This is a genomic window from Spirosoma arcticum (genome assembly GCF_054779955.1).
The window spans coordinates 401932-517274 of sequence record NZ_BAAGXG010000005.1; the positions used below are offsets into that span (position 1 = coordinate 401932).

Annotated in this window: 95 protein-coding genes and 1 tRNA gene (2 of these 96 only partly in view); 53 read left to right on the forward strand and 43 right to left on the reverse strand. The window is 52.5% G+C overall.

Going from position 1 to position 115343, the window contains the following annotated elements:
- On the forward strand, positions 1–1526 hold the 3' portion of the coding sequence (locus tag ACYVHB_RS13930) for a lantibiotic dehydratase (RefSeq protein WP_461052350.1). 1591 nt of this gene lie to the left of the window's left edge; 1526 of the gene's 3117 nt are visible here — the last part of the coding sequence; its start codon lies off the left edge, out of view; the stop codon is at positions 1524–1526.
- Positions 1527–1651: 125 nt separating this feature from the next.
- Here the strand turns inward: ACYVHB_RS13930 and ACYVHB_RS13935 are convergent, their stop codons facing one another.
- Positions 1652–2173: a D-glycero-alpha-D-manno-heptose-1,7-bisphosphate 7-phosphatase gene (locus tag ACYVHB_RS13935; protein ID WP_461052351.1), complete on the reverse strand. Its 522-nt coding sequence runs from the start codon at positions 2171–2173 to the stop codon at positions 1652–1654.
- Positions 2174–2348: 175 nt separating this feature from the next.
- Complete coding sequence (locus ACYVHB_RS13940; protein WP_461052352.1) at positions 2349–5015, reverse strand: valine--tRNA ligase; 2667 nt, start codon at positions 5013–5015, stop codon at positions 2349–2351.
- 247 nt (positions 5016–5262) lie between these two features.
- Between ACYVHB_RS13940 and ACYVHB_RS13945 the strand changes: the two genes are divergently transcribed.
- On the forward strand, positions 5263–5940 hold the full coding sequence (locus ACYVHB_RS13945) for an alpha/beta fold hydrolase (RefSeq protein ID WP_461052353.1): 678 nt from the start codon (positions 5263–5265) through the stop codon (positions 5938–5940).
- A 76-nt stretch (positions 5941–6016) separates the two neighbouring features.
- Here ACYVHB_RS13945 and gatC read toward each other — a convergent pair whose 3' ends face one another.
- From gatC to purH, 3 genes are read right to left on the reverse strand one after another with little or no spacing between them, the layout of a single operon-like run.
- Positions 6017–6304 (reverse strand): Asp-tRNA(Asn)/Glu-tRNA(Gln) amidotransferase subunit GatC, encoded by a 288-nt coding sequence (gene gatC / locus ACYVHB_RS13950; protein WP_461052354.1) that lies wholly within the window; start codon positions 6302–6304, stop codon positions 6017–6019.
- Between the two features lie 46 nt (positions 6305–6350).
- Positions 6351–7076 carry a lysophospholipid acyltransferase family protein gene (locus ACYVHB_RS13955; RefSeq protein ID WP_461052355.1) on the reverse strand — a complete coding sequence of 242 codons (726 nt, stop codon included), beginning with the start codon at positions 7074–7076 and terminating at the stop codon, positions 6351–6353.
- On the reverse strand, positions 7076–8707 hold the full coding sequence (gene purH / locus ACYVHB_RS13960) for a bifunctional phosphoribosylaminoimidazolecarboxamide formyltransferase/IMP cyclohydrolase (RefSeq protein ID WP_461052356.1): 1632 nt from the start codon (positions 8705–8707) through the stop codon (positions 7076–7078). The genes ACYVHB_RS13955 and purH overlap by 1 nt, the downstream gene beginning before the upstream one ends.
- A 229-nt stretch (positions 8708–8936) precedes the next feature.
- Here purH and ACYVHB_RS13965 point away from each other — a divergent pair, with 229 nt between their 5' ends.
- Both ACYVHB_RS13965 and ACYVHB_RS13970 read left to right on the forward strand, forming a co-directional pair.
- Positions 8937–10475: an oligosaccharide flippase family protein gene (locus tag ACYVHB_RS13965; RefSeq protein WP_461052357.1), complete on the forward strand. Its 1539-nt coding sequence runs from the start codon at positions 8937–8939 to the stop codon at positions 10473–10475.
- Between the two features lie 100 nt (positions 10476–10575).
- A complete protein-coding gene (locus tag ACYVHB_RS13970; protein ID WP_461052358.1) occupies positions 10576–14181 on the forward strand; it encodes a VCBS repeat-containing protein in 3606 nt (1201 codons plus the stop codon).
- Between the two features lie 281 nt (positions 14182–14462).
- Here the strand turns inward: ACYVHB_RS13970 and ACYVHB_RS13975 are convergent, their stop codons facing one another.
- From ACYVHB_RS13975 to ACYVHB_RS13990, 4 genes are all read right to left on the reverse strand, one after another.
- Complete coding sequence (locus ACYVHB_RS13975; protein ID WP_461052359.1) at positions 14463–15353, reverse strand: DUF4249 domain-containing protein; 891 nt, start codon at positions 15351–15353, stop codon at positions 14463–14465.
- A gap of 73 nt (positions 15354–15426) precedes the next feature.
- Positions 15427–17856, reverse strand: a complete 2430-nt coding sequence (locus ACYVHB_RS13980; RefSeq protein WP_461052360.1) for a TonB-dependent receptor — start codon at positions 17854–17856, stop codon at positions 15427–15429.
- Positions 17857–18065: 209 nt separating this feature from the next.
- Positions 18066–18938, reverse strand: a complete 873-nt coding sequence (locus ACYVHB_RS13985) for a PPK2 family polyphosphate kinase (protein ID WP_461052361.1) — start codon at positions 18936–18938, stop codon at positions 18066–18068.
- 4 nt (positions 18939–18942) lie between these two features.
- Positions 18943–19824, reverse strand: a complete 882-nt coding sequence (locus ACYVHB_RS13990; RefSeq protein ID WP_461052362.1) for a PPK2 family polyphosphate kinase — start codon at positions 19822–19824, stop codon at positions 18943–18945.
- Positions 19825–20010: 186 nt separating this feature from the next.
- Between ACYVHB_RS13990 and msrA the strand changes: the two genes are divergently transcribed.
- The 3 genes from msrA to ACYVHB_RS14005 all read left to right on the forward strand — a co-directional run bounded on the left by msrA (position 20011) and on the right by ACYVHB_RS14005 (position 22157).
- The gene (gene msrA / locus ACYVHB_RS13995; RefSeq protein WP_461052363.1) at positions 20011–20574 is read left to right on the forward strand and encodes a peptide-methionine (S)-S-oxide reductase MsrA; all 564 of its coding nucleotides are present in this window, start codon (positions 20011–20013) and stop codon (positions 20572–20574) included.
- Positions 20575–20878: 304 nt separating this feature from the next.
- Entirely contained in the window at positions 20879–21121 is a 243-nt protein-coding gene (locus ACYVHB_RS14000; protein ID WP_461052364.1) for a hypothetical protein, read from the forward strand.
- Between the two features lie 478 nt (positions 21122–21599).
- Entirely contained in the window at positions 21600–22157 is a 558-nt protein-coding gene (locus tag ACYVHB_RS14005) for a hypothetical protein (protein WP_461052365.1), read from the forward strand.
- A gap of 143 nt (positions 22158–22300) precedes the next feature.
- Here the strand turns inward: ACYVHB_RS14005 and ACYVHB_RS14010 are convergent, their stop codons facing one another.
- Genes ACYVHB_RS14010 through ACYVHB_RS14020 form a run of 3 tightly spaced genes read right to left on the reverse strand, consistent with a single transcriptional unit; the run spans position 22301 to position 24886 of the window.
- Complete coding sequence (locus ACYVHB_RS14010) at positions 22301–22552, reverse strand: type II toxin-antitoxin system RelE family toxin (protein ID WP_461052366.1); 252 nt, start codon at positions 22550–22552, stop codon at positions 22301–22303.
- Entirely contained in the window at positions 22545–22739 is a 195-nt protein-coding gene (locus ACYVHB_RS14015) for a hypothetical protein (RefSeq protein ID WP_461052367.1), read from the reverse strand. The genes ACYVHB_RS14010 and ACYVHB_RS14015 overlap by 8 nt, the downstream gene beginning before the upstream one ends.
- Positions 22740–22780: 41 nt before the next feature.
- The gene (locus tag ACYVHB_RS14020) at positions 22781–24886 is read right to left on the reverse strand and encodes a prolyl oligopeptidase family serine peptidase (protein WP_461052368.1); all 2106 of its coding nucleotides are present in this window, start codon (positions 24884–24886) and stop codon (positions 22781–22783) included.
- Between the two features lie 246 nt (positions 24887–25132).
- Between ACYVHB_RS14020 and ACYVHB_RS14025 the strand changes: the two genes are divergently transcribed.
- The gene (locus ACYVHB_RS14025; protein WP_461052369.1) at positions 25133–28375 is read left to right on the forward strand and encodes a sensor histidine kinase; all 3243 of its coding nucleotides are present in this window, start codon (positions 25133–25135) and stop codon (positions 28373–28375) included.
- Here the strand turns inward: ACYVHB_RS14025 and ACYVHB_RS14030 are convergent.
- The 3 genes from ACYVHB_RS14030 to ACYVHB_RS14040 form a co-directional block, all read right to left on the reverse strand.
- The gene (locus tag ACYVHB_RS14030; RefSeq protein WP_461052456.1) at positions 28364–28906 is read right to left on the reverse strand and encodes a 3'-5' exonuclease; all 543 of its coding nucleotides are present in this window, start codon (positions 28904–28906) and stop codon (positions 28364–28366) included. The two genes, ACYVHB_RS14025 and ACYVHB_RS14030, sit on opposite strands and share 12 nt — an antisense overlap.
- 83 nt (positions 28907–28989) lie before the next feature.
- Entirely contained in the window at positions 28990–30510 is a 1521-nt protein-coding gene (locus ACYVHB_RS14035; RefSeq protein WP_461052370.1) for a S41 family peptidase, read from the reverse strand.
- 120 nt (positions 30511–30630) lie between these two features.
- On the reverse strand, positions 30631–31083 hold the full coding sequence (locus ACYVHB_RS14040) for an ABA4-like family protein (RefSeq protein ID WP_461052371.1): 453 nt from the start codon (positions 31081–31083) through the stop codon (positions 30631–30633).
- A 97-nt stretch (positions 31084–31180) separates the two neighbouring features.
- Between ACYVHB_RS14040 and ACYVHB_RS14045 the strand changes: the two genes are divergently transcribed.
- Positions 31181–32842, forward strand: coding sequence for a cryptochrome/deoxyribodipyrimidine photo-lyase family protein (locus ACYVHB_RS14045; protein ID WP_461052372.1), 1662 nt, complete (start codon positions 31181–31183; stop codon positions 32840–32842).
- A 175-nt stretch (positions 32843–33017) separates the two neighbouring features.
- On the opposite strand, the gene ACYVHB_RS14050 is transcribed toward ACYVHB_RS14045, so the two are convergent.
- Positions 33018–35312 carry an ATP-dependent helicase gene (locus ACYVHB_RS14050; protein WP_461052373.1) on the reverse strand — a complete coding sequence of 765 codons (2295 nt, stop codon included), beginning with the start codon at positions 35310–35312 and terminating at the stop codon, positions 33018–33020.
- A 105-nt stretch (positions 35313–35417) separates the two neighbouring features.
- On the opposite strand from ACYVHB_RS14050, the gene ACYVHB_RS14055 reads away from it, so the two are divergent.
- Both ACYVHB_RS14055 and ACYVHB_RS14060 read left to right on the forward strand, forming a co-directional pair.
- Positions 35418–35564, forward strand: coding sequence for a hypothetical protein (locus ACYVHB_RS14055; protein WP_461052374.1), 147 nt, complete (start codon positions 35418–35420; stop codon positions 35562–35564).
- Between the two features lie 24 nt (positions 35565–35588).
- Entirely contained in the window at positions 35589–35984 is a 396-nt protein-coding gene (locus tag ACYVHB_RS14060; protein ID WP_461052457.1) for a Uma2 family endonuclease, read from the forward strand.
- 4 nt (positions 35985–35988) lie between these two features.
- On the opposite strand, the gene ACYVHB_RS14065 is transcribed toward ACYVHB_RS14060, so the two are convergent.
- Positions 35989–36429 (reverse strand): hypothetical protein, encoded by a 441-nt coding sequence (locus tag ACYVHB_RS14065; protein ID WP_461052375.1) that lies wholly within the window; start codon positions 36427–36429, stop codon positions 35989–35991.
- A gap of 113 nt (positions 36430–36542) precedes the next feature.
- Here ACYVHB_RS14065 and ACYVHB_RS14070 point away from each other — a divergent pair, with 113 nt between their 5' ends.
- From ACYVHB_RS14070 to ACYVHB_RS14080, 3 genes are read left to right on the forward strand one after another with little or no spacing between them, the layout of a single operon-like run.
- The gene (locus ACYVHB_RS14070; protein ID WP_461052376.1) at positions 36543–37157 is read left to right on the forward strand and encodes an RNA polymerase sigma factor; all 615 of its coding nucleotides are present in this window, start codon (positions 36543–36545) and stop codon (positions 37155–37157) included.
- A gap of 12 nt (positions 37158–37169) precedes the next feature.
- Positions 37170–37814, forward strand: a complete 645-nt coding sequence (locus ACYVHB_RS14075) for a hypothetical protein (RefSeq protein ID WP_461052377.1) — start codon at positions 37170–37172, stop codon at positions 37812–37814.
- The gene (locus ACYVHB_RS14080) at positions 37798–38859 is read left to right on the forward strand and encodes a hypothetical protein (RefSeq protein ID WP_461052378.1); all 1062 of its coding nucleotides are present in this window, start codon (positions 37798–37800) and stop codon (positions 38857–38859) included. Before ACYVHB_RS14075 ends, ACYVHB_RS14080 begins: the two co-directional genes overlap by 17 nt.
- Here the strand turns inward: ACYVHB_RS14080 and ACYVHB_RS14085 are convergent.
- Positions 38852–39349: a cupin domain-containing protein gene (locus tag ACYVHB_RS14085; RefSeq protein WP_461052379.1), complete on the reverse strand. Its 498-nt coding sequence runs from the start codon at positions 39347–39349 to the stop codon at positions 38852–38854. The two genes, ACYVHB_RS14080 and ACYVHB_RS14085, sit on opposite strands and share 8 nt — an antisense overlap.
- Positions 39349–40110 (reverse strand): triose-phosphate isomerase, encoded by a 762-nt coding sequence (gene tpiA / locus ACYVHB_RS14090; RefSeq protein ID WP_461052380.1) that lies wholly within the window; start codon positions 40108–40110, stop codon positions 39349–39351. The genes ACYVHB_RS14085 and tpiA overlap by 1 nt, the downstream gene beginning before the upstream one ends.
- Before the next feature lie 235 nt (positions 40111–40345).
- Between tpiA and ACYVHB_RS14095 the strand changes: the two genes are divergently transcribed.
- Complete coding sequence (locus tag ACYVHB_RS14095; protein ID WP_461052381.1) at positions 40346–41608, forward strand: retropepsin-like aspartic protease; 1263 nt, start codon at positions 40346–40348, stop codon at positions 41606–41608.
- A 31-nt stretch (positions 41609–41639) separates the two neighbouring features.
- Here the strand turns inward: ACYVHB_RS14095 and ACYVHB_RS14100 are convergent, their stop codons facing one another.
- Both ACYVHB_RS14100 and ACYVHB_RS14105 read right to left on the reverse strand, forming a co-directional pair.
- A complete protein-coding gene (locus ACYVHB_RS14100) occupies positions 41640–42674 on the reverse strand; it encodes a sensor histidine kinase (protein ID WP_461052382.1) in 1035 nt (344 codons plus the stop codon).
- Positions 42675–42775: 101 nt separating this feature from the next.
- Positions 42776–43483, reverse strand: a complete 708-nt coding sequence (locus ACYVHB_RS14105) for a response regulator (RefSeq protein WP_461052383.1) — start codon at positions 43481–43483, stop codon at positions 42776–42778.
- A 236-nt stretch (positions 43484–43719) separates the two neighbouring features.
- Between ACYVHB_RS14105 and ACYVHB_RS14110 the strand changes: the two genes are divergently transcribed.
- Complete coding sequence (locus ACYVHB_RS14110) at positions 43720–44904, forward strand: AI-2E family transporter (protein ID WP_461052384.1); 1185 nt, start codon at positions 43720–43722, stop codon at positions 44902–44904.
- Between the two features lie 3 nt (positions 44905–44907).
- Here the strand turns inward: ACYVHB_RS14110 and ACYVHB_RS14115 are convergent, their stop codons facing one another.
- The 5 genes from ACYVHB_RS14115 to ACYVHB_RS14135 all read right to left on the reverse strand — a co-directional run bounded on the left by ACYVHB_RS14115 (position 44908) and on the right by ACYVHB_RS14135 (position 49066).
- Entirely contained in the window at positions 44908–45537 is a 630-nt protein-coding gene (locus ACYVHB_RS14115) for an LON peptidase substrate-binding domain-containing protein (protein WP_461052385.1), read from the reverse strand.
- A 22-nt stretch (positions 45538–45559) separates the two neighbouring features.
- Complete coding sequence (locus tag ACYVHB_RS14120; RefSeq protein ID WP_461052386.1) at positions 45560–46345, reverse strand: cysteine hydrolase family protein; 786 nt, start codon at positions 46343–46345, stop codon at positions 45560–45562.
- Positions 46346–47461 (reverse strand): phosphotransferase family protein, encoded by a 1116-nt coding sequence (locus ACYVHB_RS14125; RefSeq protein ID WP_461052387.1) that lies wholly within the window; start codon positions 47459–47461, stop codon positions 46346–46348.
- A 50-nt stretch (positions 47462–47511) separates the two neighbouring features.
- Positions 47512–48747, reverse strand: a complete 1236-nt coding sequence (locus ACYVHB_RS14130) for an acyl-CoA dehydrogenase family protein (protein ID WP_461052388.1) — start codon at positions 48745–48747, stop codon at positions 47512–47514.
- An 88-nt stretch (positions 48748–48835) separates the two neighbouring features.
- On the reverse strand, positions 48836–49066 hold the full coding sequence (locus tag ACYVHB_RS14135) for a hypothetical protein (protein WP_461052389.1): 231 nt from the start codon (positions 49064–49066) through the stop codon (positions 48836–48838).
- Between the two features lie 189 nt (positions 49067–49255).
- Between ACYVHB_RS14135 and ACYVHB_RS14140 the strand changes: the two genes are divergently transcribed.
- From ACYVHB_RS14140 to ACYVHB_RS14220, 17 genes are all read left to right on the forward strand, one after another.
- Positions 49256–50122 carry an SDR family oxidoreductase gene (locus ACYVHB_RS14140; protein ID WP_461052390.1) on the forward strand — a complete coding sequence of 289 codons (867 nt, stop codon included), beginning with the start codon at positions 49256–49258 and terminating at the stop codon, positions 50120–50122.
- A gap of 99 nt (positions 50123–50221) precedes the next feature.
- Entirely contained in the window at positions 50222–50806 is a 585-nt protein-coding gene (locus tag ACYVHB_RS14145; RefSeq protein WP_461052391.1) for a gluconate 2-dehydrogenase subunit 3 family protein, read from the forward strand.
- Positions 50803–52347, forward strand: a complete 1545-nt coding sequence (locus ACYVHB_RS14150) for a GMC family oxidoreductase (RefSeq protein ID WP_461052392.1) — start codon at positions 50803–50805, stop codon at positions 52345–52347. Before ACYVHB_RS14145 ends, ACYVHB_RS14150 begins: the two co-directional genes overlap by 4 nt.
- A 50-nt stretch (positions 52348–52397) precedes the next feature.
- Positions 52398–53765 (forward strand): family 1 glycosylhydrolase, encoded by a 1368-nt coding sequence (locus tag ACYVHB_RS14155; protein WP_461052393.1) that lies wholly within the window; start codon positions 52398–52400, stop codon positions 53763–53765.
- Positions 53765–54577: an alpha/beta fold hydrolase gene (locus tag ACYVHB_RS14160; RefSeq protein WP_461052394.1), complete on the forward strand. Its 813-nt coding sequence runs from the start codon at positions 53765–53767 to the stop codon at positions 54575–54577. Before ACYVHB_RS14155 ends, ACYVHB_RS14160 begins: the two co-directional genes overlap by 1 nt.
- A 30-nt stretch (positions 54578–54607) precedes the next feature.
- Positions 54608–54681, forward strand: a tRNA-Pro gene (locus tag ACYVHB_RS14165).
- Between the two features lie 319 nt (positions 54682–55000).
- Complete coding sequence (locus ACYVHB_RS14170) at positions 55001–56437, forward strand: anthranilate synthase component I family protein (RefSeq protein ID WP_461052395.1); 1437 nt, start codon at positions 55001–55003, stop codon at positions 56435–56437.
- A gap of 84 nt (positions 56438–56521) precedes the next feature.
- On the forward strand, positions 56522–57088 hold the full coding sequence (locus ACYVHB_RS14175; protein WP_461052396.1) for an anthranilate synthase component II: 567 nt from the start codon (positions 56522–56524) through the stop codon (positions 57086–57088).
- Between the two features lie 70 nt (positions 57089–57158).
- Complete coding sequence (gene trpD / locus ACYVHB_RS14180) at positions 57159–58145, forward strand: anthranilate phosphoribosyltransferase (protein ID WP_461052397.1); 987 nt, start codon at positions 57159–57161, stop codon at positions 58143–58145.
- 66 nt (positions 58146–58211) lie between these two features.
- Positions 58212–59018, forward strand: coding sequence for an indole-3-glycerol phosphate synthase TrpC (gene trpC, locus ACYVHB_RS14185; protein WP_461052398.1), 807 nt, complete (start codon positions 58212–58214; stop codon positions 59016–59018).
- 11 nt (positions 59019–59029) lie between these two features.
- Positions 59030–59674 (forward strand): phosphoribosylanthranilate isomerase, encoded by a 645-nt coding sequence (locus ACYVHB_RS14190; protein ID WP_461052399.1) that lies wholly within the window; start codon positions 59030–59032, stop codon positions 59672–59674.
- Between the two features lie 12 nt (positions 59675–59686).
- Positions 59687–60886, forward strand: a complete 1200-nt coding sequence (gene trpB, locus ACYVHB_RS14195) for a tryptophan synthase subunit beta (RefSeq protein WP_461052400.1) — start codon at positions 59687–59689, stop codon at positions 60884–60886.
- A complete protein-coding gene (gene trpA / locus ACYVHB_RS14200) occupies positions 60886–61686 on the forward strand; it encodes a tryptophan synthase subunit alpha (RefSeq protein ID WP_461052401.1) in 801 nt (266 codons plus the stop codon). Before trpB ends, trpA begins: the two co-directional genes overlap by 1 nt.
- 72 nt (positions 61687–61758) lie before the next feature.
- Positions 61759–62748 carry a RhuM family protein gene (gene rhuM / locus ACYVHB_RS14205; RefSeq protein ID WP_461052402.1) on the forward strand — a complete coding sequence of 330 codons (990 nt, stop codon included), beginning with the start codon at positions 61759–61761 and terminating at the stop codon, positions 62746–62748.
- A 3-nt stretch (positions 62749–62751) separates the two neighbouring features.
- Entirely contained in the window at positions 62752–63384 is a 633-nt protein-coding gene (hisIE, locus tag ACYVHB_RS14210; protein WP_461052403.1) for a bifunctional phosphoribosyl-AMP cyclohydrolase/phosphoribosyl-ATP diphosphatase HisIE, read from the forward strand.
- Between the two features lie 73 nt (positions 63385–63457).
- Positions 63458–63793, forward strand: a complete 336-nt coding sequence (locus ACYVHB_RS14215; protein WP_461052404.1) for a phage holin family protein — start codon at positions 63458–63460, stop codon at positions 63791–63793.
- A 97-nt stretch (positions 63794–63890) separates the two neighbouring features.
- Complete coding sequence (locus ACYVHB_RS14220) at positions 63891–65267, forward strand: flavin monoamine oxidase family protein (protein ID WP_461052405.1); 1377 nt, start codon at positions 63891–63893, stop codon at positions 65265–65267.
- A 37-nt stretch (positions 65268–65304) separates the two neighbouring features.
- Here the strand turns inward: ACYVHB_RS14220 and ACYVHB_RS14225 are convergent, their stop codons facing one another.
- The 3 genes from ACYVHB_RS14225 to ACYVHB_RS14235 all read right to left on the reverse strand — a co-directional run bounded on the left by ACYVHB_RS14225 (position 65305) and on the right by ACYVHB_RS14235 (position 75742).
- Positions 65305–71541, reverse strand: coding sequence for an alpha-2-macroglobulin family protein (locus ACYVHB_RS14225; protein WP_461052406.1), 6237 nt, complete (start codon positions 71539–71541; stop codon positions 65305–65307).
- Positions 71542–71710: 169 nt separating this feature from the next.
- Positions 71711–74812: a PVC-type heme-binding CxxCH protein gene (locus ACYVHB_RS14230; RefSeq protein ID WP_461052407.1), complete on the reverse strand. Its 3102-nt coding sequence runs from the start codon at positions 74810–74812 to the stop codon at positions 71711–71713.
- A 66-nt stretch (positions 74813–74878) separates the two neighbouring features.
- Positions 74879–75742, reverse strand: a complete 864-nt coding sequence (locus ACYVHB_RS14235) for a sugar phosphate isomerase/epimerase family protein (RefSeq protein WP_461052408.1) — start codon at positions 75740–75742, stop codon at positions 74879–74881.
- Positions 75743–75970: 228 nt separating this feature from the next.
- On the opposite strand from ACYVHB_RS14235, the gene ACYVHB_RS14240 reads away from it, so the two are divergent.
- The 8 genes from ACYVHB_RS14240 (at position 75971) to ACYVHB_RS14275 (ending at position 82883) form a co-directional block, all read left to right on the forward strand.
- Positions 75971–76531 (forward strand): RNA polymerase sigma factor, encoded by a 561-nt coding sequence (locus ACYVHB_RS14240; RefSeq protein WP_461052409.1) that lies wholly within the window; start codon positions 75971–75973, stop codon positions 76529–76531.
- On the forward strand, positions 76524–78254 hold the full coding sequence (locus tag ACYVHB_RS14245) for a hypothetical protein (protein ID WP_461052410.1): 1731 nt from the start codon (positions 76524–76526) through the stop codon (positions 78252–78254). The genes ACYVHB_RS14240 and ACYVHB_RS14245 overlap by 8 nt, the downstream gene beginning before the upstream one ends.
- 14 nt (positions 78255–78268) lie before the next feature.
- On the forward strand, positions 78269–78745 hold the full coding sequence (locus ACYVHB_RS14250) for a hypothetical protein (RefSeq protein WP_461052411.1): 477 nt from the start codon (positions 78269–78271) through the stop codon (positions 78743–78745).
- 72 nt (positions 78746–78817) lie between these two features.
- Positions 78818–80068 carry a serpin family protein gene (locus ACYVHB_RS14255; protein ID WP_461052412.1) on the forward strand — a complete coding sequence of 417 codons (1251 nt, stop codon included), beginning with the start codon at positions 78818–78820 and terminating at the stop codon, positions 80066–80068.
- The gene (locus ACYVHB_RS14260; RefSeq protein WP_461052413.1) at positions 80065–80505 is read left to right on the forward strand and encodes an META domain-containing protein; all 441 of its coding nucleotides are present in this window, start codon (positions 80065–80067) and stop codon (positions 80503–80505) included. The genes ACYVHB_RS14255 and ACYVHB_RS14260 overlap by 4 nt, the downstream gene beginning before the upstream one ends.
- A gap of 211 nt (positions 80506–80716) precedes the next feature.
- On the forward strand, positions 80717–82024 hold the full coding sequence (locus ACYVHB_RS14265; RefSeq protein WP_461052414.1) for an LVIVD repeat-containing protein: 1308 nt from the start codon (positions 80717–80719) through the stop codon (positions 82022–82024).
- Between the two features lie 7 nt (positions 82025–82031).
- A complete protein-coding gene (locus tag ACYVHB_RS14270) occupies positions 82032–82670 on the forward strand; it encodes a hypothetical protein (RefSeq protein WP_461052415.1) in 639 nt (212 codons plus the stop codon).
- A gap of 21 nt (positions 82671–82691) precedes the next feature.
- Positions 82692–82883, forward strand: a complete 192-nt coding sequence (locus tag ACYVHB_RS14275; protein WP_461052416.1) for a hypothetical protein — start codon at positions 82692–82694, stop codon at positions 82881–82883.
- 76 nt (positions 82884–82959) lie between these two features.
- On the opposite strand, the gene typA is transcribed toward ACYVHB_RS14275, so the two are convergent.
- Both typA and ACYVHB_RS14285 read right to left on the reverse strand, forming a co-directional pair.
- Positions 82960–84774, reverse strand: a complete 1815-nt coding sequence (gene typA / locus ACYVHB_RS14280; RefSeq protein WP_461052417.1) for a translational GTPase TypA — start codon at positions 84772–84774, stop codon at positions 82960–82962.
- A gap of 196 nt (positions 84775–84970) precedes the next feature.
- Complete coding sequence (locus tag ACYVHB_RS14285) at positions 84971–85177, reverse strand: hypothetical protein (protein ID WP_461052418.1); 207 nt, start codon at positions 85175–85177, stop codon at positions 84971–84973.
- Between the two features lie 75 nt (positions 85178–85252).
- Here ACYVHB_RS14285 and ACYVHB_RS14290 point away from each other — a divergent pair, with 75 nt between their 5' ends.
- Positions 85253–85684 (forward strand): gamma-glutamylcyclotransferase family protein, encoded by a 432-nt coding sequence (locus tag ACYVHB_RS14290; protein ID WP_461052419.1) that lies wholly within the window; start codon positions 85253–85255, stop codon positions 85682–85684.
- Here the strand turns inward: ACYVHB_RS14290 and ACYVHB_RS14295 are convergent.
- The 10 genes from ACYVHB_RS14295 to ACYVHB_RS14340 form a co-directional block, all read right to left on the reverse strand.
- Positions 85666–86388 carry a nucleoside deaminase gene (locus ACYVHB_RS14295; protein WP_461052420.1) on the reverse strand — a complete coding sequence of 241 codons (723 nt, stop codon included), beginning with the start codon at positions 86386–86388 and terminating at the stop codon, positions 85666–85668. The genes ACYVHB_RS14290 and ACYVHB_RS14295 overlap by 19 nt on opposite strands.
- On the reverse strand, positions 86385–86852 hold the full coding sequence (locus ACYVHB_RS14300; protein ID WP_461052421.1) for a YDG/SRA domain-containing protein: 468 nt from the start codon (positions 86850–86852) through the stop codon (positions 86385–86387). The genes ACYVHB_RS14295 and ACYVHB_RS14300 overlap by 4 nt, the downstream gene beginning before the upstream one ends.
- 69 nt (positions 86853–86921) lie before the next feature.
- Positions 86922–87257, reverse strand: coding sequence for a hypothetical protein (locus tag ACYVHB_RS14305; protein ID WP_461052422.1), 336 nt, complete (start codon positions 87255–87257; stop codon positions 86922–86924).
- Positions 87258–87401: 144 nt separating this feature from the next.
- Positions 87402–88259 carry a dienelactone hydrolase family protein gene (locus ACYVHB_RS14310; RefSeq protein WP_461052423.1) on the reverse strand — a complete coding sequence of 286 codons (858 nt, stop codon included), beginning with the start codon at positions 88257–88259 and terminating at the stop codon, positions 87402–87404.
- Between the two features lie 71 nt (positions 88260–88330).
- On the reverse strand, positions 88331–89611 hold the full coding sequence (locus ACYVHB_RS14315) for a metallophosphoesterase (RefSeq protein ID WP_461052458.1): 1281 nt from the start codon (positions 89609–89611) through the stop codon (positions 88331–88333).
- 185 nt (positions 89612–89796) lie between these two features.
- Complete coding sequence (locus ACYVHB_RS14320) at positions 89797–91017, reverse strand: S8 family peptidase (protein ID WP_461052424.1); 1221 nt, start codon at positions 91015–91017, stop codon at positions 89797–89799.
- A gap of 213 nt (positions 91018–91230) precedes the next feature.
- Positions 91231–94668, reverse strand: a complete 3438-nt coding sequence (locus ACYVHB_RS14325) for an efflux RND transporter permease subunit (protein WP_461052425.1) — start codon at positions 94666–94668, stop codon at positions 91231–91233.
- A 4-nt stretch (positions 94669–94672) separates the two neighbouring features.
- A complete protein-coding gene (locus ACYVHB_RS14330; RefSeq protein WP_461052426.1) occupies positions 94673–95803 on the reverse strand; it encodes an efflux RND transporter periplasmic adaptor subunit in 1131 nt (376 codons plus the stop codon).
- Between the two features lie 93 nt (positions 95804–95896).
- On the reverse strand, positions 95897–97300 hold the full coding sequence (locus ACYVHB_RS14335; protein ID WP_461052427.1) for a TolC family protein: 1404 nt from the start codon (positions 97298–97300) through the stop codon (positions 95897–95899).
- A complete protein-coding gene (locus tag ACYVHB_RS14340; protein ID WP_461052428.1) occupies positions 97242–97901 on the reverse strand; it encodes a TetR/AcrR family transcriptional regulator in 660 nt (219 codons plus the stop codon). Before ACYVHB_RS14340 ends, ACYVHB_RS14335 begins: the two co-directional genes overlap by 59 nt.
- Positions 97902–98166: 265 nt before the next feature.
- On the opposite strand from ACYVHB_RS14340, the gene ACYVHB_RS14345 reads away from it, so the two are divergent.
- Positions 98167–100179, forward strand: coding sequence for a glycoside hydrolase family 88 protein (locus ACYVHB_RS14345; protein ID WP_461052429.1), 2013 nt, complete (start codon positions 98167–98169; stop codon positions 100177–100179).
- Positions 100180–100223: 44 nt separating this feature from the next.
- Positions 100224–101732: a hypothetical protein gene (locus ACYVHB_RS14350; RefSeq protein ID WP_461052430.1), complete on the forward strand. Its 1509-nt coding sequence runs from the start codon at positions 100224–100226 to the stop codon at positions 101730–101732.
- Here the strand turns inward: ACYVHB_RS14350 and recF are convergent.
- The gene (recF, locus tag ACYVHB_RS14355; protein WP_461052431.1) at positions 101729–102910 is read right to left on the reverse strand and encodes a DNA replication/repair protein RecF; all 1182 of its coding nucleotides are present in this window, start codon (positions 102908–102910) and stop codon (positions 101729–101731) included. The genes ACYVHB_RS14350 and recF overlap by 4 nt on opposite strands.
- A gap of 211 nt (positions 102911–103121) precedes the next feature.
- Here recF and pdhA point away from each other — a divergent pair, with 211 nt between their 5' ends.
- The 7 genes from pdhA (at position 103122) to ACYVHB_RS14390 (ending at position 111819) form a co-directional block, all read left to right on the forward strand.
- Positions 103122–104171: a pyruvate dehydrogenase (acetyl-transferring) E1 component subunit alpha gene (gene pdhA / locus ACYVHB_RS14360; protein ID WP_461052432.1), complete on the forward strand. Its 1050-nt coding sequence runs from the start codon at positions 103122–103124 to the stop codon at positions 104169–104171.
- Positions 104172–104336: 165 nt separating this feature from the next.
- Positions 104337–105275, forward strand: a complete 939-nt coding sequence (locus ACYVHB_RS14365) for a ring-cleaving dioxygenase (protein ID WP_461052433.1) — start codon at positions 104337–104339, stop codon at positions 105273–105275.
- 96 nt (positions 105276–105371) lie between these two features.
- Positions 105372–106010 carry an alpha/beta hydrolase gene (locus ACYVHB_RS14370; RefSeq protein WP_461052434.1) on the forward strand — a complete coding sequence of 213 codons (639 nt, stop codon included), beginning with the start codon at positions 105372–105374 and terminating at the stop codon, positions 106008–106010.
- 31 nt (positions 106011–106041) lie between these two features.
- Entirely contained in the window at positions 106042–106338 is a 297-nt protein-coding gene (locus ACYVHB_RS14375) for a muconolactone Delta-isomerase family protein (RefSeq protein WP_461052435.1), read from the forward strand.
- A 196-nt stretch (positions 106339–106534) separates the two neighbouring features.
- Positions 106535–106978: a barstar family protein gene (locus tag ACYVHB_RS14380; RefSeq protein WP_461052436.1), complete on the forward strand. Its 444-nt coding sequence runs from the start codon at positions 106535–106537 to the stop codon at positions 106976–106978.
- Positions 106979–107139: 161 nt separating this feature from the next.
- Positions 107140–110508: a transcription-repair coupling factor gene (gene mfd / locus ACYVHB_RS14385; protein ID WP_461052437.1), complete on the forward strand. Its 3369-nt coding sequence runs from the start codon at positions 107140–107142 to the stop codon at positions 110506–110508.
- Between the two features lie 39 nt (positions 110509–110547).
- Positions 110548–111819 (forward strand): SUMF1/EgtB/PvdO family nonheme iron enzyme, encoded by a 1272-nt coding sequence (locus tag ACYVHB_RS14390; protein WP_461052438.1) that lies wholly within the window; start codon positions 110548–110550, stop codon positions 111817–111819.
- 28 nt (positions 111820–111847) lie between these two features.
- On the opposite strand, the gene ACYVHB_RS14395 is transcribed toward ACYVHB_RS14390, so the two are convergent.
- A complete protein-coding gene (locus ACYVHB_RS14395; RefSeq protein WP_461052439.1) occupies positions 111848–112567 on the reverse strand; it encodes a ComF family protein in 720 nt (239 codons plus the stop codon).
- Between the two features lie 55 nt (positions 112568–112622).
- Between ACYVHB_RS14395 and ACYVHB_RS14400 the strand changes: the two genes are divergently transcribed.
- Positions 112623–112967, forward strand: coding sequence for a hypothetical protein (locus tag ACYVHB_RS14400; protein WP_461052440.1), 345 nt, complete (start codon positions 112623–112625; stop codon positions 112965–112967).
- 27 nt (positions 112968–112994) lie between these two features.
- Positions 112995–115343 carry the 5' portion of a DUF4175 family protein gene (locus tag ACYVHB_RS14405; RefSeq protein WP_461052441.1) on the forward strand. It continues 957 nt past the right edge of the window, so only the first 2349 of its 3306 coding nucleotides appear in the window; its start codon is at positions 112995–112997; its stop codon lies beyond the right edge, outside the window.

The window sequence follows — 115343 nt, forward strand, 5'->3', positions numbered from 1 at the left end:
CTCGCCCAACCATCCACCCCTACGAAATTCCGTACATGGGTCAGGCGTCAGTTAAGCCAGATTTTCAGATTGCGTTGTCCGATCTGATGGTATCGGTTCGTAATAATCAGGTCGTGTTACGTTCGAAGCGATTGAACCAGCGGGTAATTCCGCGTCTGACAAACGCCCACAATTTTGCGCAGGGGCTACCCATCTATCGGTTTCTGTGTGATCTTCAGGCGCAGGACGTTCACCTCAACGTGATTTGGAACTGGGGCGTTCTGCGGACGCAGGCGTATCTGCCCCGCGTTCGCTATCACAAGGTAATCGTTAGCCGCGCTACGTGGCAACTGCAAGCCCGCAGCCTCACGCCCGACAATCCACTGCGGTTAGTGGCGCAACTGACGGCAGCGGGTTTACCCGATCAGTTCATGCTGGCGCAGGGCGATAATGAACTGTTCATTGCCATGCACGTTCCCGAATCGCTGGCGTTACTCTCGTCCGAGATTCGCCGGTTGGCTGGCTTACCTGGGCAGACTGATACTATTCGATTGATCGAGTTTCTGTCCCCGCCCGACCAGTGCCCGCTGGCTAACAAGCGCGACCACTTCACTCACGAACTCATTATTCCGTTCAATAACGCCCAAGCCCACCCTCTGCCGGGTTTGAGCCAGACGAACACGCAGCTCCCCCAGCGCAAATTTTCGGTCGGCAGCGAGTGGTTCTACCTGAAGGTATATACCGGCGAAAAAACGTCCGACGCCCTGCTACTGCAAACTATTTACCCGGTGGTGCAGCAGTTGCTGAAAACGCAGATGATTCAGGCGTTCTTTTTTGTCCGTTACAAAGACACAGATCCACATTTACGGCTCCGCTTTCGGGGCAACCCGCATCTGGAGTTTTATCACCACGTGGTGCGGGCCGTGGAAAAGGCGCTGCACGAATCGGTCGAAGCCGGGGTAGTACATCGGGTGCAGGTGGATACATACCAGCGCGAATTTGAGCGGTACGGGATGGAACACATTGGCCTGTGCGAGACGCTGTTTCACTGCGACAGTCTGTCCACGCTGGCGTTTATGACTCGGACGGGCGACGAATTCGACGAGAACCTGCGTTTTGCCTTCGCCATCCGCAAAATTGACCGGCTACTGATGGGAACGGGACTGTCGACGGCTGCCTGCCGAATGCTCCTGGACTTGATGAAAGAAAACTTTTTTCGGGAGTTTGGCGGTAACTCGGCCCTACGTCATCAACTTAACGAAAAATACCGGACGTATCGACCGTTAATGTGCCAGGCCTTCGCGGATAATTTTCCGGCGGCCGCTGGCCTTGACGAATGGGAGTCTACTCAAGCGAACTTACTCCAAAATTTATCAGCCGCCATTGCTGACTCCGGACAGTTATTCAGTATTATCAGCAGCCTGATTCACATGATTGTTAATCGGCTGTTTCCTTCCAAGCAGCGGGCTTATGAACTGGTATTGTATCACTGCTTAGCCAAACATTACGACTCTGTTCAGGCCCGGGAGCGAAGTGGAGTAGTTTAAAGCAAAACTGTTTCAAAACACGTGAGTCATCCCAAATTGTGAGTCAAAGCTAAATCATCATGAACGCGTTGGCAATGGCCAATCGTAGTCAGTAAATCGGCACTGAAGCCGTTCGGGATGACTGTTTACGCCTGCTCTAATACGAACCGTGACGCTTCCAGCAAATTCGGAGCGCAGCCGTCGCAATCAACAGTAGGGTGAATTTCTTCATGAGCGATGCGCACGGTTCTAACCCCAACACGCTTGCCTGCCTGCATGTCGCGGGGGGCGTCGCCAATCATCCACGATTCATTGGGTAGAATGTTGTACTTCGCCATTGCCTTTTCGAGCAGCAGCGAGCCGGGTTTCCGAGTAAGCGACTCGGTTGTGTAGCTGGGGTGATGCGGGCTGTAGTAGATAGCATCAATGACGTGACCACACTGTTCCTGCAAATAATGGTAGCACGCCATCACATCGTTGCGGGTATAGAGGCCTTTGGCAATACCCGCCTGGTTGGTGATGACAATGAGCAGATAACCCGCTTCTTTCAACGTCCGAAGTGCTTCGGGAACACCATCAGGAATGATGAAATCCTCGACCCGGTAGACATAGTCAGTCCGGTCTTCGTTCAGTACACCATCACGGTCGAGAAATATGCACTTATTCATTGATGAATTGAGCGTAGGTTTATCTGCAAAAGTACTATTATTCTGCTACTTTCTTGTAGTATTACAGGATAACTATTTATTAAATTTAGGAAAGGTAAACCAACCAACAGTCTCTAGAAGCTCGTAACCTTTAGCTGGGACGCGTAGCTGTTACCAAGCTTCTACGACCTGACGCTTACACGGTTAAATTTTGCAAACGCTGTTGCAATGCCTGAATCTTGGCCTCGGCGTCGGCAAGTTTATGGCGTTCACGCTCAACCACGTCAGGATTAGCATTGGTAACGAACCGCTCGTTCGAGAGCTTTTTGAGCGTTGAATCCCGAAAACCAATTTGGTAATCCAACTCTTTGCGGGTGCTTTCCATCTCCTGAGCTACGTCGATCTCCCCGGCAATGTCGACAAAGAATTCATCGCCTTTAATCAGGAATGATAATCCTTTAGCCTTCTCGTTGACATAGCTAATCTCTGATGCATTCGCCATCTTCCGAATCAGCGATTCAAGCGGCCGAAACCGTTCAGGTGCGGTAGTTTTAATGGCCAGTGGCAACTCTGTTTTCGGTGAGATTTGTTTGGCGTTGCGAATGTTGCGCACGTTGGTGATGACTTCAAATAATGTCTCGAAACTGGTCAACATCTGCGCGTCAATCGCGCCGGGCTGCGGGAATGGTGCTACGCAAATGCTGTCGCCGGGTTTACGCTCACGAATGTCCTGCCAAACTTCCTCCGTAATAAACGGCATGAACGGATGCGCCAGACACATCAGTCGCTCGAAAAAAGTTATTGTCGCGTCGTATGTTTCCTGGTCAATGGGCTGCGCCGTTCCGGTGGCCGGGTCGAAAGGTGGTTTAATGAGTTCGAGGTACTGTGAACAAAAATCATCCCAGATCAGCTTATAAACCGCTTGCAGCGCATCGGAGATCCGGAATTTACTGAAGTCATCTTCAACCTGCGTAAGCGTTGCATTCAGCTTTGCCTCGAACCACCGGATGGGTAGAGACGCCGGATGTGGAGCAGACCCAAGGTGTTGCGTCTCTACATTCCACCCCTTCACCAACCGGAACGCATTCCAGATTTTGTTGCTGAAGTTGCGCCCCTGCTCCACTAATTTCTCATCGAACGGCAAATCGTTGCCGGCGGGTGAACTGAACAGCATACCCGTGCGAACACCGTCGGCCCCGTATTGGTCGATGAGGTCGAGCGGATCGGGTGAGTTGCCCAGCGACTTCGACATTTTGCGCCCCTGCTTGTCGCGGACAATCCCCGTCAGGTACACGTTTTTAAACGGTGCTTCGCCTTTGTATTCGTAACCCGCAATAATCATCCGGGCGACCCAGAAGAACAGGATTTCGGGGGCTGTAACCAGGTCGTTAGTTGGATAATAGTAATCAAGATCGTTTGGTCCGGCTTTGGGATCATCGGCATTGCCGGATGGCAGAAATACCGACATTGGCCAGAGCCACGACGAAAACCACGTGTCCAGCACGTCTTCGTCCTGCGTCAGGTCGGCCTCGGTCATGGCGAAGAGCAGTTTCTCGTGCTGCACTTTCTCCAGGGCTTCGTGCTTCGTGCGGGCCACGATGATTGTTCCGTCCTGCATGTAAAACGCCGGAATCCGCTGTCCCCACCACAATTGGCGGCTAATGCACCAGTCGTGGACGTTCTCCATCCAGACCCGGTACATGTTTTTGAACTTGGGCGGATACAACTGAATCCCATCGTTCATGACGTTCTCAAGCGCGGGTTTCGCCAGTTCGTCCATCTTCAGGAACCACTGCAGCGATAGCTTCGGCTCAATCACGGCGTTGGTCCGCTCCGAGAATCCGACGTTCGATTTATACTCTTCAGATTTTTCTAAGCTGCTGGCATCTTCGAGCAGTTTGATAATCGCTTTCCGGGCGGCAAACCGATCCTGACCGACCAGAATCCGGGCCTTTTCGTTCAGCGTACCATCGTCGGCAAGAATGTCCAGCACGGGCAGGTTGTGTTTGATGCCCAGCGCATAGTCGTTCGGGTCGTGGGCGGGCGTCACTTTCAGACAGCCCGTTCCAAAATCCATTGTGACGTACTCATCCGTGATAATCGGAATTTCGCGGTCGATGAGCGGGATAATAGCTTTCCGACCGTGCAAATGGGTATACCGCTCATCGTTCGGGTTGACCGCAATGGCGGCATCGGCCATAATCGTCTCCGGCCGAACGGTGGCAATGGTAATGAATTCGTTGGTTTGGCCAGCAATTGCGTACTTGATATACACTAACTTTTGCTGAACCTCTTTCGTAATAACCTCCTCGTCGGACACGGCCGTTTTGCCCTGCGGGTCCCAATTGACCATACGAACGCCCCGATAGATTTTACCTTTCTCATACAGGTCCACGAACGTGTCGATCACCGCATCGTACAGAACTGGTTCCATCGTGAATCGCGTCCGGTCCCAATCGCAGGAAGCGCCAAGTTTACGGAGTTGCTGGAGAATGATGCCGCCGTACTTCGCCCGCCACTCCCAGGCGTAAGCCAGGAATTCCTCACGAGTCAGGTCTTTCTTGCTGATGCCGCGCTCTTTCAACATCGCTACTACCTTAGCTTCCGTAGCAATGCTGGCGTGGTCGGTTCCGGGTACCCAGCAGGCGTTCTTGCCCTCCATGCGGGCCTTACGGATCAGCACATCCTGAATGGTGTTGTTGAGCATGTGGCCCATGTGCAGCACCCCCGTCACGTTTGGGGGCGGAATGACGATGGTATACGGTTCACGATTATCAGGAACCGATTTGAATAGTTGGTTATCAAGCCAGTACTGATACCACTTTGCTTCTATTTCCTGGGGGGCGTATGTCTTTGAAATCATTCGTAGGGAGCGGGCCGAACCCGTTTAACGTGCAAAAATAAGCCCATCGCGGGAAATACCGGACGGGCTGCTACGTTAGATTGACCTGTGTCTGGCTTATAGTCAGATAGCTGATAAAACCACGGAGATAAAAGCCGTTTCTGACTTGTTAAAAACTAGTGAACGTAGCAGGCCGTGCAGTGGCCATTTCGTCACGACATAAATATAATCACGACAGGACAGCTTTGCTTCTTCCCTTATACTCCTTATGCCCAACCGCATCTTCCTTATCCACGGCTACGTTGAAGACCCGACGATTTTCGATAAACTCGTTCCCTTACTCCCCCCAGCCGAGTACGTCCGCATCAATCTTGCCGATGAGTTTATTCGCTGGCAACCGGTCGACCTGGTTAACGTCCGGCTGCTGGCGCAGTATCTAACTGACCACTATGCCATTACGCTTGACGATGTCGTGATTGGGCACTCAATGGGGGGCTGGACGGCCATCAACATCAAGCAGGTGAGCGGGGCAGCGGCCATTCTGTTGGCGTCGTTCACCAACCAAAAGAAAATCCTGTTTCCCACCGATAATCTCACCATTTTAAGACTTCTGGTCAACTCGGGTATTACCCAAAGCCGGACTTTGAACAACTACCTCAAGAAGAAATACCCGTTTGCCGGGTCGCGCGAGTTGTACAACCGTCTGATCGACGGGTCGGTGCAGATGCCGCGTCGGTACGTCTGGCAACAGTTGCAAACGCTGTTCGCGAAGGTGCCGCCATTGACAGCTCAACCCAATTTGCGCATCCACGCCCGTCCCGATAACATCGTGGGCGTGCCTGATGAATCGTTTGTGGAAGTGCCGGGTGACCATTTCAGCTTGTTCTTCCATCCAGAACGGGTGGCCGCGCCTATCCGGGCGTTGCTGAGTAGCCGGGTACGATAAGGTATCACGGACTTTAGTCCGTAAAGCTCCCCCATTAGCCAATCTATTATAGGTACGGGCTGAAGTCCAGGATACCTTACTCCAGCACCTTCGGAACTTCAAAAAACTGGCCGTCGTGCTGAGGGGCGCTGGCCAATGCCCGCTCACGGGGGAGGTGGTTGCTTGCCACGTCGTCGCGTAACACGTTCGTCTCGTCCGATAAGTGCGTCAGCGGGGCAACGCCGGTCGTATCAACTTCATTGAGTTGCTCCATCCACGTCAGCACGCCATTCAGGCTGTTGAGCAGGTCGGTCTCTTCTTCCGGGCTGATTTCCAGTCGGGCGAGATGCGCTATTTTTTGTAAGGCTTCGTGATCTACTTTCATGGCGAATGAGTGAGTGAATGAGTGAATGAGCTGGCGCACCGAGTCGCTAATTCACTCTTTCGCTCATTAATCTGGTGTCAATAATCTGGTACGTCTCCTGTTTCAGCTGCTCCACGTCATTCTGCGTCATACCCGTGGTTTCGATGGGTTCGTGAACCACCGCCCGCATTGGGTAACGATGCATTCGGATGCGGCCATCATCGGGCAGGATGCGGTGATTCGTCAGCAGCGTTATCGGCACAATCGGCACCTGCTGCTGAATGGCCATCGTAAACGCGCCATCTCTAAACGGGGCCATTATCGGTATGTCTTTGGCAACGATGCCCCCTTCCGGGAAAATCATGATGCTGCGTCCGGCCTGCAACGTTCGGATCGACTTCGCCAATGAGTAAGCCCGGCTGTTAGGTTGCTTCCGGTCGACCTGCACGTGTAATTTGGCGAACATATAACCCAACAGCGGAATCGTTTTCACATCGCTCTTTCCAACAAACGCGTAATAGTTTTTCACCACGATACCCATTACGGCAATGTCGATGTACGAGAAATGGTTGGCGCAGAAAACGTACGTCTGCTTTGGGTTGGGTCGAAACCGGTACTCCACCCGAATGGGTATGCCTGCCAGCGCGACGAATAGACGACCCCAGATCGCATTGATGCGGTGAGCCAGCGGTTTCCAGGTGTCGCGCTGTAGAAACACGAACTGAACCGGAAACAGGATCAGGTATAGGCCAATCAGACAGACCGCGCACCAGATGGTGTAGAGTAACCGCATCAGTGTTTGAAATGGCGAACGCCCGTCGTGACCATTGCTAACCCGTATTTATTGCAGCAGTCGATGGAATCTCCATCGCGAACGGAGCCGCCGGGCTGCACCACCGCCGTAATGCCTGCCTGGGCCGCAATCTCGACACAGTCCGGGAATGGAAAAAACGCATCCGACGCCATCACCGACCCGGTCAGGTCGAACCCGAACGCACGGGCTTTGTCAATTGCCTGCCGCAGCGCATCCACCCGGGAGGTTTGCCCAACTCCACTGGCTAAAAGTTGCTGGTGGGCGGCTCCGTTCTCTTTAGCCAGCACAATGGTGTTGGATTTTGTGTGCTTACACACCTTCAGCGCAAACTCCAGCGCTCGTACTTCCGGTTCAGTTGGGGCCTTCTGCGTAACGGTTTTGAACTGGTGGGACGTTTCGGTCTGGCTGTCCTTATCCTGCTCCAGCACTCCGTTCAGGATAGTTTTGAACATGACCGTCGGCAGCGCAACGGGCCTGCGTTTCAGAAGAATCCGGTTCTTTTTCGAGCGCAGCAGATCGAGAGCCTCCGGCGCGTAGTCGGGTGCAATCAGGATCTCCATGAATAGTTTATTCAGCTCTTCGGCCGTCTCGCGGTCGACCGGTACGTTTGTGATGAGCACTCCACCGAACGCCGATACCGGGTCGCAGGCCAGCGCATTTAGGTACGCTTCTTTGGCGGTTGGAGCGGTAGCAATGCCGCAGGCGTTGGTGTGCTTGATAATGGCGAAAGCAGCCGACGTTCCAGCGGCCGATGCATCAGAATCACTATCGACCGGCGAAAATTCATCGATCAGCCCCACGCAGGCATCCACGTCGACTAAGTTATTGTAGGACAGTTCTTTGCCATGCAGTTTCTCAAACATCGCTTCCAGATCGCCATAGAACGTAGCCTGCTGGTGCGGATTTTCACCGTAACGCAGGTGGCTGGCCGACAGCTTCCTGAAATCGTAGATTCCTTCATTAGTCGATAGTTGTCGCCGACTTGCTTCCCCCTCCGGCGAAACGGCACCGGCAGACTGCTGACCACTGGAATTCGCAAAATACGCCTGAATAGCGGTGTCGTAGCGCGATGTAACGGCGAACGCTTCTTTGGCATACTGTCGGCGGTCGGCCAGATCGGTCGCGCCGTTAGTTTCGGTGAGCAGCGTCAGCACGTCGGCATACTGACTGCGCGATGACACAATCAGGACGTCGTTGTAATTTTTGGCAGCCGCCCGAATCAGCGAAATACCCCCAATGTCAATCTTTTCGATCACGTCCTCATCCGACGCGCCCGCCATAACCGTTTCTTCAAAGGGGTACAAATCGACGATCACTAAGTCAATCGGCGGAATGGCGTGCCGGTCGGCCTGGGCGAGGTCTTCGGGAACGTCGCGCCGGTACAGAATCCCGCCCATCACGGCCGGATGCAGCGTTTTAACCCGCCCGCCGAATATGGACGGGTAACCGGTGAGATTTTCAACGGCCGTTACGGGAACCCCCAGTTGCTCAATAAACGTTTGCGTACCGCCCGTTGAGTAAAGTTTTACGTCTTGCTCGTGCAGAAGCCGGACAATCGGTTCGAGACCGTCTTTATAAAAAACGGAGATCAGGGCTGAGGAGATTTTCATAGGTAATGCAGAATGGATAATGGAGGATGAGTAATGGCGTAGATACAATGAATAATGCTTGCCCCAGCATTATTCATTCGGGGTCCGTTCCGGCGTACCAGCCCGCACGGTACATTTCTCATTGTTCATTTGAAGGTCAAAGATAGCCAAAGGTCTTAACTTTGCCGTTCGGGACGCATCGTCCTGAACCACGCGTCCCGAACATTCCTGCCGCACCGACGGCCTGCTGATGAGTACGTTTAAGAAGTTAGCGAGTGATACCGCCCTGTATGGAATCAGTACAATTTTGGGGCGGATGCTCAATTTTGTGCTGGTTCCGCTGCAAACGTACGTATTCATCCAGCCGAGTGAGTTGGCGTCCAACGTCGAACTCTACAGTTGGGTAGCTATTCTGCTGGCCATCTACACGCTCGGGCTGGAGACGGCTTTTTTCCGGTTTGCCGCCCGAAAACCAGCCGACCGGCCGAAAGTATTCAACGAAACCCTGAGCATTGTCATCGTCGTCAGCCTGCTGTTCACAACGCTAATCATCCTGCTGACGCCCCAGCTTGTGGTATGGATGAACTATCCGGGTCAGGAGAAATTTGTGATCTGGGTGGCGTTGCTGGTTGCTATTGACGCCATCATGGCTATTCCGTTTGCGCGGCTGCGGGTCGAGAACAAAGCGCGACGATTTGTGCAGGCCAAAATCACCAATATTGTCCTCGTCGTCGCGCTGAACGTATTTTTCCTGATTCTCTGCCGCGATATTTATTACGGCAAATACCTGCTTTCGCTGAAGCCGGTTATCGACCTGATCTATTATCCCAGCATTGGCCCCGGCTACATTATTCTGGCCAACCTGCTGGGCAATGCAACGTATTTTGTGCTCCTGCGTGATGCCTTTGCGGGGTTTCGCTTCCAGCTTAAACCGGCCGACGTGCGGGTGATGCTGACTTATGCTTTCCCCATTATGCTAACCAGTTTAGCGGGTTTGGTCAACGCGATGACCGACCGGCTATTTCTGCAATATTGGTTGCCAGACGGATTTTACTCTGGTCTGACAAGTAAAGACGCCCTAGGTATTTACGGCAATTGCCTGAAACTATCGGTGTTTATGGCGCTGGCAATTCAGTCGTTCAAGTTCGCGGCCGACCCGTTCTTTTTCGCACAAGCCGAAGACAAAAACGCGCCTGATTTGCTGGCCCGCGTCACGAAATGGTTTCTGATTGTTTGCGTCTTCATCTGGGTAGGTGTAAGTCTGAATTTAGATATTATCGGTCTGCTGGTGTCAGAAGGGTATCGTAGTGGCTTAAGTGTGGTTCCCCTGCTGCTGCTGGCCAATCTGTTTTTGGGTGTGTATTACAATATTGCCTTTTGGTTTAAACTCAGCGACAAAACCAGTTTCGGGACGCTGATTACGATGGTGGGGGCTGTGGTCACTGTAGCGGGCAACATTATTCTAATTCCCCGGATTGGCTACATGGGCTGCGCCGTGGCGTTCTTGGCGTCGAGTTTCGTGATGATGGGCCTGTGTTACGCATTGGGTGAGAAGTATTATCCTGTACCGTATGACGTGGGGTCGGCGGTGGGCTACGTTGCCGGTGCCGGGCTGCTGATTTGGGCATCCCAACAATTATCCATCCCCAATCTGTGGGTGGCGGTGCCCGTTCATCTGGCTATGTTCGGGCTGTTTACAGCGGTTGTGCTGTTTGTAGAACGCGACACGGTCCAGTTGGCGCTGACCCGATTTCGGAGACGAACGGAGAAGCCCGTTAGTCACCAATAAATTTCTTAAATGCATTCCGGTGTTTCGCCGGGGTATTTTTTATGGGTAAATTGCAAGATAATCTGCTAATGCTACCACAGTGGCCCATTTGCCTCTATTCATGATCATTCGTCGACTTGGCGGCTCGCTTTTACCAGTCGCAATAGTATGTCTGCTTACCGGCTGTAAAGAGAAACCCCTGTTTGAGCGGCTCGACTCGTCCGACACGGGTATTACGTTTGCCAATACCATCACCGACAGCGACACGCTCAACATTCTCAATTACCAGTACATCTACAATGGCGGGGGCGTCGGTGTGGGCGACTTCAATGGCGATATGAAACCCGACGTATTCTTCGCGGGAAATCAGGTTTCCAATAAGCTATACATTAATAACGGCGACATGAAATTTCGCGATGTTACGCAGTCGGCGGGCGTTGGCGGGGGCGGGCGGTGGTGTTCGGGTGTGTCGATTGTGGACATCAACGCCGATGGTAAGTTAGACGTGTATATCTCGAACACGCTCCATAAAACGGCCGCCCGGCGTGCCAATCTGCTTTACGTCAATCAGGGCAACGACACCGACGGAGCACCCCGTTTCCGGGAGATGGCCACCGACTACGGCATCGCCGATACGACCTACACGACGCATTCGGCATTTTTCGATTACGATAACGACGGCGACTTAGACCTGTATGTGCTGGTCGACCAGATCTTTGACGAGAAAACGACAGCTAATTTACGCACGCAGAAATCGGATGGCACGTCGCCCAACGTTGACCGGCTCTACCGCAATGATTTCGACGCCAAACTCGGTCATGCTTATTTTACCGACGTATCGAAACAGGCGGGTATTCTGCACGAAGGCTTCGGACTGGGCCTGAACATATGTGACATCAACCGCGATGGCTGGAAGGACATCTACGTCACCAACGATTTTGCGACGAATGACCTATTTTATATCAACAACAAGAACGGGACATTCACTAACCGCAACCGGGAAGCGTTCAGGCACACCAGTTCTTCAGCAATGGGCAACGACGTGGCCGACATCAACCACGATGGACTGGCCGATATTGTAGCCATGGACATGCTGCCCGAAGACAACCTGCGCAAAAAGAGCCTGATGGGTGGCAGTAATTACTTTGTCTATCAGGAGTGGGATCGGCTGGGCTACGCACACCAGTACGCCCGCAACACGCTGCAAATGAATCAGGGGGTACGGCCATCCGGGGTACGGCCGTCCGGGGTATCGCCCCGGCGCACCGGACCGTCCGGAGCACGGCAGAATGACACGGCGACGGCAAACATGCCGGTGTTTAGTGAAACGAGTATGCTGGCGGGTGTGGCCGAAACCGAGTGGAGCTGGTCGCCGTTGCTGGCCGACTTCGACCACGATGGGCACCGCGACCTACTGGTTACTAATGGGTTTCCGCGCGACGTGACCGACCGCGATTTCACCAACTACTACAGTGGCGTCAACAACCTGCTGACGAACGCCATGCGGATGGAACTGACCACTAAAATGCCGCAGGTGAAGGTCAGTAACTATGCCTTTCGAAATAAGGGAGATGCAAGCTTTGAAAACGTAACCGACCGCTGGGGCATGACCGAACCGAGTTTCTCGAATGGTGCGGCCTACGCTGATTTCGACGGTGACGGCGATTTGGATTACGTCGTTAACAACATCGACGACGAAGCCTTCGTCTACCGAAACAACCTCTCCGAAAAGAAACCGGAGAAGGCGCACTACCTCCGCATTCGGTTCGCGGGCGATGGGGCTAACCCGATGGGTTTGGGTGCAATGGTCGAATATGAGTTGCCCGGTGGCCGGAAAGAATTATACGAACATACACCGTATCGAGGGTTTCTGTCCAGCGTTGAGCCGGTGGCCCATTTGGGTCTGGGCGAGGTGACGACCATTAAAAACCTGAAAGTAACCTGGCCGGGCGGGCGGGTGCAAATCCTTCCCAGCGTCAACGCCAACCAGACAATTACGGTGAACGCTGCCAACGCCCGGCTAACCGCACCGGCATCGGCAGTGACTTCGCAACGGCTGTTGGAAGACGTAACCGACTCGCTTGGATTAACGTACCAACACAAAGAAGTAGACTTCATTGACTTCAACCAGCAGAAAACGCTGCTCCACAAATTCACTGAATACGGTCCGGCACTGGCCGCTGGCGACGTTAACGGCGACGGACTGGTCGATCTCGTTGCGGGGGGCAGCTCAAACTACGCGACGGAGGTACTGCTGCAACAGCCTACGGGCCGATTTATCCTGAAACCGTTACCCACTAAACTGTCGGAAGACGCTGGTTTGCTGCTTTTCGATGCTGATGCTGATGGTGATCTCGACCTGTACGCAGCCAGCGGCAGCACTGAATTCATGCCGAATCAGATGACCGACGCGCTGAAACACCGACTCTATTTGAACGATGGCAGCGGAAATTTTACACTGGTCCCGGATGCCCTGCCCAACATTCAGGTTAGCGGCTCGTGCGTGAAAGCCGCTGACTTCGACCGCGACGGCGACCTCGACCTGTTCGTCGGCGGGCGTGTGGAACCAAACAAATACCCCACGCCGGTAGCGAGTTACCTACTGCGCAACGATGCCGCACGTGGTAAACAGCCGCGCTTCACCGACGTAACGGCCCAACTCGCGCCTGCTCTTGCTAAAGGGGGCTTGACCTGCGACGCGCTCTGGACGGACTTCGACAACGACGGTGATGCCGACCTGATGCTGGCCAGCGAATGGGCACCGCTAACGATGCTTCGTAACGATGAAGGTCGGCTCAGCCCACTCGACAACAGCGGCTTATCCGACAAGAGCGGCTTCTGGAACTCGTTGACACCCGGTGACTTCGACAACGATGGCGATGTGGATTACATAGCGGGCAACCTCGGCCAGAACACGCTTCTGCGGGCCAGCCCCGAACGCCCCGTGCGGATGTACGCGGGCGACTTCGATAACAATGGATTCTACGATGCCTTCACGTCGGTGTATTTCAAGAATCCGAAAGGTCAGTATGATGAGTACCCGTACTTCGGTTGGGATGACATGGTTCGGCAGATGATCGGCATCAAAAAACGGTACGTGAAATACGGGGCGTTCGGGCAGGTTACCATGAGCGAAATACTAACCGAAGAAGAACGAAATCAGGCGCTGAAACTATCGGCAACCTACTGCATGAGCAGCTACGTCGAGAACAAAGGGGACGGCCGGTTCGACGTTCGCCCGCTGCCGGTGGCGGCTCAGGTGGCACCCGTGTTTGGTACGCTGGCGCAGGACCTTGATGGCGACGGAAATATGGACGCGGTGCTGGTTGGCAATGATTACGGCAGCGATTTAGTAGCCGGGCGGATGGATGCCTTTAGTGGATTGGTGCTTAAAGGCGACGGCAAGGGTGGCTTTATCCCAATAACCATGCAGAAAAGTGGCTTCTACGTGCCGGGTAATGCAAAAGCCCTGGTCAATTGGCCCGACGCGCAGGGACGCTGTCGGCTGGCAGCATCGGAAAATCGGGGGCCACTGCGGGTGTTTGCCGTGCGACAACCGCAAACGTTCGTTCCGGTCGACGCCCGCACGATGGCGGTTGATGTCAGGCTGAAAAACGGCCTTAGTCGGCGTCAGGAAGTACCATTTGGCACGTCGTTCTATTCACAGTCAGCTCGGGGCGTTTGGTTGCTGCCGGGTGAGCGCATCACGAAGCGGTATTCATTTTGAGTAAGTCGACCTGCTTTTCAACATTCTGTGAGCTTGGGGGCGACTACGAAATGCGTTTGGCTTGATTCTTGATTAAGTCGTATTAATCAATGGATTAATACGATATGAGGATCATTAAAATTTTCCTGGCTTTGCTGGTAGCCTTTTTGCACCTCGCCTTAACGTTGATTATGGCAGTGGGATTTCTGGTATTTCTCATCCCCGGTGTCGTTGTTCGTTACTCGTTGAGTAGGCAATGGCAGCCAACTGAATCCTAATTACGCGCGGCCAAATGCGCTCAGTTACTCACGCACATTTTCGGTCACGACCCGAACGGCACGGCTCCGTATGGCGGTTGCCAAGAAAAATCCGGTTGCTTTTCGACCGCTGGCGTTTTTGTTAACAATGTTCGTCGGCACGTTAGCGGGGGGCGTGGCAAACAAGCCGCCATTCGTAATTTGTTGACTAAACTGCTGCCAGAAATCAAAAGCCTCCGGTGTCAGCGACTGCACCTCCACCTTCACCGTGTCGTTGAGCGCGTACAGACTGTCCGGATTAATCGACTGGCGGAACGGCCGGATAAACACCAGCCCATCGGTGTTGGCACTACCCGGAAACGACGCGTCTTTCAGCGTGATAATATTTTGTGGCTTGTTCGCTATTTTGCCGTTGCGGTAGTACCGAACGCGATAATAGTCGGTTGCTCCCCGGAAATCGCGGGCGAAGAACTCAGCCTGATACCCTTCCGTTGTGGAGAGCGGATTTATCTTTTCTTTTCGGAAAATAATCGAATCGACCGTGGGCACCCGATTCATGCGCGACGTGGCCGTGTACGTATCACCCTGGTAGGTAATTGAAAGCCGGTAGGTTTGCCCAACGCGTCCAAGTGTGTCTTTCGCACCCGGTTTCCACGAATAATAGCCATCGTTATCGGGATCCGTAAAGGCGAACGTCCGGCCCGTGCTGTCAGTAACCGTCACCGCTGCGCCCGAAGCAACCGGCGGAGTACTATTGTTAAAATAAGGGGCCGTCTCGGTAAGCCGAATGGTCTGTGGACCGGGTTGGTCAGTCAGCGTACCATCAACCGAGAGTTGCACCGGCCCCGTATCGAGGTCGGCGTCAATGACCGTTTCGCAACTGGTCAGCGCGATGCCGGTCAGCAGGATTATGCTATAAAGAGGTGTGTGTTTCATGGTTTTGTTATCTTTTCCCTCACCGACCCCTCACCCCCGGCCCCTCTCTCAAAGGGCGAGGGGGTGAGGGATGTTAAAATTTAAAATTATACGTCACCGATGGAATAGCCGTCGCGAACACCGAGTAGCGGATGGCCTCCGTCACGCGGGGATTATCGTCATTGGCCTGAAAAAACACCGAGAATGGGTTTTTACGAGCATACACATTGTATACCGAAAACACCCAGTTGTCCGATTTGCGTTTGCCGGAGCGTTGGCGTCCCTGCAACGTAGCCGCTACGTCGAGCCGGTGATAGGGTGGGATGCGATAATTATTGCGTCCGCCAATAACCTGCCCCACGTAGTCGCCGTACTCGAAGCGGTTGGTAGGAAAGGTGGCAGGGGTGCCACTCGCCAGTGTGAAGGTTGCCGAGAAATTCCAGCGTTTGGCCTGTAACGGGTCAACCAACAGTACCGTTGTGAGCGTGTGCGGTTTGTCGAAACGCGTTGGAAACCAGCCGCCGTTGTTGATACCTGTTACCTGCCGCTCGGTGCGGGCCAACGTGTAGCTGACCCAGCCGTTGACGACGCCCGTGTTGCGCTTCACATAAAATTCAGCCCCATAAGCCCGGCCTTTACCACTCAGCAGGTCGCCCTCCAGAAATTCGTTCAGGATCAGGTTCGCGCCGTCGATGTAATCAATCTGGTTTTGCAACCATTTATAGTACACCTCTACAGAAGCTTCAAACTCACTGCCTGCCCCGTTCGACTTCCCAAAGTTTTTGAAAAACCCACCTGCAATCTGATCGGCAATCTGCGGTTTGATGTTATTGGTTGAGGGCGTCCAGATGTCTAAAGGCGTCGAAGCGGTTGTATTGGAAATCAAATGGATGTACTGCGCCAGGCGATTGTAGCTCAATTTGAGCGAACTGTTGTTGCCCAAGTCGTATTTGGCCGAGAAACGAGGTTCCCAGTTTCCATACGTTTTAATGGTTTCACCGCGTCGATACTGCACCGACGTGATCGGGAAGCGGCTCGTTCCAATGGGGACACTGGTTGTGAACGCATAAGCATCGCCGGGTCCAACGTAGTTGAACAAGGAGTAGCGAAGGCCGTATTGGAGCTGAATTTTTGGCGATAGCTGTTGCTCGTTGCCTGCGTACAGTGCGTTTTCGAGTGCGTATTTATTCGTTAACCCAAACGTTCGGATGTCGCCCGAACTGGCAGCGGTAGCCGTGCCGGGCTGAAAATCGTGCAGAATACTTTGCCCACCAAATGTGATCGTGCTTTTACCGAGGAACAGCGTGAAATCAGGTTTAATGCTGTAATCGACAATGCGTGAATCGGTTCGGAAGTAGTCACCGGAATTTTCGGGTTTGCGTTTTAGGTCCGAGTCGAGCGAGTAATCATAATTACTGTAATAAGCGGTAGTGTTCAGAAACAGTTTGTCGCTGAAGACGTGATTCCAGCGGGCCGACCCCGTGGTATTGCCCCAGTTGAACCCAAAGTCAGCCCCGAATACATCGCGGCCGAAGTAGCCCGACAAAAACACCGTATTTTTATCGTTGATGCGGTAATTGGCTTTGGCCGTCAGGTCGTAGAAATAAAACTTCGAGCCTTTCAAATCATTCCGTAGAAACGGCTGCGCCAGAACGTCGGCGTAGGACCGGCGGGCCGCTACAATGAACGATCCCTTGCCTTTGAACAAGGGCCGTTCGTACGACAGACGACTGAATATCAAACCGATACCGCCGTTCAGCTCTGGCTTTTTGGCGTTGCCTTCTTTCAGCCGAACGTCCAATATTGACGCGATCCGGCCACCATAATTGGCTGGAATACCCCCTTTAATCAACTTTACATCTTTGACGGCATCGGGATTGAAAACGGAGAAAAATCCGAACAGATGCGACGAATTATACACCGGCGCTTCGTCCAGCAGTACCAAGTTCTGGTCGATGCTACCCCCCCGGACGTTGAAACCCGTGGCTCCCTCACCCACCGTCGATACGCCCGGCAGCAACTGAATACTACGCACCACATCGACCTCGCCAAGCAGCGCCGGAATGCGCTGGAGTGTTTTAACATCGATTCGGTTGACGCTCATTTCAATATTCTTGACGTTGTCGTCCTCGCGCTTCGTCGAGACCACAACTTCCCTGAGTTGTCTACCTTCTTCCTTCATCTCTAAATCGAGCCGAATATTACGGTCGATCAACTCCACAACCTTCGTTTGTTTTTCGTAACCAACATAGGAAATTACGAGATTATAGGTGCCGGGCGGCACCGGGACGGCGTAAAAGCCGTAGCTGTTGGTAACGGCCCCGGTCCCGGTTTCCTTTACGTAGACCGATACCCCAATTAGCCCTTCGCCGTTGGCTGCGTCTTTAATGTAGCCGCTAACGGTGTTATTAGCCTGAGTGGCAGGACGATTAAGTGAATTCTGATTAGTCTGCGCCCGAATATTGGGAGTAATAGTTAGTATCGAAAGCAGGCTAAGCAGCCAGGGTAGTCGGTTATATTTCATAGTGTTGTCAGTGATGGGGTTGGCTGAGGATCGGCCGCCGGAGTTGTATTCGGTTGACAACGCAAAAGTACCTCCCTATAATTTTGGGGCGCTTAGTATTTAGATGAAGTCGTTATTTATCGGGGTGAAACCCTTGATTTAGTGGGGTGAACGGTGTATTGTAGAAAGCCTTAGACCAGTTAGTGTCGCCAGTTGTTGACGATAACCCTTTATTTATTCTGTTTCTCAATCGCCTTAATCAACTTCTGCGCTTCTTTGTTATCCGTCTCAGGAAACGACGTTGGCAGCGACTCCAGTAGTTCGGTCAGGATGGTTGCAATGATAAGCTGTTGATTCGGCCGGTCGTCGCTCGGGATCACATACCACGGATTTTGCCGGGTAGCCGTCGCGTTGATCGTATCTTCGTAAGCCCGCATGTAGTCAGGCCAGAACTGCCGCTCCTCCAGATCATTATCCGAAAATTTCCATTGTTTCTCTGGGTCGTTCAGGCGGGCAATCAGCCGCTTTCCCTGCTCTTCCTTTGCCACGTGCAGGTACAGTTTCACGACCGGGAAGCCATTGCGGAACAGGTAATCCTCGAAATGCACAATGTCGCCGAACCGCTGCTTCCAGAGTGTCTTCTCATCTTTTGGCAGCAGGCTTTCGGGAATATACTGATTCTGCAACCGCTTGGGGTGGACGCGCATTGCCAGCACCTCCTCGTAGTAGGTCCGGTTGAACACGCCGATGTAGCCCCGTTCGGGCAACTCCTGCCAGAACCGCCACAAAAAATCGTGCTTTTGATCTTCTTCGCTCGGTTTTTTAAACGCAGCCATTTTAAACCGTGACGGATTCACACCCTTAAACACGTGCCGGATGCTGCTATCCTTACCGCCCGCGTCCATTGCCTGAAATAACACAAGCAAGCCATAATGGCCATCGGCGTGCATCCGGTTCTGAGCCTGGTCAATGCGGTCGGTGAGCGCATTGAGCTGACGGCCCCGGTCGGCTTCGTCCGCGTAGAGCAGCTCAATCCGGGTGGGCGCATCCGCAATGGAAAAGGGTTTCGTACCGCTATAGCGGAATTGGTTGGTGTTGAGCATGGGGTTACTGACCCTGAATGACAGAGATCAATTTTTGCAGTTTCTTAAACCGCTCCTCATCCGGTTCGGGTTCGCGGATTGGAAGCTTCTTCAGTTCGTCGATTACAACACGGCCCACTAACAGGCGCATGTTCTTTTTATCGTCGGCGGGAATTACGTACCAAGGTGCGTTAACCGTGGCGGTTTCGTTAATAGCTTCCTCGTAAGCGTCCTGATAATCGTCCCAGAATTCGCGTTCGGCTACGTCGCCCTCGTCAAACTTCCAGTTTTTGTCAATTTCTTCAATGCGGGCAATGAGTCGTTCGGCCTGCTCTTCTTTGGATACGTGCAGATAAAACTTGATCGTTGGAAAGCCGTTGCGGTGCAGAAACTTTTCCATGTCGCGGATGGCTTCGTAGCGGTGCTTAAAGAGCTTGTCCAAATCGTCGGTCGTTTTTTCGGGCAGTCGCTGACTCTGCATCAAAATTTCGGGGTGAACTTTGGCCACCAGTACCTCCTCGTAATAGGACCGGTTGAAGATACCGATGGTGCCCCGTTCGGGCAATTCACGCCAGCTCCGCCACAAAAAATCATGTTCCAACTCCTGCTCAGACGGCCGTTTGAAGGAGTACACTCGCACTCCGGTTGGATTAGTACCCGTGAAAACGTGCTGGATGGTGCCGTCTTTACCCGCTGCATCGAGTGCCTGGAACACGAGCAGTAGTCCATAGCGATTGTGGGCAAACAAGCGTTCCTGCCACTTATCAATCTCTTCGGCCTGCTGACGCAACAAGGCTTCATAGTGCGCATCGTCTTCGTAAAGGTCATCTACTTTGGTGGGCGCTTTCTTGATCTTCAGAGGCTTGTCGCCGTCGTAGCAAAAGCGGTCGGTATCGAAGTTTTCCACAGAATGGGCGCGTAAACTTTACGCTGTTCGGTTATGTTCTTAGTATAGCTACCAAAACAACCACAAACGAACCCAATGGTTACGTCTGTCTTTCGTAAACAAGTGTCCATGCTGGCCCATTCTTTAGCATTGGCCCTTGGACTGAGAACGAAGGCGCGGCCGGTTGTTCAACAGCAACCAACAACTATGACTACGAATCAATCCGAAAATTTTGAGAAAGCGACCTTCGGCACTGGCTGTTTCTGGTGTACAGAAGCCCTTTATGAATCGCTCGATGGCGTTATCGATGCGGTGTCAGGGTATGAGGGGGGCGAAAAGCCAAACCCAACCTACAATCAGGTTTGCTCCGGCACAACGGGCCACGCCGAGTGTGTGGAAGTCACGTATAACCCCCAAAAAATAACGTATCAGGAATTGTTGGAAGCGTTCTTCCGTAGTCACGACCCCACTACGTTGAACCGTCAGGGGGCCGACGTTGGCACCCAGTATCGCTCGGTGATTTTCTACCACAACGATGAGCAAAAGCGACTGGCCGAGACGGCGAAAACCGAACTGGACAAAGCCGGTGCTTACAACGACCCCATTGTGACAGAAATCAGCCCGGCCGAAACGTTTTACCCGGCCGAAGCGTACCACCAGAGTTATTTCGCCAACAATCCGAATCAGGGCTACTGCGCTTTCGTAATCGCGCCCAAGCTGGACAAGTTTAAAAAAGTGTTCAAAGAGAAATTGAAAACTGTAAATGCGTAGTTAGCGCTACTGGCAATTTATTAAAGCCCCGATATGGGGCTTTTTTATTATACTTATTTTACCATATCCTTCGACCTGTTTTTAATGTACATACACTAATTTGTTTAAAGTTAATTACAATAAAGGTGTAACTAACTTTGTGCTTGTATACAGCGACTTAATCAATTTTATAAAAATTACATTTCTATTTTGCGTCATTTGTTATATTTGCCCATGTCAGGTTATAGAAAGGTCTTATACTGGTGTGCAGGAATCTATATCTTGATAATTTAAAGTTTAGCAAAACGTTTAACCTACTCATCGTATGACCCGTAACGACTTGTTTTTCAGCAATTTAGTAGCAAAAGGTTACACGCTATCGTCCCGTCAGATGACTATCATTAACGGAAAACGTATTTTTCGGCTGACATCCAGCTTAGATTTCGACGCGGACGACTTGTTAAAAACGTTCCGAAGCAACGGGCTGAGCGTTGACGATTTCGATGTTCAACAGCAGGGAAACGGAATCTATCAAAATTATCAAATCAAGGTTACCGTAACCACTTAACTTTCCGGCGGTCGGTAGTGGGTATTGGCTTTTGCGGCTTCAATTGTCCTGCCATTTGATCAACAACGCCAGTCCCGGCAATCATCAGACCCTTTTGTGATTGCGTATGACAATAAATCACGACCTCAACTGCTATATAACACCGCATGGACCGTATTGGCACGGTACGTATCTGTATGAAACCAGCGTGTCCGGTATTCCTACCGTACGATGTTGATTAAAATGAACATCGTACGGTTTTCCCGGCCCTTCTGTTCCGGTCAATCTGATAGCACGGCTGGTTAGGTTACGACTAAATAGGTGCCAGTACAGTGCTTTTTCGACCAAATCACTAAATTGGCAAGCTGTTTGTGTTTATGTTTGCGCTACTGAATCACACGTGCATTCGACCGCTAAGTAAGAGTACATGGCCGTGATTTGGCAAGCGAAATGAATACGCGTTTATTTGTCCAAGTTTTACATAAATCACGTTTTTCACATGAAAAAATTCAACTTTCTTCTCCTGCTGGTCATTGGCCTACTGGCAGGCACTCAATCATTCGCACAATTAGCCGTCGACAAAGGCACTAAATTTTTAAACGTTGGCGTCGGTGTTGGCGGTGGTTATGGATACGGTGGTCTTGGCGGATATGGTGGCTACAACCGGGGTATTTTGCTTGGTGCTTCGTTCGAGGTTGGTGTGGCTCCAAATATAACCGTCGGTGGCTTCGCTGATTACCGGCGCATTAGCTTCGACGGAATTACTGGATTGAATGATTATGGAGTCAACTACATTTATATTGGCGCACGCGGCTCCTACCATTTCAATCAGCTTCTTAGCCTGCCCACTGACAAAGCAGACCTCTACGCGGGCATCGGCTTAGGTTACCTAAGTGCGAATTATGATGATGCTTATTTTAACGGTTATAATGCAGGTGGTATTTTTGTTCCCATACACATCGGTGGCCGGTACTTTTTCAGTGAGAAAGTTGGTGGTTTCGCTGAACTCGGCTCAGGCGTTTCCCTACTCAAACTTGGCGTGACGTTCAAATTTTAACGAACTGAATCTTCTCAACAAAAAAGCAGCACTTTCAATCGAGAGTGCTGCTTTTTTATTGGGGACGACACTACTTACTGGCTACTTCCCGCAACGTTTTCATGCCCATGCTCCAGAAAATAGATGCTTATCTCATCGATATATTACTTGTAAACATCCTTGCGGTTGCCAACTTTTAATACTTCTATTAGCAGCATGTCGTCCAGTATCGAATAAATAATGCGGTAATCCCCAACCCGAATGCGGTAGTTCTCGGAACCCGACAGTTTGACACATTTAGGGGGCCGTGGCTGATGGGCTAATTTATAAATTGCCTTAATTAAGCGTTCAGCGGTCTGAACGGGTAGTTTGTCAAGAGTTTTCTCCGCCGTTTCGGTAATGAGAATCTCATACATCCGCCCGATTCTTTTTTGACAGAATACGCTGAGCTACTTCGTCAAATTTCTTCTTCGGTTCCTGCTTCAGTTGCTCAGCTTCCAGTCCATCCAGAAAATCCTGCAAGGCATCTTTGTGCAGTTCAGCGTCGATCTGAACTGCCTTTAAACGATCCTGCTCATCGCGCAAATAGGTGATTCCTTTCATGGTGTTACTGGCCAGTTAACAAATTTACGGATAAAACAGCATTACTTACTGGCTACTTCCCGTAGCGTTTTCATGCCCATATTCCAGAAAATGAACGCGTAGATGTCGGCGGTAGTTTCGATATTCTTCTTGGTATTGCTGGCCCCGTGACCCGAGTTCACATCGACCCGAATGAGAACAGGGTTCGTGCCTTGGTAGACCTCCTGCAATGTGGCCGCGTATTTGAACGAGTGAGCCGGTACGACCCGGTCGTCGTGGTCGGCGGTGGTAATCATCGTGGCAGGGTAATTGATGCCCGGCTTCAGGTTGTGCACCGGCGAATAAGCGTAGAGTGCTTTGAACTCGTCCGCATTATCGGCACTGCCATAGTCGGCAATCCAGTTCCAGCCGATGGTGAACTTGTGAAACCGGAGCATGTCCATCACGCCCACCTGCGGAATGGCCACCCGGAACAAGTCGGGCCGCTGATTCATGACTGCGCCCACGAGCAAACCGCCGTTAGACCCGCCCTGGATGGCTAAATTGGCCGGGCTGGTGTACTTCTGGGCAATCAGGTATTCGGCAGCGGCAATAAAATCGTCGAACACATTCTGTTTTTTCAATTTCATGCCCTGCTCGTGCCAGGTTTCGCCGTATTCGCTGCCCCCGCGCAGGTTGGCCTGGGCATAAATGCCGCCCTGCTCTAAGAACGGTATCCGCAACGGGCTGAAGGCGGGTGGCAGGCTGATGTTGAAACCACCGTAGCCGTAGAGCAGCGTGGGATTGGTGCCGTCGAGTTTCAGTCCTTTGCGGTACGTCAGAAACATGGGCACTTTGGTTCCGTCCTTGCTGGCATAAAACACCTGCTTCGTTTCGTAATCGGTCGGGTTGAAATCGACTTCGGGGGCGCGAAAAACTGTGCTTTTGCGCGTCGCAATGTCGTAGCGGTAAATCGTGGGTGGGAACGTGAACGAGGTGAAGCTATAGAACACAAACTTGTCATCTCTCTCGCCCCCGAAGCCCCCCGCCGAGCCGATGGCAGGCAGCGTAATGTCGCTTTCGCGCTTACCAGCGTAGTTAAACACCTCCACCAGCGAAGTTACATCTTTAGAGTACTCCACAAATAACTTACCCCCGGCCGCACTGACGCTATTTTCGGCGATGGGCTGGGGCCGCTCGGCAATGAGGGTCGAAAATGCCCGCTTCTTCGTGTCGAAGGCCACAACTTTACTGTTCGGCGCTTTCTCGTTGGTCAGAATTAGCAGCCGGTCGCCGTCGTTATCCACCACATTGTAGCTGAAGTTGGTAACGTCGGCCACAACCGGCGCGAACGTTTTCTGACCAGACTGATCGTCCATGAAAAACAGTGCGTTACCATCTTTTCCCTGCCCCCGGTCGCTGATGGTGAGCAGCACGAACCGCTCGTCGTCGGTGGTGGCAACGGTGTGGAACCGCTGCGGATTTTTGGCATCTTCATACACCAACCGGTCAGCCGACTGGGGCGTGTTCAACTGGTGATAAAACACCTGATGGTTCTCGTTTTTAGCCGCCAATGCCGAGCCTTCGGGTTTAGGATAGCGGCTATAGTAAAATCCATCGCCCTGCCAGGCCGCGCCCGATACCTTTACCCAGTCGATTGTTTCGGGCAAATACTGTTTCGTGGCGAGGTCCATGATCTGGTACATCTGCCAGTCGGAGCCACCTTTTGAGGTGCCCACAACGGCGTATTTACCCGTTTTGGCCAGTGAAAACACGCCCAGCCGCGTTGTGCCGTCGGTTGAGAGTTTGTTGGGATCGATCACTAACTCAGGTTTACCCTGCAAACCTTTCTGGCGATACAGCACCGATTGGTTTTGCAAGCCATCATTCTTGTAGAAGTAGAAGTAATCTCCTTTACGGCTGGGGGCCGAGTATTTGGGGTAATTATACACCTGCTCGAGCCGGGTTTGCAGTTGCTTCCGGTAGGGTATTTGGGCTAAATAATCGAACGTGACCTTATTCTGCGCTGTCACCCAGTCGGCGGTTTCGGCCGAGCGGTCGTCTTCGAGCCAGCGGTAAGGGTCAGCAACTTTCGTACCGTGGTACTCGTCGGTCTGATCGGTTTTGCGGGTGCCGGGATATGGCAATCGGATGTTTTCTTGGCCTGATACTACGGACGAACTTAGCATGAGCAACAGATAAATCGGGTAAGTACATTTATACAGAGACATAGGCGAGAAATTTACAGGGGTGTGCATTAATTATAAGCCCACGAATAACGCGCTAATGGGTCGCAAAGGCAACTGCCAAACAAGCATGACAACGGCTCACCGTGAATTTATGAGTATGTATGAACTCGTGTTCCTTGATAGACTTGGAAATATGATAAATATGTGGCTCATTTACAGCCTCTTACCATTACCCACTCTTATCAGATGAGTCTACGTATACGTTGCATCTGTCTGTGTACCAGCTGGATTCTACTAATCCAGTTGGGGTGGGCACAAACGAACCCAACAACCAGTACGGCGTTTCGGGTCGATCATATCGGCGTTAACGATGGGCTGACCCAGGGGTCCGTTTATTCGATTCTCAAGGATAGCCGGGGGTTTCTGTGGCTGGGTACGCAGGACGGTCTCAACCGCTACGATGGCCATAACTTCCGCACGTTCCAGCCCGCCAGCCGACCTTTATCGGCTGAACCGGCCAAAACAAGTTCGGGCAACATTCGGGGCGTCAGCATTCTGGGAATCGTTGAAGACCCGGACGGTAACCTATGGATTGGTACGGACGACGGACTAAACCGCTACGACCGCCGACGTGATCGTTTCGATTTTTATCCGGCTACCAGCCCCGACGGAAAGCCGCTGATCGGCCGGACGTTGCCGATTTGTGTGGATAAAACCGAACTGCTCTACCTGAGCGATGCGGAGGGATTGGTTCGGCTGGATTACCGAACCCGGAGCAAAACGACCCTGTCGGCCACTTTACAACTCACCAACGAGTATGACCTGCCCAATTCGACCGTCCGTACCCCCTCGGGCGATATTTGGCTGCACGCGCCGAGCGGGTTACTCCGCTATAACCTGCGCGACTGTACCCTGTCGAGCTACTTCAGCGACCGGCGCGACAATCGGTTTGGACCGGCGCGCACTGTATTCTCGTTCTTCATCGACGCCGACGATATTGCTTGGCTCGGCACCGAAACCGGCCTGATTCGGTTCGACCATCGGCGTAACGTCTACCAGTCCTACGAACGGCTGGGCATTCAGCCACTCAGCGCGGTTTACAGCATTGCACCTGACCAGAATGGTCAGCTCTGGATTGGCACCAAGCGCGACGGTGTACTCCACTTCGATAAACGGTCGCACCTGTTCGGGCAAGTTGATGCGTTCACTAATGCGAGCCAGCGACTGAGCGAGTTTGAAGTCAGCAAGGTATATGTCGATGACTTAGGCATTATCTGGGCTAACCTGGACCCCAATGGCCTGGCCCGCATCATACCCGGTGCGTTTGTGCTGAATGGCCTGACCAAACATCAGTCGTTGGGTACCCTCGCCCCCAACCAGAAATTAACGAATTACACGGTACGGGGATTTCTGGAGGAACGGTTCGACCGGGTCTGGATTGCTACTGAGCAGGGCGTTGATGTGTTCAATCCACGCACCAACCGCATTGTGCAGCGTTACCTCACCGACCGAAAGCGCGGGTCGCAACCAAAGCATAACATTATGAGGTGCCTTTACCGCGACCCGCAACGGCGCATTTGGCTGGGGGCATCGGGCGGGGTGCTGGCGTTTGACAATAAAACCCAGGCATTTACTCCAATTTTGTTCACGACTCCGGCCAGCCAGGTAAGTGATAATTATGTGCGCAACTTGGTGAGCATCAATGACACCACCCTGATTGCCGCTACGGAAGACGGTTTGTATTCGCTCAACACGGTTCGGCGTAGCTGGTCGAAACTGCCCGTGCTGGACAGGGTGAATATTTTCAATCTTTGGTACGATATTCCAGCGCGGCAGTTGTGGGTCGGTACGGAACTGAACGGATACTACTGCTACCAAGTGCCCAGCCAGCCAGCGGCCCCGTGGCGAAAAATTCGGTCGGGCTTAGCCGGTTACATGGTGCTACACCTGCGGCCCGATACGATCCGCCAGTGTATGTGGTTAGCCACCGATCAGGGATTGGTATCGTTGCAACCCAGGACGGGAAAAATCAGTGTGTACACAACCCAGCAGGGGTTGGCCAATGCATTTGTGTACGGCTCCCTTGCCGACACCGACAATATTGTTTGGTTCAGCACGAACCGGGGCATCTCGCGGCTCGACCCGGCCACCCGGACGATTAAGAATTTCGACCTGAACGACGGGTTGCAAGGGTATGAGTTTAATGGTAACGCGTTCCTGCGAACGGCCGCTGGGGAGTTGTATTTCGGCGGTGTTACAGGGTTCAACCGGTTTCGGCCCGATCAGTTTCGCAGCTCGTCTATCAACTCGCCCGTCCATATCTACAATGTTAAAGTCAACGAAGAACCGATCAAAACAGAAGAATATGTCGGTGAACCGGATCAAATTAAGCTGGAACATGGCCAGAACACTATTTCGATGGAGTTTGCCGCACTCGACTACCGAAGCAATGGCCGTAACACCTACCAGTATCAGCTCACTAACTACGATCCGCAGTGGGTAGTGGCTGGCCCGAGAAACTACGTTCGTTATGCGAACCTACCACCGGGCGAGTACGTATTTCAGGTAAAAGCGGCTAACAAAGACGGCCACTGGAGCCTTCAGACCCGCAAACTGAGCATTCATATTCAGCCCCCGTTTTGGCAAACAATTCCGTTTATCCTGCTTTGTATTACGCTGCTTGGGCTGGGCATTTTCGGCTGGGTCCGGCAACGGGAGAACGCCATCCGCCGACAGCAGGCCGACCGGCTCCGATTAGCGTTCAGCATTCAGGAGCAGGTAAAAAAAGACATTGCCCGCGATCTGCACGACGAAATCGGGACACGGCTGGCCACCATCAAACTCTACACCACTCAGCTAACGCAGCAGGTGGGCGAGACCCCGGCCATTCTGACACTCAAAACCACAATTTTTACGCTCATCAATGACACCATCGGCGACGTCAGGAACCTGCTTCGTAAGTTAAATCCACAAACGCTGGAGCAGCACGGCTACGTAGCGGCCGTCGACGAATTGTTAGCCAGGGTCAATGCCAGCGGGGTCATCAGCACCAAATTGCTGGTCGACGAACTGGCCCCGGCTGACGCACCGAATGGACCCCAACCAGCCACAACGGCTGCCCCCCGGCCATCCGCCGACACAGAGGTGATGCTGTACCGGATCACGCAGGAACTGGTGAGTAACTCCCTCAAACACGCCAACGCGCATCACATCGAACTGCGCATTCAGCAGCAGTCCGACCGGATGTTGCTGGACTACAGCGACGATGGACAAGGGTTCGAGTACGACAAAGCCCGGCGCAATGCCTCAGGCTTAGGATTAGGCGGCATCGACTCGCGGATCTCAGTGTTGAATGGAAAGGTAAATTGGCAAACGGGACCGGGCATCGGTACGCGGGTGCTGGTTGAGGTGCCGATTGGACTGGTCAGCAACGGGCGACGGCCCAGATTCCCAAACCAAATGCCTGCTTCTACCAACTCAGCCGGGTAGCTGAGGAGTCGGTTCCAAGCGGGGAATCAGTCCCCGGTCGTCGTGCCGAAGTAACAGTTCAAATAGCCGGACCGTAGCCGCTGCGTCGCCCTGAGCGCGGTGACGGTCGTTGAGTGGAATATTCAGCGAGTGACAGAGCTTGCCCAGGCTATAAGAGGGATAGCCTGGAATGAGTTTACGACTCGTTCGAACGGTGCAGAGTGTTCGCCGGAAGTAATCATGGCCGAGCCAGTTCAACTCTTTTTTAATGAAATTGAAGTCAAAGCCGACGTTATGGGCGACGAAGACAGCATCCTGCGTAATATCAAGCACGGCAGGAGCGATGTCGGCAAAAGCTGGGGCATTAGCGACCATAGCGTCCGAAATGCCGGTCAGGTGCCGAATAAACGGGGGAATAGGACACCCTGGATTGAGCAGGGAGTGGAACGAGTCGACAACCTGCTGTCCATCATGGCGAAAGATAGCGATTTCGGTCAGTCGGGAGGGGCCTTTCACGCCCCCGGTGGTTTCTACGTCAACGATGCAATACACGGTATAAAGATACGAATCATTGGCGAAAGAGTGAATGAGTGATAGAACGACGGTCATTCTATCACTCATTCACTCTTTCACCTTTATCGCAACGCCTGCAAGCGCCGAACCGATTGCCCATCCAGCGGTGCCCCGCCGGGACCGGGACGAATCACGATACCCTCCCGAATCAGTTGGAGCGTGTAGGCGAGCACATAGTCGCGGTTAGTCAGCAAATCGTCGTAGCTGCGTGCGACGGCAAAGTCCGGCTCCACCGTGAACCCATTGGCGCAGTCGGCCTCGACGGCGTGCGTCAATTTTTTTAGTGGAATTCTAACCTGCATCCGCGAGTTGGGTAGGGTGACAGTTTTGAAATGACCAGCAAAATCACCCCAATAGGCGCTGCCACTGGCTTCCCCGATAAACGTACCCAGGCCCGCATCGAGCGTTTTAGCCAGCACCGAGGTAGCCGCCGAAAACGACGCTCCGTTCATCATAAAGTACAGATTTCCGGTGAACGCGGTGCGGTGGCGGGGCCGGTAGCGGAAACGGGCCGACCGGCTCACAAAGCTGCCCGCTCGGGTAGGCCGGTATTTCATGCTGAAATTCAGGGCCGACAGCGGATTCCAGCGCGTGACAAATTCCGCACGGGCTGCCCGCTTCATCTCTTCGTGTTCCATGATGGTGAACGAATGCGGCATCCAGTAACGCAGCAGCCGGGCCGAATTCAGTACAATGCCGCCCCCGTTCCCCTGCATATCGACCACTAAATTCTGAATATTTTGGCGTTTCACTTCGCGAAAGGCTTGCCTAAGCCGCCGGTTGAATACGGACTGAAAGGGGTCCATCTTTTTGAGGCCCATAAACGACGAGACCCGCAGCACGGCCGTTCGGGTGAGGGTATCAACGACGCGCACGGACAGATTAGGCCGGTGGTCGATCTCAAACTGATACCGCCGGTGCAAAATTGACCGGAAGCCGTTGAGTGTTGGACACCGCAGGCTGGTTTGCCGGATGAGCGTGTCGCCAGAAAGCCGGTAGCTGATGGTAATGGAATCGGCCGAACCGAACCAGGCCGCGTAGTAGTCGGCAAACTGTATCAAACTCCACTGACGTCGGCCGGTGAGGTTGTCGCCGTCGGAACCTGAATGGTCATACTCCATCAGCTCGCGGTGAAGATCGGCGACGGTGCGGTTGTTGATGGTGAGGAGTTGGGTACCCCGCCGGAGACTCGTATCGGCCGACACATTATGGCTGATGTAATACTCATCTTTAACCGGTCGAATAAAAAACGGAATGAACCGCGTCGTTCGGCCGATATAGTCTTTGCGGTGGTTAAGATTGGTATGCCCGTCTTTAATGGCCGTTACGAGCGGACTCACGTGATGGAAAAGCGTTCGGTAGTCCATCGGGGCCGTCAGCCGGTTATAGAGCGAATCGTAAAGCTGCTCCATCCGGGGCTGGGGCGTGTAATACCCCATGCCGGGGTGCAGCAAATCGAGTTTTCGCTTCAGGTAACTGAGGTCCTGGCGGGCCTGGTCCGGGGTGAATAGCTGGGCAATAGCTGGGGACTGACACAGCCCGGCACAGGCAACGATTAAGAGGAAAAATCGAACACGAGTCATCACCAGAAGTCACGGTTACAAGCCAAGAAGTTGGCTTAGCAGTTGATCCGTGAATATAGAGTTTAGCGCAACTATTATCAAGCAATATTGTTTAAAACAATATTTTAATTTCGTTTAAGGTTATTTTCTCAGAAATAAACGAACCAGACCATAAAGCAGTAGTCCGCTCGGCCCCAGCATAAAGCACAGCAGCATACAGGGGATAAGCCAGCCGTGATGGATACCCTGCGCCTGTCCATCGCGCAATACATAACTCCCGGCCACCAGATCGAACGCTAAGTAGTGAATCCATCCGGCCAGGGCAGTTTCTTTCTGGCCGCTGCCCATGAGTGACATGACACCGGGCAAGGTGCTGAACGCCCGGAAATCCAATCCCGGACTGGATGGTCCCGTACCCGTATTTGATGCAGGCGCGATGAACAGATAATAAATGTACATACTGCCCAGAATCATGGGGATGGGGAGCATCTGAGCCAGCATCTGCGTGACGCGCCAGCGCGGGGCAACAATCATCATAATCCACTGCGGCAACACCAGCAGATTAGCATACTGAAAAGCGGTTTCTGGAGTCATTTTACAGAGCGAAGTTGTGCGTGGTGAAACTAAACAAATTTCGGCGACAACTGCTTTTATCAAACCTGCAAGGTCTCAGAGACCGTACAGTTTTTGAATGACCAATCGACCGGCAATCAACATTCTCTGGTTTAAGCGCGACCTGCGCCTGCGTGACCATGCTCCTCTGCAAGCGGCAATAGCAGCAAACCGACCGTTGTTATTGTTGTACTGCTTCGAGCCTTTGGTCATTGCCGATCCAAACTACGACCTGCGTCATTGGCGGTTCGTGACGGAGTGTCTGGCCGATCTGAACCAGCAGTTGCCCAACTTTCTGAACAAGAATCAGTCGGCATTGGCCACCCAACTAACGCACGAATGGTTGCCGTTCGAGTTCGACGATGAACCTGTCGAAGCGAAGTCAGCAGGTCAGTCAAGGGTATGGGTGTTTCATCGGGAGGTGCTCGACGTGCTCAATGCCTTGCAGGAACAGTTTACCATCGACACCCTTTTTTCGCACGAGGAGACCGGGTTGAAAGTGACTTACGACCGGGACAAAGCTGTTGCTCAGTTTTGTCGTGAGAACGGCATCGCCTGGCAGGAGTTTCAGAGCAACGGCGTTATCCGTCGCCTGAAAAACCGCGAAACCTGGCCCGATGACTGGCAGCGTACCATGCGGGCACCGCAGCAACACCCCGACCTGACCCGGTGGCAACCAGCTAACTTGCCCGACATATGGTATCAGACGGAACGTGGGGCTGACCTGCCTGCCGACTGGCGGGAGCCCAACCCGCTGTTTCAGCCGGGTGGGGAGCACAATGCGCACCGCTACATGGACAGTTTCATGACCGAACGCGTGGCGCTTTACGCGAAGTCCATCTCGAAACCGCTCGAAAGTCGGCGGGGGTGCAGCCGGTTATCACCCTACATTGCCTGGGGATGTCTGAGTATCCGGCAGGTGTTTCAGGCCCAGCTACAAGCGGCTAAAAATCCAGTTATGCCGGGGCTGGGACGGCAATTTGGGGCGCTTGCGTCGCGGCTTCGGTGGCACTGTCACTTCATTCAAAAGTTCGAGACCGAGGACCGGATGGAATTCGATAACGTGAACCGAGCGTTCGATGACTTGCAAAAAAACGAAAATTCAGCGCACTACGCGGCCTGGCACGACGGGCAAACGGGCTACCCGATGGTGGATGCCTGTATGCGCTGCCTGACCGCAACGGGCTACATCAATTTCCGAATGCGGGCCATGCTCATGTCGTTTCTAAGTCATCACCTGCTCCAGCACTGGAAAGAGGGCGCGTTATTCATGGCCCGCATCTATACCGATTTTGAGCCAGGCATTCACTACGCCCAAATTCAGATGCAGTCGGGCATGACGGGCACCAATACGGTTCGCATTTATAACCCCGTCAAGCAGTCGCAGGACCACGATCCACAGGGCGTTTTCATTAAGCAGTGGATACCCGAATTGGCGCATTGTCCCGTTGCCTACATCCACGAGCCGTGGACCATGCCGCCGTTGGAGCAGGACATGTACAATTTCCACGTCGGCATCGACTACCCCGCCCCTATTGTGGACATTACCGCAACGGCCCGCGAAGCCCGCGTTAAACTTCACCAGCCCCGCAAAACCGAAACGGGCAAAGTGGAAAAGGAGCGCATTTTGAAAAAACACGCCATTCCCCGCACCTTCGCCGACAAGAAAAAACCCAAAGCCATTGCCGCCAGCGAAGAACCGATTCAGGAAGAGAGTCAGGCGGGAGTTGAGAGGACTTGACTACAAGCCTAAACCTACGTTTGCATTGATTTGCAAAGCAATTTTATAACGTCGTCTCGTAACGATGACATCCGCTGAATTAAATTGCAAATAGTTGTTAAACCCTACCAAAATAGAAAATGCCGGGGTTAGCTTACGTTCAACAGAAATGTCAGCACATTATCTTGACTTTAGCCTATACTACCCGCAACTTGGCGAAACTTAGCAGCAGCGTCCTCTCGCCTGCTACCTCGAACAGAATCGTGGCTTTGCGCTCAATGCCGTTTACATCCACCGCTTTAACCGTGCCAAAACCAAACTTGGCGTGTTCAACGCGCTGCCCGGCCGCAAGTTCGGCGGTGCTGGTGGGTGCGAAGTCAGCCGAGGGCGTGTGCGAAACAATTGGCTGCGGGGCTTGGGAACGGGCCGTTTTCTGCGCCAGACTCCGCACGAACGCCATTGAGCCGCCCGTCGATGTTGTTTCACTGCGGTCGCGCTCCGGCCGGTCGAAATCCATTCGGCTTGGAGCCGCCCGGTGTTTCGACATTTTCATGTATTTCTGGTCAATCTCCAGCAGGAACCTGCTGGGTTCGCACATTTTCAGCCGTCCGTAGTGGTAGCGCGTTTCAGCGTAGGAGACCGTCAGGCGTTTTTCGGCACGGGTAATGGCCACGTAGAATAGCCGCCGTTCCTCTTCCAAATCGTTGCGACTTTCGAGCATCATCTGGCTCGGAAACAAATCTTCCTCCAGCCCGACGATATTTACATGCTTGAACTCTAAGCCTTTAGCCGCGTGAATGGTCATCAGCGTCACGCGGTCATTATCGCCGTCGTCCTCTTTTTCGTCGGCCGTCGTTAGCAGCGACACCGATTGCAGGAAGGCGCTCAGGCTCTTATCATCGTTATCCTGGTTGTCGACAAACTCTTTAATGGCGTTCAGTAACTCCTGTACGTTTTCGTACCGGGCCAGCCCTTCTACGGTCTTGTCATCGTACAACTCCTTGAGCAAACCCGATGCTTTGGCAATGTGTGAGGCCACCTCGAAGGCGTCTTTCTGATCGAGCAGTAGCTTGAAGCTTTTAATCAGATCGGCGAAGCCTTCGATAGCGATTGCCGAGCGGCCCGTGACGTGCTTACCAATCTCGGCTACAATTTCCCAGACGGAATCTTCTTTCTCAGCTGCAATCACGCTAATTTTAGCCACCGTCGTGTCGCCAATGCCGCGTTTGGGCAGGTTAATGATCCGCTTGAAGGCCTCCTCATCCTGCTGATTCACGGTGAACCTCATGTAGGCAATCAAGTCCTTGATCTCCTTACGCTGGTAGAATGACAGGCCGCCAATGATGCGGTACTTGATACTCACCTTTCGGAGCGCTTCCTCAAACGCCCGCGACTGTGCGTTGGTGCGGTAGAGAATCGCGAAGTCGTTGTTTACGAGCGACTCGTTCATCTTGGCCTCAAAAATAGACGAGGCCACCAACCGCCCCTCCTCATTGTCCGACGACGCTTTAATGATGTCGATCAGCGGACCATCCTCGTTAGCCGTGAAGACGTGCTTCTCCAGTTGGTTTTTGTTGCGGGCAATAATCGAGTTGGCCGCCTGCACAATGGTGTTGGTCGAGCGATAATTCTGCTCCAGTTTCACGATTTTGACGTTCTCTTTGCCGTAATCGCGCTGGAAGTTCAGGATGTTTTCAATGTTAGCCCCCCGGAAGGCGTAAATGCTCTGGGCGTCGTCGCCCACGATGCAGATATTCTGGTGAACGGCCGCCAGCTTGCGCGTAATCAGGTACTGCGACACGTTGGTATCCTGAAACTCATCGACCATCACGTGCTTAAATTTGTGTTGATACTTATTCAGGATGTCTAAATGATCGCGGAATAGCACGTTCGTGTTGAACAGCAAATCGTCGAAGTCCATCGCGTTGGCCGCAAAGCACCGCAGCGCATACTGCTTGTAAATCCGGCCGGTATGCGGCATCCGGGCCGATTCGTCGTCGGCCTGAATTACGGCGTTATTGATGTAATCGTCCGGGCCAATGAGCCGATTCTTAGCCCCCGATATTCGCCCGAACACGGCATTAGCCCGGTAGACTTTATCATCCAGCCCCATCTCCTTAATAATACTCCGCAACAGGGACTTGGAGTCGTCGGTATCGTAGATCGAGAAGTTGGACGTATAACCGATGGCTTTGGCTTCAATGCGCAGAATCTTGGCAAACACGGAGTGGAACGTGCCCATCCAGATGTTGCGGGCTTCCATACCCACCACGTTCTCAATGCGTTTGCGCATCTCCCCGGCGGCTTTGTTGGTGAAGGTCAGCGACAGAATCCGGAACGGGTCGACGCCGTTTTCGATGAGATACGCAATGCGGTAGGTCAGAACGCGGGTCTTGCCCGAACCGGCACCGGCTATAATCATCAGCGGGCCGTCGCCGTGCATGACGGCTTCGCGCTGGGGGTCATTCAAGCTTGATAAGTAATCGATCATCAACGTCGCATCTATCTTATTGTAACAAGTAAAAGTAGGAAAAAATTTGGTCGGGAGCGGGCTGAAAAGGGGTATCTTTGACCAGTAACCAGCCAGCGTAACGCTATGATCGCAACACCAGCACCGGCCATGTTGCTACCCACCAACTTTCAAACCGTAGAGGAGTTTGAGCAGTGGGAGCGTCAACACGCCCATGACAGCAGTTACGAGTTTGTCCGGGGGCGCATCGTCGAGAAAAAAGACATGAAGTAAGCTGAGTACCTAATCTTAAAATTCCTGACCCGCTTATTCGCCCGGACAGCCGCTTATGAACGGGGAGATGAATTAACGCCTGAGATGGATTCCTACGTGGACGACACCCGTAAGCGTCGGCCCGATTTGGCTTATTTTACCCTGGAACAGATTGAAGAGACAGGCAACAGGATTCGCCAAAGAACCCGATTTGCCATTGAGATTCTGTCCGATGCTGAATCGTATCAGGATGTGGTCGACAAAATTCAGGATTACTTCGACGCGGGAGCAGAGTTGGTCTGGTACATAATTCCAGAGAGCAAGAAAACCTACGTTTATACGTCACCCGACGAATCCAAAGTTTATAAAGGCATTGACGTTATCTCAGCCGCGCCGATCGTGCCAGACTTCCAATTTACGGTGGCAGACTTGTTTGCGTAATTCATCACACCATCTCCCCCATTTCTACGCCCATTACCTCCGAAAACGACGAGGCCGTAGCCGCTCCTCCGTCGCCCTTGCGGTAGCGGAGCCACTCGCGGGTCTTGTAGTTGTAGACGAAGCCTTCTAAAATGCCGCAGTCGTCCTCCTCAATCAATCGAATAACCTTCCTCAGATCATTCCGCTGGCCGTTTGTCTGACAAACCTCGATGATGACTTTGGTATCTTCCGCTACTTTGTCATAAAGTATGATATCAGGGATAGCATGACCCGGACCTTCGTCCAGGGGCGTTTTGGGCAACGGCACCAGTGCTATCGTCCGTTTGTGGTATGATAGAATACCTAATTCGACCGTGAGTTTGCTAATAACGAATTGGTGTTCCAACGGCGAATTTGTTCCATCATCATTAACCAGAAATGGCGAATTGTATTTTGTCTCATACATGGCCGTATTTTTTAACCCGAGTTACCAAAATTCTTCACGCGTTGGTGCAACGTTCGGCCGTACTTCCCATCTTTCTACCAATTACCACCTAAACCGCCCGGCACCTGAACCTGTTGAACTCTAACCGAAATCGCACTCGTCCGGGACAGGACGGCGAGGGTCCCGGAACGCCGTACCCAGACCGCCACACCGATCTGGTTAAACGCTGCCAACTGGGAGAGCGACGGGCGCAGTATGACCTCTATCAACAGTACGTGAAGGCGATGTATAACGTTTGCCTGCGCATTGTGAACCACGAGGCCGAAGCCGAAGATGTGTTGCAGGAAGCCTTTGTCGACGCATTCAGCCACATTAATACGTTTCGGGGGCAGAGTACGTTTGGTGCCTGGCTGAAGCAGATTGTCGTTAACCGGGCAATCAATCACCTGCGCGGTCGTCGGCTGGAACTTGTCAGCTTAGAATCGAACCAGTTTGGCGAAGATGAGTCGGCCGACCGGGCCGATTGGGCTGACACGGAACCATACGATGAAGACGACATTCAGTTGGAGGTCGAGCGGGTCCGGCGGGGAATACAGCAACTACCCGAAGGCTACCGCGTGGTGCTGTCGCTGTATCTGTTCGAGGGATACGACCATGAAGAGATTAGCAACGTACTGACCATCAGCGAGACAACTTCCCGAACGCAGTATCTGCGGGGTAAAAAACGGTTGCTGGAGTTATTGAAGTAAACAACAAAACAGATGAAGAAAGATAATTTGGAACGCTTCGTCCGCGACAACCGCGAAGCCTTTGACGACCGGGAGCCGCCAGCCAACGATCTCTGGCGAAAAATAGAGACCGGACTCGATAAGCAACCGTCCAACCAAACGGGTCCAAACCAGGTATCACCGTTTCAACAGATTCATAAGAATCCATTGTGGTTTGGTAAGGGGTTGCACATTGACTGGCCACGTCTGAATTGGCTCGGTTTAGGCGAGGAACTCCTGGATTGGCGCGTGGCGGCTTCCATAACCGTGCTGCTACTGGCGGGTAGTTTTTTATACGTAAATCATAAATATGGCGTATCACACCAGCCCGAAGTGGTAGCGGCCAGTCCGACTTACGCTAAAGAAGTGGTGGCCTACACGCGGCTGATCGACGATAAACGCGCCGAACTAAGACAAATTACCGAAGACAACCCGGCTCTGTACCAAGAATTTGCTACGGATCTGGACCGGCTCGAAAATTCGTATCAATCGCTTAAAGCCGACCTGCCTAAGAATCCGAATCAGGATGTGCTGATCAGGGCTATGATTCAGAATCTGCATTATCAAATTAACCTGCTCAATGAACAGTTGCGCGTCATTCAGCGTATCAATCGACAAACCAATGAGAATCCTGTATAGCCTGTTGCTGTGTGCCTTACCGTTGCTGACAAAGGCCGAAGGCCCCGACCCAGCCTGCACGGGTACCGTTGAGAAGAAAAAAACCATTATTAAACTGTTCGATGTCGATGCTAACGATGCCCTTACGGTCGATAATCAGTTTGGACAGGTGACAATCGCCATTTGGGATAAGCCCGAAATCCGGGTTCAGATCACGATCTCGGCTAACTCAGACTCCGACGAGCGAGCGCAGCAGTTCATGAACGCGGTCGACATTGACGAGAAACGGACGGGCAATCAGATTGTCATCCGCACTAATTTCAGTCAAAGCACCACATCGAACTGGAACGTCAGCAACTGGAAAAGCAGCAAAGAGCGCAACAACGTCCGCATTGACTACGCGGTATCAATGCCGCGCCAGAACGCGCTGACCGTTCGTAACCGGTTTGGTAACACCAGCATTCCCGCTTTCTACGCTCCCCTAACGGTGCACAACCGCTACGGTAATTTTAGCGCCGACGATCTGACGAATCGCCTGAACGACATTGACGTTGCCTACGGTCAGACGAACATCCGAACGCTCGATCAGGGTAAGTTAGACATCGCTTATGGAAGCCTTGACCTCGACCGGGTTAATGTGCTGACGCTGGTGAACAAGTTCGGTAAGCTACGCATTGGCGAAGTTGGGCGGCTCAATGCCGATATTGACTACTCTGGTGCTACCATCGGCACCCTGCGCGAGTCGGGCAAGATTAAGCTGAGCTTTTCGGGTGGCTTCCGAATTGAGCAGATGCCCAAAACCGCCGATAATCTTGACATCCAGGCTTCGTACTCGTCCGTTACCTTGCCGATGGACAGCAACGCCGATTCTGATTTCGATGTGACAGTTACGTACGGAAATTTCAATTATTCGTCGGGTCCGGCCTTCCACCTCACCACCAATCCCGACGACAAAAGTGATAATCGGGGCGTGCGCATGACGAAACAGTACATTGGCAAAATTGGCCGTGGCACAGGCACCAAAGTGCGGATTGTCTCCAAGTTTGGGAACGTAAGCTTCAGGTAGTCAGCATCTCGATCACCATTTGGTGTTGCGGAAACTCACGGAGCAGCGCAGTACGGTCACCCATCTCGAAATCGGCAAAATCGAAACCCGGCGCGACCGTGCACCCAACGAGCGAGAAGTCGGTGCCGGGAGCCGCTTTGGAGCCGAACCAGCACCCCGCCGGAACCACCGCCTGGAACACCTCCCCTTTTGTTGGATCGTTACCCAGTTGGATTACCATCAGTATTGCATCGGGGTTGATAACGAACACTTCCAGCGGTCCACCCGCGTAAAAATGCCAGATCTCGTCAGCCTGAATGCGGTGCAGCGCCGAGAAATGGTGACTTTCCAGCAGAAAATAGATTGCCGTACCGAACACCCGCGCCCCGTCGAACCGATCCGGCAGTGCGCTCTGCGGAATCGATTCGGCCGAACGGTAGGTTTCGGCAAAGAAGCCGCCTTCGGGATGCGGCTGGAGATTGAGGGATTGGATGTAGTCTTGGGCGTTCATTAAACAGCCTTCACCACGTTCGTAAACTCGCGCGATTTGAGCGATGCTCCGCCAATTAGGCCACCATCAACGTCGGGTTGGGCAAAGAGTTCAGCCGCGTTTTTCTCATTGGCGCTGCCCCCATACAAAATACTCGTTTCCTGCGCTACTGCATCCCCGTACTGACCGGCGATGTGCCGACGCAATTCGAAGTGCATGTCCTGCGCCTGCCCCGAGGTGGCCGTCAGTCCGGTGCCGATAGCCCAGATGGGTTCGTAAGCGATAACAACCTTGCCAAAGGTCTCGGCCGATAAATGGAATAAGCTTTCAGTAATCTGATTTTTCACGAAGGCGTCATAATCGCCGTTTTCGCGTAGGTCGCGCGATTCGCCACAGCAAAAGATGGGCGTCAGGCCATTTTCGAGAGCGATGGCCACTTTTTCGGCTAACTGCGCGGCCGTTTCGCCGAAATATTGCCGCCGTTCGCTGTGCCCCAGAATCACATATTCGACGCCGATGGACTGAAGCATGGAAGCCGAAATTTCACCGGTGTAAGCACCCGACGCTTTCTCGTGGCAGTTTTGCGCACCCAGCGAAATTTTGCCGCCCGCCGTTACGTATTGCCGAAACGTGGTTAGGTAAAGCGCGGGGGGGCACAGCACAACTTCCACATCCGAGGTGACTTCGTCCTTAATCATATTGACCACTTCCGACAGCAACGCCTTCGCGTCCTCGGCCGTCTTATTCATTTTCCAGTTACCGGCAACGATTTTCTTACGCATGATAAATTAATAATGTGGTCAGAATCAGTCCATGGAATTCTACGACCGTAGCTGCTGTTCTGAATTGCGGGCGAAATTAGGCCTTTTAACCTAAATGGTACGGTTACTGCTACGCTAATTTACCTTAACCGGGCATGGCAACCTGAGACCGTTTATGAGCTTAGTAAACCTGCCCTGTATGTTTTGTGTTATTCTGATAAAAAGTACGTAATTTCAATGTTATAAAACGATATACATGAAAACGCTGGTTCTAATCGTCGGACTGATATGTGCCAGTCTGGCCGCACGGGGAGATGACCATCACCGTACGCCCGATAAGGACCGCTATGGCTTTTTTATTGCTGGCAATCGTACCTGGACCCGCATTCCGTTTCAACTGCACTCGAACCTGATTATTGTTCCTGTTCGCATCAACGAGTCCGATACATTGCAGTTCATTCTGGACACGGGTGTCAGCAACACCATCATTACCGATCCCTCTGCTTTTCGCAAACAACCGCTCCGGCTCACCCGCAAAATTAAACTGATGGGAGCGGGAGAAGGTGGTAATCTGACCGCTTCCGTTGCCATCGACAACCGGCTGAGCATGGGCGGATTGAAGGCATCGCACCACAATCTTGTCATTCTGGACGAAGACATTCTCAAGCTGTCGGAATACGTGGGTACACCCGTACATGGCATTTTCGGCTACGATATCTTTGCGAACTTCGTGGTGAACGTCGATTTCCAACGCCGGGAAATCACAATAATGGACCCCAAAAAATACCACTACAAAAAACGCAAAGGCGACCGGTATCCAATCACTATTCAGGACACGAAAGCCTACACCGACGCGCTGGCCGTATTTGATGGCGAAAAACAGCTACCGTTGCGTGTGGTGCTCGACACGGGCGCGGGCCACGCCCTGTTGCTCGACCGGTCGCGAAGCACGGCCGCTATGCCCCTACCCGTAAAAAGCATCCGGGCGCAGTTGGGCCGGGGCCTGAATGGGGTCATCAACGGCAGCATGGGTCGTATTCAGAAAATTCGCTTCGGACGCTACGAGCTTGACAACATCCTGGCGTCGTTTCCCGATAGTGTGTCCTTTGGCATGAAGTTAGTGGACATGCCCGAGCGGCAGGGTAATGTAGGCTGCGAACTGTTGCGCCGGTTTGACGTCACCTTTAATTACCCGGACCGGTACATTGTGATGAAGCCCATCAAACGATTGATGCGCGAGGAGTTTGAGCACGATATGAGCGGCCTCGAACTCCGGGCGAAGGGCGAGCGCTTTCGTACCTATTACGTCGATAAAATCATTGATGGGTCCCCCGCCGATCTGGCGGGTTTACAGGAAGGGGACGAACTGCTGTTCATCAACAATAACTCGACTAACGACCTGTCGATCAGCGACATCTACAAAGTATTGCAAAAGGGAGAAGGCAAGGAGGTGTCCGTATTGGTCCGGCGAAGTGGCCGAATTATTATTGCCAATTTTGCGCTCAAGCGATTGATCTGAGTAGCTTGGTGCACTGTATCCTGGTGATGCCTCACTCCAGCCGTTCCAGCTTAAAGCGAAACGTAGTGCCTTTGTCAATCTTGCTCATTACGGTGATTTTAGCTTTATGAGCGTTCAGAATGTGCTTCACAATAGCAAGGCCTAAACCCGTGCCGCCCCGATCTTTGGAGCGGCTTTTTTCGACCCGGTAGAAGCGTTCGAAGATTCGGCTCAGGTGTTCGGGTGGGATGCCGGGGCCATCGTCCCGAACCGAAACGATCACCTGTTTCTTGTCATCCTCAAGCGTTATCAGCACCCGCCCATCCTCATTGCCGTATTTTACCGCGTTTTCGATTAAGTTGGTCATCACCTGCGCAATACGCTGCGGATCGGCTTTCACCCATACCGGGCCGGGGTGCACGGCCCTGAGTCGCAGCGAGATTCGCTTCGTGTGCGTCATCTTCTCTAATTGCTCAAAAATTTCCTGTGTCACGTGCCGCAGGTCGACCCGCTCAAAATTCATTTTGACTTCCCCGGTTTCCAGTTGCGACAGCGCCACCAAATCCTTTACCAGTGCATCGAGGCCGTCGAGGCTTTTAGCCGCTTTCGAGAGAAATTTGTCCCGAACATTCTCATCGTCCACGGCTCCGTCGATGAGGGTATGAATAAATCCTTGTGCGGCAAATATGGGCGTCTTCAGTTCATGCGAAACGTCGGCCAGAAACTCGCGCCGGAATTGCTCCAGTCGCTTTAATTCGTCAATTTCCTTTTGCTTTTTAGCGACGTACACAAAAATCTCGTCGTTCAGCCGCTTGAACGGATTGATATTCTTAATGATCGTTTTTCGGGAGATCGTGAAGTCGCGGATTTTCAGTTTATGAATGGTTTTGTACATTTTGTTGACCTCCCGAAACACAAGCAGTTCGATGGCGTACAAAACCAGAAAAAACGAGACGACGAACGACGAAATGCCAACAACAAACAGCATGTTGTTGGTAACACCCTCCACAAACGTCAGAAATGCGACAGTGAGGGCCGAAATCAGACATGCCAGCAAAAGCGCAATGATGCGGGGACTCAGGGACATTTAGTGAATTGGCGAATGAATGAATTGGCGAATGAGTGTTCACTCACCTCTTCCCATAAACTGTAAAATTAATTCACTAATTCGCTCATCCGCCAATTCACTCATTCGCTTTGGTCGGTGAACATGTAGCCCACACCTTTGAGCGTCCGGATGTGGGTATCACCAATCTTCTCCCGGAGTTTGCGAATGTGAACGTCAACCGTGCGCTCAAGGACATAGATGTCGGCTCCCCATATTTTCTGGAGTAGCTCTTCGCGGCTGAACACTTTATTAGGATGCTGTGCCAGAAAAAACAATAATTCAAATTCTTTTTTAGGCAGAATAATCGACTTCTCGTCCTGAGTGACCGAATAATTTTTTCGATTGATATTCAGATCGGCAATGGCAATTTGTTCACCCGGATCGGCTTTCTGCGCTTCGCGCCGGAACAGCGCATTGATGCGGCTCATTAAGGCACGGGGTTTGATGGGCTTGGTGATGTAATCGTCGGCGGCAACATCAAAAGCGGCTACTTCGGAATACTCTTCTGAACGGGCCGTTAAGTATAGGATATAGGTCTGGCGCATCTCGGGAATGTCGCGCAGTTGCCGACCAGCCTCAATACCATCTAAATGGGGCATCATGATGTCGAGCACGACCAGTTCGGGCAGGTAGGTCCGGGCTACTTCGAGCGCTTTTCGACCGTCGGTAGCGGTGCGAACATCGTATCCTTCTTTGGTAAGGTTATATTCGAGCATCTCGACAATGTCGGCGTCGTCATCGACGACTAAAACACGATGCAGGGGTTGAGCAGCTTTAGCAGCACTCATAAGAACGGGGTTTGTGAGAATGGTCGGACAGAATTGACTAATTGCCGGATGCCGACCGCCCGAAGTTACGCGGCTTATCCACAACGTTATGATGCAGATGCCCATCCTTAACAAAAATTTAACAGCTCCTGTGCTTATTTCTCACTGACAGCGAGCAAGTTGCCAGTCTGAATAAACAGAATTCACCATCAGTTGATTCGTAACGAAACGGCGCTCCTGCGCGTTTATGGTTCACTATGAGCAGACTCTCACGCGCGGTGCATTTGCCTTCTTACGTTAAATTTGCCTGTGTGTTGGTAACGTTGGTTATCATCATCTACGGCCTCTACACGCTTCAGGACACGCTCGTGTCGCTGGTTTTCGCTATTTTATTTTCGGTCATCCTGTTTCCCCTCTGCAATCTGCTGGAGCGATGGAGGTTTCCCAGGGTAGCCGCTATTTTAGTCTGTATTGTACTAACCATTGCATTTCTATACGGCTTTTTCTACCTCATTTCGTTACAGATCGGCAATTTCACCAGCGAAGCGCCTAAGTTGATTCAGCGCAGCAACGAGATTTTCAATAAAATACAAAAGCTGGCCGACGAAAATTTTAATATTGATCGCCAACGCCTGATTACCGAAGCCCGCAACTACCTCAACCGGGCTTTACAAGACAGCGGCACCATTCTGACATCGACGCTATTAGCCACCACCAATACGCTGTCGACCATTGCGCTGTTGCCACTTTACATTTTCTTCTTCCTGCTGTACCGGGATTTTTTTCGGTCTTTTTTCTACAAAGTGTTTAGTGATACCCGTCACTCGGCGATTGATGGAGTCTTCGACCGGATTTACGCCGTCATTAAAGATTACGTCGTTGGGTTGGTGCTGGTGATTGGGGTAGTAGGAGTTCTCAATACAGTGGGTTTGTTAATTCTGGGCGTTGAATTTGCCGTGTTCTTTGGTTTTTTAGGTGCTTTTTTAATCCTGATCCCCTACATCGGCATTGCTATTGGGTCGGTGTTACCCGCGCTCTATACACTCGTTACGCACGACAACCCGCTGACGGCAGCCGGGGTGGTTGGGGTGTTTTTGTTCGTTCAGTTGCTGGAGGGCAATTTCATTACCCCTTACATTGTCGGGTCCAAAGTGAGCATTAACCCCTTGGCATCCATTATTGCGCTGTTGCTGTGGGGACAGTTGTGGGGTTTACCGGGGCTGATTTTGGCTTTGCCCATGACGGCTATCCTGAAGGTTGTGTTCGACTCGGTCGATGCCCTTAAGCCGTACGGTTTCCTGATTGGCGAAGCGGAGAAACCCCGCCCACCCATCAAAAATTTACAGCAGTTAGCGAATCAGTTACCCCACCGGAAACGCCGGGCCGTAATCGTCGATAATTCGTTACCAGTTGGCAAAGAAGAGGCAAGCCCGACTATCTGACCATCAAAAATTTAGTGGATCGAGGTTTTTGAAGTGCCCGTTCATGCTGATGCGCTTCTTGGTACGCTCCATGTCCGACACCACGGGAAGCACATTGTTGAGGTGCTGAATCAGGAATAGCTGACGCTCGGCCTCGCTCTCCAAGGTTAGCAGTTCATACTCCTGCTCCACCGACAAGCCAACTTTGTGGGCCACCCGGTACGAGAAATTCTCAACCACCGGGTCATAATCGGTTTCGATCTGCAGGAGGGTGTAGAGCTGCGCGACCCGGTCGGCCAATGCATCGACGTGAGCGCTAAACCCATCGCCCGATTCAACCAGTTCAACATCGCCCCCGGCATAGAGCTTACCGGCTACTGGATTCTCAAAATTGACTAACCGGAAAACGCCCAGCCCTTTCGACTTCACGTCCATGCGACCATCGTCGTAGCGTTTGTGCAGCGTCGTCACGTGCATTTCGGTGCCGTAGCCGGGCAGTTTATTGTCGATAAACGCCGGAATGCCGAACGTGCGCTCCTCTTCAATGCATTCGCTGATGAGCTGGCGGTAGCGAGGCTCGAAAACATGTAGGTTCAGATCCTCACCGGGATACACAATGAGGTTGAGCGGAAATAGGGGCAGCGTCTTCTCCATAACGCCGAAAAGGTACGGGTTTTCAGCTAAAAATCGCGCCGGATTCCATGAAACGAACCTTCCGGGTCCGTGCTTCCTCATAAATAGGATCGGCAAGATGGCCCAGCCCCGCCACATCGGATGTGCAGTCGGAGACGACGACGACTTTCGGCACCAGCGATGGAGCAAAATCCAGCAGTTGCTTCAGGCTGTTGGCGACGCAGTGCGACCTGGCTTCACCCATCAGGTAAACGGTGTCGAACCGATCAAGGTCGGCGATGAGCGCTGTGTTCAACTGGGTTTCAGGCACGGCCGGGTCAGGCACCTGCGCCCGGAAAATGCCGAAGTGCTCGGTCAGCGGATACAGCCCCTTTGGCACGGCTACGTAATCTCGTTCGCGCTTCCGCGACCAGTGTTTGAGCGCATCCAGTAACGTATCGTGCAGGGCCGCCCCGCGCGACCCAATCAGGCAGTGTTCAGCCCAGATGAAGTGCTCAAACTGCCCGTCGGCTTCAAGGTCACGGACGTACTGCCTGGTTTTGTCAGGCGAAAATTGCGGCACCCACCGGCCAGTGTCAACATCATCGGCAGCAACGCGTGTGAAAGGCGCGGGATGATCGCCCTGCGCATTCTTCCAGAAAAGCGGGTGGGCAATGTCGAGCAGGTGGTGCGTATCAAGCGTGACGACAATATGGTCAATGCGGTTGGTGTACTGGCGAATCAACCCCGCCATCCGATCAACGTCCTGCTCGGCCCCCGGCACGAACAGGGCACCGTCGGGATGGCAGAAATCGAACTGGGAGTCGATGATGAGAAAGGCGTTAGTCATTTAAATTTTATTCTGTTCGATTGCCTTTACCCCTTCCCGCGCCAGTACCTCAACGCCCATCAGCAAATTGGCGAACCGGGCGTCCTTCGTCAACCCTTTCTTATAGCGACCATAAATCTGCTGGAGCACAACGGCGTTTTTGAACAGACCAAATACGTAATAATACAACAGGTTAGTGATGTCGCGTCCGCTACGTTCAGCGTAACGCTGAGCAAACTCCTGCCGGGTCAGATTGCCAGGCAGGTGGGTTAGGTTAAACGTCCGCCGAAACGGATCGTCGCCCGCTTCGGCCCAGTACGACAGTGATGTACCCACGTCCATCAGCGGATCGCCAACGGTACACATCTCCCAATCGAGCACCGCCCAAATGTCGCGGTTCCCTGTTTCAGACAGGGCATCGGGGTCGAATACGACGTTATCATATTTAAAATCGTTGTGGAGCAACGTTGGCGCATTGTGGCCGAGCCGCGACAGGCTCGGCGCGTTCTCATCGGGCATGGAATCGGTCAGGTAGCGGGCAAGGTCGGTCATGGCCGCAATGTCGTCGGTTTGAGCCGCGCCGTAGCGTTTGTGCCAGCCCATCACCTGCCGCCCAATGTAGCCTTCGGGTTTGCCGAGTTGAATTAACCCGGTTTTCTCAATATCAAGCGCGTGAAGCTGAACCAGATTATCGACCAGCGACTCGGACAGCCGACGCATCGCATCAGCCGGAATGTTCAGCTTTTGGGCCGTATTAGCCCGTAGAATCACGCCCGGCACCCGCGCCATGACGTAGAACGGGCAGCCCATTACGGATTCATCCTCGCAAAAAACAACCGGCTCCGGAATCTTCCTATAATCGGCATCACGCAGCATCGTCAACACCCGGAACTCGCGCCCCATGTCGTGACCACCTTTGATGTCTTTGGCACCCACCGGCGGCCGACGCAGGACGTATTCCCAACTATCCGTCTTTACTAAGTACGTCAGGTTGGAATAGCCACCGGGGAACTGCGCTACATCAGTGATAGTGCCGAAGTCCGGCAAATGGCCATTGAGATACGCCTGTAGTTTGGCGATGTCGAGTTCTTCGCCGGAGCGGGTGGTCGTAGGGCTGTCCTGCTTGACTGTATTCATAAATTTATGTTTAAACCGCACTGGCGGACCGGCAGCGCAGTTTAATAATCCTATACGCGTTCGACTTGCGGCTTGTTTTTCTTCGTGTCCAAGCCGTATTCCTTCAAAATACTCCGCGCTAAGGCTGTTTTATGCACTTCGTCGGCTCCGTCGTAAATTCGGGCACCGCGCTCGTGGCGGTAGTACCACGGCAATAGCACATCATCCGTAATACCCATTGCTCCGTACGTTTGAATGGCCCGGTCAACGACGCTGAGCATAATATCTGCTACGAAGAACTTGATTTCCGAAATCTGATTCCGTACCGCTGCGGCCCCAAGCTGGTCGATATTCTGAGCCGTGCGCAACACCATCAGGCGGGCAGCGTCAATCTGAGCGCGGCTTTCGGCAATCCAGCCCTGCACAAACTGTTTCTCGCCGAGCATCACACCGTCTTCCATTTCGCGGGTGGCAGCCCGGCGGCACATCAGATCGAAACACCGCTCGCTGATGCCGACCCAGCGCATACAGTGGTGAATTCGGCCCGGACCCAGCCGCTCCTGCGCCAGCGTGAAGCCCATTCCCTCGCCCCCGATCAGGTTCTCGACCGGCACCCGAACGTCGGTGTAGCGCACTTCGGCGTGGCTACCCCAATGGTCAGAACCGTCGCCCATGATGCTGATGTTGCGTACCAGTTCAAAGCCCGGCGTATCGGTTGGCACTAAAATCATGCTGGCCCGGCGGTGAGGTGATGCATCGGGGTTGGTCACGGCCATAACCACTGCAAACGCCGATCCATCGGCCGAGGAGGTAAACCATTTATGGCCGTTGATAACGAAATCATCCCCATCACGGACGGCCATCGTTCCCATGCGGGTGGGGTTAGAACCGGCAAATTCCGGCTCGGTCATGGAGAAGCATGAGCGGATTTCGCCTTCTTTAAGTGGCTCCAGGTATTTATGCTTGAGGTGTTCGGGCGCGTATTTATTCATCAGCTCCATGTTGCCAATGTCAGGAGCCTGGCAGTTGAATGTATAATGGCCAAAGGGCGTCCAGGCCAGCACCTCACTGATCTGCCCGAATTCGCAGAGCGTTAGTCCCAGCCCGCCCTCGTCGATGCTGTGCTGCAATCCCCACAGACCCGCCCGCTTCACCAGTTCGCGCTTCTGGTCGAGGATTCTGGCCACTTTCGAGAAGTTACCGGTGAGGTGCCCGGACGTTTCGAGCGGCACGAGTTCGTTCAGGACAAACTCGCGGATGCGGGGCACGAGGGCCTCGGTTTGGGAAGTAGCAAACAGGGGTTCCATAGATAAGGGGAGAAAGGAAAACAGAAGAAGTAAGGGGTAAAGGACTGACGCAAGCCTTACGCCTACAACACCTTACTCCTTCTGCACTTTATCCTATGTCGTACATTTGATTCTCGTGGCTCTTGCGGTGCGGAATAATGGTCCAGTGTTCCGTTCCGGGCAGCTCATCTTTAATAATCTCAGCGGCAACATCCTCCAGGTTTTCTTCATTGGTAGTGAAGAATAGGCTTCGGGGTTTGTCAGTCTGGGTGGTCCGCACCTCAAAATACTCACTATGTTTTTCGATGTCGTGCTTCTCAACGAGTTGATACTGTGCCATATTACATGATTTGATTAGTTAAAGTTAGCATTATTTCGGGTTAATTCAGTGGTTCCGAAAGTCTACGGTAAACGACTCATGCCCGTCGACTGTTCAACAAAGGTCAGTTAGGGGGCTGTTTTAGTAACCGGCCAACAAAATTCTTAAACGACGGTTTACTCTGTTTACAATTCACCACTCAACACTACTATGGAAGCAACTGAATTTCGGCCCAAAGCCAACGAAATTCCCGGTCAGCAACTTCCCTATCCCGCCCGACAGTCGGACATGGACCCCGCCCCCGATAGTGATCTGTCGAACTACAAACCAGCGGGTAAACTTACCGGTAAAGTCGCCATTATTACTGGGGCCGACTCTGGTATTGGCCGGGCCGTAGCGATTGCCTTTGCCATGGAAGGTGCCGACGTAGCTATTGTCTACAACGAAAACACGGACGACGCCAAGTACACGAAGCGCTTAGTTGAATCGAAGGGCCGGTCGTGCTTAGTAATTCAGGCCGACGTTCGGCAGAAAGCCAATTGTGAAGACGCCATTCGGCAAACGGTTGAAAAATACGGTAAGCTGAATATTCTGGTCAACAACGCAGCTTACCAGATGGCGCAGGAGAAGTTGGAAGACATCAGTGAAGAGCAACTCCGGCGCACGTTTGACACCAATATTCTGGCATACTTTTTCATGGCGCAGGCCGCCCTCCCCCATCTCCACGAAGGCGACGCCATTGTGAACTCAGGCAGTATTGTCGGCATCGTTGGCCACCCGATTTTAGTGGATTATACAGCGACCAAGGCCGCTATACATACGTTCACAAAGTCGCTGGCGCTGCAGTTGGGTGAGCGCAACATCCGCGTCAACTGCGTGGCTCCCGGCCCCGTCTGGACGCCCAACATTCCGGCGACGATGCCCAAAGATGAGGTCAAAAACTTCGGGCACGAAGTAGCGCTGGCCCGCCCCGGTCAACCCGAAGAACTGGCTCCGGCCTACGTCCTGCTGGCTTCCAGCGACGGCAGCTTCATGACCGGCAGCATTGTGGAGGTAACGGGGGGAAAGCTGGGATGAGGTAAATACATAATGTTTAATGGGTAATGGATAATGTCGGTTTGCAAGCCTTAGCCATCTGCCCCAATCCATTCCATTGTATATTTTTTATTAGCCATTATGCATCATTCACCCAACACGGCCCGTGTGTTGCTGGCCACTGACCATGTTACCGATGCCACCCGGCAGGTACTAACTGAACGACTGAACGCTCCGCTTCGATTGTCAACCTTTTTTTCGATGGATGAATCTGCGTTGTTACAAGCCGTCTGCAACCGGCTGATTCCGCAAGATAACCGCCCGGAACCCATCGACATAGCAGGCGGCATTGACGAACGGCTTACCCAAAACAAGACGAACGGCTGGCGGTACGAGGTGATGCCTACCGACAGTGACGCTTACAAACAGGGGTTAGCAGGAGTAGAAGAAAGTGCGCAAATATTGTTTGAACAGTCTTTCCGCCAACTTTCCGACGATCAGCAGGACAAAGTCATCAGTTTAATTCAAACGGGCGATGCACCCGGTGCCACCTGGCAAACGCTTCCCGCTGTCCGCTTCTTTGAGGAGTTGCTGGCCGAAGCAGTGGAGAACTACTACAGCCACCCCTTGGCGCAGGAAGAAATCGGATACGTCGGCATGGCCGATTTACCAGCTTGGCAACGCATTGGACTGGATCAGTTGGAAGATCGGGAGAAGAACTCATGAGAGATGAAACTGTCGACGCCGTGATCATCGGCACCGGAGCGGGCGGAGCACCGTTGCTGGCGCGATTAGCGGCTGCCGGTATGCGCGTTGTAGCGCTCGAAGCGGGCAAGCACTGGAACCCCGCCAAAGACTTTGCCACCGACGAGCGGGCGCAGGACAAACTGTTCTGGAATGACGAGCGCCTGAGCGCAGGAAACGACCCGCTACCCTTTGGTAATAACAACTCCGGCATCGGTGTCGGCGGCTCGACACTGCACTACACCGCCTACACGCCCCGCGCCCAACCCGACGATCTGCAACTCCGTACCGATTTCGGCGTGGGTGAAAACTGGCCGTTCGGTTTCGACCAGATTGAACCGTATTACGACGAAGTTGAGCAGTTTCTGGGCGTGTCGGGTCCGTCGCCGTACCCGTGGGGACCGGCCCGCAAGAAAGCCTACGCGCTGAAGCCGTTGCCTATCAACGGGGCGGGGCAATTGATGGAGCGGGGTTGCCGGGAATTGGGCATCAGTACGTCACCAGCGGCCAACGCGGCATTGTCGGCGGGGTATTACCAGGAAGGCGTTGGCTACCGGCACGCCTGCACAAATCGGGGCTTTTGCCAGGCCGGTTGTAACAACGGGGCAAAAGCCAGCATGGATGTAACCTACATTCCACTGGCTATCCACCACGGAGCCGAAATACGCCCGGAATGCTTCGTTACTCAGTTTGTACGCAATGCAGCAGGCAATATCAGCGAGGTCATTTACATCCGTAATGGGCAGGAAGAAAGGCAAAAATGCCGGTACGTATTTCTGTGCGCCGGGGCCATTGAAACCCCACGTCTGCTGCTCCTGAACGGCATTGCCAATAGCAGCGGGCAGGTTGGCCGGAACGTGATGGCGCATACGGCCCTGCAAATCTGGGGCGAATTCGAGGAGGATGTGCGGCCCTACAAAGGCATTCCTGGTGCGCTGATTTCGGAGGATACGCACCGGCCGCATAAGCGGTCCGGCGTACCGGCTGATTTTGCGGGTGGCTACCTGCTCCAGTCCATTGGTGTTATGCCCGTTACGTATGTCAGCCAAATGGCACGGGGCCGGGGTTTGTGGGGGCCGGAGCTTAAGCGGGCGGCTGCGGCTTACAACCACGTCGCAGGAATAAACATTCTCGGCGACTGTTTGCCCTACGACGGCAATTTTCTGGAGTTGTCCGACGAAAAAGACATCCGGGGCCTACCCAAACCCCGGATCTACTTTTCCAACGGCGAAAATGAAACGCGCATGACAGCCCATGCCGACAAAATTATGCGTGGTATCTGGGAAGCTGCCGGGGCTAAAAATGTCTGGACGTTTCCGCGAAATGCGCACATCATTGGCACCTGCCGTATGGGTAACAACCCCGACACGGCCGTGGTAAACGCGAATGGGCAGTCTTACGATATTCCGAACCTGTACATCAGTGACAATTCGACATTTCCGAGTGCCCTGAGCGTGAATCCAGCCCTGACAATCATGGCCCTGGCATTGCGAACAGCCGACCAGTTTCTAAACAAGTCGTAAGGTCATAAGTAGGTCAGCGCAAGCGTCAGCTACTTACGATTTTACAACTTATGACCGCACGGGCGTTCCCGTCCTACGACTTCCTTATGAATTTCCTTCAGAATATTAAAAAACAGTTTGGCGACGGTGATTATGCCGGTGACCAGTTTGGCGGAGCGGGTGGCCACGACGGTAGCGGCCTGCCCGACGCGAATCCGGGCAATTTCATGTTCGCCACGGGCATCGAATGCTCCTACCCAACCATTCAGAACGGCAAAGTCCGGCGCGACCAACTGCGCGAATGCGGCCACTACGACCGCTGGAAAGAGGACTTAGGCCTGGTAAAAGAAATGGGGCTGCGGGTACTGCGATACGGCCTGCCGTATTACAGCATTCATAAAGCACCGGGCAAGTTCGACTGGAGTTTTGCCGACGCAGTGATGAACGAGATGAAGCGGCTCGACATTATCCCCATTCTGGACCTGATGCACTTTGGTGTGCCGGACTGGATCGAGAATTTTCAGAACCCCGAACTGCCTGTTCATTTCGCCGAATACGCCGGGGCTGTTGCCAAACGCTATCCGTGGGTTCGGTACTACACGCCCGTTAATGAGATTTACGTAACAGCCCGCATCAGCGGCAAAGACGGCGTTTGGAATGAGCAGCTCAAGACCGAAAAAGGCTTCGTGACGGCCATGAAACACGCCGTAGCGGCCAGCATCATGGGGACGCAGCAGATTGCCAAACAGCGGAACGACTGCGTGATTGTGCAAAGTGAAAGTGCGGAATACACGCATGAACTCTGCGCCACGCCCTGCGCCCAAACCATATTGGACAACGAACTTCGGTTCCTCTCGCTCGATTTACTGTACGCTAACGCGCCCTCAGCAACGGTGTTTATGTACCTGATGGACAACGGCATGACGCGGCAGGAATACGACTGGTTTATGGTTGGCAAGCCGCCCGGTTACCAGATTATGGGTAACGATTACTACGGCCGAAATGAGCGCATTAAACTGTCGGATGGCAGTATCCAAACGTCGATGGATGTCTTAGGCTGGTACGAGATTACGAAAGATTACTACGAACGGTACAAGCTGCCGGTGATGCACACCGAAACGAATGTGTTTGAGGCTGACCAGGCACCGATGTGGCTTTATAAGCAGTGGATCAGCGTGATGCGGATGCGCCGGGACGGGATTCCCGTGCTGGGCTTCACTTGGTACAGCCTGATTGACCAGATTGACTGGGACATTCAGCTCGCCGACGTAAAAAACCATGTCAATGAATGCGGCCTGTATGACCTCGACCGCAAGCCCCGACCCGTGTGTGAAGCGTACAAGAACCTGCTCAAAGAATTTGGCCAGATTACCATTGTCCCTCACGCCGAACTGCTTGAAATAACCGACCGCCCGGCCCGGCTTAAAGTGGCGATGTGATGCGATACAACGTGAACAACATCCTGCTCAACGTTCTCGAACAGGGCGACGGGTTACTAACGCTGGTATTCCTGCACTACTTTGGCGGGTCGGCGCGGGAATGGCAGGGCGTGATGAATCAGCTATCAGGTGAGTATCGGTGCATTGCCATTGACCTGCGCGGCCACGGCGATTCTGATGCTCCCAGCCGATCCGCCGGTGTGGTGGATTCGCCATCAACCCAGTACGCCGTGGACGATATGGCCGACGACGTAGCTGACTTGTTGATCACATTGGGCGTTGACGACTTTGTGCTGGTGGGCCATTCGATGAGCGGCAAAGTGGCGTTGGCGCTGGCCAGTCGGCAACCCGTTGGCTTGCAGTCGCTGCTGTTGGTGTCACCTTCTCCACCCGTTCCCGAACCAATACCGGCCGACGAGCGGCAGAAATTACTGGCGGGTTACGGCAAGCGATTAGCCGCCGAAAAGATGGTTAAGAACACAACGGCGGTCCCCGTTTCCGAAGCTGTGCAGGAACAAATCATCGCGGATAATCTGCGCACAGCTAAACCTGCCTGGGATGCCTGGCTGTTGCAGGGCAGCAACGAAGACATTTCGGCCCGGATGACCAGCATCAATGTTCCCGTGCGGATTATCGTCGGCTCCGAGGATCGTGCGTTGCCGCCAGATGTTCAGCGAACGATGACACTGCCTTACCTGACCGACGTTACGCGGGAAATAATTGATGGAGCCGGACATCTGTTACCGTGGGAAGTACCGGATGATCTGGCGAAATTTATCTGGAAAAATTTACCCGTTTACACGCTCATCTGAAAAACAATAATTTTACCTTTGTAACCCATTCGGGGTGTAGCGCAGCCTGGTAGCGTGCTACGTTCGGGACGTAGAGGTCGTGGGTTCGAATCCCGCCACCCCGACAAAGCGAGAAAAGGATTTTTAAGTGTGTATGTGTGTGAGTATCGGAACACGAAACACCTGAACACTTATACACTATTTAAGTATTATGAAGAACTCGGTAAACTTGATTTGGTGGTGGCATTCTTCTCATTTGGGATGAAGGTTGCCGCTTTGTGTTTTATATCAGCACTATCAAAGGCTCACCGTCAATCCCGGTGAGCCTTATTTTTTTGTTTGTCATGCTGACGGAGGAAGCATCTTCGGTAGCGACAAATAGTTTTCGCTTCAACTAACGGCCACCCAACGAAGATGCTTCCTTCGTCAGCATGACAAACAACCATGACCACCCTTGCTCCTCCAACCACCTACCGCGTCGTTAGTCGGCACAAGCGAATGCTGGCCGACATCATTACGCCGGTTAGTATTTACCTGCGCATCCGCGACCGGTACCGCAACAGCATCCTGCTCGAAAGCTCAGATTACCACGGCAACGACAACACGTTTTCCTACATCGCGTTCGATCCCGTTGCCCGGTTCTCGTACGAAAATCAGCAGTTGACGACGCAGATGCCGGGCGAGGACGAGCAGACAAGCGACGTACCTGCGAGTGGAATGCTGGACTCGTTAAAACGATTCAAAGACAGTTTTGCCCACGAGAAAGCGCCGTTTCCCTTCATCAACAATGGCCTGTTTGGGTATTTTAGCTACCAGGCCGTGCAGAGCTTTGAAGACATTACGCTCCACGCGCCCGTGCCGACCGAGAATCAGATACCAGCGGCCGTCTTTGCCGTTTATCGCTACGTAATCGCCATCAACCACTTTAAAGATGAGTTGTACCTGTTTGAGCATAGCTATCTCCGCGACGGCGACACTGAACCCAGCAGCACATTAGATGACATCAGCGATCTGATTACGGGCCGCAACTACCCAACCTACACGTTCAGCGTAGCTGGACCGGAACAATCCAATTTCACCGACGACGAGTTTCGGGCTGTGATTCAGAAAGGGAAAGATCATTGCCAGCGGGGCGACGTGTTCCAGATTGTGCTGTCCCGGCGGTTTGAGACGCCGTTCCAAGGTGACGAATTCAATGTTTACCGGGCGTTACGGTCGCTGAACCCGTCGCCGTACCTGTTCTATTTCGACTACGGCAACTACAAGATTTTCGGCTCCTCACCCGAATCGCAGATTGTCGTTAAGGATCGAAAGGCCACTATCTATCCCATTGCCGGAACGTTCCGGCGCACCGGCGACGACACCCGCGATGCCGAACTAGCCCAGAAACTGTATGACGACCCGAAAGAATCGGCCGAGCACGTGATGCTGGTCGACCTTGCCCGCAATGACCTCAGCCGCAACTGCGACGTAGTAAAAGTCGAGACGTTTAAAGAGGTCCAGTATTATTCGCACGTCATCCACCTCGTCTCGAAGGTTGTCGGCGACCTCACCGCCGACGCTGACCCACTCCAGATCGTGGCCGAAACGTTTCCCGCCGGTACGCTGTCGGGCGCACCCAAGCACAACGCCATGCAGCTCATCGACCGCTACGAAAGCCTGAGCCGCTCGTTTTATTCCGGCAGCATCGGCTACATGGGTTTCGACGGCGAGTTTAACCACGCGATTATGATTCGCACGTTCATGAGTAAAGACAATAGGCTCTATTATCAGGCGGGGGCCGGTGTGGTGGCCAAATCCGTCGTGGAAAGCGAACTACAAGAAGTTCACAATAAGTTAGCCGCCCTGCGGATGGCCATTGAACAGGCAAAAAGTATTTAAATGCACAATGTAAAATGGATAATGAACAATGTCGCCTTGTCGAATAAGCGCGCATTATCCATTTTACATTAATCATTATTCATTATGCGTCTTCTCGTTTTAGATAATTACGATTCGTTTACCTACAATCTGGTCTACATTCTGCGGGAATTGGGCTACCGACCCGACGTGATTCGGAACGACAAACTGACCGTTGACGAAGCGGATCAGTACGACAAAATTATGCTCTCGCCGGGGCCGGGTATTCCTTCTGAAGCGGGTATTATGCAGGATTTAGTCAGGGAGTACGGCGCTACGAAGAGTATTCTGGGAATTTGCTTAGGGCATCAGGGCATTGGCGAAGTGTACGGTGCAACGCTCGAAAACCTCGGCGACGTGCTGCACGGCGTAGCGCACCGGACCACCATCACCGACCACTCCGACCGGCTCTTCGCTGATATCCCCAATGAACTGACGGTGGGCCGTTACCATTCGTGGACGGTCGTACCCGGCTCCATGCCTGCCGACCTGCGTACGACGGCGGTAGACGAGTACGGCCGCGTAATGGCCCTGTCGCACGTCCGGCATGACGTGAAGGGATTACAATTCCACCCCGAATCCGTGCTGACGGAGAACGGTGTGCAAATGATAAAAAACTGGATAAGAAATTAATTAGTGAATTGCGAATGAGTGAATGTTTGGTACATCGCTGTTCGCTAACTCGCTCATTCACTTACTGAAAATGAAAGCAATCTTAAACCACCTGTTTGAGTACAAGACACTGTCCAAAGATCAGGCGAAACAAACGCTGATTGGCATTGGGCGGGGCGAATACAACCCGGCCCAGATTGCGTCGTTCCTGACTGTGTACATGATGCGGAGCCTGCGCGTCGAAGAACTCGAAGGCTTCCGCGACGCCATGCTCGAACTCTGTCTGCCCGTCGATCTCGCGGCCTACGATCCAATGGACGTCTGCGGCACCGGGGGCGACGGTAAAGACACGTTCAATATCTCAACATTGTCGTCGTTTGTAGTAGCCGGGGCGGGTCAGCGCGTGGCCAAGCACGGCAATCATGGCGTCTCGTCATTGGTCGGCTCCTCAACGGTGATGGAACACCTCGGCTACCGGTTCACGAGCGACGTAGGCGAGTTGCAGCGTAAGATGGAAACGGCGGGCATCTGTTTTCTGCACGCGCCCCTGTTTCACCCCGCCATGAAGAACGTCGGACCGATTCGGAAAGAGCTGGGCGTGAAAACGTTCTTCAACGTATTAGGCCCGATGGTAAACCCCGCACGCCCTCAAAAACAGCTTGTTGGCGTCTTCAGCCTTGAATTGGCTCGATTATATGCGTACCTTTATCAGCAGACAGACAAGCGGTTTATGATCTTGCACGCGCTCGATGGCTACGACGAAATTTCACTGACGGGGGCGTTTAAGGTGATAAGTAACCACACAGAGCAAGTTTTGGAGCCAAAGCATTTGGGAATGAGCGCATTAAACGCCAAATCATTAGCGGGTGGCCGAACGTTGGATGAGTCAGCACAAATTTTTATGAACGTACTGAACGACGCAGCAACACCGGCCCAGAAACAGGCGGTTCTGGCCAATTCGGCAATGGCTTTGCTGGCTGCCGACAAGACCGAAAACCGTGAAGAAGCCGTGTCGATGGCTCGCGAATCGTTGGAAAGCGGCCGGGCGTTGGGATGCTTTAAGAAATTAATGAATTGACCTCACCGCCCCGGCGGCCCCTCTCCCCGAGAGGCCGCCGGGGCGGTGAGGTCAACGAGACAGAACATGACGATTTTAGACCAGATAGTTGCTCAGAAACGCATCGAAATCGCCGAGCGAATGGCGGCTACGCCAATATCGGCGCTGGAAGCGATGCCCGACTTTAAGCGAATGCCGCTGTCAGCACGGGACGCGGTTCAGGACTTCCGCTCCACGGGTATTATCGCCGAATTCAAACGTAAGTCTCCTTCCAGAGGTATCATCAACGACCGGGCCGACGTAACAGCCACCACCCAGGGCTACGTGCGGGCGGGTGCGGCTGTGCTCTCGGTGCTGACTGATGAGCCGTTCTTTGGCGGCCTCCCCGCCGATTTACAGGTTGCCCGGCTCGCCAACCCCGAAACGCCCATCCTGCGCAAAGACTTCATCATTGACGACTATCAGATTCTCGAAGCTAAAGCGTGGGGAGCCGACGTCGTGCTGCTTATTGCGGCCTGCCTGACGCCCCAGCAGGTTATCGACCTCAGCGAACTGGCCCATAACGTTGGCATGCAGGTGTTGCTGGAAGTGCACGATGAGGACGAACTTAATCGTACGTTAACGCACACCGTCGATTTGGTAGGCGTCAACAACCGAAACCTAAAGACTTTCGTTACATCCATTGACACGTCGATGCGATTAGTTGAGCGCATTCCCGATACGTTTGCCAAGATCACCGAAAGCGGTTTGCACGATGCCGTTACGATGCAGGCCCTGTTCCGCGCTGGTTTCGACGGATTCCTGATCGGCGAAGCATTCATGAAAACCCCCGACCCAGCCGCAGCGTTAGCGGGGTTGGTCGCTCAATTTAATTCGACAACCATACCTATCTAACTCGTACAACTATGAAAATCAAAGTGTGCGGTCTGCGTGATGCCGACAACCTGAAGGCCATTGCCGCCCTTGGTCCCGACTTCGTGGGGTTTATCTTTTATGACCAGTCGCCCCGCTTTGTGGGTGAAGAGTTAGACGAAGAAGTGGTCCGGGCACTCCCCCGTTCGATTCGGAAAGTGGGGGTTTTTGTTAATGCCAGCCCGGAGTTTATTCTGCGTACCGTTAAGAAATACGATTTTCAATATGTGCAGCTCCACGGTACCGAAACCCCTGATTTCTGCCGGAGCCTGCGCAACCGGGGCATCAACCTCATCAAGGCGTTTCGGGTCGATGAATCGTTCAACTTTTCGATGCTGAACAACTACAAAGCTCAGTGCGACTTTTTCCTGTTCGATGCCAAAGGCGACCAACCCGGCGGTAACGGCCACACGTTTGACTGGAGCATTTTGAGCCGTTACGATAACGAGAAGCCATTTTTTATTAGTGGCGGCATCGGCCTCGATAACCTCGATCAATTGGCAGCTTTAAAGGGCATGAAACTCTACGGGGTAGACGTCAACAGTCAGGTTGAAACCGCACCGGGCGTTAAAGACGTAGCGAAAGTGAAAGAACTGATCGCGCGGTTACGACCGGTGGAAGCAGAAGAGACGGTGTAAGAACAAATAGCTATGCAAACTACCCTCGAACCACAAACCTCCTTCACTGTTTCCGATAAAGGCTTTTATGGCCATTTCGGCGGGGCATTCATTCCTGAAATGCTGTACCCGAACGTGGAGGAACTGCGGCAGAACTACCGCCAGATCATCGCTGATCCTGCATTCCAAGCCGAGTTCTGGCAACTGCTTGAAGACTATGTTGGGCGGCCAACGCCCCTATTCTTAGCCAAACGACTTTCGGCGGAGGTTGGCGCAACGGTGTATCTGAAGCGCGAAGATTTGTGCCATACCGGAGCGCATAAGATTAATAATACGATCGGGCAGATTCTGGTAGCGCAGCGGCTTGGCAAAAAACGCATCGTGGCCGAAACCGGGGCCGGTCAGCACGGCGTAGCGACGGCGACAGTTTGTGCGCTGATGGGCCTCGAATGCATTGTTTATATGGGCAGCGTCGATATGAAACGGCAGCAACCCAACGTCGACCGGATGCGGATGCTCGGCGCAACGGTCGTTCCGGCGACCTCAGGCAGTCAAACGCTCAAGGACGCGACCAATGAGGCCATGCGCCACTGGATTAATAACCCCGTCGATACGCACTACATCATCGGCTCGGTGGTGGGGCCGCACCCCTATCCTGATATGGTCGCGCGGTTTCAGTCGGTTATTTCGGAGGAGATCAAGAAACAACTGTTCGCTAAAACCGGCAGCGATAACCCCGATTATGTAGTAGCCTGTGTGGGGGGCGGCAGCAACGCAGCCGGAGCATTTTTTCATTATCTGGAGGAGCCGTCAGTGCGGTTGGTGGCAGTTGAAGCGGCCGGTCTGGGCGTTACATCGGGGCATTCAGCCGCGACGACGGCGCTTGGAAAGCCAGGTGTGTTACATGGTAGCCGCACGATTCTAATGCAGACCGACGACGGGCAAGTTACCGAACCGTATTCCATTTCGGCGGGGTTGGACTACCCTGGTATCGGTCCGCTCCACGCGCACCTATTCGAGTCGGGCCGGGGCGATTTCTACGCCATTACGGACGATGACGCCATTGCGGCCGGGTTCCAGCTCAGCAAGCTCGAAGGCATCATTCCCGCCATCGAAACCGCCCACGCCTTAGCCGCCCTGCCCCTGATGAACCTCAAAGCCGATGATGTTGTCGTGGTTTGTTTGTCGGGGCGCGGGGATAAAGATTTGAGTACATATTCCAAGTATCTCTAATGACTCTCACCCAGAACCGTATCACCGATCTCCTTGCGCACAAAAGCGAACGGTTGCTCAACGTCTACTTCACAGCCGGATTCCCGCATCTGGACGACACCATGACCATTCTGCGCGGTTTGCAACAGGCGGGCGTGGATCTGGTCGAGATTGGCATGCCTTACTCCGACCCCATTGCGGACGGCGAGACAATCCAGAAGAGCAACGGCCGGGCGTTGGAAAACGGTATGTCGCTCAAAAAGCTGTTCGCCCAGTTGGACGGTTGTCGGGACGAATCGGCTGGGGAGCCGATCACAATACCGATTTTGCTGATGGGCTACATTAATCCGGTGCTTCAGTACGGCGTCGAGAATTTCTGCCGGAGGTGCCAAGAGGTAGGCGTCGATGGGGTTATCCTACCCGACCTGCCGCTGGATTTGTACTTAGCCGAATACGCGCCGACGTTCCGTGAATACGGCATTTTGAACGTTAGTCTCATCACCCCCCAAACGTCCGATGAGCGCATCCGGCTCATCGACGAAGAGTCAGAGGGATTTATTTACATGGTGTCATCGGCGAGCATCACTGGGGCCGTTACAGGGATCAGCGATCCAATGCGGGCTTATTTCGAGCGAATCCAACGTATGAATCTGCGCAATCCCTACTTTATTGGCTTTGGTATCAACAACCACGAGACGTTCGACGCGGCCTGTGCAAACGCGAACGGGGCCTTCGTCGGCAGCGCATTCATCCGGCATCTGGACGATCATGGAACCTCGCCGGAGAGTATGCGGTCGTTCGTTCAAACGATTCGGAACTAACGATAGTACGTTTACGATTGTGTAAGGCAATGTGCGAAAACGCGTGTTGCCTTTTTTAGTAGCTGACAATCAATGGAAAACCCCATCGTACTCTACCAATCCGAAGATGGACAAGCTAATTTGGAAGTTCGTTTGCAAGAGAACACCGTCTGGCTGACACTTAATCAAATTACGGACCTGTTTCAACGGGACAAATCCGTCATCTCCCGCCATTTACGAAATGTATTTGTCGAAGGTGAATTGGGTTACGATTCAGTTGTTGCAAAAAATGCAACAACTGCCGCTGATGGGAAAACGTATCAAGTTGAGTACTTTAATCTCGATGTTATCATCTCCGTCGGCTATCGCGTCAAATCGAAGCGCGGAACTCAATTCCGCATTTGGGCGAATAAAGTTCTTAAAGATCATATTGTCGAAGGTTATACCCTCAATGAGCAGCGACTTCGTCAGCAGCAGGATCAGTTGACGCAAATTCAACGGACGTTGTTGCTGTTTCAGCAAACGGCAAATGATGAGGAGTTGAAATTAGGGGAAGCAAAAGGATTGTTGGCGCTGATTACTGATTACGCTAAGTCGTTTTCGTTGCTTAATCAGTTCGATATTGATGAAGTGCCGTCAGACGGCCTGAATGGGCTGATTACCTACGAGATTGATTACACCGAAGCTGTGCTGGCTATTCGGAAGTTAAAACAGCAGTTGATCGACAAAAAAGAAGCGTCCGAACTGTTCGGAAAAGAACGGTCTGACGGTTTTCAGGGCATCCTCGGAACAATCGTACAAACGTTTGACGGGCAGTATCTGTACTCGACCATTGAAGAACAAGCCGCCAACCTGCTTTATCTGATTATCAAAAACCATCCGTTCAGCGATGGCAACAAACGCATTGGATCGTTTATGTTTGTGTGGTTTTTAGAGAAGAATAAACACCGCCTGAACCGTGACGGGGCGTTGAAAATAAACGATAATGCGCTGGTGGCGCTGGCCCTGCTGGTTGCTCAAAGCGATCCGTCGACAAAAGAGCTGATGATTCAGCTCATTATGAATTTGATCAAAACTGATTAACGAGTGTCTGAAATTAATTTTGAAAAATCACCCGACGGGCTGATTCCAGCCGTTATTCAGGATGCCCAGACGGGTAAAGTCCTGATGCTGGGCTACATGAACCGCGAGGCTTACGACAAAACCGTTGCCGAAAAAATCGTAACGTTTTTCAGCCGAAGCAAACAACGATTATGGACCAAGGGCGAAACGTCCGGCAATTTTCTGCATGTAAGCAACATACTGATCGACTGCGACGGTGACACGCTGCTCATCAAAGCATCGCCCGACGGACCAACCTGTCATACCGGAGCCGACACGTGCTTCGACGAGGTAAACCAAGGCCGCACCAATCCAGGCCGGGCCAATCCAGGTCGGGGCCAATTCCTCAATTATTTGCAGGGCATCATTCACGACCGGAAAGTCAATCCATCCGATTCGTCCTACACAACATCGTTATTCGAAAAGGGCGTTAACAAGATTGCGCAGAAGGTGGGCGAGGAAGCCGTTGAGTTGGTGATTGAAGCTAAAGACGACAATGACGACCTATTCCGGGGTGAAGCGGCCGATTTACTGTTTCACTTTCTGGTCCTGCTGGAGCAGAAAAACATGGACCTCGACGACATCATAGCTGTGTTAGAAAGCCGCCACGCCAAATGAGGTAATTAAACAATGCCAGTCATTCGTTGTTGGTGTTTCTGATGTTTACCAATTCACTAAACCAACGATTGACATGGGTATAATCATTCGCATTCTCATTAGCGCGGTAGCCGTTTACGTTGCCAGTTTATTCATCCCAGGCATTTCCGTCACGGGTGGAGCCACAACATACCTCATTGTCGCGGTTGTGCTGGGTTTGCTCAACGCCTTCATCAAGCCAATCCTAACGGTACTGACCATCCCGATTACAATCATCACGCTTGGGTTATTCTTGCTGGTTATCAATGTGCTGATGGTTTACTTAGCCGATTACCTGATACCTAATTTTGCCGTTAGTGGCATCATTGCCGCGCTGCTGTTTAGTCTTGTTGTCTCCCTGGTAACGGCGCTGATCGACGCAATCGTTTAAGGTGTTACGGACTTCTGTCCGTGGTATCGAAAGCCTGACACGAATTTTCGCTGTCAGGCTTTTTTTGTAGGTTACAGTTTCTATTACTAAACCTACCATGACCGAACCCGGTGTTCCTTTCGACGTCATCATTGTCGGTGCGGGCTACGCAGGTCTGACTGCCACCCGTGAATTACTCAAAGCCGAAAAAAAGGTACTGCTCCTCGAAGCCCGCGACCGCGTTGGGGGGCGAGTACATACACAGCGGTTCGACGACGGTTCATACGTCGATCTTGGTGGGGCCTGGGTAGGGCCATCGCAGGACCGGATTTATGCACTGGCCCGCGAATTTGGCGTCGAAACGTTCAGGACGTTCGATCAGGGCAAGAGCACCCAATTATTTCGTGGGCAGGTCAAACGTTACAAAGGGCTGATTCCTCCCCTACCTGTTGGCGCACTGCTGAGCTTGGACATGGCCATTAAAGCAATGAACAAATTAGCCCAAACCGTTGATCTGGCCGAGCCGTGGAAAACGCCTGACGCCCGCCAACTCGATTCGATGACGCTGGCCACGTGGATGCAACAGCAAATGCGATTTGACGTGGCCCGGCAGTTTTTTAAGATTGCTGTTGAGGCTATCTGGGCGGCTGATCCGGCCGAGATTTCATTACTTCACGCGCTGTTCTACGTTAAATCAGGGCGAAATCTGGACACGCTGATGAACGTGAAAGATGGGGCACAGGAAGAGCGATTCGTGGGCGGTGCTCAAACAATAGCGGATCGTATGGCCACCCAGTTCGCCGGGCGAATCATCTATAACTCGCCCGTTCGGGCTGTTGTACAAGAGGGTGAACGCGTTCAGATTTTCACTGAACGCGAAACCTACGTGGCCCGGCGCGTAATTATGACGGTGCCGCCCGCGCTGCAAAGCCGGATTGACTTTCAACCGCTGCTGCCTGCCCAACGCGCCCAACTCATTCAGCGGATGCCGATGGGAGCCGTCTGTAAGTGTTACGCGATCTATGACAAACCGTTCTGGCGCAAGCAGGGGCTGAACGGTCTGGCCGCTACGCCCGATGGACACGTTACCGTTACGTTTGACAATTCTCCTGAAGATGGTAGTCAGGGCGTGATGATGGGGTTCGTACTGGGTAATCAGGCCAAAGAGTTCTCAGGATTGTCGGACGAGGACCGAAAACTATCGGCCCTACACGCGTTCGCAACGTTTTTCGGGCCGGAAGCGCTCACCCCCGTTCGCTACCTCGACCATTCGTTTATGAACGAAGAATGGTCACGTGGGTGCTACGCGGGTGTGCCCGGTCCTGGCTTCTGGACAACCCTCGGCCCAGTCCTGCGCCAACCCGTTGGTCGGATTCACTGGGCCGGAACCGAAACGTCCGACGTCTGGAACGGCTACATTGACGGGGCCGTGCGTTCGGGGGAGCGGGTGGCGCAAGAGGTGATGAAGCAAACCTCCGAATCTGTGCTACAGTAGAAACAAGCAGCTAATTTGGCTAACCATCAACTGCGATTCAACGGACCCGGAGGTCCGTTGGTACGTGAACCCGGTTGCCGGTTGATCGGGCCGAGAATTCGGGGGCGTAGAAGCATTGCACGGTGGCAACGCCCGTGGCGAAATCTCCAGTGTGGACAACGCGAAGCGCATATTCAAAAACGTGCGTACCGGGGGGCAGGTTGCTCAGGTAAAAGTCGGTGCTGGCGTCGCGGAGCGCTTCGTAGTAGCTTAAGCCGTTCTGATACTTGTAGCCCGACAGCGTTTCGGCTGGCTCGAATCCCGACGCCCGGCTGTCTTTCAGATGCACGTATTGCATGTCGCGGTCGTTGCGGAGTTCAAGGCGAACGCGCAGGCGGTCGCCGGGTTTGAGGGGCGTTTTGTCGGTAACGAGCGTACTGACTGGTCCGGCCGGGCTATCGTGCTGCACGAATAGCTGCTTCGTAAGCGTCAGGCTTCCCATCGCGTCCTTTGTTTCTGATGAGGGCGTCACGCGGTCGAGCGGTTCAAAATGCTGGTAGTAGATACCGCCCCAGACTGGTCCAGCGCCCGATTTACTGACCGCTACAACGCCCAGTTCGGTTTTGATGTCGGCGGATTGGTACGTCACTTTCTGATAACCCGTTAGCTCATTGGCGTTCGCTTCGATAAGCTTCCCTCCTACCCGTAATTCCGCGGTGGCTTTTGTATCGAGCCAGTTGCTACTCTTTTCCGAAATGGGGGAAAGAAGCAAGGCGTAAATGGCCTCGGTGGTGGCTTTGGTACTGGGCCAGGCTTGCGTACGCTTCTGACTCAGCAACCATTGTTTCATGGCATCGACCGCTTTTGTGTCGTTCGTGATTTCAGAAAACGCTTCGATAAGCAGAGCCTGCGTTTCGATGGGAGCCTGCTGCCAATAATAGCCTGACCGGTTGTCGGGCCAGTACATACCCAGTTCATAAGATGAGGCTGCGCGTTCTCCAAGCGACTTCAGGATGGCGATGGGCGTTTGGCGATCACCCAGCCGGTGCAGGGCCAGCGCGGTGAGGGCCTGCTCATAAATACCCTGCTTCAACCAGTTTCTGGTAATATTGGCCTGTAGATAATCCCGCACGGACTTGTCGGCGATGGGCTGCGCCGGATAAAACGAACGGGCGTAGAGGTATTGTACCGGCCAATAGTCACCGTAGTTAACATCCTTGCGCTGCTTTTGCCGCTCTACCCATTGCTGGGCGGCTTCGTCGGCGAATTGTAAGGCGCGGCCTTCTAGCGCAGTAGCAATAGTCTGCTGTCTCGGTGGCAATACCACGCCGAGCTTGGCTAAATGTCCGAAGCCGGTCAGGACGTGCAGCGAAATGGTGCGATCAACGGGCATTCCCGAAAACCACATGAAGCCACCCTCCCGCGTTTGCAGTTGCTGAAGCTTTTCGAGCGCCACCTGCTGACCAGCCAAAAGATTTTCATCCTGCAAAAACCGCCCAATCTGCGCCTGTTGTCTGGTTTGGTCACGAGCAGCGCGTCGCCAGGGCGTTTCGTTGAGGGTTACGCTCTTGAGTTCGGGGTTTGCTTCGAGTGGATTAACGGGGGCTTGTTTTGCCCAGATTTCGGCTACCGCCCGAATGTCGGGGCGGGCGTTGATAATGCGGCTGGCCAGTGCATTAGCGTAAAACTGACTGAACACCTGCTCGGCGCACTGGTGCGGAAACTCCGCCAGATAGGGCAGCGATTGCAACGCCGTCCAGACCGGGTTACTCGTTAGTTCGACCGTCAATCGCTCAGCCTGACTTGGCAATTCTGAATTCTGGTTAGTTAGTGCTTTCAGACGAATCTCTTTCTTTTCCGATCCGTTTACGTAAAATGGCTGCGAGTCAAGCACCAGCATCCGGTTGGGTAGCACGGGTACTGTTCGCTCTTCGGCATCAGTGAAATCGCCCGCCTGCGCCGAAACGCGGAACGTCACATTTTCTACATTCGTCGGCACGACGAGCGTCCAGGCAAGAGCGGCACTTTGGCTGCTGGCTACGGTGAATGGCTGACTCGTTGACGCATTGAACAACCGCGTCGTGATTGCCTGACCAGTTGCGGGATCGAGCGCTTCGAGATGAGCGATACCCGTCAGCGGTTTGTTCTGGTCGGTAGCTGCCATCAAATTGTTGATGCGGGCAGTGAGCCGGAGTGTGTCACCTTCGCGCAGAAAGCGGGGCACATTGGCCGAAATCATTAACTCCTTCTGCGTCACCACCGTCCGATTGAGCGAGCCGGTTTTTAGGTCGGGCGTATGGGAAAAGGCCATTAGCCGCCAGCGCGTGAGGGCTTCGGGCATAGTGAAATTCAGCAGCACACGGCCCTGCGCATCAGTTTGCAGTTTGGGAAAGAAGAACGCCGTTTCGTTGAAGTTCCGTCGGGGATTAGCAGCAATTGGCCTGTTCGGATTAACGTTTTCAGCCGCAATCGCTGGTTCCAGTTCTACTACTGCCTCCACAGACGATTCTACCTTAGCCATTCCTGCTTCGGCAAAGGCTCCTCCGCCCCTCATGGCAACCGCCCCGGCCATATCGCGTTTCTGTCGCGTTGCATACCCCGTCACCACGACTTCACTCAATGCATTGTTGTCGTCCAGTAGTAGCTGCACGCCTGGTCGATTGTACTTCCCCCAGGTTAACATATCATAGTTTCGGCCCAATGGCTCCACCGTCCGGTACGTGTACATGAGTAAGATACTTGCGACGGTATTGAATCCCTGCGCCCACCACCGTGGCATCGGCTGATACGGCGTCTGGTAGGGAGAAGTCGGCCAGGTGAGCGGCACGAAAGCATCCAGCGAAGCGTCGTAAAGCGTTGCAACGGTTTCCGCCAGTAGTTTTTCTTTACTTGGCGAATCCACCGCACCGGCGGACCGGCCGGGTCCGCTGATGCGCAGTGTCCATTGCTCAGCTTGGCCAGGTTTGAGATGGTCGCGAAATGTGAGCGTTTCAATACGCAAATTTCTGTCCGGCATTGGCACGGCAACTGACTTCGACACGTCGTATACCCGCCCATTCTGCACCTTCGTGAACGATACGACAAACCCACCGACCTGCGCTTTCGTAATCGAAACTTCAACCCGAACGGGTTCGGCGGTTAGTGCAACCCAGCGTTCCTGGCGCACCCGGCCGTTCTGCACCACGCGCATCAACGCCCGGCCAGTCTCGCCTAAATCGCCATTCGTCAGCAGAAACGCGGCCGACTGACCCGGTTTGACTTCGGGATTCAACGCCTTCACCCAACCGTCTGGCTGGGCAGTCGATAGTGGTTTTTCGTCGGTTACGACCGTGAAATACTGCGTCAGGGTAGTGTTTTCGCCAGTTGCATCAGTGACGCGCAGTTCGGCGGCATACGTTCCGGCGGGATAGCGACTCAGGGCCAGTTTGATCGTATCGGCACCGTCGGCCGTAACCGTTTCGACAACCTTGCCCTTAGGCCAGTTAAGTAGCTGATCTTCATTGGTGTAAACATCAGTCGGAAACAGCTTTTTGAACGTATCGCGGTCAAGTGCGAAGCGGTCGGGGTGTTCCCAGAGTCGTTTGCGTAACGGCTGGCCAGGCGGCTGTAGGGTCGAGACGATAAGCTGCCCCGTCGTCGTTACGCGTTCGCCCCCGGCGTTGGTCACGCGCAGGGGAATGGACCGGTCGCGGTTGTCGAGTTGGGCGGGCAGGTCGAGCGTGGCCGTCAGGGCTGAATAGCCGATGGTCAGCGTTTGTTCGGCCGACCGGGTCTCGCCCGTTCGGTCAGTTACGTCGACCGTAATAGCGAAATTGAAAGACGGGCTGGTAACGCGGTCAACGGCCGGGTCCGGTTGGGCCACAAACGTCAGCGACACCGCGCCAGTGGCATCGGTTGTGAGCACGCCATTGGCAACTTCCGATTCGCGCCCGCCATTCGGTACGCGCCCCCCCGGTCCGTACCAGTCCCACCAAATCCAGCGGGGTCGTAGCCGACGCACCACGCGGTAGCGCACCGACGCCCCATCGACCACCGCCCCCGCGAATGTTTTCGCCGTAGCCGACACCGAAACCGGCTCTCCCAGTTTGTAGCTGCCCCGCACGGGTTCAGCCTTCACCTCGAAGGTTGGGCGTTTATATTCCTCCACCCGAACAACGGTCTGGCTGTTGTTAATTCGAATCACCATTACGCCCGTCAATCGTCCGGTTGGTGCCGTAAACTGCCCATCGACCGTACCGAAGGCATTGCTCGTCAGGGTCAGCGAACTGATGGCCTCACCGTTGACGTCGGTCAGCGTGGCTTCAGTTTTCGCATTCGCCACAACCCGAAACTCGTTTTTGGCTCCATTGTAAAGGACGCCTTTGAAAAAGATCGGTTGCCCCGGCCGGTAGATGGCCCGGTCGGTGAATAGCAGCACTCGAATCTCATTCGGGTCGCTGAGTGTGCGGCCCTGGTAGCCGGGCCAATACACCGGCTCCGTTTCGAGCGAATCGTGTCGGGTTATGATTCTGAACCGGTAGCTTCGGCCAGACGACACTGTCATGTCCGGCACAATCAGCCCACCGTTCACATCGGTGCGTACCGTACCCACAACGCGCGGCACTTCACTATTTTTAGTGTAATCGGCATTGATAACATCTACCCGAACGCCGGCCATCGGCTGGCCCGTTTGTCGGTTCAACACATACAGTTTCGGGTCTTGAGCGACGAACTCTTCCTCATCGGCTGTCGGGTTACGCTTCTTACCAGAACCCGCTTCGTTCCGAATCGTAGCAGGTTGTTGACCAACTAAATAACCAATAGCCGTAACGGTTAACCAGGTGTAAGACAGCAATTCCGTCGTGTCGGTCGGGCGGGCGGTGGGCGACGTTAGCACGAGGTAATGGCCCAGCGGCAAGGGTGGCAGGGCAATCTCCGTGCGGTGTTCCTGCAAATCGCCGTCGTCGGGCAGGCTGACTGTTCCTTCCCGCACAACCGGACGTTTAAGATACAGCCGAATCAGTTGTTTGTTGTCGGCATCGTAGCGTCGGCGGTCAAGGCGGGTTTGCTCCCCGACACTAACCCGAACAATGCGGTAATGCAGCGTCCGCACGTTGCGGTACCCCACCGACGCCCGGATGGGCTTATCGGGATCGTTGCCTTCTTCAACGGTGAGGGCAAGCGATTGGTGGCTAAGCCGGTCGAGCAAGCGCCGGGCGTTGGCGGTTTCGATGCCCGAGTTTGGGAAGCGCTTGATTAGATCGGTCGCTACGTCAACCGCTTTGCGTCGCCAGCCACCGGTTTTAGTTTTATCGCCCAAATCAGCCCATAATTCTACCAGCGCGAGACCATAGAACACCTCGGCGGGCTTGTTTTTATACAGCCGGATTTGACGTTCCAGCGTTTGCTCATACCGTGCGTCCTTATCCACCTCGGTACTATGTTGATGCACGAACGCCAGCCGTTGCGCATCAACATCAGCCAGCGCCAATGAGCTTTGTAGCCCATCGGCACGGTCCGTTTGGCGGAAGGCGATCAGGTTCTGGTACAACCGCAATGCCCGAAAATTTAGTGAAAGGCTGTCAGAACTGGTCAGTTTCGCCCTAACGAATGAATTAGCATCGGCCAGATACGCCGGTTGGTCCAGTTCAAATCGGTTGGCGGGGCGGGTAATTTCGGGTTCCGTGTTCTTGTAGAATGCCAGCGTCCGGTGCGCCAGAAAGTCGTAAAGCGTCGGGCGGAGCGGGCGGGCATCGTCGTCGCCTTTTTTCACGATCACCTCAAACGCGTCGATGGGTGTTTTTTTGAGCAGATCAGCCGGAGTCAGCGAGGCTTCGTAGGCGGCAACGGTTTCGGCCACCAACCGACGCAGATTCCAGGTACGCGGGTCGCCAGACGGACTATCATCGGTGTTGCGTTCGTTGAATTTCCAGCGATTTCGCTCGTAGTACTGCCAATACGTTTCTGCCAGAATCGATTGCAGAATCGTACGGGCGGGCGCGGGCAAATCGGCAATGTCGCGCCGGAGCGATTCGATTACCCCGGCATAGGTTTCTTCGGTCGTGTAGGGTTGATAGATCAGCCGGTACATGGCCGCTTTAACCACCTGCGGGTCGTTGCGGTCGGCTTTGGCCCGTGTATAGATCTGATTCACAACCTCCAGCGCCGACTTGACCAACCCACTTTTAGCTAAGGAGTCGGCCCGTTTCCAGTTGCGGGTGTAATTCGGATCGCGACTATCGGCGGGTCGGTTTTTTTGGGCGTTGGACGGCAAGATGGTCAGAAACAGAAGCAGGATAGTCAGAAAGCGGTTCATAACTTGACAGCGAATGGGCGTTCGTACCCACATGATGAAGGTACACCAACTTTTCCACACCCGCTGCGGCTATGATGCTGATTTGACCAGAAAGGTTTAAACGGCCGGGCTACAGCTTTGGCTAACCTGCATACTTGCTGAAAGAGCCAGCCGGAGGCTGGCTCAGCCGTTATTGTTTCAGCAGAAACGCCGTCAAATCAGCGAGTTGCTGCGGCTTCAGGCCCATTGCTTCGGGGTTGGGCATCAGGCTGGTTTTGTACTGCCGTCGCGACGAAATTTTCTCCGTTGGAACCGTATGTTTTTGTCCTGTCACGCCCTTAATCACTACAGACTGCTCACCATCGCTAACCAAAAAACCGTAGTAAGTCTGACCCGTTTTGGTCGTAATCAGCCAAGGCTCATAACCAAAGGCAATACCGGCGCTGGGATAGAGAATGGCGTCTAACAGCGCGTTCTTGTCAAATTTCTGATGAATTTGAGTCAGTTCAGGGCCAACGTCATTACCCTGCTGACCATGCCGGTGACAGGTTGAGCACATGGCTTTGAACACGCCCAGGCCTGCACGTTTGTCGCCGGTTAAGGCCGCGATTTCTGCTATGTCCGCCTTCGCTCCCGAACTGACAGCGGCTGCTGTAGCCGGAGTGCGTTCGGGTAGCACACGGTCGGCGGGTGGGTTGGCTGCGGTCGAAGCGACCGATTGAGCCGGAGTATCGGGGTTGGCAGTCGTTTCCGGGCGCTTCCAAGGGAAATACTCCTTCGCCATCGTCCGAACGGTCTGATCGGTGTTTCGGCGAATGTTCGGTCCGGCTGCTTTGATGAGGTCTTCCGACAGCTTGTTATCGGCGGCTAAGCCAATCAGGAGTTTCGCCCCTTCTACGTCCTTCGCCATTTCAATGGCTACCTTCCGTTTTTCGGCGTCGGTTTTATATTCATCTAACAGCACCTGCCGCTTAGCCAGCATTTTCTGTTCTTCAGCCGACACCTTATTGGGCATCAATTCGTCCCAGTTCAACAGTTTAGCCCAATCGTTGCCACGCCGGAAACCCGTCCAGTAATTTGCCTGATCGGCCACGTCTTTATCGGTCGATTTGGTCAGGTCAATCATGGCTTTAGCCGCAACTGTACTTTTAATGAACCCCAGCGCCACTACCGACTGCTTGCGGGCATCGGCGGTAAGTTGGGGGGATTCGGCCCGCTTTTTCAATAATTCAGCCGCCGACGCCGGGTGCAGTTCCCACACCAGATTAGCCGTTTTCTGATCCCACTCAGCCGGATCTTCGGGGAGCGTCGGGCGCAGGTCAGCGAATAAGGCTTCTTCTTTGCCGTCGGCGGCCTGCCCAAGTGCGGTTAAATAATAACGGTCCTGTCCATCGTAGCGGTTTACTAAATTAAGCAACATATTGCGACAGTCGGCGTAGGGCACGTCGCGCAGGGCAATGGCTACTTCCCGCCGGACGGCCGCGCTTGGATCGATGGAGAGGTTTCCTAACAGCGGCAATAACGCCTGCTGAGATGCGGTCAGGGCCGGAATGGATTTAGAATTTTCGGGCGTAATGCTCCGCAAAGCGCGCAGAGCCGCAATTCGGATAGGCGCGTCGGCCGCTTTCAGTAGCCGCTCGACCTCAAACTGCCCTTCGGCTCCCAGGTGCGCCAGCAGGAAAATAGCACGCGCCCGGTGGTACGGATTCGGCGACGACAGCAGACCCATCACCGGTTCAATGACCTTTTCGCCCTGCGCTTTCAGGGCCTCAAAACCCAGCATCCTGACGTTCACGGCGGGGTTGAGCAACGCGGCAATTTGACCTTCGGTGCTGCGAAGGTCAATTTTGGGTAGTCGCAGCTTTTTGCCCTTAGGCGTGATGCGATAGATGCGGCCGTAGCCTTTTTGGTCCTGCATCTGGTGCCCACCTACGACGGGATCGTACCAGTCGGCGATGTACAGCGCCCCATCGGTTCCGACCGCCACGTCGCTTGGCCGAAACCATTTGCGCGTATCGTTCTCCTTAGCGTCCCACTTATAGTTTTCGTCCACCTTCGGGAAGGTACTGATGAAGTCGGTCCGCGGCATCCGGTAGCCCGCGCCCCACGGTTCGGGCTTGTAGGCGAAAACGACGTTCCGGCCCGCTTCGGCACTGAGCAACATGCCCCGGTACTGCGGTCCTAGTTGGTCACCCTCGTAAACAACCACGCCGGTGGGAGAACCGGCCCCGCTAATGTCGCCAACGGGCATTACACCGGGGTCTTCCTGATGCCAGTGCGCCACCGGAATCGGCTGGCCGGGGCGTTGGTCGCCCTGCCAGTAGCGGGTGCCGTCGTTACTGAAATAGCCCGCGTTGCCGCCTTCCATGAGCCAGCTTGTGCGGCAGGCCACAACCTGATCGTCGTTGTCGTTCTGCCACATAGTCCCGTACGAATCCAGCGCGGTTTCGTAATTATTCCGGAAATTATGCCCCATCACCTTCAGGTTCGACCCGTCGGGATTGATGCGCAGAGCCATCCCGCCCGTCCACACGCGACCGTCGTCGCTGACCTGCCCGCCGTGGTTGATTTTGTTATAAGGCGTTCCGCCGACGTACAGACTTCCCGACCGGAGCGTCCAGCCGTCGCGGTCGGTCACAACATGTGGTCCGGCATTGCCCGTGTTGAAGTAGTACTTACCATCGGGTCCGGCCACAACGGCGTGCAGCGAATGGTCGTGATCCAGCCCGCCAAAACCCGTCAGCATAATCTCTTTTTTGTCGGGCTTATCATCGCCGTTTTCGTCGGTATAGACCACGACGTTGGGCGCACACGACACGATGACCTTGTTGCCGATCACAGCGATGCCGAGGGGCGACACCAGATCGGGGTCCGTCACGAATACTTTGCTGGCGTCGGCTTTTCCATCACCGTTGGTATCTTCGAGAATCATCACTCGCTCGCCCTCCGGGTGGTCGAGCCGCTCTTCCGCTTTGTTGTTAAATTTGCGATAATTAACCGCTTCCGTGATCCAGACCCGGCCTTTGGCGTCTATGTCCATGTTGGTCGGGTTATAGAACATGGGTCCCTCAGCCCAGAGCGTAGCTTCCAGATCATCGGGTAGGTAAAGCCGCTGCGTAGAATCCCCATCACTAACGACCACACTGCGCTGACGACGATCACCGGCTCCGGCGGGGCCGTAACTGCTCGATGAGGTGGTTTTCGGTTTAATCGTTTGTCCGGCGAGGTATATAAGTCCAGCCGTAAGCAAAGTCAGCGGCAGCGCGTTGAAAGCAGTTATCGTTGTCTTCATAAAGTATGCGATGATCCCAACTTAATTTGTATCCTTATTGATGAGGGAATAAAACCCATTCACGTTTTATACGAACAGCGCCCGGACAGTCCGGTTATTTTCAATGTAGCTTTCGACAATGGGTTTGCCGGGGGGTACGGCTCCCTCAATTTGAAGCCATCCCGAATAGCCAATATCGTCCAGCGCCTGCCGGACTTTCCCTAAATCGACCTTGCCTTTACCCAGCAGATACCCGTTTTCTTTCAGATGAACTTCGCAGATCCGGTCCTTGCCCAGCTCACGAATTTCGTTAAAAATATTGTACCCCATCACCGACGAATTACAAACATCGTAGTAAACTTTTATGGCCGGTGAGCCAACGGCATCCATAATCGCCAGATGCTCCGGGGCCGACAGCCACGACTCGATGCCCAGCACCACGCCCGCCCGTTCGGCTTTAGGCGCAACGGCTTTCAGTTTGTCGATAACGGCCTGTGTACCGGTTTTGTCGTTGCGCAGGTCATTATTCGAGAAAAAAGCCAGTAGCACGTTACGCACACCTAAGGCACTGGCCACGTCGACGCTGTCCTGCACCCACTGATCGGTGCGGGGATCGGACTTGTAGGGGATCTCGTTGAGTAAACCAACGGCCAAACCACCGAAACCAACCCCCGCTTGCCGGGCCGCTTCCTTAAAAGCTTGTTGCTTATCGGGTCGGCGCAGGTGTTCGTGGTCTGCTTTCGTGTTCAGGCTTACCTGCACCCCATCTAACCCAATTTGTTTTGCTACCGCAAACGTGTTAATGGCCCCCGCCGGACCAATGGACCAGTCGCAGGCACCGATTTTAAACCGGGCTTTAGGTATCGAGGTCATCAGTTGCGACAAAGCCGGGGAAACCAGTGCCGTTAACCCAGTACCCAGCGAGTAACGTAGTGCATCGCGACGATTCATAAACAGATTCGGGAGAAGGGTTTATCAAATATACATGAATCGACAGCAACGCGTTTAACTTTGGACAATAGTCGTCGATTCGTGAACGCCTGTTGCTGATCGCCGTGCCCCTGTACTTTTTTGCCGGTGGGCACCTGATCGTGCCTGTTTATAAGGAGCCAATAAATTATTTTTACCCGGTTCCAACTACTCAAACCAGAAGAGGGTCTTTAGTGTATCAACGTTGGTATGCAGGATGAATACGCGTTAGTTGAAGGATGCCGTCGGCAGGACCGGATTGTGCAGCGACAGCTCTATGAGCGGTTTGCCGGAAAGCTCTTTGTCGTTTGCAAACGCTACGTGAAAGACCCTGATGAAGCGGAGGATGTGCTGCAGGATGCGTTTGTGAAGGTGTACCGGCATATTGGTACGTTTCGGTTCGAGTGCCCATTAGAGGCCTGGCTCAAGCGGATTGTGATTAACACGGCCCTGAAGCATATCAGGAAAGAGAAGCCCTGGGAGCATTCTGCCGATGTGCAGGAGTTAGCGCCCGTGCTCCCGCAGGCCGATCTGAGTCTGCCCGCGTTAAACTATCAGTACCTGCTTCAACTGATTCAGGAACTGCCACCGGGTTGCCGAGCCGTCTTTAATTTATATGCCATTGAGGGGTACAACCACCCGGAGATCGCCGAATTGCTCGACATTGCCGAAGGAACCTCTAAATCGCAATACGCCCGAGCTCGGGGCCTGTTACAACAGAAATTACAACGTGAACAACGATACGGTTTACCACCAGTGAAAAATGAGTGAATTTGAACAGAACATACCGGACGATTTCTGGCGGAAGGCTTTTGAGGAAGCTGCCGAAACGCCCCCACCCCGCGTGTGGGACGCTGTGGAGCGCCGGTTAGATGAAGGGGAAGGGCCAAAGATCCTGCCACTTTGGGGAGCGGGGCTGGTTTCATCGCCCTTGGTGGGCTGGTCCGTTGGCGTGGCCGCAGCGGTAGCTCTGCTGCTGGTCGGCTGGTGGGCTTTGCGGACAACCACGCCCGGCAATCCGGTTACTATTGCCAGTCAACAGCCGTCGAAGCAACCGGTGAGAGCGTTATCACTGATTGACAGAAATGCCAAAGTTGCCAGCCAACAGCCAGCGAAACAAACCGGGCGCGTATCTGTGATTCAAACGCCGAAGCCAACGGACTGCTGGCCGTCGTTCAAAAGCATACCGAAACGACCATCGTCACCCGCCGAACAGGCGCAGGAAACGGTTGCTTTAACCCAGAAGCCAGTGTCAGCAACCGGTAATCATTCGCTTTTAACATCTGACCAACCCATGAATCGACCAGCCGCCAAAGCGTTTACGCAGCCGTCGGAGGCACTGGCAGCCAAAACGCCTGAGCCGGTTGATGAACAACAAATCAGCAACGCGCAACCAACGGGAATAGCTCAGCGGGCCAACGTGTCTAACACCCGCGAAACTGTTGTGTCAGTAGATCGGGTGGCGTTTACCGGGGTTACAGCCGCCCCCACAGCACCCGCAAACGGATTCGTACCGGAATCTGACCGGGCAACGGCATCAGCGCAACCAACAGCGAATAGACAAAGCCTGTCGTTCGATCAGATTCCTACCTCGCCCCTGCGGTTGCGCGAAGTCGGTTCTATTCAGCGCATTGTCTGGCTGCGTCCTGCCGAGCCAGCAACCGAACCAACTGCGACTCAACCGAAACGGCAACTGCGCGAAGTTTGGGCGTCGGTCAGCCTGATGCCAGGTGCGTTCGACCCGGCGGTGGATCTGCGGTCGGCACAACCGTCGTTTGCTCAGTCCAATGCGCTGACCAATACCAGCACCAGCCAGCCGTCGATTAACAGCCGGGCAAATTTCTCGGTGGCGTATCAGGCGGGGGCGGGTATTCAACTGACCGAACGCTGGTCTATAGAATCGGGGGTTGGGTATCTGGCGGGTCGCTCAGTCGTCGACAGCCCGGTGCAGAACTCCGTAGCGGGAATCAAGTCGGGCAGTGTTAACCGTACGGGGCAGGCGAGTAATTTGTACGTCGACGCCCTGCGCAACAGTTCATCCAGTGTACCATCGGCGAATAACAACCAGACAGCGAGTTTCGATTATGCATTCGCCAGCAATCAGTTCAATGCGCTGAACACCTACAATCCGCAAACCCGGCAATCGCTGAATAACGACTATCAGTATGTGCAGGTGCCCGTTCAGGTGGGCTATCAGTTACGGCCGCGTAAGCGACTCAGCTTAGCGCTGTTAGGTGGGTTTTTGTCCAATATTTTCGTTAGGAACACGGTGGGCGACAACTTGGTTATAACAGGGAGAGATGGCGTTTATCGGCCTCTTTCGTGGGCCGCTAACTTAGGCGCACGGTTCCGGTATCGGCCGTCGCGGCAATGGTCAGCGTCGCTGGCGGGTGTGTATCAACCCTCGTTAGGACCGGGCACCCGGCCGGAGTCGACCGTGCAAACCCGCCCCACATCAGCCGGTATGAGTTTTGGTATCGACTATCACTTTTAATTGATTCCTCAACCATGAAACTACTCCTCTTATTCGGTATGGCCGTGCTGACGCTAAGCCGTTGCACACAATCTACCGCACTGACACCCGAGGCAGCTTCGACCGACGGCGTTATTATCCGCACCGGCACGTCGTTTGGCATGTGTGTGGGTTATTGTCAGAACGATTACGTTTTCGACGGCACCCGGGTTACGCTCACCCAGAATGGCACTCGCACCCAAGCGCAGTCACCAACAAAAACCTGCCAAACGACACTCAGCGCGGCCGATGGAGAAGCGTTGAGAGCATTGACTAACTTCGATGCGTTTAGCAGTAAACCTGCCACTTTGGGCTGCCCCGACTGCGCCGATGGGGGCGCTGAGTACATTGAATTGCAAACGGGCGACCGGACACACCGCGTCACGTTCGAGTTTGGTAAAACCATTCCAGGATTCGAACCCTTAGTCAATGCGCTCCGCAGACAACGGGAGGCATTCAACGAATGTAAGTAGACAGCCGATTTGTAGTGGCCACAATTGAATGGGCGGTCCTGTTCACTTGTGGAGAAACTTAACTGACACATCATGAAAACAAACCCATTTTCACTCCTGACCGTAGCGGTTGCCGGTTTTCTGGTATTGGCCGTTAGCTGTAGAAATACCAATGTGACGCCCACCCCTGGCACGGGCACGCCAACGGGCGACTTACGCGTGTCGGCTCCCTTTGCCCAGCAGACGACTCAGTTCGCTTTTGATTTGGCGAAGCGGGTGATGGCGAAGGAAGGCCCTGACAAAAACGTGTTCGTTTCACCGCTGAGTCTGCACATGGCGCTCGGCATGATTTTAAACGGTGCCAATGCGCAAACGGCCCAGGAGATTCAGAAGACGCTGAACCTCGACGCACAAACGCTGGCCGAAGCCAATCAGACGTACCAAAACCTGATGGCTAACCTGCCCGTCACCGACCCGAACGTAACGCTCCAGTTGGCGAACTCGCTTTGGTATCGCAACACGTTTGCCGTGGCAACCACGTTTCAGGACGTGCTAAAGCAGACGTTCAATGCTAAGGTGTCGGCGGAAAATTTTAACGATCCGGCTACGGCAGGCAAAATAAACACCTGGGCCAGCGAGAATACAAAGGGTAAGATTCCCAAAGTAATCGACGCCATCCAGCCCGATAACGTCATGTTCCTGATGAACGCCCTGTACTTTAAAGGCGACTGGAAAACGCCGTTTTTACCGGCGAGTACAATGGATGCGCCGTTTAAACTTGCCTCGGGTGGCGAAACAACCGTGCGGATGATGCGACAGAAGACAGACCTGCGCCGGGCGTTTCGATCCACTTACGCAGCGTTTGAACTGCCTTACGGCTCCGGCCAGTTTGCCATGACAGTATTACTGCCTTCGGAGAACACCACCGCCGATGCGCTCCTGACCAGTTTGACCGGTGCCGACTGGACTCAGCTACAAAAAGATATGATGCTGGGTAAAATGGACATCGGGCTGCCCAAGTTCACGCTCAATTATGAGGTCAAGCTGAATGACATGTTGAGCGATATGGGTATGCCGACAGCGTTTACGGATCGGGCCGATTTCACCAAAATGAATGCAGCCGGTGGTCTGACGCTAAGCCTCGTAAAACAGAACACGTTTGTGGCCGTCGATGAGAAAGGCACCGAAGCGGCTGCCGTCACAACGGGGGAAATATCGGTTACTACGGCGGTGGATTTCCCGACGCTTTGCGACCGGCCGTTCGTGTTTGTGATTCACGAGAAGACGTCAGGTACGGTGCTGTTTGTCGGTAAGATTGCGGATCCAACCAAAACGAACTCATGAAAACGACCCTGTTAGCCGCTTTCGTCATCCTGTTGATGACACAGTGCAGCCGGGAGGAGCGCGAAGTAGCGCCGAGCGTTGCTAAATTAGTGGGCACGTGGCAACTCGTCGAGCCGGATTCTGCTTACGCTGTTACGTTACTGCTGGCGCTCGATACGGCTAATCCACCAAACGACATCATTCATTTTAAGGCAAATGGGAAGTCGGCCATCAACACCTACAACGCTTCTCTATCGGCCGCCGTGGATGGGCTGATGGTCGTGACGAGTGTGGGTAGTACGAAAATAGGTGGTTCGCCCGAAGCAACAACCGTTGAACAAGCGTACTTCGCCAGCCTGCGCGACGTCGTTCGCTATGAACTGCCTACAGACAATCGGTTGCGGTTGTATTATGGCGGGAATAAATCGGGTGTGCTGGTGTACAAGAAAATAGGCTGACAAGAGAAGACCCGAACGCGGGCCATGCGGAGCAACCATTGCCGACAGCCCGACGTATGAATACCAACGACAGTAATTTCTGACTTTTTGTGTAAGACCAATATTGCCCGGCCGTAATCAGGACAGCCGGGCAATTTATTTTTCGTTGATTCCAACCGTATCGTCTCGAATAGAATCATTTCATCAGTCAACCGCTATTAAACAACTGCGCATGAAACGATCTATTCTACCCTTCTTTCTACTGCCGCTTTTGTACCTGACGGCCTGCACCGACAACTGCGAACAGGTTAGAACGTACCGTAAATACGTCCCAATTCAAATTGCCCTTACCGACCTGCGGCAGGCCGTTACGTCTGGTGTACCCCGCCCGCTGGAAGAGCCAGGAAAACTGTACGTGAAAGACCAATACCTGTTCATTATCGAAGTAAAAAAAGGGATTCACGTTTTTGATAACAGCAACCCAGCTTCGCCGAAAGCCATCTCGTTTCTAAGTATTCCGGGCAACGTGGATTTGGCCGTGCGCGACAATATTCTCTACGCCGACAGTTACGTTGATCTGGTCGCGTTGGATATCAGCAACCCAACCGCCATTCGCGAAGTGGGACGCACCGAAACCGGCTTTGTCAACGGATCAGTTGGCCGAACGAGTTGGTATTATGACAAAACGAATGCAAAAATCAGTGACACAAGGGAGGAGATTGCAACCGAAACCATTAAAACCGACTGCGAAGGCAGTTTCAATGTACTTCCTTACCTGATTCCGTTTGCCTGGTTTGGCCGATCTTACTACGCGTCAGATTTTGCGTTTTCCAGCCAATCCAGCGCCGTAAAAACTACGGGCAGTACCCCCTCCGTTGGCGTTGGCGGCTCCATGGCCCGATTTGCTATTGTTGACGACAAACTGTACGTCGTTAATGGCTACTCGATGCAATTATTTACCATTGGCGATCCGACGAAACCAGTGAAGGGAAAAACCATCAATCTGAGTTGGAATGTTGAAACCATATTTCCGTATCGAAGCAGTTTGTTCATCGGTACCACCACGGGCATGTACATCTACGACGTGAGCAATCCTGGGGAGCCAAAACAGCTTTCGGCCTTTAGCCACGTCCGTTCCTGCGACCCGGTAGTCGTCCACGAAAACTACGCGTACGTAACGTTACGGGGTACGAGCACCTGCGGCTCCGGCAGTCAGGACGTGCTGGACGTAATCGACATCAGCAACCTGTCGGCACCGAAGCGGCTGAAGACGTACCCGGTCGAAACGCCTTACGGCCTTGGTATCGACTACCCAACGTTGTTCGTTTGTCAGGGCAGCAAAGGCCTGCGCGTGTTCGACGCATCAAATCCGCTGGACATTCAGGCGCGGCAAACATTCGCCAACGTCAACGCGTTCGACGTAATTCCGCTCTCGAAGACATTGCTGACCATTGGTAAGGACGGCCTGTACCAATATGATTATTCCAACCCAGGCGACCTGCGGTTACTGAGCAGGATTGCGGCTACCCCAGCAAACTAATCTACTTATGAAAAAGCAACTACTGCTTTCGCTCGTCGGTGCGCTGGTGCAGACAGCCGTTTATGCGCAAACGGGACCAACAAAGTCCATTCGGTGGCGTACAACCGTTCAAATGGGCGTTCAGGTCGGGCGGGTACGACCCGACGCTCCGTCGCAGAACTACGGGTATTACGGCTCTCAACTCTATTATCCGACAACGTATTACCAGCCCCGACGAACAGCGGGCAACCGAACAGGTTTAACAATTTACGCAACGCATAGTTACATAATTAGTCCTCGTGCCAGCATCGGAGTAGCGTCGGGCGTTGATTATTACAATAATTCGGCGTTTTTTCCCGTAGCAGCCACATTTCAGGGCGATTTTTTCAGAATTGAGCGTCGCCTATCGCCGTTTTACAGTCTCGAAAGTGGATACGCCTTCCGGGGGCCAAACCCGCATAACAAGGAATTGACCGGTGGATGGTTGTGGAGTCCGGGAATAGGCATTCGTATCAACAAAGGAAATGCAACTGGCTTTCTGATCAGCGCAGGATACAAGCATCAGGAGGCCCGGCAAACAGCTTCGGTAGATGGTGTTCAGACGCTGTCGCAGATAGAATATCGGCGGTACAACCGATTGTTTTTTAGAATGGGATTTAGCTTTTAAGCATATTCATTCACTCACGTCATGAAAAAAGTAGGTATGTTAATCATTGGTATCGCGCTGTTCGTAGCCGGATACCAGCACATTCGTCGGCAGAAAGAGTACATCACCGCCCAATCGGCTCGTGGTAGTACCACCACGTACGCGGAAACACCCCCGCCGACATCAGCCAGTCCAAAGAGGTCATTAGCCTTTCGGTTAATCAAACCTTCTTAACATGACAACGCCCCCATCCTGATGTCAGGATGGGGGCGTTGTTTAAATGATCTTTCGCGGGTGGTCAACAAGTAGCTTATGCCATTGCAAACTTGCTCTGATTCCGTTTGCGCTCATTCTCGTCTAAGAATACCTTCCGGATCCGCATCGACTTCGGTGTCACCTCCAGATACTCGTCTTTCTGGATGTACTCCATCGACTCTTCGAGCGAGAAGGCGATCTTCGGAGCAATTCTAACGTTGGTGTCCGACCCGGAAGCCCGCATGTTGGTCAACTGCTTAGCCGTTTGCACGTTCACCACAATATCGTTCTGGCGATTGTGTTCGCCAATTACCTGACCCGTGTAGATTTCGTCGCCCGGCTCCACGAAGAACGAACCCCGATCCTGAAGTTTGTCAATCGAATAGGCCGTTGCCATACCGCTGGTCATCGAGATCAGCGATCCGTTGATACGCTCCGGAATTTGTCCTTTGTACTCCTGATACTCTTTGAACCGGTGAGACATAACGGCTTCACCAAACGTAGCGGTCAGGACGTTTGAACGCAGACCAATCAGGCCACGCGATGGAATTTCAAACTCCAGATGCTGCAAGTCGCCCTTAGGTTCCATAATCAGCAACTCGCCTTTACGCTGCGTGGCCAGTTCGATTACCTTACCCGCCGTTTCCTCCGGTACATCGACCACGAGAGTTTCGATTGGTTCGAGTTTGTGGCCGTTTTCATCTTCCTTAAACAACACCTGTGGCTGACCAACCTGCAATTCGTAGCCTTCGCGACGCATAGTTTCGATCAGAACAGACAAGTGCAGAATGCCGCGACCGTAGACCAAGAAGCGGTCTTCGCTGTCCGTATTCTCAACGCGCAGAGCGAGGTTTTTCTCAATCTCTTTATAGAGCCGGTCGCGCAGGTGACGCGACGTCACGAACTTACCTTCTTTACCGAAGAACGGCGAGTTATTGATCGTGAACAGCATGTTCATCGTCGGCTCGTCAACCGAAATCCGTTCGAGAGCCTCCGGGTTTTCAAGGTCGCTGAGTGTATCGCCAATCTCGAACTCTTCCAGACCGGTCACCGCGCAAATGTCTCCGCAGGGGACTTCGGCAGCTTTCAGTTTACCAAGGCCTTCAAACGTTTGCAATTCTTTGATTTTTACCCGCTTAACCGAGCCGTCCGATTTTACCAGCGCCATGTTGGCACCTTCCTTCAGCGTGCCCCGGTGCACCCGGCCAATGGCTATCCGACCCACAAAGGACGAATAGTCGAGCGAGGTGATCTGCATTTGCGGCAACCCTTCGTTCATCGGCGCAGGCTTTATCGTTTCAACGATGGTATCCAGCAAATAGGTAATGTTATCAGTTGGCGTTTTCCAGTCTGGTCCCATCCAGCCTTGTTTTGAGGAGCCGTAGACGGTGGGGAAGTCGAGTTGGTCTTCGGTCGCGTCGAGGTTGAACATCAGGTCGAACACCTGCTCATGTACTTCGTCGGGGCGGCAGTTTTCTTTATCGACTTTGTTGACAATCACAATGGGCTTCAGACCAAGTTGCAGCGCCTTGCCCAGCACAAAACGGGTCTGGGGCATTGGCCCTTCAAACGCATCGACCAACAGGCAAACGCCATCGGCCATCTTTAGCACACGCTCCACTTCACCGCCAAAGTCACTGTGGCCCGGCGTATCGATGATGTTGATTTTAATGTCTTTGTACCGTACCGATACGTTTTTGGAAGTGATGGTAATGCCCCGTTCGCGTTCCAGATCGTTATTATCCAAAATCAGGTCGCCGAATTCCTGATTGTCCCGAAAGAGTTTGGATGCGTGAATAATTTTGTCAACCAGTGTCGTTTTGCCGTGGTCAACGTGGGCAATAATGGCTATATTTCTGATGGATTGCATACAAAGGAGGTGATAACAAACTCTACTTGTCGAACGATTAATTGAGGTTGTAACAGGTAGAGTCTGTTACGGCTGTGTTTCAGCCCGCAAAGGTACGAAATTTCACGTTAAAACGCAGAATTTTACAACTAATATATACGAGAATGGCCTGTATAAAGATCTGATTCTGATATAAATACAATTTCTTAACAATAGCTTAATGCTTGGGGCATCCGCAGGGGTTTTTCTTACGAAAAAGTCCGGTATTCAACAAGCCACCTCGCTTTGCTTTATAGCCCTTTCGTTTGCGCCCGATGGTGGTTGTTTCGGTGGTACCTTCACGGGCAAAAGCCATTGTTTCCAGCGGCACCTCAACCAGCAAAAGTGATGTAACAATCAGCAGAAATACCCTGGTCTTTTTCATAATCTCAACCTGTTTTACTTCTAACGATAAACGGATACGGTTAGTCGCAGAGACGAGCAGGATTTTTATAGCCGCATGACTGAAAACCCGGACTACCTCCTTGTATATGGCACGCTTAGGCCAGACTTTGACAATCCATTCGCGGAATTCGTGCGTCAGCACAGCCAGTATGTTGGCGAGGCAACGTTTCCAGGTTTATTGTTCAGTTTGGCGTGGTCCGACGCATCCGGCTATCCGGGGGCAGTTTATCAACCTGACAGCCTCATGCTTGTGGTCGGCACGGTGTATGACGTCAGCCGCCAAAAACAGCTTATTCTTACTCATCTGGACGACTACGAGGGGGTTGGCGACGCCTTCGACCAGCCAAATGAGTACGAGAGGGCAGTGATTCCGGTACGTTGCAGCGGAATCACCATCGACTGCTGGATTTACCTTTACAATTGGCCTACCAACGGAAAACCAGTTATTACCTCAGGCGATTACGTGCGCTATAGCAGGAACGAATAAAACAGGCAGTGGGCAATTTGCCGGAGCACTGGGGCCGTTTGGGCTGCTTCGACTTTATGTTTCTGGCTCAACTGATACCAGAACGGGGGCAAACACTGGGCGCGGGCGTTCATACCATCATCGGGACCAGTCGTGACATACCGTGTATCGACACCCGCAATGGCCACCCGAACGAAGCACATGGGGCAAGGCTCGGCGGAGGTGTATAGTTTGAGTTGCTCGGTGTAAATGGTACTGCCTCCACCGGTGAAGTTGCCCCTCGACTGGTATTTTTTGAACTGAGGTAGACTTTCAAACTCCGTTAGCAGGGCCATTTCGCCGTGCAAGTCGGAGCGGCCGGTTTGCAATTGCTGATTGTGGGCACGGTGCAGAATCTGACCTTTACTATCTACCAACACGGCTCCAATCCCATACCCACCCGTCATGACGCTGATTAGTGCCTGCTCAACGGCGGCTTTTGAGAACAGATCTTCGGCATACGCGGTATTAGGCTGGTAGCGGTCGAGGTACGTTTTAAGCTTTTTGAGGATGTCAGCTTTCAAATCAACCGACTTAATGCCACAAGGTAACGCTTCCAATTGCTGCATGAGCGACGCTCGATTCGCGGGCGTCACATTGGCCAGATTGAGCGAGTCGACCGGTGACTGGGCGTAAATGGTTAATCCAGAGTAAGCAAGCAAAAACAAGATACTGAAAACTCTCATGGCCTGTCTTGTATAAGTTTAAAGCGCCAAATCCAGAAGCCCGATTTGCCCCGCACCCGTTCCACCAACTCAATCCGATATAGCCCTTCATAGCGGTAGCCTGTTTGGGGAGAAAATTCGTTTTGAAGCGTCGCGCCCCGAATTAACCGAACCGACTTACTCAGTTCGTAGCTGCGCATCAGCACAGCGTTATACCGGTCAAGCGTTTGGTCGGCAATCTGTCGGCCGGTTTTTGGGTCGCGGCTTCCGTGACCGACGTACCAGACAACATCCCCCAAATCTACATCATCTTCGTAAACCCCCGACGATACAATTGACTCGGCACCAGTAGATAACGTACCGCTGATGCCCGCCCGCCGTGCCCGGTGCAATCCGCTCAGCGACAGGTCGATCCGGTTCGCGAATGTATCGCCGGGTCTGAAATCGCTCAGCGTGGCTGATTGTTGGGAAGCCTTCGTTGCCATTTAATTAAAAACAAAAATACCGACTCAAAAGAGCCGGTATTTTTTGTTTTCTCTGTCCATATCTGTGCATTATCTCGGACCGCGCGAATGGCTGTTCGATCCGTTACTCCGATACCCGCCGTTATCATACCGACCCGAACGAGCGTTGGGCGAATAGGAAGGACGAGTATTGTAGCGCGACTGCGGAACAACGTAGGTTCTGCGCTGTACAACCACCGGTGGACGACGGTATCCGTACCCGTATGGCCGATACCCGTAATTGTAATAAGGACGTGGGGCGTAATAGCCGGGGCCGTAGCCGTAATTTGGTGCAGTACGGACACCAACGTACGAGGGACCACAACTCGCCAGCAGTACGACCAGCAAACCGGCCGTCAGTAAAGGCATTAGTTTTATCGTTTTCATCGTCAAGTGCGTTTAATTGTCAACCGTTTTGTATTAGACAAACGAACGGCAGAACGGTTTAAGCCTGTCTAAAATAACGTTGTCCACGGGGGATTAGTGCCGTGGAGAGCGTCTGTCAGATAGATCTCCGCAAGACGGTAATGCCTACGCTTTCAATTTATTTTTCAAATATGTAAGTGCCAGTTTATAGGCATCGGCGGAGGCTTCTTTGTTATAAACCGGGTTGCTCGGATTGGCAAAGCCATGCCCGGCATCGTACATTTTCACGGTCACCTTCTCCCCCGCTTTCTGCATGTTGTCTTCAAACGTCTTCACGGATTCGGTCGTAATGCCTTTATCCTGCGAACCGAATATGCCCAGCACGTCAGTTTCTAACGTCTTCAATTTCTCAACGTCCTGTTCTGGCCGACCGTAGTACATAACGCAGCCTTTAGCCTGTTTGCCTTCAAGCATGGCGGATCTCAGGGATAACATGCCACCAAAGCACCAGCCCACACTGGCGAATTCAGCTTTCGGACCGGCGTAGGCAATCGCACCCTTCATGATGCTGGTCAGGCGGTCTTGGCTGGCTGAACTCATTAGCTTTCCGGCTTCAGCAGGTTCGGTGGCGACCTTACCGTCATACATATCCACAGCCAGTACGTTCACGTCCTTTAGGTCATTATAGAATGTTTCGGCCTGTTGCTTAATGTTGTCGTTCAGGCCCCACCATTCCTGATAAACCAGCAGCCATTTATTGGACGGCTTTTTCGACTTAAGCAGGAAGCCATTAGCCGACTGACCATCAGCCGCTGGAAACTTGACCATGTCGCCTGCACCCTGATAAACGAACGGCAAGGGAGCTTCATGCAGCCGCTGAAAAGCCGGGTCGGCCGCCATCGCCGACATGTCGTTGCCAACGCTGCTGTGGCATACGGGAATCTTGGTCTCTGCGGGTTTAGGGTTCAGCCAGGAAAACAGCGACATAAAAAAGGACAGACCGGTGATGAAGATAATTCTCATGAGTGGTTGGTAGTTTATCTGATTTATGAATTCAACACTGAAAGCACTTCGGTAGTTATTCAAACCCGAAATTATGCCTTTACTAATTCAAAGATTGTAATCTCCGGCAGGATGCCCACACGGCCAGGATAGCCGATGTAGCCGTAGCCCCGATTGACGTACAGCCGTTGATCACCATCCTGATACAAACCGGCCCACTGCTTATAAAAGTACTGCGCCGGACTCCACCTCGCCCCACCAATTTCGACTCCGAACTGCGCTCCGTGGGTGTGCCCACTAAACTGAACGTCGATGTCGGGGTACTTCGGCCGAACTTCAGCGTCCCAGTGCGTCGGGTCGTGAGAAAGAAGCAATTTAACGGGGTACTCCTCGGTACCCTGGTAGGCTTTGGCGAGGTTACCCGCCCGCAGTGCCGCCGGGCCAAAACCCAGATTTTGCACACCGATGAGGGCGATTCTGTCGCCGTTTTGGGTCAGAATTTTGTGCTCGTCCATCATGATGTTCCAACCCATCTGCTTATGAGCCGCCACCACGTTGAGCACGTTCTGCCGCTCGGCCTGGGCATTGGGCCACTGCACGTACTTACCGTAGTCATGGTTACCGAGGGTTGAATACACGCCCAGCGGAGCTTTTACTTTGTTGAATACATCAATATAAGCATTCACCTCTTCGGCATGGCTGTTGACCAGGTCGCCAGTAAAAAAGACGAGGTCCGGCTTTTGCTTCAGCAGCAGGTCGACGCCCCCCCGAACGGCCGTTTTGTTAAAAAAACTACCCGAGTGAATATCGGAAATCTGGGCAATGGTCATTCCGTTGAAGCCCGACGGTAAATTTTTCAGCGGTAGTTTTATCCGTCGGATGCGATAATCGTGCGCCCCCGACAGGATTCCCCACGAAAAACCAACTAACGGCACCGCGCCCACAATTAAAGCGGTCTTCATCAAAAACTCAGACCGGGGAATAGTATCGGTAGCTGGTAAAATTGGTTGCGTATTATCCACGACGGCCTCCCGGATCTCAGGTTTGTAAAACATCGACACGATCCAGCGAAAGAACCGGCCGATGTCGTCGATCAGGATAATCAGCACCGCAAAAAATTTGGAGAAATACGGAATAACGATGCCCGCCAGCATGAAGGTGCGGGTTTGGCGGCTAATGGAGTCGGGCGGCAGTAATTGCATCACTACGTATAGTACCAGTGCCAGCACAGTAAAGCTCCAGTAGATAATAGCGATAGTTCGTTGGGTACTTTCACTGGCCGACCGGCTGAGTGCTTTGATAGCCTGAAAAACGTAGGCGTCGATCAGCAACAGGATTGCCGGGAGAATAAACAAAAAAGCAGTGCGGTTCATGAACGAACGAGTGGAGATTCGTTTGGCTAACGGAATCGGCGATGGTAAAGTTTGAGCGAGTGGCATCCCCGCTCATGGGTTCCATGAAAGCCGTTTTTCACTTTTTCATAAACCACAAAAGCCACACCCAGCAATCGGATGTGGCTCAATACGAAGATTGTAACAAATCAACCAAACTCCGTTAATCAGATGGCCATCAGTTGAGTTGGCTGTTCAACCAGCTCACTGGTGCTGGGGTCAGCGGTTTGCTGTGCATCGTGCGGCAACAGCAGGAATCGTCGGAAGTAGCGGTTCATGCTCCGGAGTGCCAGCAGCGCATCTAACCGGACGAACGACAAGCCGGTGTTGGTTACGTTGTCGTCTTCATCGTCACCGTCTTTAATCACAACGCCCCCTTCGCGCAGGCATTGCACCAGCAATGTCACTGACGGGAGGAACGGTGCATTAAACGTGGCCGGATACTCGGGAGCTAAGGATTTAGCCACGCGCTGGTAGTATTCCTGCATCAGCAGAATCACGCCCGAAGTCACGGGCGATGCCTGGCTGGTACCGTGTTGAATGGAGAATGCGGTGTCGGAATTACTACCGGACGACGTAATGGGTGCTCCCGGAGCGAAAATGTCTGTGCGACAAGCTCTATTCACCGTCTCGTGCAAGCGTTGCGAAAACGGGGTAATCCGTCCGGGACCCGACGAGAGCGCCTTAGCGCCACTATTGTAAGTAAATCCGCCTTCGTTCGCGTCGTACACGGCTCCCACACTGACCGCTTCGCGAATGATTCCCGGGTAGCCCATCCCCTGCATGCTGGCGTGGGTGAAGAAATCATTACCGGCTGCGATCACCACGGCCACACGTTTGGCGGACAATTTCTGAACCAGTTTACGCACGTCGTCAGTCGCAAAGCTATCGTCGCTGACGTAATTGCCCGCATCGCCCAGCGACAGGTTCACCACCGATATGTTGTGGGCCACATGGTTGTCGAGCACCCACTGCAACGCGTCTTTTACCGCCGTAAACGAACCACCCCCGCCGTTTGTAAGCACCTTTAACGGCACGATCTTGGCGCCGGGTGCAATACCAACGTTGATCTGGTTGGCAACGATGATACCGCCCACATTTGTGCCGTGTCCGTTGCCATCGCTGGCGTTATTCACGTCTCCGCCGTTATCGGCGGTGAAGTTGCGCTGAGCTACCACCTTGCCCGCAAAATCGACGTGCGTTGTGCGGAGGCCGGTGTCCAGAACGGCGGCTGTCAGGTTTTTGCCGTTGACTTTAAAGATGTCACGGGCGACAGGAGCCTGAATGAATGAACTGGTTTGGATTAGTTCAAGCACTGCATCAACCTGCTGAGGCCGCTCAACCGGGGCAATTGGTCGGGGCTGGTTCTGTCCATTTGTAGAAGCCATTAGTTTGTTAGGATTTGGGTAAAAAATAGAAAGGCCAGCAATATAGCCAACAGCGTAGCCGCCGAACAGTATGGGTTATTTAGCGGCTTAGTCAGGTAAATTGGCGTGCAGGAAACAGCCACGGTTAAACAATGATTAATGAACTAGGTAAAATAGATAATGCCGACGGATGCGATCCGCCGGCATTATCTATTTTACCTAGTTCATTAAATCCTAAACCAACTCCGGTTCACGCTCCCGTTTCATTTCCAGCGCCGGGTCTTTCTTGCCGAACCACTTCATCCGAATGCGCTCGTTGATCCAGTACATACACGGCACAATGACGAGCGTTAGAATGGTCGAAAACGACAGACCATATATAATCGTCCAGGCCAGAATGTTCCAGAAGACGGCACTGTCGCCCCCGACGATGATGTTCGGGTTGAGGTCGCGGAAAAGACCCACAAAGTCGACGGTGAGGCCGGTGGCCAGCGGAATCAGGCCCAGCACGGCCGCCGACGCAGTTAGCAACACCGGCGTTAGGCGGGTAGCACCGCCTTCAATAATGGCTTCACGCAGGGGAACGCCCCGCCCACGCAACTCGTCAATGAATTCAATGAGCAGGATACCGTTCTTCACCACAATACCCGCCAGTGAGATAATGCCCACACCCGACATGATGACCGAGAACGTTTTTCCAGTCAGCATAAAACCCAGAAACACCCCGATCAGCGACAGCATGATCGTGACGAAGATGATAATCGGCTTCACCACGGAGTTGAACTGAGTTGCCAGAATCAGATAGATCAAGAGAATCGCAATACCGAAGGCCATCACTAAGAAGTCGGCCGATTCCTGCTGATCTTCCTGTTCACCACCTAATTTCACCGAGTAGCCATTAGGAATTTCCATCTGGTCTAGCACCTGCTGAATCTGGCCGTTGATAATATTAGCGTTAGCCCCCGGCACAATATCAGAACCAAGCGTCACCAACCGCTCCTGATTCTTGCGGTTGATCTGGTTGAACGTCGTGGAATAGTTGATGTCGGCCAGAGCCGAGATGGGTACCTGCCTCAACTGTCCGCCCGAATTCATATCCCGATAAACGACGTTCAAACTAAGCAATTGCTCGATCTGGCTCCGGTTATCCTCTTTCAATCGCACCATAATTGGATACTCGTCCTTGGCGTCGCGGAACTTCGAGATTTCGGAGCCAAACAAAGCCGTACGAATGGCGAGGGCCACTTGCTGGGCCGAAATACCCTCGCGCTGTGCTTTGTCCTTGTCAATATTGATAGTAATCTCGGGCTTGTTGGTAATCAAGTCCGACTTCAACTGGTCGATGCCCTGGATGCCCGCCCGCTGAATATTCTGCCGAATTTCCTTTTCCAATTTGGCCAATTGCGCAAAATCGTCGCCCGCAATTTCAATCGAGACCGGCTTCCCCGTTGGTGGACCGACGGATTCGCGCTCCACCGAAATTTCTGAACCAGGCAGGCCCTGCACCGCCAGTCGAATCTTCTCCAGAATCTCCGTTGACGAACGGCCCCCGCGATCCTGACCCTTCACGAACGCAACCGTCACCTTCGACTTCTGGGGCGTAGCGTTCCGGTCGGGGTTGAACGGATCACCGGCGTTTTTGCCGACGTTGGCGATCACCGAGTTTACCATATTCTCGGCTTTTTCATCTTTCAGTACCTTGAACACCCGCTGCTCAATCACTCGCGTCACAGAGTCGGTTACGGTGGCATCCGTGCCTACCGGCATCACGTTGTACACATAAACGTAATCGGGATCACCGCTGGGGAAAAAGAGCACTTTGGGCTGCACAATGCCCAACAGCACGAACGTGCCAATCAGCAACACGAACATACTCACAACGGCCCCCACGGGTCGCCAGCCAGTCAGAATCCACGAGATCAGCTTCCGGTAGCCGCGCATGAGTTTGGGCAACCACTTGTCCTGGAACGGCACAATGATTCGGGGCGTCAGAATGTAATGGTTGAAGACGTAGAGCGCAATGAACAGGACAAACAGGTTGCCAATGCCCCGGTCAATTACGTAGCCCACGCCCGCTAATGCCGCCATGATAATGAGGGGGCGTTTGATGGTGTTGAAACTCGTGTCGGCCGCATCACCGTGCTCGTCGTCGTGCCGTTTCATGAACGTCACCGCAAAGACGGGGTTCATCACGTAGGCGACAAACAGCGACGCAAACAAGGTCAGGATAAGCGTCAGAGGCAGAAACTTCATGAATTCACCCACAATTCCCGGCCAGAACAGCAGCGGGAAAAACGGCGCAATAGTCGTAAGCGTACCCGACAGAACCGGCGCGAACACTTCACCCGCTGCCGCTTTCACGGACTGCTTGATGTCCCAGTCTTTGTGCTGATTAAAGAGTCGGTGCGTGTTCTCGATTACCACGATGGCATCGTCTACTACCAGCCCTAAGCCGAGTAGAAAGGCAAACAGCACCATCGTGTTCAGGGTGAAAGCCGCCCCAACGGCCGGGCCGACGATGGGCATCAGCACGAAAGCCAGCAGCGCCGACAGCGGCACCGACAGACCCACGAAAATGGCATCACGCACACCCATGAAAAACATCAGCACCAGCACCACGAAAATAAATCCGAGTACCACCGTGTTGATCAGGTCATTGAGTTCGGCCCGCGTCCGCTCCGACGTATCGGCGGTTACGGTTACGTCCAAACCCTGCGGAAAACGATCTTCCTTAAACTTTTCAATTGTCTCTTCGATCCGGTCCGAAGCCGCAATCAGGTTGGCCCCGGCCCGCTTAATCACGTTCAGCGTCACCACCGATTTGCCGCTCAGGCGGGCGAAATCCTGCTGCTCCTCGAACGAATCGCGTACGTCGGCCACGTCGCCTAAGCGAATGGTAGCGCCCGTTGCGGTACGAATTTGCAGGTTTTGCAACGCCTGCATGTCGGAGAACTCGCCCTTCACCCGCAACGTCCGGCGAATGCCATCTACGTTCAGGTCACCACCCGCTACGTTCACGTTTTCGCCCTGAACGGCCTGCTGAATATCGAAGAACGCCAGCCCCGCCGACTGCATCCGGGCCAAATCGACATTGATCTGGATTTCACGCTTCAGCGCCCCCAGAATGTCCACCCGGCTAATTTCGGGCATGGCCTCAATGGCATCCTGCATATCCTCGGCATACGTCTTCAACTGATTGAGCGAAAAATTACCCGCTAAGTTGATGTTCATGATCGGAAACTCTGAAAAGTTCACGTCCTGCGCCGTAGGGCCATCATCCAATTTCTGGGGCAAGTCGCGCCGGGCCTTGTCAATAGCGTCGCGCACCCGTTGCAGTGCTTCTGCTGTTTCCACATCGGGATTGAACTCGACCGTAATCAGCGAGAAATCCTGCAATGAATTCGATTTCAAGCGTTTAACCCCCGAAATTGACTTGATCTGCTTTTCGATGGGTTTGTTGATCGTGTTCTCAATGTCGGCCGGAGCCGTTCCTAAGTAAGCCGTCGTCACGATGATCGTCGGTACTTTAATGTCGGGAAACTGTTCTTTGGGCAGGTTGTTGTACACCAGCAAGCCGCCCAACGTGATGATGAACGTGAAGATGTAAATCGCTGTCCGGTTCTCCACGCACCAGTTCGTGAAGCCGAGGGTTTTGATGTGTTCTGCTTTCATACCGCTAATAATTTATTACCGTTCCATCCGTCAATTCCTGGTATCCGCGCGTCACTAACTGATCGCCGGGTTTCAGACCCGCCACAATTTCGATCTGCCCACCGTAGCTCTGTCCGGTCGTAATCTTCCGCGATTTTGCCACCTTCTTGCCGCCTTCATTCACGGCCACATACACCAACTGCCCAAGTTCGGTGCTTTGAACTAAATTTTGATTAATAACCAGCGCATTAGCCTTGTTCAGATCGTTGATTTTGACCTGAGCCAGCATATTCGGTTTCAACGACCTATCCGACGGCAACGGGGCCTCAATGGTGAAGGTTCGGCTCAGCGGATCAACCGTTGACGACACGAAACTGATGCGGGTTCTGAGTTCACGGTTCACGTCGGGGAAGCGCACGATCACCTCGTCGCCTTTACGAACGCTGCCCGCGTAGGTGTCCGCTACGTTTGCCTTTATTTTTAACCGGGAAAGGTTTACGACCTGAAACATGGGCATGCCCGGTGCTGCCGTTGATCCAACTTTGGCAAACACCTGATCCACCACACCCGAAATAGGAGCCGTTACATTCGACTGACTCAACTGCGAGTTAAGCGTAGCCAACCGGCGCTCCAACCCTTCTTTGTTGTTTTTGGCCTGGAGGTACTGAATTTCGGTGCCGATCTGCTGCTTCCACAGACTGGCCTGCTTTTCAAATACCGTGTTAGCCAGCGACAACTGCGTTTTGATTTCCTCCGCCGACGTCCGCAGAATCTGATCGTCGATCCGGGCCAGCACTTGCCCCGCCCGCACCGATGAGCCTTCGACTACGTACACCGCCGTGACGACCCCACCCGACCTGGGAGCGACTTGCACGTTGTTTTTTGCGTCAATAGTACCCTGCACCTCCACGTAGCGCCGGAACGTTGAAGCCGCCAACGGCGACACGGCAACATCTTTCACGCGGGCTTCTTCTTTCTTTTTCGGATCGAGTTTGGTCACTTCGCCCTCCAGCGTCCTGATTTTGGTGTTCAGTTCGGCTTGTTCGCTTTTCAGCTTGGCCAACTCTTCGTTTTTGGTCGCCAGATCGGATTTTTTCTCTCCTGAACAGGCGACCAACAAGCTCGTTGTTAGGGCAATGGCGTAGTATGCTTTCATAGCTTGTAGAGATAATGAGCAATGAATAATGCGGATCAACAGCACCTTATATCTTCATTGTTCATTACTCATTTTACATTTTTTATTAAAGATTTACTGTCCGATGTAGAGTTTACCCGTTGCTTTATCGAGATCAACTTTGGCGAGCATGAAATCGAGCAGAGACGCGAAATAATTGGTTTGTGCTTCCCGAGAAGACGATTCAGCGTTCAGCACTTCGATGTTCGACCCGACGCCCTCTTTGTACTTGATGCGCGTTACCCGCACAATTTCCTGCGCCAGATCAAGATTACGCTTCTGGGTACGCAACGTCTGGAGACTATTTTGAATCGTGATTTGCGATTGCCGAACCTGCAGATCAATTGAGTTCTTCAGCAGATTACCCCCCAGTTTCGCTTTTTCCAGGGCAATCTTTTTCTGCTGAGCTGCGTAGCGCTTCTGAAAGCCGTCGAAGACGGGAACCTGCACCTGCAGATTGATTGCCGCCGAGTTGAACCACTGTGTCGAAAACAGGTCAATCAAGTTGTTACGCCCGTTGTTATGGCCGTAAGTCGCCGACGCCAGCACCCGCGGCAGATACTGCTTACCGATGCTCTGGTAATCAAGGTCAGCCAGTCTGATCTGGCTCTGTAGGGCCGAGAATTCAATGCGCTGGTTATAATCGACTTCCGGCGATACCGTCACGGACCGTTCCAGTTCATCCACACTCAACTGCTGAATTTTGTCGGTCAGCACGATGGGATCGTTGATGCCCAGTCCCATCTGAAATTTAAGCAGATAGTAGCTCAACCCGACTAAGTTCTGAACGTTCTGACGCTCGGCCTTTAAATTATTGGCCTGAACTTCCAACCGGTCTACGTCGATTTTCTCCACAAATCCCTGCTTATTCAGCGCCTGCGTTTCTTTGTAGAGCGAGTCGATACGACTGATGCTGTAGTCGAGCAGTTTTATCCGCTCTTCGCTGACCAGTACGTTATAATAAGCCTTAGCCACCTGTTCAGCCACGTTTGTTTTGGAGGCTGTGACATTTTTCTGACTCAGTTCCCGTAATGTAGCAGCGGCCTTCAACCCAACCTTGTAAGACGCATCATACAACAACTGGTTGACGGTTGCCTGCACATTTCCCTGAAAATTTACACCAAATGGAATAGCCGTCACACCCGCTTCTTCCGGCTGAGTACCACTGCCAGCCGTTGTCGATGACGGCCCCCCAAAACCACCCGCTGGCAGAATGAATCGCTGAATGATCGCATTGTAAGTTAACAGACTGCCAATGCTTACCTGCGGCAGTGTATTTGCCTTCACCTCCCGAATCCGGGCTTCAGCACTCGCTGCGTCCAACCGGGACGTTTGCACGTTGATATTCGTTGCAGTGGCAAATTGAATAGCCTCCTGCAACGTGAAATTTTGCTGGCTTTGAGCCAGCAACGCGCCCGAACTACTCAGCAGGGTGAGCAGCCAGAGCGTCACTGTTTGTCTGGTAAATGGTACTCTCATGATTGTGTTGGTTAACATATAGGTTGTAGATGGTGAAGCCTTTCTCGCTCAACATCCCGCGCACGAAATGGTGAATCAGTTCGCGCTGAACATCGAGCATGGGATATTGGTCCGTCGGGAAAAAATCGTTGTTGAACGCTAACTCAATCTGCTCAACTCGCACACGGGCTAAAATAGCCGGATTGATGTCGCTCCGGTACAACCCCTGCGACATTCCTTTTTGTATATTTTCAAGGATGGATTTCATAATGTGCTGATCTATGTGCTGTCGGAACAGGCCAAACGCCTGCGGATAGTATCGCTTGATGTCGATGATCAGACTTGGGTTCACCTCATGCTGATTTTTGCGCATCATTTCCAGCACCATCATCAATTCTTCAATTGGATTGGCCGTTTCAACAGCCATACAGTTCATTTCGGTCATATCAGCGTTAACTTTCTGCTGAATAACCTGATACAGAATATCCTCCTTATCGGTGAAATGCTGATAGATCGTCTTCTTGGATATGCCTAATCCTTTGGCAATGTCTTCCATTGTTACTGATCGAATACCGTACTTCCAGAACAATTGTTCAGACGCCGTTAGAATCCGTTCCTTCATAATAAATTTGCACTTTAGAAGGTTAAACTTCGGAAACTCTACAAAGGTTCTTAGTTTCCACGGTTAATTTTTCTGTTTTATGACGAACGGCCAGATACGAGGAGTGAACCGACAAAAGAAACCGACGAACAAGGTGGCCCGTTAGGGCGACTCATGTAGAGAAGCAATCGTTTAGCGGTTCCGCACCACGCTTCCTGTTCCTGAAAGGAAGTAGAATTAAGCTAAAACGTGCTATTCTTCGTAGTAAGCAAGAAACAGATTCACCATGCGTCTTCTCTTCATTAGTTACCTGCTTTTGATCAGCCACGGGTTAGTTGCTCAGCAAAACCTTACTCAGCCGAATCGCCGGTCGTCAGAACCTGGCACTCCGTGGTCGCAGCGGATGGTTGCTACCGTTATGGCGACGCATCCTGATTCGATTGCTTATACTAAGGAAGGCAAAGATGCGCGCTGGGAATACGAGATGGGCGTTGTGTTACGGGGTATTGAGCAGGTCTGGTACCGCACCGGCGACGCCCGTTACTTCGATTACATCAAGAAAAACATGGATCGGTACGTCATGGCCGACGGCAGCATCCGAACCTACAAACTGGATGAGTTCAACATTGACTACGTGACACCAGGCCGCGCCTTGCTCCTGCTTGCCCAGCAGACACTGCCCGGTAAGGAGAAGTACCGAAAAGCCGCCGATCTGCTCCGAAAGCAACTGAAGCAACAGCCGCGCACAAAGGAAGGCGGCTTTTGGCATAAGAAACGTTACCCGTACCAGATGTGGCTCGATGGCCTGTACATGGCCGAGCCGTTCTACGCCGAGTACAGTCTCCTGTACAATAAGCCCGAAAATTTCAACGACATCATTAACCAGTTCGTGTGGATGGAGCAGCACGCCCGCGATGAACGCACGGGTTTGCTCTATCACGGCTGGGACGAAAGTCGACAGCAGAAGTGGGCCAATCCGCAAACGGGCAAATCGCCCAACTTCTGGAGCCGCGCTATGGGCTGGTATGCGATGGCAGTGGTCGATGTACTGGACTACATTCCGCCAACGCACCCGCGCCGGGGCGAAGTGATTGCCATTCTGCAACGCCTGATGCCCGCCGTCGTGAAGTACCAGGACCCCACAGCCGGTGGCTGGTATCAGGTAACGGACAAAATTGGCGCAAAGGGCAACTACATGGAAGCGTCGGGTACGGGCATGCTTGTATACGCGCTGGCCAAAGGCGTTCGGATGGGCTACTTGCCCGCCCAGATGATGACTTACGCTCGTAAGGGATACGACGGAATGCTGAAAAACTTTATTTCGACGGACGAGCGCGGGATGATTCATTTGGAGAAGACGGTGAGCGTAAGTGGATTAGGCGGTGACCCATACCGCGATGGCAGTTACGAGTATTACCTCGGCGAACCGCTGCGTCAGAATGACCTGAAAGGTGTTGGTCCGTTTATTATGGCCAGCGTTGAGATGGAGATTGCCGAGTCCGGCGTTTCGGCGGAGAGTGCGCTGGGCAAGGGCAAAACGGTGGCAGTCGATAATTACTTCAACCACGAGTTTCGGAAGAAGGCCAACGGAACCGATGGGTCGAATGAGCTGGAGCCGTTTCACTACACTTGGGACGATAAGCTGCATTCGGGTTTCTGGTGGTGGGGTAACACGTTTCGTGACCTGGGCGCTAAAACGGTTTTGATCCCTGCTGCCCCAACTACAGCCTCGTTGAACGGAGTGGACATTTACATCATCGTGGACCCTGACACCCCGAAAGAAACCGCCAAACCGAATTACATCGGCGATGCCGACATCAGTGCGATTTCAACTTGGGTCAGAGCAGGCGGTACGCTGGTGCTGATGGCTAACGATACGATCAACTGCGAACACAAAAACCTCAATCGGCTGGCGGCCCAGTTCGGAATGCAGTTTTTGCCCAAAAATCGCAATATGGTTCCCAAAGACCAGTTTGAGCTGGGTACGATCCGTATTCCAGCGAGCCAGCCACTATTTCCCAAAACCAGAACGGTTTATATCAAAGAGCTGGCTCCCCTCGATGTTAAAGCGCCTGCCAAAGCGGTCGTTATGGACGATGGCGATGTTATTATGGCGGTTGCTAAGGTTGGCAAAGGAACAGTGTTTGCTGTGGGCGACCCCTGGCTCTATAATGAGTACGTGGACAATCGTCGCATTCCGGCGAAATACGAAAATTTCCAGGCGGGTAAAGAATTGGCTACATGGCTGTTGCAGCAGGTGCCGTCAACCGCGTCGACGCTGCGCAGCAGTAACCGATAAATACAAATTAACGATCCTAAGCACATTACAAACGTATTCATCTATTGACACTCAACGCCGGACCGATTCGACTCACATACGAAAAGGGTTTTCTGCGCACGTTTCTGGCTAACGGCGAAGAAGTGTTGCGAATGATTTATCTCGCCTTCCGCAACCGTGACTGGGATACTGCCCGTATCAGTATCACCGATGAATCGGTACGTTCGGAAGCGGATTCGTTTACCATTGATTACGCCTGGGAAGTCAACGATCTGGGGATGCACCTGATCGGTAACGCCCATATTGAAGGTCATCCAGACGGCAGCATTGCGTTCGATTTTTATGGAGAAGCAGTTAATACATTCCTGCGCAACCGCGTTGGATTTTGTGTTCTGCACCCGGTCGAGGGGCTTCACGGCCAGCCCTGTGTTATTGAAAGCCCGGATGGACAGACGACCGAAGCTGTTTTCCCTGATCTTATCAGCCCTCATCAGCCCTTCCTGAACATTCAGGCCATGACTTGGACAATGGCTTCGGGACAGCGCTTTCGGTGCGTGTTCAGCGGTGCTATCTTTGAAACCGAAGACCAGCGGAACTGGACCGACGCGTCGTACAAAACGTACTGCACCCCGCTCGAACGGCCATTTCCGGTCGAAGTTCAGGCCGGGACGGCAATCCGGCAACGGGTGATGTTTCAGCCCATTTTCCCTCCCCCAGGGTCTGTGAAGACACAGACCCTGGGGGAGGGAAAGCGAAAGCAGGAAAGCCTGTCGATGCGTATTGGCTTAGGGCACCGCGCCGACGGACCACCGTTGACAACCAGTGAGGTCAATCTATTGAAACCACTCAGTCTGTCGCACCTGAGAGCTGACGTTTTTTTGTCCAACCACGACTGGCAAAATGAATTGTTGGCGGCTTGGCATGACGCAAATAAGCTAAGCATTCCGCTGGAACTGGCTCTCTTTTTTGGTACAGGTGCCTCAACTGAGGCACCTGTACTTGTTGATTTTGCTCAGAGCCGAAACATACTAATTCATTCTATTCTGCTGTTTCAGGCTGATCCACGGCGAACTACCGACGTGTTGCTGAATCAGGTAGTTCCAATTTTCCGGGCGCAGATGCCCAATGTGTTGCTTGGTGGAGGCACCGACGGGAATTTTGTCGAACTGAACCGCTACCGATTTGACTTTGGGCAAGTTGATTTTGTGACGTATTCGATTAACCCGCAGGTTCACGCCTTCGATGACCAGACGCTGATGGAAAACGTAGCGGCTCAGGCCGACACCATTCGCTCGGCGCGGGCACTATCGGGCGGTAAGCCAATCCACGTTTCACCCGTGACATTGCTACCCCGCTACAATCCTGATGCCGGGTCGGGTGGTGTACGTTCCATTCCGCCTGCCGACCCGCGTCTATTAACCGAGTTTGGAGTGGAATGGACCCGGCGGAGCATACAAACATTGACTCAGGCCGGGGCTGCGTTTGTTACGTATTATGAGACGCATGGTCCACGGGGGTTATTGAACGGTGAGAAGGCCTATCCGGTATTCGACGCGTTCAAACAGTTCCGCTAACTACTAATCTCGAAGAACTGCACGTCAGCCTCCACGTGTTTAAGCAGTTCGCGGGTGCGCTCCGGGCGAGCATCCGTGATAAATAATTGACCAAAGTCTCCCGCATCCATCCGTTGAATGAGTTTACCGATGCGCTGATCGTCCAATTTGTCGAATATATCGTCCAGCAATAAAATTGGTTTGATACCCTTTCGCGCTTCGAGCTGGTCGAACTGGGCCAGTTTCAACGCAATGACGAACGTCTTTTGCTGGCCCTGCGAACCAAATTTCTTTAACGGTACTGGCTCAACCGATTGCTCTTCGTTAGAACCGGGCTGGAGGGGCGGTGGTGCAGCAATCAGGAAGCTGTAATCGTCTTTATGAACGCCCATCGTAGTCCGTTGCAGGACGGTGTCGCGCCGACGGAAGTGCCTGAATTCACCGGCGAAATCAGGATTACTCACTTCCGATTCGTAGGTAATACTGACCGTTTCACGCGCTCCACTCAAGTAGGCATAATGCGCCCGGAAGCCGGGCAAATACTCGTCGACGAACTGACGGCGTCGGTCATGAATCTTCTGGCCCAGTTCCAGCAGCGGTTCATCATACGTATCCAGTAGGTCATTATCAACCTGATTTCGATCAGCAAAAAGTTTGAGCAGGCTGTTTCGCTGCTTAAGTACCTGCTGATACATGAGGTAGTTACGCAGGTATTCGGCGTCGAGCTGGGAGAGTACTCCATCGAAAAAATGCCGCCGATCTTCGCTGTGTCCGCGCACGAGGTCGGTATCGTTCGGCGCAACCAACACAACCGGAAACCGGCCAATGTGCTCGCTAACGCGCTCGTAGGGTTTCTTATCGGCCATCAGCACCTTCCGTTGACCACGCTGCAAACTAATGGTTATCTGCACCCGGTTTGGATGGGCCCGGTCTGGATGGACCCGGCCCGAATGGGCATTTGGGTCGTCGTGTTCCTCAAACGTACCGTCAATGATAAAATAATCGGCATCATGCAAAATGCTGAGTCCATCCTGACTTTGAAACGCACTTTTGCTGAGTGCCAGAAAATAGACCGCGTCTAACAAGTTGGTTTTACCACTTCCGTTTGGCCCTACAATTACGTTCACCTGCCGCCCGAACGTGTACCGCCCATCCTCATAATTCTTAAAATTGGTCAGGCTCAGTTTTTCGAGGTGCATAACGATGGCGTATAACGCGGGATTGCGTAATTTCGCGGCAGACAACCACGGCTTACGGTGTTTGATTACTGCGACTTATCGTTGCAAACCAGACAGGATAAACCGACTTAGTTGGCAACAAAGATACGGTCGGTTTGTTAGGTTGGCAGTGGTGTTGCACCGGCCGCAATCCGACCAAATTACCTTCTACAGACTTTATTGACTACAGCACATGGCGAGCGTTAAAGAAAAAACGAAACAGAACGGTAAAGCTCCGTCGGCCGTTGCGGCCAAAGCGCAGCACCCAAATGAGCGCTATATGTACTGGTACGAATCCATGCAGTTACAGCGGAAATTTGAGGAAAAAGCTGGACAGCTTTATGGACAGCAAAAGATCCGGGGGTTCTGTCATTTGTACATTGGGCAGGAAGCTGGCTCGTCGGGGTCGTGTTCGGCGCTTACTAAAGACGACAAGTGGATTACGGCCTACCGCGACCATGGCATCCCGCTCGCCCTTGGCTCCGATCCAAAGGCCGTTATGGCCGAGTTGTTTGCCAAGCAGACAGGCTCCTCCAAAGGCAAAGGCGGCTCCATGCATATTTTCGATAAATCGGTGAACTTCGTGGGTGGTCATGGCATTGTAGGTGCTCAAATTCCAATGGGCGCGGGTATCGCTTTCGCGGAGAAATACAACAAAACGGGCAATCTCTGCATCTGTTTTATGGGCGATGGTGCTGTCCGGCAGGGTGCTCTGCACGAAGCCTTCAACATGGCGATGCTCTGGAAACTACCCGTCATTTTTGTGGTGGAGAACAACGGCTACGCGATGGGTACTTCGGTGGAGCGCACCTCGAATGTAACGGAATTGTACACCCTCGGCGAATCGTATGATATGCCCTCCGAGCCGGTTGATGCCATGGATGTTGAGGCCGTTCACGAGGCTGTTGGCCGCGCAGCCGAGCGTGCCCGCGCCGGTAATGGTCCCACGTTTCTGGAGTTTCGAACCTATCGTTACCGGGGCCACTCCATGTCTGACCCGCAGAAGTACCGCTCTAAAGAAGAGGTTGAGAAATACAAACAGCGTGATCCCATCGAAATGATTAAATCGCGCATTCTGGAAAAGGGTATCGCTAAAGAAGAGGATTTGACGGCCATCGACCAAAAGATTAAAGGAATCGTAGACGAGGCCGTGAAATTTGCCGAGGAGTCTCCTTATCCACCCGTCGAAGAAGCGTATAAGGATGTTTATATGCAGGCCGATTACCCATTCCTGATGGAGTAAGAGTTCTGTTGAAATCCTTTTGTTTATTGGAGCGCAAACTGAAGAAGCCCGACTCAATTTAGAGTTGGGCTTCTTCAGTTGAACAACTTTACAAAATTAAATGTATATACATCAAATGCACCGTTTTCTAAAAATCATTTTTTCTGACGATTCTTCAATTGACTTATGAAAACGCTTATCAACGGTCTTCACCATGTCACAACACTGGCAGGCGACACCCAACGCAATGTTGATTACTATACTGACATTATGGGCCTTCGACTGGTTAAGAAGACGATTAATTTTGATGCCCCAGACGTGTATCACCTTTACTACGGCGATGAAACCGGTTCTCCCGGCACGATCCTGACGTTCTTCCCGTATGGTAGTTTACCCCGTGGACAAAAAGGCGCAGGGCAGTTGACCTACACGGCTTTTTCGGTGCCGACGGCCGCACTTCGTTTTTGGATGGACCGGCTGCACGAGCGAAACATTTCTTACAGTGGACCGCACAAACGCTTCTCCGAAACGTACCTCCGCTTTGAGGACTACGATGGTGCAGGTGTTGAACTTGTTTTCAATGATGAAGATCAGCGTTTAGGCTGGGACAACGGCCGGATCCCAACTGACTACGCAGTCCGTGGGTTTCACACGGTTACGCTGGACGAATTGAATCCTGACCGGACCATTAATTTGCTTACCAACATCATGCAGCATACGCTGGTGGGGGAGGAGCAAGGCCGGTTTCGATTCAAGGCTGGCACTGGCGGACCGGGCAATTATGTGGACGTGCTCCATTCCCCAAACGCCGTGCGGGCTTTGCAGGGTGCCGGATCGGTACATCACGTTGCCTTCTCGACCGATTCGGATGAGACGCAGTTACTCTTTCGGGAGCAACTGACTAAAGCCGGTTTTTACCCGACGGAGGTTCTTGATCGTCAGTATTTCCATAGCATCTATTTCCGGGAACCGGGTGGAGTGTTGTTTGAGGTTGCTACCAACCCGCCAGGATTCGCCGTCGATGAGTTAGTTGCCGAGTTAGGAACAGCCCTGAAACTGCCTCCTCAATATGAGTCACGCCGGGCTAAAGTCGAAGCCGAATTGCCGCAGATTGTGGTCAGCTGATTTATTTAAATGCAATGATGCGGAGGTTTCGCGGAGTTCATAAAGTCTCCGTTACTTTCGTATCTCCTCAATGACTCCGCGCTAAAATCATTTCCTATGATTCATAACCCCAACAACTTTCTCACCGCTGGCAAACCCCTCAACGAAGCCACCAAGGTGGTGGTTATGGTTCATGGCCGGGGTGGGTCAGCCGCTGATATTTTGTCGCTATCAGAGCATTTTAAGGGCGACGATTTTGCTTTCATCGCGCCTGAAGCCTCCGGTAACACATGGTATCCATACTCCTTTTTGAAACCGTTGACTGATAATGAGCCGCACCTGTCATCGGCCTTGCAGGTACTCCTAAGTTTGCGTGCCCGGCTGCAATCCGACTACAACCTGAAGCCCGGCCAAATTTACTGGTTTGGCTTCTCGCAGGGAGCTTGCCTGACACTTGAATTTGTCGTTCGCAATGCGATGGAATACGGCGGTGTTTTCGGGCTGAGCGGTGGCCTGATTGGACCAGACGGAACCGACCGAAATTACGAAGGCAACTTTGGCAATACCCCTGTTTTCTTAGGTTGCAGCGATGCAGATTCGCACGTACCTAAAGAACGTGTGCTGGAATCGGAGCGGGTCTTCAACGAGATGGGAGCGTCGGTCACCACAAGATTATACCCGAATTTTCCGCACAGTATTAACGAAGATGAGCTAAACATCGTTAATTTGCTTATAGCTGACAAACGGTTGCCCTGACTGATTTGGCACTCACTTAACAACGATGCGTATGAGCCAGTACATGGTTGAGTTTGACCTTCCGGCCGTCATGGATGAGGGATTCGCAAACCGGATTCCCGCTCAGCGGCTTAAAGTGGAGGAACTTATGGAGAAAGGTTTTTTGCTTTCGTACTCGCTTTCGGTTGACCGTCAGAAACTATGGTGCATTTTTAAGGCTGATTCTGAAACGGAGGTAATGGAGTCGGTGGCGGAGTTCCCACTTATTAAGTACATGACACCTATGATAACCGAGCTGATGTTTCACAATATGGTTGCTGCCCGCATACCACTTTTCTCATTAAATTAATTTCAATTCAATTTTAGCCCTCTACACAGAGGGCTTTTTTGTGTGACCAAGACGATCAAACTGGTTTAGCATTTTGCTAAAAACAATTAAGTAACCAGGCTGAAACAGGTTACATACGCTTACAACTGTTTGATTATCAGTTCCACGTGGAAACTTTATTATCTCCACATCTGTACCATTAATTTAAAGGAACCTTATGGCACCTAACATCCTGATCTGCCAGTCTGAGCGTGAACTCGAAATCCGTTACGCCGACTATTTCATTGCTCACATCGATGGGCAGAAGGCGACTACGCTCCGGCAATTCTACGAGGAGATAGCCGACGTGTTGGAAATTCCTGATTTCGGCTTTAGTATAGATACACTGAACGATTCACTCAACGACCTTCAATGGCTGGAAGATGAACGTATCGTTCTCTACTTCACCAATACCACTGACCTGATAAGTAAGGAACGCGACCCGGCTAAATTTGGCAGTATTTTAAACATGCTCGATGCAACGGCAGAAGACTGGAAATGGGTCGATGATGAGCCGACTGAAAAGAAAGACATTGTCATAGTGTGTGAAGACAGCCCACGAATTCGCAAAGTACTGGAAAGCGAAAATATTGACTTTGCCACATTGAGCGAATTAGATTAAACGATGTGGTTACTACGCCGGGCAGCATTTACTCATTCAAATTTCGGCTTATCCATTCTCTGTTCGGGCAACAAATTTCCAAGACTCACTGTTACCTTTCTGTGCCGCCGGGATACCCTTCCAGCGGCTTTTCGTGTTCGCTCATACAACCTTTATCACGCTTGAAACCAAACGAATTACTCGGGATTTATACCGACGATACTTTCATAAAGTTATTAGCCGAGCCCTTCGGTCGTGCCCCATCAAGTGAGCCGCAACGTTTGCAAATCAAAGGGCTGGCGGGGAGTTTAGACGCTGTAATGGCGTCAGCCATTTCCAAATTGGTTGGAGGAAACCATCTGTTTGTGCTTACCGACCGTGATGAAGCCGCTTACTTCTTTAATGATCTACAAAACTTACTTGGTCGCGACGTACTACTCTTCCCGATGTCCTACAAGAAGCCGTATCAGTACGAGGAAATAGAGAACGCGAATGTACTAATGCGGGCCGAAGTGCTCAATAAACTCAACCCAGCTCCTGAAGACGGCTTGTTAGTCGTGTCCTATCCTGAAGCACTCTTTGAGAAAGTAATTAACAAACGATCCTTGCAGGCCAATACGCTCACGATTCGGGTAGGGGAGAAGTTAGACACTAATTTCGTGTCAGAACTCCTGCAAAACTACGAGTTTGAGAAGACAGATTTCGTCTACGAAGCGGGGCAGTTTTCGGTAAGGGGTGGCATCATCGACGTATTTTCATTCGCCAGTGAATTTCCATTCCGGATTGATCTGTTTGGTGATGAGGTTGAAAGTATTCGGAAGTTTAATCCTGAATCGCAGCTTTCTACTGATTCGGTCGACTTCATTAATATCATCCCAAACATTCAAACTAAACTTGTTGAGGAAGCCCGCGAACCATTTCTCAACTTCCTGCCTACCGCCACTACTATCTGGGCAAAAGACGTTGAGTTTACGCTTGAAATAATTGAGAAATGCTTTGAAAAAGCGGAACAGAGTTTCGAGTCGGTGTTAGCCAATAGCGGAGGCATTCAGATTGTGCTCGATCCGAATGACCTGTTTGAAACCCGCCGAACCTTTCTGAATCAGCTTAAGGGATTCCGAACAGTGGAGTTCGGCCGCAAATTTTACTTCAAAACAGATAGTCGGCAACAGTGCCAGTCTAAGCCGCAACCCTCATTCAACAAAGATTTTAAGCGCTTGGTGGATACGCTTGGTGAGAACCAAGCCAAAGGGTACACCAATATCATTGCCGCCGAGTCATTCAAGCAATTAGACCGGCTACGAACGATTTTTGAGGAGCTTGATCCATTTGTTAAGTTCCAGCCACTGAACATCGGTTTGCGTGAAGGGTTCATGGATGATGCCTTGAAAATCGCCTGTTTCACGGATCATCAGATCTTCGACCGTTATTATAAGTACCGCGTTCAGGACAAATTTTCCAAGTCTAAAGCGTTAACCCTGCGCGAACTGAAAACGCTTCAACCCGGTGACTACGTAACGCACGTTGACCACGGCATTGGGCGGTTTGCCGGTTTAGAGCGCGTTGACCACGCGGGCAATGAGCAGGAAGCGATCCGGCTCATCTACCGCGATAACGACATTCTTCTGGTCAGTATTCACAGCCTGCACAAGATCGCTAAGTACAGCGGCAAGGAGGGTGGCCCACCTACCATGAGTAAGCTGGGTTCGCAGGAGTGGGAGCAGAAAAAATCGCGAATCCGGAAACAGGTCAAGGACATTGCCCGCGAGCTAATTGCGCTGTACGCCAAACGCCGGACCGCACCTGGTTTCGCTTATAGCCGTGATAGCTTTCTCCAGGCCGAGCTCGAATCATCATTCCTCTACGAAGACACACCGGACCAAGCCAAAGCGACCAATGACGTTAAGGATGACATGGAACAGCCACATCCAATGGATCGGCTCGTTTGTGGCGACGTGGGTTTTGGTAAAACGGAGATTGCAATTCGGGCGGCCTTCAAAGCCGTTACCGATAATAAGCAGGTAGCGGTGCTGGTGCCAACAACGATTTTGGCCATGCAGCATTTCAAGACGTTCACAGAACGCATGGCTGATTTCCCGGTTAAGATCGAATACATCAACCGGTTCAGGTCGCCCACGCAGGTGAAGGAGATTTTAAAAGGCGTAGCATCGGGCGATATAGGCATTCTGATTGGGACCCATCGGATTGTTAACAAGGATATTAAATTCAAAGATCTTGGTCTGTTAGTTATTGACGAAGAGCAGAAGTTTGGCGTGAAAACTAAAGATCGGCTGAAGGAAATGCGCGTGGAAGTTGATGTGTTAACTCTTACTGCTACACCCATTCCCCGTACGCTGCACTTCTCGCTGATGGGAGCTCGTGATCTGTCCGTTATTGCAACGCCCCCGCCCAATCGCCAGCCTGTCACAACGGAGGTGCATCCATTCAACGAAGTTACTATTCGGGATTCGGTTAGCGCCGAAATTCGGCGGGGTGGTCAGGTATTTTTCGTGCATAACCGCATCAGCGACATCGAATCTATTGGCAACCTTGTTATGCGGCTTGTACCCGAGGCCCGCATTGGCGTAGCTCATGGACAGATGGAAGGTGATAAGCTCGAACGGATGATGACTCGCTTCATTGAGGGAGATTACGACGTTCTGGTGTCCACTAATATTATTGAATCGGGTCTGGATATATCCAACGCAAACACAATTTTGATCAACAACGCTCATCACTTTGGTCTGTCGGATTTGCACCAGATGCGGGGCCGGGTAGGGCGGTCAAACCGGAAGGCGTTCTGTTATTTGCTGACGCCCCCACCATCGGTGATGACGTCTGATGCCCGCAAACGACTTCAGACGCTGGAGGACTTTTCGGACCTCGGTGAAGGTTTTAAAATTGCCATGCGCGACCTCGATATTCGGGGAGCAGGCAACTTACTTGGGGCCGAACAAAGTGGTTTCGTGAACGACCTTGGTTTTGAGATGTACCACAAAGTGTTGGACGAAGCAGTGCAGGAATTGAGAGAAAGCGAATTCAAAGACCTGTTTGAGACTAAGCCCGGCGACTTTAAACTGGCTCTTCCTGACACGGTCATTGAGACGGATCTACAAGTCGTAATTCCTGAACGGTACGTCTCAAATATCTCTGAACGATTGGCATTATATACTCGCTTAGACAGCTTGGCAAACGCCGACGAGTTGACAGCATTCAGGCAGGAGGTGCTTGACCGGTTTGGTCCCCCGCCGGAAGAAGTCGAAAATCTAATCAAAATGGTCAACGTCCGCTGGAAAGCTGAGCAGTTATACCTTGAAAAACTGACGCTTAAGAATAATATCCTCAAAGGCTACTTCGTTTCTAACGGGAACGATAGCCGGGCTGTAGATAATTTTTTTACCTCCGACCAATTTGGCAGGGTGATTGACTATATCAAACGGAATCCGACGACGTGTTCGTTACGAGAATCAAAGAACCGGGCTGTTTTCACGCAGACAGATGTTTTCTCGGTTGAACGACTGGATGAGGTTATGTCAACCCTGACGAGTTAATGAAGACTTTGCCATTTTAAGTTTTACACAAACACAACAATGAATCAGAAGTATCTCCTGCAACGAGTAGCCTACGTGCTCCTGGCGACGATTGCCCTGACTGCTTGTAGTAAATCCAAGCACCCAACCAGCGTAAAGCCGGGTAAGGAAAGTACGGCAACTGGTATAGCCTATAACCAGAAAGACGGCTTTCAGGTAAAAAAGTTTGCCGGACAAAAGGCAGGTCCGAACCTCGTTTTTATTGAAGGCGGGCGCTTCACGATGGGGGCGTTGGAGGAAGACGTGATGAACACCCGCGACAACCGCGAACGGACCGTTTCTATCCAGTCCTTTTATATGGATGAGACCGAAATGGCTAACGTCCACTACCTTGAGTATTTGAATGCCATCACCCGCGATTCGTCGGAGGAGGTGGTGAAAGCCGCTTTACCCGACACAACCGTTTGGGCTAAGGATATGTCTTTTAATGATTCGTATGTAACGCAATACCTGCGTTACCCGGCTTTTCGATATTATCCGGTGGTAGGTGTGTCGTGGGTGCAAGCCAGTGACTATGCCGTTTGGCGCTCAAACGCCGTGAACAATGAACTTGCAAAAGGGGGTGGCGATAAGAAGAAAAAAGGGGGCGGTTTTTCGTTAAAACGTAAATCAAAGAAGGCTGAAGACCCCGCCTTGGCCGAAGCAGAAACAGCATCTGCTACCCCCGCCAAGCCAAGTCTCGAAAGCGGTATGATTTTGCCTGACTACCGGCTGCCAACCGAAGCGGAGTGGGAGTATGCAGCGAAGGCACTTATTGGCACTCAGTACATGGACGAGAACCAGATAAACCAGCGTATCTATCCGTGGGATGGTTCGTCAGTTCGGAACCCGAAGAAGGGCCGCAAACAGGGTCAAATGCTGGCTAACTTTAAGCGGGGACGCGGAGACTACGCCGGTATTGCTGGGCGGTCGAACGACGGAGCTATTATTACCAATGAAATTTATGCCTATCCAGCTAATGATTTCGGTTTATACAACATGGCTGGTAACGTCAACGAGTGGGTTTATGATGTCTATCGTCCGCTGTCTTATCAAGACGTGAATGACCTGAACCCAATTCGCCGAAATGGGTATGGCGACGATTCTAAGAATTACGACTCTAAGAATAAAAACTCGCTCATTAATGACCAGCTGCGCGTTTACAAAGGCGGTTCCTGGAATGACATGGCTTACTGGCTATCGCCTGGTACACGCCGGTACTTGGACCAAGATTCGGCAACGGCAATGGTCGGTTTCCGTTGCGCAATGATTGGTGTGGGTCGGAATAAGTAAGTACCTATTTGTTAAGTACGGCGGCCACTCAGCGATGGGTGGCCGCTATTGTTAGTACCCCAACTGACCGACAACCAGCTTTCAGTAGCTCGGCAGCACAAGCTTCTATTGTTGCTCCTGTCGTCAGTACATCATCAACAATAATAACATTCTTACCAGCCACCTCACGATGGTCAGACACATCAAACACTGTTTCTACGTTCTCCCATCGTTCCATTCTGTTCTTACGCGTCTGCGATGATTTGAAGCGTTTGCGAATCAATATATCTGTTCGTAACGGTATAGTGAGTGCTTCTGAGAGACCTTCAGCAATCCAGTCAGCCTGGTTGTATCCGCGTTGGTTAAGGCGACTTCTGTGAAGAGGTACTCCAACTAACATATCCGCGTCATTAACCAATGTGCTTTGGGTCTTAAGTTGATAGCCGTACCAATTAGCCAGTTCTTTAGCTGCTTCCTTTTGTCCTTTATACTTAATCTGATGAATTAGCTTTTGGACTATGCCGCCCTTGGTAAAGTAAACAAACGACGCTAAAAACTCAATGGGCACTCTTCCGGCAAATTTATTGAGGAGGTTCCGGTCGTACGGTTCACGATGTTGTCCGGTCTCCGGTAGATTGAACCGGCAATGCATACATAAAATTTTTTCGTTGGCTGTCAGCGAGCAACTGCATCCTAAGCAAAGAGTAGGGAAAAGGAGATCGGCGAAATCCGTTGCCAGTTCAGAAACAAACCTAAAGACAGGGTGCATTCGTTATTAGGATAATTCGTTGTAATTTAGACAGACTAATGACCTACTAATGATAATGGAAGAGAATACTGTTCATGTTTTGTGGGAAGAACTTCTCGACCAACTACATACGTTGGTGGGTAAACGACCCGCAGATCTCAATGCTGTTCTTTTCCTAATTGGTATTCAGGAGCTTGGTAAAGGTCCAATTCGTTTTTCAAAAGAGGCTAAACAAGATTTGATGCACATTGCTGTCTGCCGGGTTCTTAGTCAGAGTAATTACTACAAATTGGACGGGTATGACAAGGACGGCTGGCCTATATGGACTTTGGTTAAACCACTTCCTCATGGAGACTTAATTGCTCAGGAAGTCTTCCTCAAAACCCATGTAATCCTCTATTTTCGAACGGTACTGGTGTAAAATTTATACAGACTCAACTTTCATTTTATGCAGTCTTCCAACGCCTACGCGACGCTTTTGCAACGGATTGATGAGTACAAAAAGCGGTATTTTCTCAATCAGTTAGTTAAAGGCAGTCTTTTCTTCATTGCCTTGCTTGGTGCGGGTTATCTGTTCGTGAATACGGCTGAATTCATTGGCCGATTTGACTCAGTAGGTCGGGGAGCACTTTTCTTTGGCTTTTTGTCGATGGCTGTCTTCGCACTCTATCGATTTATTATTCGACCCTTGATGGGGTTATATGGGTTGGACAGGCCGCTTACCAATGACGATGCCGCTCGACAGATTGGTACATACTTTCCTGATGTTGGCGACAAATTGTTGAACACGCTTCAACTTCAGCGTATCTCAACCGATCAATCTGATTTGCTCGTGGCCAGTTTGAATCAACGGTCAAATCAGTTGCTTATTAACCGGTTTGCAAGTGCTATCCAAATTAGCCGCAACCGCCAATTTCTAAAATATGCAATTCCTCCACTGGTCTTAATTTTTATCATTTTGCTCATCAATCCTTCATTTTTTACGAAGTCGTCAACTCGGCTGGTAAACTATGACAAGGAGTTTGTTGAAGAGGCTCCTTTCAAATTTATCATTCAGAACAAGTCGCTCAAGTCCTTTCGAAACGAAGATTTTTTGCTTTCGGTTAAGCTCGCTGGCGATGCGATACCGCAGGCGGTTTACGTTGTCACAGGCGGAACTCGTTTCAAACTGGAGCGTTCAGGCGAACAGTTTTCTTACAGCTTTGACAATTTACAACGGAATTTAGATTTCCACCTTGAAGCAGCCGGGTTCGATTCTCCGACTTATACAGTGGCAATGATCGACCGGCCGGCAGTGCTTTCTTTTAATGTTAAACTTGACTATCCAGCCTACTTAAATAAGCCTTCTGAGCAGTTGGCAAATGTTGGCAACTTACTGGTTCCTCAAGGCACCATGGTTCATTGGGAGTTTGCCGCTGATCATACTGATTCACTTTTGCTTCGGTTCAATTCGGACGTTAAGGCCGTGGCGGCTCGATTGGTCGATGACAACACATTCGCTATAAATCGTCGGCTTACGCAAAGTACGGCTTATACTGTGTCATTAAAAAACGCTCAGATACCGGCTCCTTCCTCTATCCAGTACAACGTGCAGGTGGTTCCTGATCGTTTTCCCCAAATTTCGGTCGACCGCATTCAGGACACAGTCACGTATAATTACATTGCTCTTTCAGGGCTTATGTCTGACGATTATGGTTTCTCCAAATTGCGGTTGAATTACACAATCAAACGCAATGGTAAAGTTTCACCTATTAGTTCTATAATCATTCCTGTAAATCGAGCGACCACTTCACAGAACTTCGTTTACAACTGGTCGCTTGACAGCTTAAAACTTGGTCAGGAAGATCGTTTAGATTATTATGTTCAGGTGTGGGATAACGACGGTGTCAATGGTCCTAAATCAAGTCGCACTAATCAATTGAATTTCTCAATCCCCTCTAACACGGAAGTGCAAGAGCAGGTTGACAAAGCAGCTAACAAAGCAGAAGAACAGATTAGTAAAGCTCTGGCTAAAACACAGGACATAAAAAAGGAACTGAAGTCGATGGAGGACCGCATGCGTACTCGTAAGTCGTCCGACTTTCAAGACAAGAAACAACTTCAGGAAGTACTTCAAAAACGAGATGAGTTGATGAAGGATGTTCAAAAACTACAGGAGCAGTTTCAGAAGACGAATGATACGCAGCAACGCTTCGCAGACAAAAACAAGTCGACACAGGAGAAATTAGAGCAACTCCAAAAGCTGTTTAATGAGTTGCTTGATCCTGAATCGAAGCAACTTTACGAACAGCTCAAACAGCTTTTAGAGAAGAAGCAGGATGATAAAGCATCCGATCTACTGGATCGTTTGAGTCGTAAAGAACGCAACTTAGAGCGTGATTTAGACCGAGCGCTTAAGCTATTCAAACAGATGCAGTTGGAGCAGAAGGTTAATAACGTAGCAGAAAATTTAGAGAAACAAGCGGATCAGTTAGACAAGCAGGCGGAGGAGAGTGCTAAGAGGAACGAGTCTTCTGAAGATCAGCAAAAACAACAGGAAAAGTCGCAGGAAGACTTTAAGAACACTCAGGATCAGCTCAAAGAGATTGACAAGGAGGCTGAGAAGGAGGATTTGAATAAACCAGAGTCTTCTGAAGATGAGCAGAAGGAGATCGAAAAAGAGATGCAGCAGGCTATGGATCAACTGAAGAAGAACCAAGGCAAAAAAGCTTCACCTTCTCAAAGCAAAGCATCTAAGTCAATGAGGGCTATGAGCAAGGCTATGCAGGAATCCATGCAGTCTTCGGAGATGGAAGAG

Coding starts and splice junctions, on each gene's coding strand:
- ACYVHB_RS13935 (WP_461052351.1), bottom strand. CDS start 2,173: ATGAATAAGTGCATATTTCTCGACCGTGATGGTGTACTGAACGAAGAC.
- ACYVHB_RS13940 (WP_461052352.1), bottom strand. CDS start 5,015: ATGATTTCAAAGACATACGCCCCCCAGGAAATAGAAGCAAAGTGGTAT.
- ACYVHB_RS13945 (WP_461052353.1), top strand. CDS start 5,263: ATGCCCAACCGCATCTTCCTTATCCACGGCTACGTTGAAGACCCGACG.
- gatC (WP_461052354.1), bottom strand. CDS start 6,304: ATGAAAGTAGATCACGAAGCCTTACAAAAAATAGCGCATCTCGCCCGA.
- ACYVHB_RS13955 (WP_461052355.1), bottom strand. CDS start 7,076: ATGCGGTTACTCTACACCATCTGGTGCGCGGTCTGTCTGATTGGCCTA.
- purH (WP_461052356.1), bottom strand. CDS start 8,707: ATGAAAATCTCCTCAGCCCTGATCTCCGTTTTTTATAAAGACGGTCTC.
- ACYVHB_RS13965 (WP_461052357.1), top strand. CDS start 8,937: ATGAGTACGTTTAAGAAGTTAGCGAGTGATACCGCCCTGTATGGAATC.
- ACYVHB_RS13970 (WP_461052358.1), top strand. CDS start 10,576: ATGATCATTCGTCGACTTGGCGGCTCGCTTTTACCAGTCGCAATAGTA.
- ACYVHB_RS13975 (WP_461052359.1), bottom strand. CDS start 15,353: ATGAAACACACACCTCTTTATAGCATAATCCTGCTGACCGGCATCGCG.
- ACYVHB_RS13980 (WP_461052360.1), bottom strand. CDS start 17,856: ATGAAATATAACCGACTACCCTGGCTGCTTAGCCTGCTTTCGATACTA.
- ACYVHB_RS13985 (WP_461052361.1), bottom strand. CDS start 18,938: ATGCTCAACACCAACCAATTCCGCTATAGCGGTACGAAACCCTTTTCC.
- msrA (WP_461052363.1), top strand. CDS start 20,011: ATGACTACGAATCAATCCGAAAATTTTGAGAAAGCGACCTTCGGCACT.
- ACYVHB_RS14000 (WP_461052364.1), top strand. CDS start 20,879: ATGACCCGTAACGACTTGTTTTTCAGCAATTTAGTAGCAAAAGGTTAC.
- ACYVHB_RS14005 (WP_461052365.1), top strand. CDS start 21,600: ATGAAAAAATTCAACTTTCTTCTCCTGCTGGTCATTGGCCTACTGGCA.
- ACYVHB_RS14010 (WP_461052366.1), bottom strand. CDS start 22,552: ATGTATGAGATTCTCATTACCGAAACGGCGGAGAAAACTCTTGACAAA.
- ACYVHB_RS14015 (WP_461052367.1), bottom strand. CDS start 22,739: ATGAAAGGAATCACCTATTTGCGCGATGAGCAGGATCGTTTAAAGGCA.
- ACYVHB_RS14020 (WP_461052368.1), bottom strand. CDS start 24,886: ATGCTAAGTTCGTCCGTAGTATCAGGCCAAGAAAACATCCGATTGCCA.
- ACYVHB_RS14025 (WP_461052369.1), top strand. CDS start 25,133: ATGAGTCTACGTATACGTTGCATCTGTCTGTGTACCAGCTGGATTCTA.
- ACYVHB_RS14035 (WP_461052370.1), bottom strand. CDS start 30,510: ATGACTCGTGTTCGATTTTTCCTCTTAATCGTTGCCTGTGCCGGGCTG.
- ACYVHB_RS14040 (WP_461052371.1), bottom strand. CDS start 31,083: ATGACTCCAGAAACCGCTTTTCAGTATGCTAATCTGCTGGTGTTGCCG.
- ACYVHB_RS14045 (WP_461052372.1), top strand. CDS start 31,181: ATGACCAATCGACCGGCAATCAACATTCTCTGGTTTAAGCGCGACCTG.
- ACYVHB_RS14050 (WP_461052373.1), bottom strand. CDS start 35,312: ATGATCGATTACTTATCAAGCTTGAATGACCCCCAGCGCGAAGCCGTC.
- ACYVHB_RS14055 (WP_461052374.1), top strand. CDS start 35,418: ATGATCGCAACACCAGCACCGGCCATGTTGCTACCCACCAACTTTCAA.
- ACYVHB_RS14065 (WP_461052375.1), bottom strand. CDS start 36,429: ATGTATGAGACAAAATACAATTCGCCATTTCTGGTTAATGATGATGGA.
- ACYVHB_RS14075 (WP_461052377.1), top strand. CDS start 37,170: ATGAAGAAAGATAATTTGGAACGCTTCGTCCGCGACAACCGCGAAGCC.
- ACYVHB_RS14080 (WP_461052378.1), top strand. CDS start 37,798: ATGAGAATCCTGTATAGCCTGTTGCTGTGTGCCTTACCGTTGCTGACA.
- ACYVHB_RS14085 (WP_461052379.1), bottom strand. CDS start 39,349: ATGAACGCCCAAGACTACATCCAATCCCTCAATCTCCAGCCGCATCCC.
- tpiA (WP_461052380.1), bottom strand. CDS start 40,110: ATGCGTAAGAAAATCGTTGCCGGTAACTGGAAAATGAATAAGACGGCC.
- ACYVHB_RS14095 (WP_461052381.1), top strand. CDS start 40,346: ATGAAAACGCTGGTTCTAATCGTCGGACTGATATGTGCCAGTCTGGCC.
- ACYVHB_RS14100 (WP_461052382.1), bottom strand. CDS start 42,674: ATGTCCCTGAGTCCCCGCATCATTGCGCTTTTGCTGGCATGTCTGATT.
- ACYVHB_RS14105 (WP_461052383.1), bottom strand. CDS start 43,483: ATGAGTGCTGCTAAAGCTGCTCAACCCCTGCATCGTGTTTTAGTCGTC.
- ACYVHB_RS14110 (WP_461052384.1), top strand. CDS start 43,720: ATGAGCAGACTCTCACGCGCGGTGCATTTGCCTTCTTACGTTAAATTT.
- ACYVHB_RS14115 (WP_461052385.1), bottom strand. CDS start 45,537: ATGGAGAAGACGCTGCCCCTATTTCCGCTCAACCTCATTGTGTATCCC.
- ACYVHB_RS14120 (WP_461052386.1), bottom strand. CDS start 46,345: ATGACTAACGCCTTTCTCATCATCGACTCCCAGTTCGATTTCTGCCAT.
- ACYVHB_RS14125 (WP_461052387.1), bottom strand. CDS start 47,461: ATGAATACAGTCAAGCAGGACAGCCCTACGACCACCCGCTCCGGCGAA.
- ACYVHB_RS14130 (WP_461052388.1), bottom strand. CDS start 48,747: ATGGAACCCCTGTTTGCTACTTCCCAAACCGAGGCCCTCGTGCCCCGC.
- ACYVHB_RS14135 (WP_461052389.1), bottom strand. CDS start 49,066: ATGGCACAGTATCAACTCGTTGAGAAGCACGACATCGAAAAACATAGT.
- ACYVHB_RS14140 (WP_461052390.1), top strand. CDS start 49,256: ATGGAAGCAACTGAATTTCGGCCCAAAGCCAACGAAATTCCCGGTCAG.
- ACYVHB_RS14145 (WP_461052391.1), top strand. CDS start 50,222: ATGCATCATTCACCCAACACGGCCCGTGTGTTGCTGGCCACTGACCAT.
- ACYVHB_RS14150 (WP_461052392.1), top strand. CDS start 50,803: ATGAGAGATGAAACTGTCGACGCCGTGATCATCGGCACCGGAGCGGGC.
- ACYVHB_RS14155 (WP_461052393.1), top strand. CDS start 52,398: ATGACCGCACGGGCGTTCCCGTCCTACGACTTCCTTATGAATTTCCTT.
- ACYVHB_RS14160 (WP_461052394.1), top strand. CDS start 53,765: ATGCGATACAACGTGAACAACATCCTGCTCAACGTTCTCGAACAGGGC.
- ACYVHB_RS14170 (WP_461052395.1), top strand. CDS start 55,001: ATGACCACCCTTGCTCCTCCAACCACCTACCGCGTCGTTAGTCGGCAC.
- ACYVHB_RS14175 (WP_461052396.1), top strand. CDS start 56,522: ATGCGTCTTCTCGTTTTAGATAATTACGATTCGTTTACCTACAATCTG.
- trpD (WP_461052397.1), top strand. CDS start 57,159: ATGAAAGCAATCTTAAACCACCTGTTTGAGTACAAGACACTGTCCAAA.
- trpC (WP_461052398.1), top strand. CDS start 58,212: ATGACGATTTTAGACCAGATAGTTGCTCAGAAACGCATCGAAATCGCC.
- ACYVHB_RS14190 (WP_461052399.1), top strand. CDS start 59,030: ATGAAAATCAAAGTGTGCGGTCTGCGTGATGCCGACAACCTGAAGGCC.
- trpB (WP_461052400.1), top strand. CDS start 59,687: ATGCAAACTACCCTCGAACCACAAACCTCCTTCACTGTTTCCGATAAA.
- trpA (WP_461052401.1), top strand. CDS start 60,886: ATGACTCTCACCCAGAACCGTATCACCGATCTCCTTGCGCACAAAAGC.
- rhuM (WP_461052402.1), top strand. CDS start 61,759: ATGGAAAACCCCATCGTACTCTACCAATCCGAAGATGGACAAGCTAAT.
- ACYVHB_RS14215 (WP_461052404.1), top strand. CDS start 63,458: ATGGGTATAATCATTCGCATTCTCATTAGCGCGGTAGCCGTTTACGTT.
- ACYVHB_RS14220 (WP_461052405.1), top strand. CDS start 63,891: ATGACCGAACCCGGTGTTCCTTTCGACGTCATCATTGTCGGTGCGGGC.
- ACYVHB_RS14225 (WP_461052406.1), bottom strand. CDS start 71,541: ATGAACCGCTTTCTGACTATCCTGCTTCTGTTTCTGACCATCTTGCCG.
- ACYVHB_RS14230 (WP_461052407.1), bottom strand. CDS start 74,812: ATGAAGACAACGATAACTGCTTTCAACGCGCTGCCGCTGACTTTGCTT.
- ACYVHB_RS14235 (WP_461052408.1), bottom strand. CDS start 75,742: ATGAATCGTCGCGATGCACTACGTTACTCGCTGGGTACTGGGTTAACG.
- ACYVHB_RS14240 (WP_461052409.1), top strand. CDS start 75,971: ATGCAGGATGAATACGCGTTAGTTGAAGGATGCCGTCGGCAGGACCGG.
- ACYVHB_RS14245 (WP_461052410.1), top strand. CDS start 76,524: ATGAGTGAATTTGAACAGAACATACCGGACGATTTCTGGCGGAAGGCT.
- ACYVHB_RS14250 (WP_461052411.1), top strand. CDS start 78,269: ATGAAACTACTCCTCTTATTCGGTATGGCCGTGCTGACGCTAAGCCGT.
- ACYVHB_RS14255 (WP_461052412.1), top strand. CDS start 78,818: ATGAAAACAAACCCATTTTCACTCCTGACCGTAGCGGTTGCCGGTTTT.
- ACYVHB_RS14260 (WP_461052413.1), top strand. CDS start 80,065: ATGAAAACGACCCTGTTAGCCGCTTTCGTCATCCTGTTGATGACACAG.
- ACYVHB_RS14265 (WP_461052414.1), top strand. CDS start 80,717: ATGAAACGATCTATTCTACCCTTCTTTCTACTGCCGCTTTTGTACCTG.
- ACYVHB_RS14270 (WP_461052415.1), top strand. CDS start 82,032: ATGAAAAAGCAACTACTGCTTTCGCTCGTCGGTGCGCTGGTGCAGACA.
- ACYVHB_RS14275 (WP_461052416.1), top strand. CDS start 82,692: ATGAAAAAAGTAGGTATGTTAATCATTGGTATCGCGCTGTTCGTAGCC.
- typA (WP_461052417.1), bottom strand. CDS start 84,774: ATGCAATCCATCAGAAATATAGCCATTATTGCCCACGTTGACCACGGC.
- ACYVHB_RS14285 (WP_461052418.1), bottom strand. CDS start 85,177: ATGAAAAAGACCAGGGTATTTCTGCTGATTGTTACATCACTTTTGCTG.
- ACYVHB_RS14290 (WP_461052419.1), top strand. CDS start 85,253: ATGACTGAAAACCCGGACTACCTCCTTGTATATGGCACGCTTAGGCCA.
- ACYVHB_RS14295 (WP_461052420.1), bottom strand. CDS start 86,388: ATGAGAGTTTTCAGTATCTTGTTTTTGCTTGCTTACTCTGGATTAACC.
- ACYVHB_RS14300 (WP_461052421.1), bottom strand. CDS start 86,852: ATGGCAACGAAGGCTTCCCAACAATCAGCCACGCTGAGCGATTTCAGA.
- ACYVHB_RS14305 (WP_461052422.1), bottom strand. CDS start 87,257: ATGAAAACGATAAAACTAATGCCTTTACTGACGGCCGGTTTGCTGGTC.
- ACYVHB_RS14310 (WP_461052423.1), bottom strand. CDS start 88,259: ATGAGAATTATCTTCATCACCGGTCTGTCCTTTTTTATGTCGCTGTTT.
- ACYVHB_RS14315 (WP_461052458.1), bottom strand. CDS start 89,611: ATGAACCGCACTGCTTTTTTGTTTATTCTCCCGGCAATCCTGTTGCTG.
- ACYVHB_RS14320 (WP_461052424.1), bottom strand. CDS start 91,017: ATGGCTTCTACAAATGGACAGAACCAGCCCCGACCAATTGCCCCGGTT.
- ACYVHB_RS14325 (WP_461052425.1), bottom strand. CDS start 94,668: ATGAAAGCAGAACACATCAAAACCCTCGGCTTCACGAACTGGTGCGTG.
- ACYVHB_RS14330 (WP_461052426.1), bottom strand. CDS start 95,803: ATGAAAGCATACTACGCCATTGCCCTAACAACGAGCTTGTTGGTCGCC.
- ACYVHB_RS14335 (WP_461052427.1), bottom strand. CDS start 97,300: ATGAGAGTACCATTTACCAGACAAACAGTGACGCTCTGGCTGCTCACC.
- ACYVHB_RS14340 (WP_461052428.1), bottom strand. CDS start 97,901: ATGAAGGAACGGATTCTAACGGCGTCTGAACAATTGTTCTGGAAGTAC.
- ACYVHB_RS14345 (WP_461052429.1), top strand. CDS start 98,167: ATGCGTCTTCTCTTCATTAGTTACCTGCTTTTGATCAGCCACGGGTTA.
- recF (WP_461052431.1), bottom strand. CDS start 102,910: ATGCACCTCGAAAAACTGAGCCTGACCAATTTTAAGAATTATGAGGAT.
- pdhA (WP_461052432.1), top strand. CDS start 103,122: ATGGCGAGCGTTAAAGAAAAAACGAAACAGAACGGTAAAGCTCCGTCG.
- ACYVHB_RS14365 (WP_461052433.1), top strand. CDS start 104,337: ATGAAAACGCTTATCAACGGTCTTCACCATGTCACAACACTGGCAGGC.
- ACYVHB_RS14370 (WP_461052434.1), top strand. CDS start 105,372: ATGATTCATAACCCCAACAACTTTCTCACCGCTGGCAAACCCCTCAAC.
- ACYVHB_RS14375 (WP_461052435.1), top strand. CDS start 106,042: ATGAGCCAGTACATGGTTGAGTTTGACCTTCCGGCCGTCATGGATGAG.
- ACYVHB_RS14380 (WP_461052436.1), top strand. CDS start 106,535: ATGGCACCTAACATCCTGATCTGCCAGTCTGAGCGTGAACTCGAAATC.
- ACYVHB_RS14390 (WP_461052438.1), top strand. CDS start 110,548: ATGAATCAGAAGTATCTCCTGCAACGAGTAGCCTACGTGCTCCTGGCG.
- ACYVHB_RS14395 (WP_461052439.1), bottom strand. CDS start 112,567: ATGCACCCTGTCTTTAGGTTTGTTTCTGAACTGGCAACGGATTTCGCC.
- ACYVHB_RS14400 (WP_461052440.1), top strand. CDS start 112,623: ATGGAAGAGAATACTGTTCATGTTTTGTGGGAAGAACTTCTCGACCAA.